This is a genomic window from Microcoleus sp. T2B6, from assembly GCF_036700475.1.
Taxonomy (GTDB): Bacteria; Cyanobacteriota; Cyanobacteriia; order Cyanobacteriales; family Microcoleaceae; genus Microcoleus.
The window spans coordinates 1-89,413 of record NZ_JAUBOZ010000006.1; the positions used below are offsets into that span (position 1 = coordinate 1).

Here is an 89,413-nt window from a genome sequence, read left to right on the forward strand (position 1 = left end):
GCCTGCTTGGTGTAACGATCCACTGACTGACGTAGCGATCTATCGCCTGACTCTTTTAAGATACAAGGGGCGGGTTCACCAATAGTTTCAAAGGATACCCAAAGACTCAAAAACCCGCCCCCTCCCCGCGCGATCGCCACCCAAGTGGGGGCGGGTTTACGAGATTATCGGTTTTAGGCAATTATTGTTGGTAAAACCCGCCCCTACAGATTTAATTCCTCAAATTCTGGATTGCCGTAAACCATCTGTTTATCTACCGCCGACAAAACTTTATTGTTAGCAGCATCAGAAACTAAACACTGACAAACTAGCTGCGCTACATCGGCCCGGTGAATCGTTCCAGCAACTCGACAATCTTCTGTTAAAATACCGTTGCCTGTTGCAGGTTCCGATTTGAGTCCGCCCGGACGAATTACTGTATAAATCATCCCGCTTTCTATCAAATGATTTTCGGCTTTTTCCTTTTCAATTAAAACCGGGCGCAAAGTTTCTAAAGCTTGGGGCGGCAAAGCGCCGACACTATTACCGCTGCCGATGGATGAAACTAAAATAAATTTTTGCACGCCTGCTTTGACGGCCGCATCAATCAAGTTTTTGTTGCCCAAATAATCTGCTCTTTCTCCATCTTTGGGCAAGCCGCCAATTGTGCTGATTACCGCATGAATTGGCTCACCGCCAGCCATCGCCGCTTCCATAGCTGCTGCATCCAAAGCATCGCCTGTCACGACTTTGATGCCCATTGCTTCTAATTCGGTGCTGATTGCGGGCGATCGCAAAAGTGCAGTTACTTGCATCTTTTGTCCTACCAACAACTTCGCGATTTCTAGGCCTACGCCTCGGCTAGCACCCGCTAAAAAAATGTGGGATTTTTCGGTCATATTAATTGGGTTTTAAGTTGTACAGAAATTGGTTTTTTTGACTGTGGAACAGTATACAACAATCCTCTGTAAATTTTTGAATTAGTTTTTTTTTACCGCAGAGGGCGCAGAGGGCGCAGAGGAAGAGAGGGGAAGGATTGGCAATTTCCCATTTACGTTAGAGTTTTTTGCCCACTATTACTACCCAAGATTGAGCTTCGCGGGGTAAGCCGGGGGGGCGATAGTAGTGATTGACAATTGCAAATCCCGCTTGTTCTAAACAAGGCGCTAAAGTATGATATTCCCATCCGGCTGTATAGCGTTTTCCCGTTGGTCTCTCGTCGTATCCTTCCCAATTTCCCCGGCACATTGACATGACAATTGCGCCGTTAACAACTAAGGCTTTGTGCAAATCTTGCAGCACTTTCACCATCTCGTCGCTGGGAACGTGAATCAGGGAAGCATTGGCAAAAATACCGTCAAATTCTGCCTCTGGCAATTCGAGATTCAGAAAAGATTGTTGCCAAACTTCGCATCCAGATAACTTCTTAGCTATTTCTACAAAAGCCGGAGTTGCATCTAAGCCTACAACTGTGTGTCCTTGGCTTTTAAAGGCAACCAAATCTCGTCCCGGCCCGCATCCTATATCTAGAATTTTACCTGGATTGCGGGGCATGGCAGCGGTCAGTGCGGCTCGATTTTGGGATACGTCGTGATGCCAAGTTCCTGATCGGAAAGATTCGGCAGTTAGCTGGTATTCTGCGATCGTAATTTCTTCGCGTTTGTCCATAATTTCCCCCTCTTGTATGATTTGAGATTGGTTAATTCAAGAAGACCGGGCGAATATAATTCGCGGCTATACAGACAAAACCCGCCTCCGCGGGTTGAAGAATTGGCGGTGAAAATTAGGCGATCTTCTTTAGTCCGCGGAGGCGGACATCGTTTGTGTAGACGCGGTTTCAACCGCCGTCTTATCTTCGGGAGATTCGATCGCAAATCCCGCATCTTCGGGGGATTCGATCGCAAATCCCGCATCTCGAATCATGTCCCAATCTTGATGGGCAGCTTGTCCGGGAGTTGTCAGATAATCGCCAACAAAGATAGAATTAGCGGGGTAGAGTCCGAGAGGTTGCAGCGATCGCAAATGTACTTCCCGTCCCCCAGCAATCCGAATTTCTTGACTGGGAAGCAAAAATCGGAACAAACAGAGAATTCGCAAACATTGGCGGGGAGTTAACCGATTCACATCTGCAAATGGTGTGCCGGGAATCGGAATGAAAAAGTTGACCGGCACGCTAGTAACGCCCAACTTGCGAAGCGAAAGCGCTAAATCGATCGCATCATCATCCGATTCGCCCATCCCCAAAATTCCGCCGGAACAAGTTGTGATCCCCGCTGCTTTTACGTGTTCGACGGTTTCCACCCGATCGCCAAAAGTGTGAGTGGTGCAAATGTCCGTGTGATATGATTCGGAAGTATTGAGATTGTGATTTACGCGATCGACTCCAGCTTTAGCCAAACGATGAGTTTGCTCCTCGCTCAACAATCCCAAACAAGCGCAAATTTTTAGGTTATAATTTGCCTTCACAGTCTCGACAGCATCCAAAACGCGATCGAAAGTAGATGCGTTAGGTTGGCGGCCCGAAATCACCAAACAAAACGTACCAGCTTTTAAATCTGCGGCGCGTTGGGCGGCATCCAGAATTTTCTCCTTAGCTAAAAGCGGATATTTCTCAATTTCCGCAGTCGAAATTTTTGACTGAGAACAATAATGGCAATCTTCAGGACAAAGGCCACTTTGAGCATTTAACAAATAGTGCAGCCTGACTCGGTTTCCCCAGTAGTGGCGGCGCACCCGATAAGCTGCGTTTAGTTGTTCCAGCAAAACCTCATCCGGTGCGCGCAATACGGCTAAAGATTGCTCGCGAGAGAGACATTTGCCCGCCAGCGCGTCGTCAGCCAAATCGTTCCAATTGGGTAAATTCATTACTAAAATTAAAGGGTTTACAGAGTATCCAAAACCTGACGAATCACCCGATAAATCGATTCTAGTTCATCAGGAGAAATGCAGTAGGGAGGCATCAAGTAAAGCGTATTTCCCAAGGGGCGGAGCAAAAACCCCGCTTCGAGAAATCTGGCTTTCAATAGAGGAGCGATGTCATTAAAATAACCGGAATCGCTTTCCGTTTTCACATCCATTGCTGCGATGGTGCCACAAGTCCGAATCCGTTCTAGTTTAGGATGATTTCTCAGCCATTGATTCAGATATTGGCGGTGCAATTTTTCCATCCCTTGATACACATTTGGGTTTTGCTCCAAAAGCTCCAAGGATGCTACACTCACCGCACAAGCTAAGGGATTTCCGGTGTAAGAATGACCGTGAAAAAAAGCTTTGTCCCATTCATCTCGCCAGAAAGCTTGATAAATATCCTCCGATGCCATTGTGACAGCAATTGGCAAACAGCCACCAGACAATCCTTTAGACAAACACAGGATATCCGGTGAAGTTGCAGATTTAACCGAGGCAAACAGTTCGCCCGTGCGCCCAAAACCCGTCATTACTTCATCGTAAATCAACAATACATTAAATTGGCCCGCAAGTTGTGCGATCGCCTGCAAAAACTCAGGGCGGCACATTCGCATCCCCCCAGAACCTTGCACCAAAGGTTCGATAAAAATACCCGCATAGCCGCCCTGCTTTAACAAAAACTCCAATTTCTCTAAACTCGCCGCCTCCTTGCTTTCCACCTCCTCGTCGCCGTCAAAAGTCGCCGGAAAAGGAACAACATCCCCAGCAAACATTAAAGGTGCAAAAGATTCCCACCACAGCGAACTTCTGCCAGCAGACATCGCGCCCACAGTATCGCCGTGATAACCTCCCTCAAAACTAATAAAGCTAGTGCGGTTAGTTTCTCCGAGATTGCGCCAATATTGAAATGCCATTTTCAGAGCAACTTCAACAGCAGTCGAGCCGTTATCAGAAAAGAAAATCCGCGTTAAAGAAGCAGGCGTATGAGTGAGCAATTTACTCGCAAGTTTCTCGGCAGGTTCGTGAGTAAAACCCGCAAAAATTACGTGTTCTAACTTTTGAGCTTGTTCGTAAAGAGCCTCGGCGAGAACCGGATGGCTGTGGCCGTGAACAGTCACCCACCAACTAGAAATGCAGTCGAGAATTTGCCGCCCGTCTGCCAATTCCAGCACAGATCCTTTGCCGCGAATTACCTTCAGTGGGGGGCCAGCCGTTTTCATTTGCGTGAAGGGCTGCCAAATCGGTGAATTTGAATAATTATGTTCCTGATTCGCAGTCATTTTTGCCCCAATTACTAATATTAACCTGCATTTTAATATAGCAATAATAACGCCCTTATGAACTTTTTATTTTTGATTCTTTCTTCATCTCTTCCTTAGTGTCCTTAGCGTCTTCGCGGTTCGTTAAAAAAAATCTAGTTGGGTGTCGATGCCCCCTGCCTGGGAACGTCAGCCCCCCTACCACGTATTCGCAGGCAATGGTTAAAATTGTCAGTTACAATTTTCTGCCTTTGAGCAAATAAGTCGTCATAGATCCTTTGCCTTTAACATTAATTTTACCCCGCTTTTCCAACAAATACTTATCGCACAGCAACTCATAAGTTGAGTTGCTAACTTGAATTTTACCCGGAAGTCCCTGAGATTCCATGCGGCTTGCTGTATTCACAGCATCTCCCCACAAATCGTAAATAAACTTTTTAGTGCCGATGACACCTGCTACCACAGGCCCAGTATTAATGCCAATGCGGATATTGAGAGGTTTACCGCATTCGTCGCGGAATTTCATAATTTCTTGCTGCATTTCTAAGGCCATTTCGGCAATAGATTCGGCGTGATTTGTACAGGGAAGCGGCAAACCGCCTGCTACCATATAATTGTCGCCGATAGTCTTAATTTTTTCTAAGCCGTATTGTTCGCTTAAGCGATCGAAAGCTGAAAATATTTTGTTAAGTAATTCTACTAATTCTTCAGGAGATGTGCGCGAAGATATTTCGGTAAAGCCCACAATATCCGCAAACAAAACTGTAACATCGGCAAATCCGTCCGCAATATTTATCTGACCTTGTTTTAGGCGATCGGCAATCATTACTGGTAATATATTTAGTAATAAACGTTCCGACTTTTCTTGTTCGGCGCGCAATACTTCCTCAGCTTGTTTCCGCTGTGCAATTTCCTGGTAAACTCGGTGAAACATTTGATTGAATGCGACCATGAGTTCTCCCAACTCGTCATCCCGCTTGACAGACAGAGAGTAGAAATCAGGTTGTGCTCGATCTTTGCTCAAAGCGTCTCCGGCAGCGATCAAGTCATCGCGCAATCTCAAGAGAGGTGCAATTACTGTCACGCCTAAAAAAAACATAGTCACAGAAGTGACAAAGGCTGATATAATAATGACTAGAACAGCCACCCGTCCGATAAATGCGTAAAGTTCCGGTTGAACGGTGGAAGCATCGTGGCGAACAATTAAGATGTAATCGCCTCCCAAATGTCGCTCCGTCCAAGCAATATCGTAGCGCTTGCCATCGAAATTGTGACTGTGAACTATACGAGCTTTTTTTAGTTGCTCTAAACTGATTTCTGGGGGTTCGCCAAGTGTATATATTAGCTCACCGTTAGCTTGGTAAATAGATAGTCCTAAGACTACTTGAGAATCCTTAGTAATATTTTTTACTTCTTCTTGCAAGAAAGTGCGATCGGAAATATCTTGTTGGAGCAAAAACTCTAGGGAATCAACAGTCGCCCGAGATACCTGTTCCAGTTGACTTAAAAGTTCATTTTCGCGCCGAAAATAAGAGGGAACTAAAATAATTCCCTCTATGACAAGAATGCTAGCAAATACCCACAAAGCTATTTGCCTAGACAAGCGAGATTTGAAAAATTTCAAAAATGATAAAATCCGCAATAACATAAAACTTACTATTTTGCCAATGGCTAATGTAGGACCTAGGAAAAAAAACCGGGTTTCTCGTAATCAATTTTGGGTGTGTCAACGAAGCAACCGCCCAGAAACCTGGTTTCTCACATCCCCTGTGTACTTCCTATAATTGTCAGCAGTCAACAGCCAGCAGCTATTAACTGTTACTTCTTGGCTGCTTGCTGCTGACTAATATCATGTCCGATTGATTAACCATAATATCGCGGTCGGGGCGGGTTTTTCAGATTGTCAATTATTGGCAGGTATTGTTGGTGAACCCGCCCCTACGAAAATCGCGGTCGATCGACCGGACATGATATAATGACTGATGACTCTGGACTAACTAGCAGACCCCTTAATAATATAATAAACAAATTAAACCGAAACTGCGCTGACTAGCCTGCCTCCAAGCAGATAAGTATTCATATCGCCCTTGCCTTTGATGTGGATAATTCCTCTGTTTTCAAACAGATACTTATTTCTCAAGATATCGTAAGTGGATTGTGTGACTTGAATCACGCCGGCAATCCCGTTAGGGTAGAGGAAAGCTCAGACATATTTGCCATCGCTACTCCTACACCTACACAAAATAAAATTGTCAGCGCAAGCAGAATTCGCTTATAAATTAATTGGCTGATGGCAGCCCGAATTGGAGAAATCAACTGGCGCATGGTATCCTCAAGTGTGAGGTTTAATCTTGATGGGAATTTATGCACTACTAACATAACACTGCTTTTTCAAAGTGTTTTGTTGGCCTCGGGGGTAAAGCAAGACTCTCTGAGTGCAACCGAGGGTTAATTATTGTTTACCGCGAGTGTTTCGCTTATCCGTAAGAATACGCATAACTTTATAGTGGTTTTCTGTTGAGTGAAGTACAGATGATCGAGTAAGGACACGGCGCCGTGCTTATTGGTGTCAACTTAAGAATGAAACCCCTGATAAATCTCGCTTTTAACCCAGTCTAGATCCCCCTAAATCCCCCTTAAGAAGGGGAGTAGGGGTTGACTTTGAGAAGATTCCTGTCTCCCCCTTATTAAGGGGGGCTAGGGGGATCGAGCCTTAATCGTCAGACAGCAAATCCGTAGTACGTTTAACGTTAAGTTGACACGCTTTGGGCTGTGCCCTCTCCCTACTTCACGCAATTTTTGCTTGATATCGGTTAGGATAGCAATTGTAGTCTATGGTTGGCGATCGTGAATTCTGACTCTACTGCCTCACCTGCGCGCAACGAAATTTTGCCGGGAGAAGTTTTCGTCAATACTGCCAATTTTGATACGGGTATTCGGCGACTTTTACCTAAATATGACGAAATGTTGGATGTATTAGCAGGCTGCATTGCTAACACAAACCACCGCATTTTAGAACTCGGCTGCGGTACGGGGGAACTCACTTTAAAAGTTCTCAAACGCTACCCGTCTGCCGAAATAGTTGCTGTCGATTACTCGCCGCGAATGCTTGATTTTGCCCGCGCCAAAATAGAGTCTGCAGGATACGCAGCCCGGTGGACTGGCATAGAAATGGATTTTGGAGAATGGGCGAACAATCCAAATTTCTCAGGCTTGGGCGATAAATTCAATGCTTGCATTTCATCTCTGGCAATTCACCATCTTGAGGATGACATGAAGTTGAAATTGTTTCAACGCATTCGCGAAAGTTTAAATGCTGGTGGCTGTTTTTGGAATGCCGATCCTCTTTTAGCAGAATCAGCAGCAATGAAAGATATTTATCAAGCGGCGCGAGAAGATTGGGCGCTAAATCAGGGGGAAACCTTAGCACAAATTCGCGCAAATGTGGGGACGAGTGTCTCTTACGGGTATTCTAATCCCGATCGCCTAGCTACACTTTCGGCACAGTTGGAAATGCTGGTAAAAGCTAGATTTGAGACTGTTGCAGTGCCTTGGAAATACTACGGTATGGCGGTGTTTGGGGGATTTGTTAATTAAAAAAGCAGCCCTGGAAGCAGAACTTCTATATGTAGGGTGCACGAATAAGCACCTTACTGCTTAAAGAAAGATTGCAATTAGTATTTTATGTTACTAAGTTCTGGTTGATAAAATATATAATATGAATTCCGGTTGCATTGGAATGATTAAACCGCAGAGAACGCAGAGAACGCAGAGGAGAGAACAGAGAGATGAATAATTCCGATGCTAACGGATTTGATATAATACTGCGAGCATAAAGGAAACAAAATGACTGCCACTGCGATTCAAAGTATTGACTGGGATGCTTTTTCTTCGGAACTATCGGGAATTGAAATAATTAGCGATCGCGCGCAAGTTGTCAAGCTATCTCACGACTATTATCATTTCAGTCCAATTTTGCAACCTCTCTTAAGTGATAAAACAGGAGATTTAGTCGTTCGTCCCGCCAGCGAAGCCGAAGTTTTGCGAATTGCTGCGGCCTGCGTCAAATTCAAAATTCCGCTAACTGTTAGAGGTGCAGGAACGGGCAATTACGGGCAGTGCATTCCCCTCAAGGGCGGCGTCATTTTAGATACCAGCAAAATGCACAATATCCGCTGGATAAAACCGGGTTTAGCTTGCGTAGAACCAGGGGTGAAAATGTCGGTTTTCGACAAACAAGCGCGAGAAACTGGTTGGGAATTGCGGATGGTTCCCTCAACCTATCGCACCGCAACGATTGGGGGATTTATCGGCGGCGGTAGCGGGGGAATTGGTTCGATAACTTACGGGCAATTGCGCGATCGCGGAAATCTTCATGCTGTTCGAGTCGTTACAATGGAAGACGAGCCCCGCGTCATCGAATTGCGCGGCGATGAAGTGCAAAAAGTCAATCACGCTTACGGCACAAATGGAATTATTACTGAGTTAGAAATTCCTCTCGCCCCTGCTTATCCTTGGGCGGAAATCATCGTCGCTTTTGACGATTTTATGACATCGGCAAACTTCGGTCAAGCTTTGGGCGATGCTGACGGAATTATCAAAAAACTAATTTGTGTTTGTGCTTGGCCGATTCCTGCTTATTTTGCTGCTTTCCGCGATGCAATTCCTGAAGGTAAGCACTGCGCTTTGTTAATGGTAGCTGAATCTTGTCTGGAACCGCTGCAAGATTTGGTGCGCGAATATGGCGGCACAATTTGCTATCAAAAAAACGCGCAAGCAGCGAGCAAAGGTGCAGCTATTGCTGAATTTACTTGGAATCATACAACTCTCCACGCTCGCAGCGCTGACCCGTCTCTGACTTATTTGCAGACGCTTTTTCCCGCAGATAAAGGTTGGAAATTGATTGAGGAACTGTACAATTATTATGGGGATGAGGTGATGATGCACTTGGAGTTTTTGCGGATGAATGGCAGGGCGATCGCCGCGGCTTTGCAAATAGTTCGCTACACTACGGAATCACGGCTCAATGAAATTATTCGCTATCACGAAGAGCAAGGCGCATTGATTGCTAATCCTCACACTTATATATTGGAAGATGGAGGGATGAAAAGTATTAATGTGGAACAGTTGCAGTTTAAAGAGTTGGTCGATCCTTACGGTTTGCTTAATCCGGGTAAAATGCGGGCGTGGTTGGAACGGGATTAAGGAGGATGGTTTTTAGATTGTTCGGCGGTTTCAACGGCTGCTAAACAAACGAAGTCCGCCTTCGCGGACTAAGGAATAAAATTAAAACTCGGCGGTTGAAACCGCTGCTAGACAAACGAAGTCCGCCTACGCGGACTAAGAAAGCAATTTAAGGGACGGGGGCGGTAATTTCTGCTGGTGCGATCGCCCCTGGTGTAGGTACTGCTTGGTTTTCCAGTAGTAGGCGCTGTTTGTTGCGAAATTCTGCGGCCGCATCGTTTAAATTTTGGCGCTGTTCGCTATTAAATTCTTCCATGCTGCGGCCACCGCCCAATTTCGATCGGTGAATTAAATCAAATATTCCCCTTCCGCTGCTGCGGCCGGAAAATGGGTCGGTATTGTCTTGAGTTTGAAAGTCTTGCAGCGGTTGGGCATTATTTAAACCGCTGGCTTGAGCGAAGCTTGCTTGAGGGGAGAACAGAACACAGGATGCGATCGCGCTTGCAGCAATCCCCATCATCAATTTGCCGGATTTGGAAGTTTTGGTGTTCATCATTTATTTATTAGTTGAACTTTCAAAAAAACAATTGTATCTAAACAATATTCTGACTTGTGACTAAATATTATATTACTTCGCTGGGGCTAAGGACAGGGCAATGCCCAGGGCGTGTCAACTTAAGCTTTTAGTCCGCCAGTCCTCTCGCTTACCCGGTAGTCCGCCAGGGAATGAATTCCCTGTCTCATAGCGAAAGTCCTCTGAAAGAGGACTGAAGAACTCATTAGTCCTATCGTTGACCCAGCAGTCCGCCAGGGAATGAATTCCCTGTCTCATAGCTAAAGTCCTCTGAAAGAGGACTGAAGAAGTCATTAGTCCTCTCGCTTACCCGGCAGTCCGCCAGGGAATGAATTCCCTGTCTCATAGCGAAAGTCCTCTGAAAGAGGACTGAAGAAGTCATTAGTCCTATCCAAGAGGACTTTGGCTTTGAGAGTCTTGTTTCAACCCCTGACGGACTATCGGTTTTACCTTAAGTTGACACGACGAAAGGCACGGCGCCGTGTCCTAGAATTGACGGTGCAGGTGAAACGATCGCCCTAAGCAAACCGGCGTCTCAGCAGCGGTTGAATGCTCAGCAGCGCCACCAAATCAAACGCCAGCAGCACTAACAGCGCTCCTCCAAAGGTGACAGTACCCCAAGGAGCCTGCATCACGACACTGGCTAGCGACCAATCGCTGTGCAGGTACAGGTAGCGGATGGGTTCGATCGCGTAACTCAGAGGATTGAGAGTCACCACAACTTGCAGCCACTCTGGCATAAATGACAGCGGCGCGAGGGCTGTGCTGGCAAATAACAGCGGCAAGTTAGTAACAAAAATTACCGCTATTAATTCTACGTGACCGGGGAGAGCGAAGGCTAAACCCAGACTCAAGCCGGTGACGCCCAAAACTAATAGTAGGACAATTAGGGCGATCGCCCCCAGTCCGGCAATTCCGGGGAATCCCGCGCCCAAAAACGCGCCCGCTGTAACGATTGTGCCGGTTTGGATAAAGCTGAGGGTGACGATAAAAATAGCCGAAGCCAGGACGATCGAAAATCTGGAAGCCAACGGCGCGACTAATAAGCGGTTGAGAAATCCGAACTCGCGATCGAACATAATCGGCAAACCAGCATTCAGCGCCCCGGCAAATGCTGTAAAAACGATTACACCGGCGCCGAGAAATTGTCCGTAATTCTGGCTTTCGCCGAACAAGCCGGCGGGTGCATTTTCAAACAGAGCTCCGAACAAAACCAACCACATCAGGGGCTGAATAATGCCTGCAACTAGCGTGGAGGGGCGGCGCTGCAATTGAATAAACAGGCGCTTGGTTAAGGCGAGTGTTTCTTGGATGAAGTCGCCCAGCAGGGAACTCGAAGTGTCAGCGGATGCTGTGGAGAGTGGCCGCTGCTGGTTGAGGTTGTTGGGGGATGTAACAGTACCGCTCATAATTGCTTGTTGTTGATTTTGATTAAATCTGAGATATTGCACCAGTTGCAATCATCCCTTTAGGGCGGGCTAGAAGCCCACCCCACAAGAAGAAAATTGACTCTTTGTGGAACAGGCATCTTGCCTGTTAAGCGAGAATGCTGCTCTTGGGTGAGTTAAATCTAACTCTCTTTACAGTAGCAAGTCTGGAGGTATTGGTGGTGTTGGGCGGGCGATCGCTTTTTGTGTGGAGTTTTGGTAAACTGAATATCATGTTATCGCACACACCAGACCTCGCCGAACAAGTTAATGATTGGGAATTTATCGAATTGTGGGGAGATCCGATTGTTTTTCCTCCTCGTATTTTGATGTTAGTGAGTGCAAAAAAGGGAGGATTTTGTATTTACGAGCCATCAGCTAACTATAAGTCTCTATTTTCAAGTTCAAGTTATGATGAGGCTCATTCATAGCTTGTGGAAGATGAGTATGATCGCTGCGATGGTCGGCTTTTAGCGGAGAAAATTGTTTGATTTTTTTAGAGGGATATCGTGCTAAAATTAAGGCGAGCAGAATTATCCAGACTTGATAATCATCGTAGATTTTAGGATATAATCCTATTGATTAAAAATTGACTTCTTCCAATATGCCAGCCAAAGACCTATATCACAATGTTGTCAAAAACGCCCTCATCAAAGACGGATGGAGAATTACCCACGATCCCTTGCGATTAAAATGGGGAATTAAAGATATGTACGTGGATTTGGGCGCAGAGCGGATTTTAAGTGCTGAGAAAGCTGGACAGAAGATAGCTGTAGAAGTCAAAAGTTTTGTGGGCGCATCAGACATGAATGACCTGGAGAATGCGCTGGGTCAATACTTAGTTTATCGTTCTGTTATAGCTAGAACTGAACCAGATAGAAAGCTCTACCTAGCTATTACAAAATCAGTTTTTAGCGAATTATTGTCGGAACCGCTTGGTCAAATTATTAGAGCCGATTATCAAGTATGTTTAATCGTTTTTGCCGAACAAAATGAGGAGATAGTACAATGGGAACCTTAGAGAATTATCGTCGCATTATCAAAAAAATTCTGACTGAATATGCTCAAATACCTTATGCTTATGGAGACATTCAGATTCAAACGGTTTTTGATAGCGATTCCGACCGTTATTTGCTAATAATATTGGGGCGCGAAAACGATATCCGAGTTCACGGATGTTTAGTTCATGTTGATATTATTGAGGGAAAAATTTGGATTCAAAGAGATGGAACTGAAGAGGGAATTGCGAATGAGTTAGTAGGGGGGGGAATCCCGAAAGAACAGATTGTTTTGGGATTTCGTTCTCCCAATATTCGGCAGTACACGGGATTTGCGGTAAATTAAATATAGAGGATAAAGCTATGTCATCAAGGGCGATCGCAACTTTGGTCAAAATCATGGAATCTCTGCCAGAAACTCTTCAAGACAAAGTGGTTGAAAATTTGCGAGAATATCTTGAAGACTTAAGGTATGAAGAGGAGTGGAATTTATCTTTTGAGAACACGCAACAATCGCTGATTGTGGCTGCACAGCGCGCCAAACAGGAAATTTCCGCAGGGAAAGCACAGCCATTAGATATTGATATAGCTTTAGAAATACCAACACTCGCCGACTATCCCAGTCGCCGAGAATTTATGCAATTGCCGCTTGAAGAGAGGCGAAGCATTCTAGCAAAACAAGCTGAGGCAATGTTGCAGCATTACCAGGAAGATAGAGAATGGCAAGAATGAGAGTATCAGTAGTCTCTTATAAAGAGCGATCGCACTTAGCTTAAGTAAGGGCGATCGCAGACTTACAACTTAGCATTCCCAGGTTACGCAGTCAGAAGGCAGTTATGGTTTAGCAGCTTTAACCACATCCTCAACCATTTTAATCGCCTCTTTGATTGCAATTTTACCGCTTTCTACGGCGCTAATTAAATCCTGAGCGTCTTTCGGGCTAATTAAATCGAGCCTGACGGGTTCTTTCAAGGAAACAATAAATTTAGTTTTATCGCTGTCTTCCAGCTTGGAGGCTCTTTCTTTGGCTTCAACATCTCTTAGCTGTTCTTTTAAGTTTTTAAGCATTTCTTCTTGTTTTCCCTCATTATAATTGCCCTCAAATATTCGTTTTACTCCTACAAGAGCAGCAGCACCTAAAGCTGCACCGCCAACAACTAATCCTACGGGAGGTGCAACGGTTATTAACCCAAATAGAAGTGGTATACCACCGAAAGCTGCCACCGCCGCACCAGCACCGGCCGCCCCCACCACACCAATGCCAATATCGGCTAAAATCCCTAATTTATCATGTGGGTTTTTTTCCAATTGCTCTATTGACTTAAGAATTTGCTCTTTGGTTGGCGTTTTATTTGCAGACATATTAGACCTCAATCTTTTTGCTAATTTGGGCAGTTAAGCAGTGATGACGTTGCGAAAAATTGTATTGAAAACGTCTATCATTAGTTGAAAAAATGCTTTGGCAATCTCAATCATGTCTTGAGCAATTCCAATAATTCCATCAGACACCTCTTTGCCTCGATCGAGTCGGTGGCCGGCTATTGCACCAATTGGGATACCCAGCGCTGTTGCCAAAGGTTCTAATAACGGGCCGACAAATGGTATCGAACTTGCCAAAATTCTTACAGCGACACCAACAGCAACCCCTATAACTAAATTGGGATGCGCTTTGACAAATTCTATAATTTTAATCAGGAGAATTTTACCGATGAATAAAACTTTGTTAGCAGCTTTTTTCGTGTATGTGGCAAGTTCATGCAGCCGCATCGAGACTTCATGTGGCAAGCCGATATCATTTAACCACACATACAAGTCGCTGCTACTCATTGCATCAGCATCGACTTGCCAGAGAGCCATTTTTAAATTAGCTTGCGGTAGGGATAATGCACTAGACATGATTTCTTTCCTATGGTAAATTAGAAAATATTTACGAACATTTCACGAGGCGAAAAGCCCCTAGACATTGCTCACAGATATAGCAACACTGCGAGCAACTTCTTTAACCGCTGGAGTAGCGGATGCAGCCACATTTTGAGCCACTTTTTTAACCGTTAGGGAGGGACGGTGCTATCTGGCATAGTTGCGCCAGTCAGATTTACATTGTTAAAATCTTTTAGGTTGCCTAAGATTGTTTTAAAGCCCGTGATTAAATTTTAATTTAATTTTTATGTATTGGAAAGTAGGAGAATGTCACAATTTGCCAGGAGTTAATAAAATTAGCTAGCCGTTAAAAGTCATATTTTGTCCTTCTTAGCCATAAAACGTCAGAAAAAGTCTGATACAATAAATAAAACCTCCTACACCTACCCAATAAATGGATGTTCAAGAACTCTTAAGGTTGGCCGATGGCTTGGTGTTCGCTAAGACCGGCAAACGATTGGACGATCTGCAACAGGCAGTAGTACGGGGAACGTGGCAAGGTAAAAGATACTCCGAAATTTCTAAAGAGGTTCATTGTACTGAACGCCATGTCAGAAATATTGCCTCAAAGTTATGGCAAACTCTTTCAGAAATATTAGATGAAGATGTAATGAAATCAAATTTGCGCTCCACAATGGAGAGGTATGAATTTTCTAAAGTTTCAAATTTTGGTGATTTTAATTTTGTACAAAACAAAGGTAACATCAACGTTTGCACAGAAACCTCACACCCTCCAAAATATCCACAACACTCACCCCCTACACAAACCTCAAATGAAGACAACACCCAACAGAAACCGCGACTCGATTTAAGAGACGCACCAGATATCAAAACCTTCTACAACTACCCCAACTCACCCCTCACCGCCCTCGAAAACTCGATCGCCCGCCAAAACTGCCGCCTCCTCACCATCACAGGCATGAGTGGCACCGGCAAAAGTGCGATCGCCCGTCACCTCATCCCCCAAATTCAAACTCAATTCGATCGCATCATCTGGCGCAGTCTCCGCACCTCCCCACCCCTCGAAACAACCCTCAAAAACCTGATTCAATTTCTATCCGATCGCACAGAAATTAACTTTTCCGCCAACATCGATGCTCAGTTGTCAATCCTAATAGAAACATTGCGAGACAATCGCTGTCTAATCATCCTCGATGACGTGCAGCAAATTCTCAGCAGCGGGCAACTTGCAGGACATTATAAACCAGGATATGAAAACTACGGAACCCTATTTAAACTCATCGGCGAAATTCCCCATAATAGCTGCTTAATTCTCAATAGTTGGGAACCACCCTCAGACATCCTCACATTCACCGACGATAATTCAGCAGTATGTTTATTACAGTTAACTGGGGTAGGTGAAGCAGCAACAGAAATTTTTAGAGAAAAAGGTTTGTTGGATGAAGAATACTGGCCAGAATTGATTAACCTTTATCAAGGTAATCCCCTGTGGTTAAAATTAGTCGCTCAAACCATTAACAACTTATTTGGCGGTAGAGTCTCTCAATATTTAAGCTATCAACCAGTATTTTTAAGCGATGAATTGACACCGATATTGCAGCAGCACTATCAGCGGTTGTCGGAAATAGAAAAACAGGCTATTTCGCAACTTAGTAATGAAATCGAACCTGTTTCCTTTACTCAATTTTTGGCAAAATGTCAAGGTTCGCAGGGCGAATTATGTAAAGCAATTCAATCTTTAGATAGACGGGGAATGATCGAAAAATTGAGCTGTGAAGCTGAAATCGTTTTCAGGATTGCACCTGTGTTAAAACAGTATGTTAAAATGGTGGCAGAATAGTCTTAAATATCTATAGTCCGGGACACGCTCCGATTAAAGAAACCGGGTTTTTTACCTAATTTACGGTATGTAACTAAGTATTTCGTAAAAAAACCCGGTTTCTGGGCCACCATGCGTAAGTCCTAATCTAGCTAAATGAGAGCAAACCACTATCGCAACTCAAACCCAACCTAAACTAATGCTCACTTTCGATCGATTCATCAAGCAACTTCCAGATGAAGACGGACGTTATGAACTGGTTAATGGAGAAATTATCAAAATATTACCAACAATCAGACTGCACGAAAATGTAGCTGATTTCCTTGAAAATACGTTCCAAGACGAGGTAAAAAGACTCCACCTGAATTACAGGGTATCTGGCCGAATTGTAGTCAGGACATTAACCCCGAATGGTAAAGAACAAGGCCGCCATCCTGATGTTACAGTAGTAGACAAAACCCTCTGGGAATCGCAGCCCTTCGCCTATTCATCCCTAACTGAACCACCACAATTAGTTGTAGAAGTTGTCTCAACAAATTGGGAAGATGATTATATCGATAAGCTAGATGAATATCAGCGGCTGGGAATTTCTGAATATTGGATTGTCGATTATTTAGCTTTGGGTAGCAGAAACTATTTGGGCAACCCGAAAGAACCGACTGTTTTTGTTTACCTGCTCGATGAAAATGGGGGTTATCAAATGACTGCTTACCGAGGAACTGAGCGAATTATATCCCGAACTTTCCCAGAATTATCACTAACAGCAGAGCAAGTATTGGATGTATGATATCAACTTCAGCTTAAATATCGGTTGATCTCTTAGTCTGCGAAGGCAGACTTTGTTTGTGTAGACGCGGTTTCAACCGCCGAAATACTTAATCCTCAAGATTGTTTTTGGGCTAACAAGCGCGATCGCACAACGCCCAGATCGGGTTGAATGCCTAACAAACGCTGATGGACGGAATCTGCTAATTGCTCGCGATAATATAGGACTAAGCCCAAAGAAACCCGGTTTCTGAGGAAAATCTGGTTTGGCGACGAGAAATCTGTGAAGAAACCGGGTTTCTAACCCCGCGCGCTGAGCTTCAGACATCTCCAAAAAACGTAGTCTTGAACAGGCAAGATGCCTGTTCCACAATAAAATTAACTCTTTGTGGAACAGGCATCTTGCCTGTTTCTGACGAACTTTTCCCTTCCCTCAAACTACGATCGCATCGCCTGTTTTTGCTCAGCCTTCAAATCGCGGTTGCTAGCAGCAGCCAACTCCGCATCCAACAGCGTCTTACCAGTCGCAGCCAAATACACATCATCCAAACTCGGCCGAGATTGAGCAATCCCAAAAGTAGGAAGTCCCGCATCTTTTAAAGCTTGCTGAATAGTCACCAGCGCATCGCTTTGCGGTGTTACTACTAAATTGAGAGAATTTCCTTGAGCCGCGTTGACAATTACTTCCTGCACAAAAGGCAAAGATTGCATCAGAGTTTTAGCTTTTTCGGCTTCTTCCATCGGCGAAAACTCCCGAATCCGCAGAGTCACCCGATCGCCCCCAACCCGATTTTTCAACTCCTCCGGCGTACCCTGTGCAATCACCGTACCCTTGTCAATAATCGCCACGCGATCGGCCAAAGCGTCAACTTCTTCGAGATAGTGACTCGTAATCAAAACCGTCGTACCTTCCTCCCGCAAGCGCCGCAGGAAATCCCACACAACCACCCGGCTTTCAATATCGAGCCCGACAGTCGGTTCGTCTAACACCAAAACATCCGGCTGGTGAAGCAACCCAGCAGCTAAGTCGAGGCGTTTGCGGATACCGCCGGAATAAGTACCCGTCTTTTTATTTTCCCACTCCTCCAAACCGAGGAGTTTCACCATTTCGTCAATCCGCCCTTTAATCGTATTGCGCGGCAAATGGTAAAGCGCTGCTTGCAGTTGCAGGAGTTCCCGCCCCGTCAGCACCTTATCGAGAGCAACTTCTTGGGCGACATAGCCTAGTCTTTGTCTAGCAATTCTCGGCTGGCTGACAGCAGAAATGCCAGACACTTCAATGCGTCCGCTATCGGGCGCACTCAAAGTACAAAGTACCCGCAGGGTTGTGGTTTTGCCTGCACCGTTGGGGCCTAGCAAACCAAATATTTCCCCCGGTTCTACCTTGAAGGAAACATCTTTAACGGCTTCTACAGTGCCGTAGCGTTTCTGAAGATTTTCAATTAAAACGGCGGGAGCCATATATTTTGGGGATGAACTGGTTGTTAATATTTTGACACTTCTGAGCTCAAATTGCCGGAATGGTCGATCGACCTATACGACTCGGTGTGCTTGTAACGATCGCACACTCCTCCTCAACCGGAAACAGCTTATAGTTTTGATTTTTAATACCCGTTTATAAAATATTAACTTTATAGCGGTTCTCAACCCTGATATTCATCAGTTTTCCCACTATTTAATCTCCCATCTCAAATCATGTCCGGTCAATTAACCATGATTCCTGTAGGGGCCCGTGAGCCAAGATATTGAATAGAAACGGGAAAATCTGTAAACCCGCCCTGGCCTTTAATCGCGGTCAATCGATCGGACATGATATCAAATCCAAAAAATTATGAGTTTTGAGTTAATTATAACTTCTCAGTTAGTAACTCAAAACTCACAAGTTTTCAACAAGTAGAGATGCACCCGAAACCTGTTATTTTATAATTATCTCTACCTATAGGCTGATGTGTAGCGAGATTTTGATAATTAACACACTGGTCACACACATCACACTTTCGAGCCAACTATTAAACACAAAAAACTTCCCTAATTGGCAAGTTCTACTTGTAACGAGTTCCCAAAAAATGTAACTGTAGGCCCGTGTTCTCAACCCCGATAGTTATCAGTAATTACCAACTCTTTAATCGAAAATCGAAAATCGAAAATCGAAAATGGTATTAACTCCCCTAAAGGGAGTGGCTGCCACCTCTTTAATCGACAATTTTTACCCAACCGCGGCGAACGTTGTACAGCAGTCGGTTGATGATGGCATACTCATCTTCATTCAGTGTTCTTTCTAAGAGTGCCGATCTGAGCTGTCTCCGGTCGTGGCGAGTCACGACGCTGGAGAACATGACCTGACCAAATAACTCTTCGAGTGTCATTTGGGATACTGACATGATAAACCTCCTAGTTGATTGAGACAGATAAAATTTTAACAGGCTTGTTGTATTTGTATTATGCACTCTGGGAGCGACTTCACAGGCGATCGAAAACATTGACACGGTGTGATTTTTGGGCTAAAAATCTGTGACCGAGACTTTGATCGGCAGTGACTTGGATCTCTTAAATTTGTGATGCTTGTCACTAAAGTCAGAAGTCCGAGCGAAGAAGTCAGAAGTCAGAGGGAAAAAGACCATCAAGCGCGATCGCCCTCAAAAACTCTCCATCTCGTCCTGACGGCTTCTCAACCTCATTTTCCCCTATGCCAATTTTCCAGCTAATTGAGGCATCGGTCAATAGTCGCCACAACCGACTCAGCCAAATCTTTCAGCGCGTAACCCCCCTCCAAACCAAAGGCGATGCGACGGGTGAGTTGCAGACAGTATCCGGTGAAAGTACCGAAATCTGACGGCATCAGAGTCATGCTCGCCAGCGGATCGGACGCAGTAGCGTCATAACCAGCGCTGACAATCAACAAATCCGGTTCAAATTTGGACAAAAAAGGCACGACAAGAGATTCAAAGGCGCTCAGGTATTCAGCTATGCCACTGCCGGGATACAGGGGAATGTTCAGCACGTTGTCGTAGGCCCCGCACTCCTCGGCATCTCCCGTTCCCGGATAGCACGGAGATTGGTGCAGGGAACAGTAGGCAATTTGCCGGCAGTTTTCCACCAAAGATTGAGTGCCGTTGCCGTGGTGCACGTCCCAGTCGAGGACGGCGACGCGCTTGATTCCCGGCTGTTCCAGGGCGTAGTGAGCGGCGATCGCAGCATTGGAAAACAAGCAAAAACCCATCGCGCGGGCTTTTTCGGCGTGGTGTCCCGGCGGCCTGGCCAGCACAAAAGCCGGTTCCCCCGCAGCCACCACTCGATCGACCCCATCGAGCCAAGCACTCGCCGCTAGCAGCGCTACATCGTAACTTTCAGCAGAAATCGGCGTATCACCGTCGAGGTAGCCGCCTCCCCGATGAGCCAAATGTTCGATTTCTTTGATGTATCTTTGCGAGTGAACTTTTTTGATAGCCGAGAACAGTTGTTGTTCGCGCTGCGCCACTGGGGTGGGCAGTTGCCATTCAATTTGATCCGCCCAAGGAGCAGCTTTCAGAGCGTTGACGATCGCCGTTAAACGTTCTGGTCGCTCTGGGTGAAGCATTCCAGTCTTGTGCAGCAAGAAATCTTCGGAGTAGATGACGGGTAGCATCGGCTGATTTTAGATTTTAGATTTTAGATTTTAGATTTTTAGTTGGCTTTAAGAATGCCTTCGGTTTTGTGAAATTAAAATTTCGATCGAGTAACCATTTTAATTTCTTATATGGTCGTCAAAAAAACTCACGAAAGCATGAAAAGCGACCGCCTAAAAAAAACTTTCTAGCTTTTGCCAACTGCTGACAAAATCACCAACTGACAAATTATCAATTGTGCTTGTTTCGTCCCTTAAATTTTCTGGCAACTTTCCCATAAATTCCAAGGCAAATTGTGATATAATTTCAGGAGTAATTTGCAATATTTGGCAGCTCTACTGAATCCAAACCGATTTTATCGCATTTTTGAGATTTATAGCGGTCAAATTTAAATTTTTAACGGAGTTTTTCAACCTATGAGCACCTCTGAGTCGCGGATAATCCCGACGGATCTGGGTAATGAGATGTCCCGATCGTACTTGGAATACGCCATGAGCGTAATTGTCGGTCGGGCGCTACCAGATGCCAGGGACGGTCTCAAGCCCGTTCACCGACGCATTCTCTACGCCATGAACGAATTGGGCTTGACTCCCGATCGACCTTTCCGCAAATGCGCCCGCGTCGTGGGGGAGGTGCTGGGCAAGTATCACCCGCACGGAGATACAGCGGTTTACGACGCCCTGGTGCGGATGGCTCAGGATTTCTCCATGCGGGAACGCCTGATCAACGGCCACGGCAACTTCGGCTCCGTTGACAACGACCCGCCCGCTGCAATGCGTTACACCGAGTGTCGCCTGACAGCTCTCACTAGCGACTCCATGCTGCGCGACATCGACTCGGAAACAGTTGATTTCGGCGACAACTTCGACGGTTCCCAGCAAGAACCCCTCGTACTCCCGGCACGCATCCCCCAAATTTTGCTCAACGGTTCCTCCGGGATTGCTGTGGGGATGGCCACCAACATTCCGCCGCACAATTTAGGCGAAATAATTGACGGTTTAGTAGCACTAATCCACAACCCAGGAATTACTGACCTGGAATTGATGCAGTACATCCCCGGCCCGGACTTTCCCACCGGAGGGCAAATTCTCGGCAGAGGCGGCATTCGCGATGCTTACACCACCGGGCGCGGTTCGATTACAATGCGCGGAGTCGCCGGCATTGAAACCATCGAACATCCCGGCCGCCCCGACAAAGAAGCAATTATTATCACCGAATTGCCTTACCAAACAAACAAGGCAGCCCTAATTGAGAAAATTGCCGAACTTGTCAACGACAAAAGATTAGATGGAATTTCCGACATTCGCGACGAAAGCGATAGAGACGGAATGCGGATCGTGATCGAACTCAAGCGCGACGCCTATCCCCGCGTCGTCCTCAACAACCTCTATAAACAAACACCCCTCCAAGCCAACTTTGGAGCCAATATGTTAGCGCTAGTAAATGGGGAACCCCAACTACTTACGCTCTCCCAATTCCTCAATGTCTTCCTAGATTTCCGCATTGAGACAATTACTCGCCGGACTCAATATGAGCTCCGCAAAGCAGAAGAACGCGACCACCTTCTGCAAGGCTTATTAATTGCCCTAGACAACTTAGATGCAATTATTCACCTAATTCGCGCCGCTGCCGACTCCGCAGCAGCCAAACAGGAATTGATGGATAATTACGGTCTTTCGGAACAGCAATCCGATGCAATTCTGCAAATGCAGCTCCGGCGTTTGACAGCATTAGAAGCGCAAAAAATTCAGCAAGAACACGAAGAATTGCGAGCAAAAATCTCCGATTTGGAAGATATCTTAGCGCGGCGGGAACGCATCTTAGAAATCGCCGAATTTGAAGCAGTCGAAATCCAAACCAAAATCGCTACTCCTAGGCGCAGCGTCATCGAACACGCCGAAGGAGAAATCGATGAAAGAGATTTAATTGCCAACGAACAAGCAATTATTCTGATCACAGAGCAAGGCTACATCAAGCGGATGCCTGTCAGCACTTTCGAGGCCCAAAGTCGCGCTACTCGCGGCAAAGCAGGCGCGAAAATGAAAGAAGACGATGGAGTAGAACATTTCCTTTCCTGCTGCGATCACGATAGCGTTTTGTTCTTCAGCGACAGGGGCGTAGTTTACTCTGTCAAAGCTTATCAAATCCCCGTCTGTTCCCGGACAGCCCGCGGCACTCCCGTAGTGCAACTGCTGCCGATTCCTATAGAAGAAAAAATCACTTCTATGGTGTCAGTCACAGAATTCACCAGCGAAGAATACTTGGTCATGCTGACTCGCGGCGGCTACATTAAGAAAACCGCACTTTCCGCTTTTGGCAACATCCGCACTAATGGATTAATCGCCATTTCTCTAGAAGAAGGCGACCAATTGCGCTGGGTACGGAGAGCAAAAGTTGGCGATAGCATCATCATCGGTACGCGCCAAGGCATGGCAATTCATTTCCGCACCAATCACGAACAGTTGCGCCCAGTCGGCCGCGCCACACGGGGTGTAAAATCAATGAAATTGCGATCGGGCGATGAGTTGATCAGCATGGACATTTTGCCGAGTTCAATTGTTGCCGAAATTGCTGACTTGGAAACTGAAGACTCGGAATTTGAGGGAGCTAATATTGCTCAATTAGAAACGGACGAAGCGGAATTTGAAGGGGCAGAAAGTGCTGAATTGGAAACGGAAGATGAAGAATTAGAATTGCAAGCCGAGGAAATTGAAGGCGAAGATGTCGAAGAAATTTCGACAGTTAGCAGCGAAGTTCCTTCGGTGTTGGTAATCACCACCAACGGCTACGGGAAGCGGGTTCCTGTTTCTCAATTCCGCCTACAAAGACGGGCTGGCAAGGGATTGACGGCTACTAAATTCAAATCTAAAAAGGGTAAGGATCAGGTAGCTGCGCTGCGAATTGTCAACGAAGATGACGAATTGATGATCATTACCAACCGAGGTATTATTATCCGTCAGGCTGTGAGTGCAATTTCTACTCAATCGCGCACAGCAACGGGTGTGCGGGTGCAGCGGTTAGATGAGGATGATTCGATCGTAGCTGTGGCTTTAGTGCCGCCTGCTGGTGAAGAATCGGCAGAAGAATCGGAATCTGAGGAAGTGGCAGAATAGTCCTAGGTTAATAGTTTGTAAGGTGCGCGCTGCGTACCTTACTGCTGAATGGTAAAAATGCGATCGTCCCTACTCAGAAGTTTTCCCTCAAAAGTCAAAGATTTTTTCCGGTGAGGTAATAATGAGTCAACTCCAAACCAAACTACTAACTGATACCTGGGTTACAGCGACTTGGGATGAATATATAGAAATTATTAAACAGCCGGAGTACGATCGAGCAAAATGCTACTACTACAACGGACAGTTGAGGATTGAAATGGCAGCAGTCGGGGCCGATCATGCGGATGACAACGGAATTATCGTCATCTTAATCAATTTATTTGGCATTGCTAAAGGTATAAAAATGAGACTGCTGGTCAACTGTAGCTACGCCAAAACAGGTGTCAGAGGCGCTCAACCTGATGCTTCTTACTACATCGGAGACCGGGTACAAACGGCACCTCGCGGCAGTTCTGTAGTGAATTTAGATAGCCTAGTTTCCCCAGATTTAGCAATTGAAATTGCCGACAGTTCTCTCGTTGACGATTTGGGGACAAAAAGAATGATTTATGAAGAATTAGGAGTGTCGGAATATTGGGTAGTAGACGTACAAAAAGCGCAAGTTATTGCTTTCAAAATAATTGCTAACCGGGGAAGCGAACGTCTGACGGAATCTCAAGTTTTGCCGGGGCTAAAAGTTGCTTTATTAGAGGAAGGTTTGCGCCGCAGTCGCCAGACGGACAATACAGAAGTAGGCAACTGGTTTTTAGAGGAAGTTCGCGGGAATCCTCAATAGTGCGATCGACTGCATTCTTTTTTTTTACTGGAGGCTAGAAACCCGGTTTCTAGGAGTTTTGTGAACAGAAACGAGAAATATAGGAAGAAACCGGGTTTCTGAGGTTTGCGTGTTTCCAGGACAGGGCAATGCCGTGTCCGGCGCTTGAATCGTTGACAATCGATCCGATAATTGCCATAGCATAATAGAATCAAAAAGTTAATAGCAAAAGTCTGTAAAAATGCCTTATTTAACAGCAGCAAACGACATCAAAGCAATCATAGCTAAATTTGCCCAAGCTAAAATCCTGTGGGTTGACACAGAAATAGCAGACTATAAATCCAACCCCAGATTATCTCTGATTCAGGTGTTAGCTGACTCCACAGATTCCACGGGAGAGGCGACTTTTCTACTCGATGTCTTGGATAAACCTGAATTGGCCAAAGATTTCATCAACCAAATCATGGTAAATCCAGATATTGAAAAAGTCTTGCACAACGCCAGCTATGACATCCGATTTCTAGGCAATGACGACGCTCAAAATGTCACTTGCACATTAAAAATGGCGAGCAAGATTCCCACTTACATTCTGCCCTTACCTAATCGACAACTCAAAACTTTAATAGAAACACTTTGCGGCATTGCTTATGTAGATAAAACAGAACAAAGTGGCGATTGGGCAAAGCGTCCCCTCACCCAAAAGCAGCTAGAATATGCCAAGATGGACGCGGTTTATTTAGCTGGAGTGCATCGCCGCCTGCTAGAAATCCTTGCCCAATGTTACCCCGAACCCGCAACGGAAAACTTGACAGCCTTGGGCGAAAAATATCAGAAAATAGAATCTCGGTGGAAGCCGCTAGATTCAGAAATCGCTGAAGTGAAAGAACGCATTAAAGCAGGGATGCTGGCCCAAAAGCTCAAAGACAGTTCTTATTTTGAGCTTTCCAGTTCGATAACGATGAAAGTTGATTTTATGACGCTGGCCAGACTGACGCAAACTGAGGGAATTGAGTTAAATTTTCCCGTGACGCTGACGAAAGAAATTCAAAAACAGTTAGGCCAACTCATCGCTCATCCATCTTTGGAAGTTGAGGATATTGCTAGTTGGCGGTTAAATTCTAATGTACAGCAACGGCGGAAATATACTAAAAAAATTGCGCCGGAACCGGAGAGTGAGGATTTAACAGTGCTGGGGAAAAGGTATCAAGAAATTTTGCCTGAATGGAAGTTGTTGGATTCTGAAGTTGAGCATCTGAAAGAGCGCATTAAAAAAGCAATGTTGGTGCAAAATAAGGAAAATACTCCCCATTTTAAGTTATCCAGTTCCTCGATTTTGAAGGTAGATTTTGCTAGCTTGGCAAAACTTGCGCTATCTGTGGGAGTTGAGTTAGATTTTATGGTGACGCTGACTCAATACATCCAAAAGCGGTTAGGGGATGCGATTAACAAAATTGATGTGCAAATTGAGTATATTACGAGTTGGCGGATGACGGCTAAGACTGTGGAAGATGAAGATGAGGAAATTCCGTTTTAAATAGAGGGCGGGTACGGGGATACCGCCCTTACAGTATAAACGAATCGCGTTTCATTTTTGCTGGGTGTACCGCGACTAAGCTTGTTCTTCCAAATACTCTGCAACTGCTTGCAAATCTTCCAATCCTCGGTTCAAGCTGTTAAGCATAACTTCCCCAGTTTCAGTATCAAAGTTGAGTTTAGGATTTTGCAAAGCTAACTCTTGAATTGCTTCTAGCCATAGTGCAAGCGGTACATGACGAACAGCTTCCCGTAACCCCATATTTGCCAATACTGCAAGATAAAAACCTGTCAAGTCTTGCCCTCCATAGCCATAGAAACCATGCCGCAGTTCTAGCTTTTGGGGGGTGTAGGCTGCATATTGATCGAAAGTGATCGGTGTGCGATCGAGTTTTGGTTGTGGGAGTGGTGGTGTATCCATATTTTTTGACCTGATTTGTTACTATCGACTACGCCTTTGCAGTTCATTTCAATCAGCCCTATTTAACCAAGGTGGGCAAAGGCCCACCCTACTTTCTACTTCCCTACCGTGAAATACTCATTCTTAGCATACACGCTAATAATGCAATCTCCCACTTCAAAAAACATCCCCTCTTGCTCATCTTTAGAAAATTGCAAGTTGCCGTATTTAGAATTAATTTCCTCAGCAGTAGCAGCTTTTGCCTCCATTTCATCCGGGATAAGTCCGGTAGAACCGATATAGAAAACCAGCGGTGAAACTTTTTCCCTGTACACTTTTTCAGCATAAGCTTCCAGTCGCTCATTCGCATTAGCTAAAGCAGCGACAAACTCGTCTCGCTTGACATCTTCTCCCTGCCATTTCGCTTGCAAAAGCCGCAGCAAACTATCTGCACCCACTTTGGCTAAAGTAGCGCTAACAATTCCGTTATCCTCCAACCCCAAAAACTCATCGAAAATCAGTTTCATCAAGTCGTCAACTTTGGTGATTTTTGTTCGGGATGACAGGGTTTTGTGTGCGAAGACAACAGGCTCATCTAACGTGATGTCAAATGTCGGTTTTGCTAGCTTTTCGCCCGTGTTTTTGTGGTAAACTTCATAAAGGCGATCGAGAAATTTGTTGGCAGAGTGCAATTTGCCGAAGTTGAGGATGTTTTTGCTGCCGATGTCGATTTTGTAGCTGACTCGCGAATCTACTGAACCGTTGGCGATCGCACTTTTTAATTCCGTGTATTCCGTCGTCGTCGGAAAGTTGATGTAAAGGCTTTTTGAGAGATAATGCTGTTTCAATTCTTCCAATTGTTCCGCAGTGTAAGCCTCAGATTCCTCCTTCAAATGAGCCGAGAGAATGCTAGAGAGAATTTTGATTTGTGCGAGTTCCTCAAACACTCCGTCAAGGCTGCCGTAACGCCCGTCAAAAGGCACCAGCGGCAAAGTCTCTAACTTTATATCGTACTCTGAACGGAAGTCAAATTCTTGCACAGGCGAACCGTCTTTTTCAAGGACACCGCATTTTTTGAGCAAATTAAACACTGATTTGCTGCTGATTTTGGTTCGCAGCGACTTGATATTAACTTCGCCGTCGCTGACAATAGTATAATTGTTGAAAGTATTGAGGTCTGTAACTAGAATTCCCGCCACTTCTGCGATTAAAGTTTCATCCTCAACTTTTACCAGCTTAGCTTTTCGGGTAATCAGCATATTGATGGTAGCGGTATTTTGATTGATCGCAAATGAACCCATTTGCACGTATTCGCCACCGTCCAAGAATTCAGTTTTCAGCCAAGGCTTGACAAGGTTGCCGTTTTCGTCTCGCTTTCCCTCAATTCGCTTCAAACCTTTTCGCTGATAATTTTCTTGCAAGTGTTTCAAGTTGATGATGATGCTGTTGCTGTTTTCCTCCAATATCTTGATTAACTCCAGCAGGGAAATTTTCTCGCTGACTTTTACCCGATCGCCAATTTCATGATTTTTCAACACATCAGGCGCAAAAACAGCCTGTTCCAAATCTTCCGTAAACTCCGCTATTTGGGCATTTGTCAAAGCTTTAGCGTGTTTTTCCGTCAAAGTAGCGTCGAAGGTGCTCGCCAGCGCATACTTAGCCGTATTTAAATTGCCGTCAGCGAGGTTAACTTTCGCAAAAGCAAACACCGACTCATCAGTTTGAGCAACGGGAACATCTAGTTTGTCATACTCATCTTTGGCGACTTTCTGATATTTGTAAAAAAGTCCCCGATCGTCTGCTTTCAGCCCGCAAATTTTCAGCGTGCTCGATGAACCGTTGATTTTCTTGCCGCTTTTGGAAACAAAAACTTGATAATCATATTCCTTAATTAACGGTTCTTCCAGCGGAGGTGCAACCGAACTGCCTAACAGTTTTGTGCTGTCGTAAAGAGCATCATAAACCATTTTGACTTCGCCAGCGCGGATGCAATTTCCCGATAATGTGTTGGCGATTTTGGAGAGAAGTTTGAAGTCAGCAGAAGCATAGGATATCGTGTTTGCAAACACATCCATGTCTTTGAGTTCTTCGCAAATTTCCCCTAGTTTTGCAGATTCCGAATTGGGACTGGGGTCATTTGCATAGCCGTCTGTGTGCAAATTGATCGCTGTCATTTCTCCCGCTTTAACCAGAGATTTAGCGAGTTGCATCGACTGCGATATGCAGGTACTGCCAGCCGTGTGGATTTTTTGAATTTCTTTGATGTATGGAGAGTCAAACTTCAGCACTTCTTGAATGGGAATTCGCTGGAAGTGACAAATTACGTCCCGATTGCTAGCGTAGGAAATTAGGCTGACAATTAGCTGGTAATTGTTGTATTCGTCTAATGTCAAAAGCTTGATTAAGGTTTCTTTCAGCGGTTCTAAGTCATAATACATTGAGCCGGAACGGTCGATGATGATGATGCTGTGAGCCACGGATTTTTCAGGGAGATCACCGGGCTTTCTTTCTAAATTTATGCGATCGACTAGATAGAATGCCTTGGCGTTTCCGGCAAAATTGTAGAGAGTAAACTTGGTGCGAGTATTGGAGGCTGCTTGGCTGCTGGAACGTTTGACTTGAGATGATTGTTTTGCTTGCCGTGCCATAGTTTTCACCTATGTTGACTTATTCCTCAACTTAATCATGACACGCGCTTCTGTGGATGTCAAGGCCTGTGTGGAAAATTATTTGCGAGGCTGAATAATCATTAATATTTAGCCCTGCGATGCCGGGGAAAACTGCGGCGATAGGGTAAATGTGGGCTTTTTTGGCAAAAGTAGTGGATCTGCGTAATACCAATTTAATGTGAAGTTGCACATATCTCGATCCCCCTAAATCCCCCTGATTGTTGGGGAGTAGGGGTTGACTTTGATCGGAATCTTGTCCCCCCTTAGTAGGGGCGGTGCGACCCCTACTCCCCGTGCCCGCCCTTGGCTAGGGGTGATCGGATTCTACGGAGCCTCATAAAAAATTGGTATATGTCGTTTAGTAAAGATTTAGCCAATCATGCTTTATTTAGAAAATCCGCTGCTCAAACTTTATCTAAATCTGATCGGATGGGTGGCGTTCGGATTCATTCTCGGCCGCCTGCTACCAAGAAGCTATTCTACATATTTAGCCAAGTTTCTTTTCTTCTTTGGCACGCCATTGAGCATTGTTGCTTTTATCCGCAGCGCCAATTTGTCGGGCGCTATTTGGATGGCGCCGCTGATAGCTTGGGCGGCAATTCTAGCAGGTGGAGGACTCGCTGGGATTTTGATAAATTTCGGTGTCGGCGAGGAACGTTTCAAGAGTCTTAATCCGATCGCCCAAAATAGCCCGGAACACACCAGCGCTTGGAGTTTGCCCACTCAAGGCAGCTTCTTATTGGCAACGATGGTGGGTAATACGGGTTTTTTAGGCTTTCCCGTCACCTTGTCCTTATTAGGTTCCGAACACTTTGCCTGGGCGTTGTTTTACGACTTGCTAGGCACTGGCATGGGAATCAATATACTGGGAGTTGCTATTGCTTCTCACTGCGGCAAAAGCGATCGTCCTCAGAGTTGGTTAGGTCCGGTGCGGGCAATTTTTCTGAATCCGGCACTGTGGGCTTTTGGTTTAGGATTTGTCTCGCGCAGCTTGCCGCTTTCGGCACAAATTGCAGAATTGTTAACAACAGGTGCTTGGAGTGTAATTACTTTAGCTTTAATTACGATCGGGATGCAGTTGAGCAAGTTGAATTCCTTGCACAACCTCAAACAAGTTTTGGCTTGTCTCGTGATTAAAATGCTGTTAGTTCCCTTGGTAATTGGCACGGGATTAACGTTTTTGGGGATCGCGGGCGCGCCGCGACTTGTGCTAGTGCTGCAAATGGCGATGCCTCCTGCTTTTGGTACTACATTGTTGGCAGAAGCTTTCAATCTCGATCGCGAATTAGCCGTAACTGCGATCGGTCTCGGCTGCGTTAGTTTATTATTCACTATTCCCCTATGGATGAGGCTATTTAATTTTTAATAAAAATAGGAATTGCTCAGCTTGAAAAGTTTCTTACTTCAGTGATCCCCATCACGAACATTGAACGATATATAGCGTTTCTCAGTAACATGAGGTGTTCTCCGATCTAGGGCATAGGGCATAGGGCATAGGGCATAGGGCAGACCTCACCAAGATTGAGAACTGCTATATCTCATATTGATTTAAAATAACAATCACGGGAGTTGGAAACTGTATGGGCTTCTGCTAATGTGGAAATAGCCCGTGGAGGACGGGAAGAATATAAGTATGGCAAGTATAAATTTTAGATTGACAGGTTATCACATTCTCGATCGCATTTACTCAGGAACTCGCACCATAGTTTATCGAGCTTTTCGCACTAACGATAAACAGCCCGTCGCCATCAAAGTCCTGCAGAACGAGTATCCCAGCTTCAGCGAACTGGTGCAATTTCGCAATCAGTACACGATCGCCAAAAACCTCAGCTTGCCCGGAATCATCGAAACCTACAGCTTGGAAACCTACCAAAACAGCTATGCGTTGGTAATGGAAGACTTTGGGGGAATTTCTCTGAAGGAATGGACGGAAAAAGGGGAAACTCGGCCGTCTCTGATGGAGTTTTTGCAAGTGGCGATCGACCTGAGCAATATATTAGATATACTCTACCGCCACCGGATAATTCACAAAGACATTAAACCCGCCAATATTTTAATTAATCCCCAAACAAAACAAGTCAAACTCATTGACTTTAGTATTGCATCTTTGCTACCAAGGGAAACTCAAACCCTGATGAATCCTAACCTGCTGGAAGGGACACTCGGCTATTTGTCTCCCGAACAAACGGGAAGGATGAATCGCGGCATTGACTACCGGAGTGACTTTTACTCTTTGGGCGTGACTTTTTACGAATTGCTGGCGGGACGATTGCCGTTTCAATCCAACGATGTGATGGAATTAGTACACTGTCATATTGCCAAGCAACCACCATCATTGCATGAAATTAATCCTGAAATCCCGCCGGTACTTTCGGAGATTGTCAGCAAATTAATGGGAAAAAATGCCGAAGACCGCTATCAGAGTGCGTTGGGGCTGAAATTCGATTTAGAATGTTGTTTGGAGCAACTTGAAGAAAACGGTAGGATAAAGAGTTTTGCGATCGCCCAGAGGGATGTGGGCGATCGATTCATTATACCAGAAAAACTCTATGGTCGCGAAACTGAAGTAGAAACCCTACTCGAAGCCTTCGATCGCGTCAGTAGTGGCACAACTGAAATGATGCTAATAGCTGGTTTTTCTGGGATTGGAAAAACGGCAGTTGTGAATGAAGTTCAAAAACCAATTGTCCGCCAGCGTGGCTATTTTATCAAAGGCAAATTCGACCAATTTAACCGCAACATTCCTTTCTCAGCTTTTGTGCAAGCATTTCGAGACTTAATGAAACAATTGTTGAGCGAAAGTGACGAGCAGTTGAAAAAATGGCAAACTCAAATATTGCAAGCACTAGGCGAGAACGGACAAGTCATTATTGAAGTAATTCCCGAACTCGAAAGAATTATTGGGAAACAACCACCCGCACTGGAATTATCAGGAACTGCGGCACAAAATCGGTTTAATTTGCTATTCCAAAACTTTATTAAGGTGTTCACAAAACCCAAACATCCCCTAGTGATGTTTTTGGATGACTTGCAGTGGGCAGATACCGCCTCGCTGCGGTTAATGGAAATGCTGGTGGCCGATGCGACAATCGGCTATTTATTAGTAATTGGTGCCTACCGAGATAATGAAGTATTTGCAGCACATCCGTTGATGCTGACACTGGATGCAGCGGTCAAAGGTGGGGCAACGGTGAATACTATTACCCTGGAACCGTTGAGTTCAACAAGTCTAAATCATTTGGTTGCTGATACGCTCAATTGCGATCCATCTTGGGCAAGACCGTTGGCTGATTTGGCGGCACAAAAAACCCAAGGAAATCCCTTTTTTGCAACGCAGTTTCTCAAAGCACTGCATCAGGATGGGCTGATTGAGTTTGACCGGGTTGCTGGTTATTGGCAGTGCGATATTGTGCGAGTTCGGGAGGCAGCGCTGACGGATGATGTGGTTGAGTTTATGGCGTTGCAGTTGCAAAAATTGCCGCCAGCGACTCAGAATGTGTTGAAGTTGGCTGCTTGTGTTGGGAATCAGTTTGATTTGGGTACTTTAGCAGTTGTTTCCGAGCAACAGGAAACGGAAACGGCGGCGGATTTGTGGAAGGCTTTGCAAGAGGGGTTAATCCTGCCTGAAAGTGAAATCTATAAGTTTTATATTGGTCGAGAAAGACGGGAGGAGACCGATAATTCGGAGGTGGTGAATTACAAGTTTTTGCACGATCGCGTTCAGCAAGCTGCCTATTCCTTAATTCCCGAACAAGAGCGATCGCGCGTTCACTATCAGATTGGACAATTGCTGATCCAGCAAATTTCACCCGCAGCTATAGAAGAGCAAATTTTTTCAGTTGTCAATCAGTTGAATTATGGTATTGCGCTGATTGAAAACCAAACACAACGTGATGATTTGGCACAACTCAACCTCATGGCTTGCCGCAAAGCCAGAGCCGCTACTGCTTATCAAGCTGCTCGCGAGTATGCTGCGATCGGGCTAAATTTGCTTGGAGAGAGCGCTTGGCAACGACAGTACGAGATGACCTTGAACTTGCACGAAATAGCCGCCGAAGTGGCTTCACTCTGTGGCGAATTTGACCAGATGAATCAGTGGATTGACACTGTGATTCATCATACCAGAACTCCCCTAGAGCGAGTGAGCGTTTACATCGTCAAAATTCAGGCTTTATCGTCCCAGAACAAGTTTTTAGAAGGAATTGCTATCGGTTTGTTGAGTCTCAAAGAATTAGGAGTAGAATTGCCCGATAGCCCTACATCAGAAGATATTCAGCAAGCAGTGCAGGAAATTAATAGCTCGATCGGCGATCGACCTATTGAAGAGTTATTCGATCTGCCAGCGATGGTGGATGCCCAAAAGCGGGCCGCGATGCAAGTGGCGGCAACTATGGCGACAGCTTGTTATCTGGGTGGTTCGTCTTTGTTTGCGCTGGTGACTGCCTTACAGGTAAATTTATCTATCCAATATGGCAACAGTCGTACTTCAGCTTATAGCTATAGTTGTTATGGGATGATTCTCAACAACTTTCTACAAGATGTGACGGTAGCCGATCAATTTGGCCGATTAGCTTATCGTCTTGCCAGTGGCGCGGATGCCAAAAATATTCGCTCTGCAACTTTTGCTGCACTCGGACTCTGTTTGCACCATCGTAAATCGCATTTGCGGGAAACCCTCCCCATTCTTCAGGCAGGCTATCAAGCCGGATTAGAAACAGGCAATCTAGAGTTTGTCGGGTATGATTTGTATACTTTTTGTCTAAATGCCTACTGCTGCGGTCAACCTTTGGCAGAACTTGAGCCCCAAATTCGGGCATACCGCCAGCAATTACTCGACCTCAACCAACTAACGACGGCAAATTATTGTTCGGTTTTTTGGGAAACAACGCTGTTTTTATTGGGTAATCCAAACAACTTGGAGATTTCCTTTGAACAGGAAGGCTATGACGAGAAGCTGATTTCTCAGTCGCTTGCCTCTAACGATTTTTACCGACTCTGCATCTTCTATCTGTACAGGGCGACGTTGAGATTCCTGCTGGGAGACATTGCTCGGGCCGACTTAGATGTCGATCGAGCAAGACAGTATATAGCGGGAAGCGTAGGAAGTATTTCCGAAGCTGGTTTATATTTCTATGACTCACTCATAGCCCTTGCCACTCCTGAGTCCGAGACGGAGTTAGAAACAGGGCTGTTTCCTTCTCACCAAAAACATGAATTTTGTAGGGGTAGTGCCCCCGTGCCTACCCCCGACCTAGACGATTCGATCGGCAGGTCAGACCAAGAGGGCCGGCACGGGGGCACGGCCCCTACGGATAATGAAACAGCCCTGGAGTTAGAAACGCAGCGGCAACGAGTTCAGGAAAATCAAACTTCGTTGCAGCATTGGGCAGAACACGCCCCCATGAATTATTTGCATAAGTGGCAGTTGGTAGAAGCCGAGAAATACCGAATTGCCACACAGAGGGCAGAAGCTATTGAAATGTACGATCGCGCCATTTCTGGAGCGAAAGAAAACCAATACATCCAAGAACAAGCCCTCGCTAACGAACTAGCAGCTAAATTCTACCTCGACTGGGGCAAAGAAAAAGTGGCGCAAGCTTATATGCAAGAAGCCTACTACTGTTATGCTCGCTGGGGTGCGAAAGCCAAAATCGATGACTTAGAAAAACGCTATCCCCAACTTCTTGCTCCCATATTGCAGGGAAGAGAAAATCGTTTGGGAATCAGCGAAACTCGCCTCCACCCAACCAATAAATCGTCAGTTTTACATCAAACCTGGCACACAACTCTATCTAGCAGCAGCAGTATTTACGAAGCCCTCGATTTCGCGACTATTCTCAAAGCCTCCCAAACTCTATCGAGTGAAATTCAATTAGAAAAATTACTGGCTGCACTGATGTGTGTGGTGATGGAAAATGCCGGGGCCAAAAAAGCAGTTCTCCTGTTGCTTAAGGACGGGAATCTGGCCATCGAAGCTGTCGCCTCCTTCCATCAAGATGTCATCTCCATATCTGTACCGCTGTCAGGCAGCGACGAGGTTCCTGCTGCTGTGGTCAACTATGTTAAGCGGACTTGCAAAACAGTGGTTTTGGATAATGCAGCAGTACAAAACGATTTTATTGCCGAGCCGTATTTGATGCAGAAAAAGCCCAAAAGTGTGCTATGCGCGCCAATTTTAAATCAGGGTAAATTAATCGGGTTGCTATATCTAGAAAATAACTTGACAATTGGTGCCTTTACAGAAGATCGCACTGATGTCATCCAACTTTTGTGCGCCCAAGCGGCTATCTCTCTAGAAAATGCTCGATTGTACCAACAATCTCAAGCTTATGCACAAGAATTAGAGCGATCGCTCCTTGACTTACAGCAAGCACAGTTACAGATCGTACAAAGCGAAAAAATGTCCACCTTGGGCAATCTCGTCACAGGAATAGCCCACGAAATTAATAATCCTGTCGGCTTTATTAGTGGCAATATTGAGGAAGCAACCACCACGATTAAAGATCTGATTGCCCACTTAAAATTATATCAAGAAAAACTGCCAAATCCAGGCGAGGAAATCGAACAAGATGCTGAGGATATTGATTTAGAGTATGCCTTAGAAGATTTGCCAAAAATGCTGTTGTCGATGAAAGTCGGGTGCGATCGCATTCGTGGCATTAGCACCAGCCTCCGCACCTTTTCCAGAGCCGATAAAGACTACAAAGTTCCGTTTAATATCCATGAGGGGATTGACAGCACAATCTTAATTTTGAAACATCGGCTGAAAGCCAACGAACACCATCCCACGATCGAAGTCGTCACAGACTACGGCAATCTCCCCCCAATCGAATGCTTTCCCGGTCAACTGAACCAAGTCTTTATGAACTTGCTTGCTAACGCGATCGATGCCCTAGAAGAATCAAACCAAAGACGCAGTTTGGATGCCATTAAAGCAAATCCACACTGTATCACAGTTCGTACCTGTCAGTCGGGCGATCGGCACATCAAAATTCAGATTGCCGATAACGGTGCAGGCATGACAGAAGCAGTAAAACAGCGGATTTTTGACCATTTATTCACAACGAAGGCAGTAGGAAAAGGCACTGGGTTAGGATTGGCGATCGCCCGCCAGATTGTAGTCGAAACCCACGGCGGAACAATTAATGTCAATTCTACTTTGGGGGGAGGGAGTGAATTTGAGATAGTGTTACCTATTAGCGCATAAAAGTTGACTGTTGACTGTTAACTGTTAACTGATGACGGTTGACTGTTAACTGATGACGGTTGACGGTTGACTGTTGACTGTTAACTGTTAACTGTTAACTGTTGACTAATGACTAATGACTAATGACTAATGACTAATGACTAATGACTAATCGGGCATTATACCAGCCCCGATCGCAACTGCGGACACGGGTCAAACTTCCAGCGCCCCTGCGCCAGATTGCCAAAATCTCAATTATGCTAACCTAGGCAAGCAGCAATCCCTTGTCACGAAGGCGATTAACATAATTTCAAACAATTTATTTTATTGAGGAACGGTGTATCCCGTATGGCAAATCTGATCGGCACAGACAGCAACGACTTTATTCTAGGGACTCCGCTGGGCGATCGAATTCGCGGCTTAGATGGCGATGACACGCCTCTGGGTGCGGGAGGAGATGACACCCTAGAGGGCGACGGCGGCAACGACCAGCTTCTTGGAGGTGACGGAGCAGATTCGCTGATTGGCGGTGAAGGAAATGACGAACTTATTGGCAACCAAGGCCGCGATTCTGCTCTAGGCGGCAACGGCGACGACTCGATTCGCGGCGGTTTGGGCAACGACATCCTCGAAGGCAACGACGGGATAGACAGCGTGTTGGGAGATGCAGGGGACGACTTAGTTAGTGGGAACGCAGGCTTTGATGTGATTGCCGGCGGTACTGGCAACGACACCCTCACAGGGAATGACGGGGACGATTCCGTGTTCGGGAATGCTGATGATGACTTTCTCTACGGGAATTTTGGGAACGATTCTCTCAACGGCGGTAGTGGCAGGGATCAACTGTTGGGCGGTGATGGCAACGATTACTTGAGTGCCAGCGACGGCGACGACACTTTGTACGGCAATGCCGCCAACGATTCGCTTTTGGGAGACGCTGGTAATGACCAGATATTCGGGGGCAAGGCTGACGATACAGTTTTTGGCGGCATCGGTTCCGATACGCTTCGCGGCGATGAAGCCGACGACTCGGTACTGGGAGATGAAGGCAATGACTTCCTGTTTGGCGGCAAAGGTAATGATGGTATCGACGGCGGTTTTGGCGATGACTCCTTGGCTGGAGGTATCGGCGACGATACCATTTTGGGAGGTTTCGGCAATGACAATTTATTTGGGGCAGAAGGTAATGATTCTTTAATCGGAGGCGAGGGTTCGGATACTCTGACTGGCGGCAGCGGCAGCGATGTCTTTGGATTGGGAGCCGGGCCTGGCAGTTTGGGTTTAATTACTGATTACAATGACACAGAGGATTTCTTTGGACTGCCGAGCAATTTATCTTTCGCTCAACTGCAAGTTCGGCAAGGTAACGGTGCAAATGTCAGGGATACAGTAATTACGACGCTCGACGGCAAGCTTTTAGCAATTTTGATCGACACTCCGGCGGCGCTGATCGAGGCGAATGATTTTATCGCTGTGACTGGGACGGCTACTCCCAGACCAACTAGGACTACAGTTACAACCACAGTTACAACCACAACTACAGATATAACTGGGGCTGCAACGGAGGCTGCAACTGATGCTCCAACTCCAACTCCGCCTCCGACTCCAACTCCGCCTCCAACTCCAACTCCGCCTCCAACTCCAACTCCGCCTCCGACTCCAACTCCGCCTCCGACTCCAACTCCGCCTCCAACTCCAACTCCGCCTCCGACTCCAACTCCGCCTCCGACTCCGACTCCAACTTCTCCTCCGACTCCAACTTCTCCTCCGACTCCAACTTCTCCTCCGACTCCAACTCCGCCTCCGACGCCGACTGCTTCGAGGATTCCGATTCCGCCGACAGTTAGCGTGCCTGATTCGCCTCTGCTATCAATTAGTTCGATCGCCCCGACGCCGACTCCCGGACTATTGCCAATGCCGGGGCAGACGCCGATATTCCCGACGGTGGCGAACCCGATACCCTTAGCTCCTACACCTTTGGGGTTCTAGGTGCGATCGCGCAGCTCAGTTATGAGTTTGTGAGTTTTACATAAACTCATAACTCATAACTCAAAACTATTTCACGTCTTGGGGAGTTCCGGCCGAGTCTTGTGGCGACTCGGCTGGAGAATCTTCTACAGGAGATAATTGTTGGCTGTACCCCAAGAGCGATCGAAGTTTCATGCGGTGGATGTAAGGCCAGCCGCCATTGGCTTCAATATTCCTGAGCAGTTTGTAAAGTGCTTGGCGGTTGTCGGGAAAAGACGCTTGAAACAAACCGTCCCGAATTTCCCGGTGCGAAGCTTCCAGGCTCCGCAGCAGGGCCAAAAGCAGCAGACTGTCTCCCTGACAACTTTCGGCTAAAGTCCGAATCGCCTCTGTCAGCGAGTGCATTTGAGACTGCAACTTTTCTGACTCTAAATCTTTGCCGTTGTCCATACTGCTGCTTCCTTTGAAATCTACAAGGCCTTTGTCCCCAGCCTTTTGGTCAATCGACTAATCGAGCTAGTCGCGATCGCCATTCGGGGTCATAAGCAAAGTAACTTAAGTAGGTTGACTTAAGCAATATTAATTTGCAGTCCAAGTCAGGAAAAGAGCACAACCCGTCGTACCATGTGTATTGGGCTGCGATCCGAACCTTTGAGAAATCATAAGTTCATGCTTATTTTCACGGCGCACTAGCTTGATTTTTTGAGTCAATGCCGGTCTCGGTGAAGCGAGCAATCTGGATCTAAATGCTGCCCTAAGCGCTGGCCTAGCCTGCCGGCGGGCAATTATATTTTGCTCGAACTAGGGCTTTTTCTTAATATAATCCGATGTTGGATATTGAGGTTTGCAATGAAATATCGTGCTTTAATTGTTGCACTTTTAGCATTTTGCATGAGTGCGCTGGTTGCTTGTTCTTCTGCTCCTGACACGACGGTGGCGACTACCGAGTTGCTCACCTATGACGAGATTAGAGGTACTGGCTTGGCTAATAACTGCCCTAGCTTGGCAGAAACTTCTCGGGGATCGATCCCCATCGAAGCGGGTGCCACCTATAAACTGACTGGTTTGTGTTTGCAGCCCACAACTTATTTTGTGAAGGAAGAACCAGCAAACAAACGCCAAGAAGCGGAATTTGTGCCTGGTAAATTGCTGACCCGGTTCACGTCGAGCATTGACCAAGTTCAAGGTACGCTCAAGGTCGATACTGACGGAACTCTGACTTTCACAGAAGAAGACGGCTTGGATTTTCAAGCTATTACGATTCAATTACCGGGCGGAGAGCAAGTACCTTTCTTGTTCACTATTAAAGAACTGGTAGCCAGTTCCGATCCCGGAGTGGTTGCTATCAATACTTCCACCGATTTGAGAGGGGAGTTTAACGTTCCTTCTTACCGCAGCGCAGGCTTTTTAGACCCTAAAGGTCGTGGGGTAGCGACTGGCTATGACAATGCTGTAGCGCTTCCGGCTACTGACAATTCCAAACGTGTGCGGGCTAATGTTAAGGTTGCTGACACCCGTACCAAGGCGGGCAAAATTTCTCTCCAAGTTGCTAAAGTCAACAGCGCCACTGGCGAAGTTGGCGGGATTTTTGAGAGCACACAGCCTTCGGATACTGATTTGGGAGCTAGACCGGCTCTGGACGTGAAAATTCGGGGTTTGTTTTACGCTCGCATTGAGCCTTCTGTATCGTAAAATTGGCTTTCTGGATCGATCGAACTTGAGCAGTTTCTGGTACTAAAGGTACTGCTCGCTCTTCATTAGCCAACAGTCTTGAGCAATATAACTTAGGACTGTTGACTAATGACTAAATTTATGATTGAATTGTGGTCAGTCGCAAGTTATTAAGTTGGGATTTTTTATTAATTAAAGTTTTGTATTTACAGCGCTTTCAGCTTATAATATAATTTTCAAAAATCCTGGTTAACTTCGGGATTCGGTCGAAAGCCTTCTAGCTGGTAAAAGTCTGCCTTATGCCGAAAACCGTCGGATAATCCCGCTCAATCCCTGCACCTTCGGAAAGTTAAACAGGTGTGTCCGCTATCACACCTATTAAGTGCTAGGATTACACTACCTAAAAGTGAATTTTTTTAGACTAGATTAGAAGCTAGATCTAAAGCAACCTCAGTCCTCTGCTCTACCAACCCTTATGTCACCATGTCTACCACAGTGCCGAACGAGCTAAAAAGCGAAAATTTGCAATTGTTGCGCGAGTACCAAGTTTCTGGATCGAATGAAATCCGCAATCAGTTAGTTAAACTGAATATTGGACTGGTCAGAAAAGAAGTTTACCACTGGATCAACCAGTGCGGTGAAAGCTACGACGATTTGCTGCAAGTCGGATGTATAGGGTTGATCAGGGCGATCGAGCGGTTTGATATCGCCAAGGGACACGCTTTTAGTTCCTTTGCAATTCCCTACATACGGGGCGAAATTCAACACTACTTGCGCGACAAAAGCCCTTCTGTGCGATTTCCCCGCCACTGGCAGTCCCTGGAACGCAAATCTGTAGCAGCGATCAAGGATTTGCAGGTGCAGTTAAACCGCAAACCTACGGATGCTGAAGTAGCAGCAGCCCTTGAGGTTTCTGTACAAGAATGGCAAGAAATTAAGTTGGCCCATCTCAACAGATCGCCTCTGAGTTTGGACGCGCCGATGCAAGATGAAGATGAGGGGGCGACTTGTCTGGGAGAATTGGTGCCCGATAGCAAGTATCGGAGTTTTCAGTTGGCGCAAGAGGATCAAATCCGCGTACAGCAAGCTTTGGCTATGTTGGAACAACGGACTCGCGAGATATTGGAGTTTGTTTTTCTCTACGATTTGACCCAGAAAGAAACGGCGGAACGCTTGGGTATCAGTGCGGTGACTGTTTCTCGGCGAGTTAAGAAGGGGCTGGATTTGCTCAAAGAGATTATGACTAAACAGCTTTAGTTATTAGTCAGTTGTTGGTTGTCAGTTGTCAGTTGTTGGTTGTCAGTTGTGAACAGTTAACAGTTAACAGTCAACCGTTAACCGTTAACAGTGAACCGTTAACAGTCAACAGTCAACAGTCAAAAGACTAATTTTTAGAGGCTGCGGACAAATTTATCGAGCCTTTCTACGGCTTTTTTAATTGTGCCTAAATCGGTGGCGTAAGACAAGCGAATGTGGTCGTCTGCACCAAAAGCAATCCCCGGAATAACTGCTACTTGCTGCTGTTCTAAGAAAGCGTCGCAAAATTCCAGAGAATTCATTCCAGTCTTGCTGATGTTGACAAACATATAGAAAGCACCGTCTGGTTTAATACAGCTAATTCCAGGGATAGCATCGAGTAATTCAAATATTACCTGACGCCTTTCGGCAAAAGCTAGACGCATTGTTTCGACAGACTCTTGACTGCTTTCCAAAGCTGCGATCGCGCCGTACTGTGCAAAGGTACACACATTTGAGGTACTGTGACCTTGAATTGTGCTGGTGGCTTTGATTAATTCGATCGGCCCGGCCAAATAACCGACTCGCCAGCCTGTCATCGAGTAAGCTTTAGCAAAACCGCTGCTGATCAGGGTGCGATCGAAGATTTCTTTTCCCAGGGAACCAATGCTGACGTGTTGGGCGCCGTCATATATAATTTTTTCGTAAATCTCGTCAGCAACGACTAAAATATCTCGATCGACTATCACCTCGGCCAATGCTTTGATTTCCGCCGGAGTATACACCATTCCCGTCGGGTTAGAAGGCGAATTCAGTACAAATAACTTGGTTTTGGGAGTAATCGCTTTACTCAGTAGTTCCGGTGTAATTTTATATCCTGTAGAAGCATCAGTCCGTACAATTACTGGCTTGCCGCTAGCGAGTTTCACCATTTCAGGGTAGCTTAGCCAGTAGGGAGCCGGAATAATTACTTCATCCCCCGGATCGATCAGAGCCATCATCAGATTGTAGAGCGAATGCTTGCCGCCGTTGGTGACAATGATATTTTCTGGTTGATAGTTGAGATTGTTGTCATCGCGGAGTTTGCGGGCGATCGCAGCTTTTAACTGCAGTTCCCCAGCCACAGGGCCGTACTTAGTCTTCCCCGCGTCTAAAGCTTGTTTTGCCGCTGCTTTAATGTGTTCGGGGGTATCAAAGTCGGGTTCTCCCGTGCTCAAACTACAGACATCAATCCCTTCGGCCTTCATGGCTTTAGCCTTAGCGGCGATCGCCAAGGTTATAGAAGGAGGAACCTCACCCACTCGTGCTGCCAACTTAATCATTGGATTTTAGATATTAGATTTTTGACTTTAGATCTTAGGGTGACAAATGTTGATATTCAACCCTGTTGTTAGGGAATTATGACATTTGTTTACATAGTACGTAAAGGATTAAGCAATTAAAGAATAAAAATTAAAAAAGCTCTTAGTTTTAATTTTTATTTTTTAATTTTTATTTTTTGACGTTATTATTGTAACATTTTTGATGCCTCGTTACCCTCAACGCCGATCTGCAAGCTTATGGATCTCAAATCTCTGATTCGCGACATTCCTGATTTCCCCAAGCCGGGAATTCTGTTTCGAGACATTACAACTTTGCTGCGCGACCCGCAAGGGCTGAGCTACACCATTGACAGCTTAGCAGAAAAATGCTCTGCAATGTCTGTTGACTACGTAGTGGGCATGGAATCGCGGGGCTTCATCTTTGGCGCGCCGTTGGCTTATAAAATGGGAATAGGCTTTATTCCTGTCCGCAAACCAGGGAAACTGCCAGGTGCGGTTCATTTTGCTGAGTACGAGTTGGAGTATGGTGTCGATCGGCTGGAGATGCACCGAGATGCGATGACATCCGGCAGCCGGGTGCTGATTGTGGACGATTTAATCGCCACTGGCGGAACAGCGGCGGCGACGGCTAAATTGTTAGAGCAAGCTGGCTGCGAGCTTGTCGGTTTTGCTTTTATCATTGAATTGCAGGCCTTGGGCGGCAGGCAGAAATTGCCCGATGTGCCGATCGTCACGCTAGTGGAGTATTAGTTAGTTAAGTGTTGGCAGTTGACAGTTGACAGTTGACAGTTGACAGTTGACAGTTGACAGTTGACAGTTGACAGTTGACAGTTGACTGCTGACAGTTGACAGTTGACTGCTGAGTAAAAACTACTGACAAATAATATCCTTGACCTTTGCATCGGAATTATTAATCTCTCTCTTCTCTTTCTCTGCGATCTCTGCGTTCTCTGTGGTTAAATCATTCCGATGCAAGCGGCATTAATATCATTCACAATTCTTCAAATCTAAAATCTAAAATCTAAAATCTAAAATCCTATGACTTCTATTAAATTGAATCGAAATTGGCGAATGTTGAGTTCTCTGTTTAGCAGCGAGACATTTACTTATGTTTTCAAGCGACTGTTGCAGGCACTTTTAACCCTATTTTTGGCATCGATGCTTTGTTTTGCAATTATTGAGCTAGCACCGGGAAATTACTTGGATACTTTGAGCCAAAATCCCAAGATTTCGCCGGAGACACTCAAGCAACTCGAACAGCAGTTCGGCTTAGATAAACCAGCGATTGTGCAGTATGGGCGGTGGCTGCAACAAATTGTGACGCGGGGGAATTTTGGCACGAGTTTTGTGTATCAGCGATCCGTAGCTTCGCTGCTGTGGGAACGGGTACCGGCGACGTTATTAATGGCGATCGCATCTTTGATTGTAACTTGGGCGATCGCCATTCCCTTGGGAATTGTCGCCGCCGTCAATCAAAACCGCACAGTCGATCGAGTTCTGCAAGTAGTCAGCTACACGGGACAAGGATTTCCCAGCTTTATCACAGCGTTGCTGCTGCTATTTTTTGCTCAGAATACTTCGCCTCTGTTTCCCGTCGGAGGAATGACAAGTATCGACCACGCAGACTTACCTTGGTGGGGTCAAATCCTCGATTACGGCTGGCACTTAATTTTGCCAACAGTCGCCCTCAGCCTTACTGGTTTTGCGGGTTTGCAAAGATTGATGCGCGGACAATTTTTGGACGTGCTGCGTCAAGATTATATCCGAACAGCACGGGCTAAAGGTTTGCCGGACGATCGAGTAATTTACGTTCATGCTTTGCGGAATGCAGTTAATCCGTTGATTACGCTATTGGGTTTTGAGTTTGCTAGTTTGTTGAGCGGTGCGTTTATTGCCGAATATTTCTTTAATTGGCCGGGTTTGGGAAAGCTGACTCTGGATGCGGTGAACAATCAAGATTTGTATTTAGTAATGGCAAGTTTGATGATGGGTGCGACGATGTTGATTGTGGGGAATTTGTTGGCGGATTTGCTGCTGAAGGCTGTCGATCCTCGGATTAAACTGGAAGATTTGAAGTGATAGAATCATATTTGACTATAAATTTGATTCTCGTTAAATTCTGTTGTGACACAACCATTTTCCAATAATGTTCCTAGCCCTCGCTTTTTCAATCAGTCCCCCGCGACGCTAAATGATGAAATTCGATCGGCAGATGAGTTAGGTATCAGACCCATTAAAGTGGGAGAAGCAGGATTTGACGATATAATTAATGAAGGTACTGTCAAATGGGCAGTGACAACCAACCTAGAACTCCTTATAATTCCGAAATTTTTAAATGTTATACCAATTTAATGTGAAGTTGCACATATCTCGATCCCCCTTAATAAGGGGAGTAGGGGTTGACTTTGAGAAGAATCTTGTCCCCCCCTTTGTAGGGGCGGTGCCCCCGTGCCCGCCCTCTTGGTTAGGGGGGATCAGATTCTACGGGGCCTCATAAAAAATTGGTATTAACAATGAAATTTACCATACGGTTATAACTCGCGGTCAGCCTGTTTTGGCGGCGGGAGAAGCCGAGATTGTCGGCACCAACGGTTTGTATATTTTGCTAACAATCAGCAATCATAGCGGGCATTTTAGACCCAATTCAGAGAGCTTAGAACTAGGAATTGCAGCCTTTAGGCAGCAAGGAGTTGATACAAATAATGCTGATATCGAATATGTGGAGTAGATAAATTATGACGGGAGCATCTCACCTTTGCAGCCCTCCGCTAGAAATTGGAGTTTTGAGGCAGGAGGCAGGAGGCAGGAGGCAGAAGGAAAGAGGAAGAAGGAAAGAGGAAGAAGGAAAGAGGAAGGAGGAAGGAGCCAGAAGAAGGAAGGAGCCAGAAGAAGTATTTTTACAAATATGAGATGCTCCCATTATGACTCAATCTCCTACGACAATATCCCTCGATCGCATTCTCGAACAAAATGCCGAATCTGTACTGATTTGGGCGAACAACATATTTTCAGGTCAAACCACCGAACCACAAGGGTTTAACTGGCTATTATTAGCCGATGTTGCCTCGGCTAAGGCTCGAAAAGGTCAAAATGGTTCCGGTTTGTGCGATCGCAAATGGGCAGAAGTCGCGATCGCAATTTACGATCGCAAGGCCGATGATGCCGATCGCACAAAACCCGGTAGTGGCGAGTCTTTTACGATTTCCTCAATGATGTTGCGGGCTGCGATGATAGAAAAACAGGAAGTAATTTCCGATCATCCTGTTCTCGATGTTAACTTAATTTTAGAATGGTTTTGGGATAACATCAAAGAGTCGCAGGAAGATGTCGAAAAAAAGGCAGCTAATTGGAAAACGCTACCTATTGCAGAAATTCGCGAGTTAAGAAAACTTAAAAATCGATTGAAAGTTATTGCAGCACTTTCTGATACTGATAAATATGTTTTAGATGAAAAACTCAACACTTGGCTTTTACTACGCGATAAACTACCATAAAAGTGCGATAAATATTCCCATGCCCATGCCCATATACCATTCCCCATCTCGGAGTGTTTTATGTCAGAAAAACAACCAAACGAATCAATTAGTTTTAGCCGCTTTGCCGACTGGTGCAGGCATATTGACAGTCTTTCAGAAGAGGCAAGGCGCACAGTTAAAGTGTTGTTAAAAAAGGCTGGCACTGATGACGCTGAAGAAGCGGAGCGGATACTTTCAAGCATGACAAAACTGGATCTCAGCGACAATGAAATTACCGACATCAGCTTTCTCGGCTCGCTCACCAATCTGACCACACTGGATCTCAGCGACAATGAAATTACCGACATCAGCTTCCTCGGCTCGCTCACCAATCTGACCACACTGTATCTCTACAGCAGTCAAATTACCGACATCAGCTTTCTCGGCTCGCTCACCAATCTGACAACACTGTATCTCAGCAGCAATCAAATTACCGACATCAGCTTTCTCGGCTCGCTCACCAATCTGACAACACTGGATCTCAGCCACAATCAAATTAGCGACATCAGCTTCCTCGGCTCGCTCACCAATCTGACCACACTGAATCTGTGCAGCAATAGAATTACCGATATCAGCTTACTCGGCTCGCTCACCAATCTGACAACACTGAATCTCAAGGGCAATCAAATTACCGACATCAGCTTCTTCCGCTCGCTCACCAATCTGACAGAACTGGATCTCCGGGACAATGAAATTACCGACATTAGCTTCCTCGGCTCGCTCACCAATTTGACAACACTATATCTGTGCGACAATCAAATTACCGACATCAGCTTTCTCGGCTCGCTCACCAATCTGACAAAACTGGATCTCGAAAACAATCAAATTACCGACATCAGCGCCTTGCGATCGCTCACCAAGTTGATAAGACTGTATCTCAATAACAATCAAATTACCGCTCTGTGCGTGTTAGGCGAACTCGCACAGACACGCCTTACTTTCTCGACTAGACCAATTGATGGTCAAAAAGCCACAGAAGCAGTCAAAGTTGCCTACGCCGCTATTGGCCTAGAAGAACCCGAAGTTATTATTTGCAGCAGTCCCGGCGACGCTTATCTCCAAATCTTCAACTTTCCCAAATGTGACCATTCACAAAACTGCTCAGACGAATGGGACAGGAATAGATCGGGAGAAAAGCTAGACTGGAAATGGATATCCCAATCGATTGTGAGAGACTTTGCAAGTCCGGAAGTGTGGGAGTATGAACTCTATAGCATGACGATCGAGCCCGAAGCAGACAGCACAATGAGTTCGCTAATGAGGGAATTGGTTGACAGCTATGGGCGATCGGAACAAAGGAAGGGGAAGGTTTTTCCCAATTATTTGTTACCCCTTAAATCCCCTGAAACCCCCACGAGTTTGTTTAAGGAAATCTCTTTGACGGAATGGTATATTTCTTCATTAGGCGTCAATATTTCCCAAAAGACCCAAGAAATACTTCGCTGCCAAAAGCTGCTTTTCGAGCATTGCGGTTTTATATTTCCCTTTGAAAAAATTTGCTTTGTGTGCGATCGCCCCCGCCACCTGCGCTTTGACAGTCAAAACCGCTTGCACGCTGAAGCAGAACCTGCGATTGAGTTTGCGGATGGATGGAATTTTTACTATTATCACGGCGTCAGATTGCCTGAAAACTACGGCCAAATCCACCCAAATCAATGGCAATCCCAATGGCTTTTAGCAGAAGACAATGCCGAACTTCGGCGAGTGTTAATTGAAGGAATTGGTTACGATCGCATTTGTCAAGAGTTGCAAGCAAAACAAATAGATAGTTGGCAGGAATATACACTATTACAAATAGATAATGCCGATGTCGAGCCGATTTGTTTGTTAAAAATGACTTGTCCGAGTACCGGATTCATTCACGCTTTGAGAGTGCCACCTAACGTGACATCAGCTAGGGAGGCAATTCGCTGGGTAAATTGGGATATTGATCCAGAGGAATTTTCCGTGCAGACTTGATATAGCAGAAGGAAGAAGGAAGGCACTACACGGATTAACACGGATACACGGATTAAAGGGTGCGCGTATCAGATGTCATACCGAATCAGCGATCGGGAAGAAGGAAGACTTAATACTAGCAAGAAATTTAGCGATCGAGAATGTCCTTGTTTTAATTTCAGAAACGAGATGACAATTCCTGCAAGAACGAGCTAGGCTAGCTGTAGGCATCTATTTCAATCGGGACTTACGCACTGGCGATCGGAAACGGTTTTTTTTTGGGAATACTTAATTATAGCACCCAAAAGCGACAAAAACCCGGTTTCTTTGGTGTTGATGCGTAATATCCTGTGCGGTAGATTAGCGATTTGTCGTCGAGGGGGCAGGTTTATGAGATTGTCAGTTTTCGGCAATTATTGTCGGTGAACCTGCCCCTACAAGACATGGCGTTTGTAATAACGTATCGGATCTATCTGAGATATTGCAGCATTCTTCATTAGCTGTAGGGGCGGGTTCGCCAGTAGGCTTAAAGTTTGCAGACAGGTTAAATAAACCCGCCCTCCCCCACGAATAATCCCCTCAAATCAATCAGACTCGATATAACTCCTATTATTCCCATGAATGCACCGATAAAAATTCATTCACCCTCAAAACATGGCAAAACAACTAGCAATAGAAACTCGCGGGCTGACGAAACAATTCGATCGCCATATAGCCGTCAATGACATCGATTTGCAAGTAGCAGCAGGCGAAGTATGCGGACTGATCGGCCCCAACGGTGCCGGAAAAACTACTTTGCTGCGAATGCTGGCGGCGGCTGAGGAACCGACTATAGGGGAAATTTACATCAACGGGGATCGGTTATTGCGCGATCGATCGCACCCCATACTCAAACAGCGCATCGGCTTTCTTCCCGACGACTTTCCCCTCTACGACGACTTGACTGTTTGGGATTATTTAGATTATTTTGCGCGACTCTACAACCTCCAGCAACCGCGCCGCCGATCGCGAATCAACTCCGTGTTAGAACTCGTGCAACTAACCAACAAGCGCAACAGCTTAATTTCCACCCTGTCGCGGGGGATGAAACAGCGCCTGAGTTTGGGGAGAACTATTATCCACGAACCGCTATTGTTGTTGTTAGACGAACCCGTTTCTGGCTTAGATCCGATCGCCCGAATGCAGTTCCGCGAAATTATCAAAGTTTTGCAAGAAGCCGGGATGACCGTAGTCATATCATCTCACGTCCTCAGCGACTTAGCCGAACTTTGTAGCTGGGTGGGTATCATGGAACTCGGATATCTGGTCGAAAGCGCACCTTTACAAGAACTTTACAAACGCCTCAGCCGCCAGCAAATTTTCCTGTCGGTTTTAGGAAATAAATTAGAAGCCCTAACATCGGAGTTAAAAAACTTTCCTTGGGTGGAAAATTGGGCAATAATCCCGGAAACTCAACAGGTGTGCGTTGATTTTTCAGGAAGCCCGGAAGATGCCGCAAATTTATTACGCGAACTCGTCGCGGCGAAGATTCCGCTAACAGAATTCCACTGCACTCAAGAAGACTTAGAAACCATCTTCCTCAAGATGGGACACCAGCAAGCATCCTAATTTGCTCATTCCCACAATCACATTTATTCTTTGTGGAACGGGCATCTTGCCCGTTCTTCTTGAGAATAATTCAACAGTGAGTTATAACTGAGTTATATTCTTTACGGTTGGATCGGAATTATTTAACCGCAGAGAGCACAGAGGACACAGAGGAAGACAAGAGAGAGAATTACCAATCCAATCACCAATAACTAATCAACCATGACACTCAACTTATTAGATAAAATAGGCAACTGGAATCCCCAGTTATTTCGAGAAATCAAAGGCCGCTTGAAGATTGGCAATATGGCGCTAGCCTCTGCCCTTTCCCTAAGCGGTCAACTGCTGCTGTTCATGTATTTCAGAGCCCAGATACCCGTTCCCCCTGCTAATGGGAAGTACACTAATCCCATCTATCACAGATTTTGCACTTTAGATGAGGCGGCCAATTCCTATGAAAAAATCTGCGTCAGAGATGCCTTCAGCAACTTTGTCATTAACTGGCGGGAGTGGTGGCTAGAGATATTCGTTTGGCTGAGCATATTTAGCGTCTTAGCTTTATTAGTAGCAGGGACTTATCTACTTGTCAGTGACTTAGACAAGGAAGAACGCCGCGGCACGCTCAACTTTATTCGCCTCAGTCCCCAGTCTGCCAAAACAATTTTTCTGGGCAAAATTCTTGGCGTCCCAATTTTACTGTATCTAGCAGCAATTCTGGCAGTACCGCTGCACTTGTACGCTGGATTAGCTGCTCAAATACCCCTGAATGAAATTTTATGTTTCTACACAGCAGTTGCAGCTAGCTGTGCTTTATTTTACAGCGCTGCGATGCTGTTTGGATTGACAACCAGTTGGTTGGGAGGATTTCAACCTTGGTTGGCTAGCGCTACGGTTTTTGTTGTGTTTGGGATGTCTGCGATCCAGTTAACGCGAACTGCTTGGGATTTGCTAACCTTTTGGTCTCCCATTCCTATCCTGAGATCTCTGCTTTTTGGAGTTGGTGTTAATAACAATCATGCTTTCCATTGGTTAGCAGCAGACTTAGATAAGTTGCAATGGTTTTACTCGCCAGTGGGTACAAATATTGCGAGTGTTCTTGGTTTGTCTCTCTTGGTTTGTGGTACAGGAACCTATTGGATTTGGCAGGGATGGCAGCGCCGCTTTCCAAATCCCACTGCTACAGTTTTGAGCAAGCGACAAAGTTATTTGGTAGTTATCTGCTGTCAGCTAATAATTTTAGGGTTTGGACTCCAATCAAGTCTCGCATCCTACGGTAATAGCAGCGGTTTACTTGTCGTGAATTTGCTGATGTTCTTAACTTTAATTGCAGCTTTAACATCTGACAGACAATCTTTGTACGATTGGGCAAGGTATAGGCAACAAATCGTTCCCAGCAGTCAGAAGTTGTGGCGACGCTACCCGCTACTCGATTTAATTTGGAGCGAAAAAAGTCCGGCTGGAGTTGCGATCGCGATTAATCTCATCAGCTCAGTGATAATTTTAACACCTTTGACGCTGTTTCAAAAAATTGAGACACAAGAATTTGGGGGCGTAATTTGCTGCCTTAATCTCATCCTAATTTACGCAGCCATCACCCAACTATTCCTTTTTACAAAAACCAGAAATCAGGAAATTTGGGCCGCAGGCACTGTCGGTAGCGCTATCTTGTTGCCGCCTCTGATTTTATCTATGCTGTTGCTAACCCCAGAAAAAGCTCCTATTTTCTGGTTGTCTTCAACCTTTGCTAGCTTTTGGTCTACCTCGTCTCTCGTAGCATCAGGAAATACCATTTTGTTTTCGATACTCAGTCAGTGGAGTGTCTTGGTGTTGTTGAATATCAAATTGAGGTCGCAACTCAAACTGGCTGGGCAATCAGCTTCTAAAGCACTGCTGAAAGCTTGAAAAAGCTGGGGAAGGGATTAAACGTGAAATTCCGATTCAGGCAGGGATTTAAACCCCTGCCTGAAAGCTTAAGGATCGTGGATGAAATAACTTCCGTAGGTTGGGTGGAGTGGAACGGAGGGTTCGTTCCACTCCGCCCAACCTACAAAAAATGCAAGTTATTTAATTCTCATTCCTAAGTCGTGTGAAAACTACTGTTCAACTAACTTATTATGCCAATTCCGCATTTATAATCCACTTTATATTGAGCGATTGTGGTCGCCGCTACACACACAAAGCCCACCTTCGCAGGCTTTAAGATTAAAGTTGAAAAAAAATTCTGACCGTACAGATCCAAAATTATAGAGTCAGCGTATATTACTAATGAACGCAGTACAAAATTTCATAGGTTCGCACCGCTAAAAAATTCAGCTTGCCTGTTTTCAGTTGAGCTGCGATCGCCCTTGGCTACACACCCAACTATAAAATACGGCTAAGCGATCAGTATTTAGGAGTGGGTTTATTTGAATCGGGGGGCGGCTTTATATATCATTTTGGCTGCGTGTAATACTTTTATTCCAACCCATCCCTACAGCCGAAAATAAGAAAAACTATCCTAAAAGTGCGAATTTGTGATATTTTGACTGAGAATACCACCGCCATTAGGCAACAGAAGTATCAAATTTAGAGGGTGATTAGAAAATGGCAGAAATTAGAGACACCGCACAAGCAAACTTGCTAGCAGGAACTCCAGAAAATGACCTGATTTTTGGTTTGATGGGCAATGACACCATTGCCGGAAACTCTGGTAATGACAGCATTTATGGCGGGAAACAAAGCGATTTAATTGAGGGCAATTTAGGTCAAGATTCGCTCTTTGGAGATTTAGAGAACGACACTGTTAACGGCGGAGAAGGTAACGATTTTTTAGTGGGCGGAAAAGGCAGCGATTCCATATCAGGCAACTCCGGCAATGATGTTTTGTCCGGGGATCGAGATACTGATGTCCTGATAGGCGGAGACGGGGCAGACCTATTTGTTTTGAGGCGCTACGCGGAGGCTGATCCTGGTCGTACCAGCGGCGGTGTTAGTTTGGCAAATGCCGACCTGATCGCCGATTTTGTACCAGGTACAGATTTAATCGGTTTGGCGGAAGGTCTCAGTTTTAGCGACTTAAATATTCTGGAAGCTGGAAACGATACTGTTATTCAAGACCGAGTGACTGGAGAATTTCTCGCTACTCTCAGAGGGGTGAGGCAAAGTGCGATTAACCAGGCAAGTTTCACTAATAATATTGGCAGCGTTGTTCCCAACCCCCCGCCTCCAGCGCGGACAACGGCTTATGCTTTAACTCCTGCTAATCGGATTGTCGGTTTTAGTCTTTCCAATCCCGGAAGTGTGCTCTCAGATTTGCCCGTGACTGGATTGCCAGCGGGAGAAAGTTTGCTGGGAATTGATTATCGGCCGGCTAACGGTTTGCTTTACGGTGTGGGTTCTAGCAATCGCTTGTATACTGTCAATCCGATGACTGGGGAAGCAAGTCCAGTCGGTAACGGGCAGTTTGCTGTTCCCCTAACTCCGGGGGCTGCGGGTTTTGATTTCAATCCGACAGTCGATCGAATTCGGTTTGTCAATCAAGCCGATCAAAACGCCCGCCTCAACCCGGATAACGGGGCTATTGTGGATTTTGACACGCTGGCGGGGGGAATTCAACTCGACGGGAATTTGGCTTATGTTGCGGGCGATCGCAATTTTGGGTCAAATCCGGCGGCTGCTGGGGCTGCGTATGTGAACAACTTTGCCGGGGGAACTTCGACAACCCTGTTTGTAATTGACAGCGATTTGGATGTTTTGGTGCGACAAGATCCGCCGAATAATGGAGGGTTGAATACGATCGGATCTTTGGGAGTTGATGCTACTAGCGTTCTCGGCTTTGATATCAGGAGTATTGGCGGCCGCGAGGTGGCAGTGGCGGCGCTGGAAGTCGGTGGCATTTCCGGCTTGTACAATATCAATTTAAGTAGCGGTCAAGCTTCCTTTGTCGGTCAAATTGCCGACGGGAGACAGATTAACGGTTTGGCTTTGCCTTTGCCTACAGCTTACGCTTTAACTGTTAGAAATGGCGCTGAAACAATTGTCGGTTTTAACGAGGCGGCACCGCGGGCGATTCTCAGTGACGTGGCAGTTACAGGGTTGCAGCCGGGAGAAAGTTTGCTGGGAATTGATTTTCGCCCCGCTAACGGTGTGCTATACGGTGTGGGTTCTAGCAATCGCTTGTACGCGATTAATCCAGTTACTGGGCAAGCAAGTGCCGTCGGTAGCGGGCAGTTTGCTGTTCCCCTAACTCCGGGGGCTGCGGGTTTTGATTTCAATCCGACGGTCGATCGAATTCGCTTTGTCAATCAAGCCGGTCAAAACGCCCGCCTCAACCCGGATACGGGGGCAATTGTGGATTTTGACACGCTGACGGGGGGAGTTCAACTCGACGGGAATTTGGCTTATGCTGCGGGCGATCGCAATTTTGGCAATCCCGGCGCGGCGGCGGCTGCGGCGTATGTGAATAACTTTGCAGGGGCAAATTCGACGACACTATTTGCAATTGACACCAATTTAGATGTTTTGGTGCGCCAAGATCCTCCCAATAATGGGGTGTTGAATACGATCGGATCTTTGGGAATTGATGCTGGTACCGTTCTCGGCTTTGATATCAGGAGTGTTGGCGGTAACGAGACGGCTTTGGCTGCGATCGAGGTTGGCGGAGTTTCCAGCCTGTACAATATCAATTTGACGACTGGTCAAGCTTCGATTGTCGGTCAAATTGGCGACGGCCGGGGATTAAAAGGTTTGGCACTGACTTTGATTTAACTGCTAGATTCCCAGCGATTTTAGGCATCAATTATGTACTTTTTAGGTAGAAAGTTGAAAACAACTCAACTTTTCTACAATCGGAAATTGTCAGTCTAAAATCGTTTGGGCAATTCCCAATTCCCAATTTGAGGTAACATATTATTTTGACAACCAAGATAAGATGTTATCTCAAGTTTTTTACTTGCTACGTTCCCGCAGTGACGGCAAATATCTGTCCGCGAATCCCAATCCAGATGCGGCAGTGAGTTACCTGCTGATGTTTCGCGAAGACTATGACGCTTTGAGTTATCTCAACGCCCACGCTGCTGATGTTGCCGATCGATTCGGAGTAGAATCGATTTCCGGTTCTCAGGTAAAAAAGCTACTCGAACGTTGGGGCTTTAACGGTGTGGGGGTTGTTCAAGACCCGCTGTTACCCAATATTGAGTTTTTATTGACAAATAATTGACAATTGACAAGATTTGCGCTTCACCCGGTTTCTGGAAGAAATCGGGTTTTTTCGTCAAGTTTTGGGGCGATCGGTCGATCGAGCTTGTACAGTTCTGTGCCCCATATCTAGTGCAAATTGTCAAATATATTAACCTTTTACCCTAAATCTGAATCCTGTTGTATATTCGTAGTTTGATATATTCCGACACGTCAGTACACAACCTATGGTTCGAGAATTAGAGCGATCGAGTGCCAGCGACAAACGCAACCTGTCCGATTTCCCCGAAACAGCACCCGCAGCCAATCCAGTATTTTTCAGGACTTACAGCCGCCGTACCGAGACGGGAAGGGAGACTTGGGCCGAAGTGTGCGATCGAACAGTCAAGGGGCTGCAAAAGCTGGGAAACCTCACCCCCGAAGAAACACAACTGCTGCACCGGATGCAAAACCAGCTCAAAACCCTCGCTTCAGGCCGCTGGCTGTGGGTAGGCGGCAGCAAATGGATCGAGCAACCAGAGAATTTTTCCGGCGCATATAATTGCTCCTCAACAAATATTCTCGACTGGCGTTCCTTTGGTTTGTTAATGGATTTGGCAATGATGGGCTGCGGCACCGGCGCAGTCTTGGAACCACAATATATCAACCAACTTCCGCCGATTCGCAACCGTTTAACCCTAACCATGCAAGGCGAAATCGGCTCTACACCCGCCCAGTCGCGCCGTCAAGAAACAGAAGTAAAAATAGCAGAAAAAACCGCCACTATTTATGTCGGAGATTCTCGCCAAGGTTGGGTAAACTCCTATCAAACTTTGCTGGAATTATCCACAGATGAAAGATTTGCAGGAGAAGTTCAAGTTTTCATCGATTTGAGCGATGTTCGCCCGGTGGGAGAACCTTTAAAAGGTTTTGGCGGAGTAGCAAATCCGGTGAAATTGCCCGACCTTTATCAGCGCTGCGCCGCTATTTTGAATAAAGCTTTAGGGCGGCAGTTAAATTCAGTTGAATGCTGCGTGTTGATTGATGAAGCTGCGGTCACGATCGTCGCCGGCAACATTCGTCGATGTATTGCTTACGGAGCAAGAGTTTCAGCCATTTCAGGCATGAAGCCAATCCAAGATATTCAGATTGGGGAGTTGGTGTTAACTTCATCTGGTGAATATCGTCCGGTTGTTAATAAATTTATCCAAGGCAATCAGGATGTTGTAGAAATTCGCACCCCAGCAACTTCAATTCGGTGTACTGCAAATCATCGCGTTGCTGTCTATGACGGACTGCGATCTTATACTTGGAAATATGCAGGCGAATTGCAAAAGGGCGATCGGCTAATATCCGTCCCTCACTCGAAAGGACTGCCTAACTCTACAACAGATTGGGCATGGCTTATCGGGTTTTTTATTGGCGACGGTCACGCCGATTTAGAATCTACTAAAAGACGAAATGGTGGTGGTGGAGTCGTTAGCTTTGCCATTTCAACCCAGCGTTTGCAGGGAATCTTAGGAGAGAAGATTCTCAGAATTCTCAGCAATCTTGGGTACTCTCCAACCTTGAATATTCAAGGTAATCATGCCAATATCAATGTTTATCGCAAAGAATTTGCGGAAACTCTCGGACAGTACAAGCAACCTTGGCAATGTCCGATAATTCCAGAGTTGGTCTGGCAAGGAAATCGGGAAATTCGAGCTGCTTTTATCGCGGGATTGAGCGATGCAGATGGCACTCCTTCCAGAAATGTTTTGGTCAACTCTAACAAGTTAGAATTTTTACTAGAGGTTCAAAAACTAGCACTTTCTCTCGGAATAGCTACAACTTTTCAAGAACGCAAACCTAGAGTGCTCAAAGGTCGGGATAAGGTGTATGATGCCTGTCATGCTATTCACATTCAAGGCTTGCAATCTCAAGCTGTAGCTGTGGGTTTGGTCAATCAATTTGCAGTACGTGATGGCTTTACTATCCGTCAAGGTAAAAAGAATGGATTATCATTACCTTATCAGTTAATTCAACAAGCCTCTGCCGCAGGTTGGAAACCTTTTGTAAAATCTCATGCCTCTCGGTTAATTGCTCATCCAACGGGACGAGGACATAGAGATGCAAATTGGGATGCTTTAATGGCAGAGGATGCGGTAAATCCTCACTGGTTGCCCTTAGAAGTTCTGTTTGTAGCACCAGCCGGTGAAGCTGAAACTTTCGATATTGAAGTCGAAGGAGATCATGAATTTATTGCTGATGGGTTGTTGGTGCATAACAGTGCGGGAATGCGTCAGTTTTCTTTTGATGACGAACTGGGGGCAAATGCTAAAAATAATTTGTGGCAACAAGATGAAAGCGGCAACTGGAGAATAGATCCAGAACGCGATGCCCTTCGGATGGCCAACCATACGCGAGTTTTCCATACCAAACCTACACTAGAAGAATGTATTGATGCTGTCCGCAAACAGTATTACAGTGGCGAAGGTGCGATTCAATGGGCCGGCGAAGCTGTAGCTCGATCTAACGTTGATTTACTTTCAACACCGAGTCTTAGAAGTGAGTTTTTGAAAGCTTACGACGAAGGAAAAGCTCAAGAGTGGTTGCAGGAACGCCATCCTAATATGACCGCTGGCGAGTTAGAGCATCGGTTAGTCCGTGTGGGCTTAAACCCGTGTGGTAAGTAATTTTGCCTCACGTTAAAAACCTCGCAAAATCGGAGAAAACTGAGATGTTAATTCCGAGGTAAGTAAAGGAATTAAAAATCCTTTGCCACCGTAGAGCGTACCGGGTGAACCTTCTTTTTTGAAGAATATAATCCTGGCAAGAGTGCGGGGCATTTACAACTATAGTAAATGAAAAAGTACGCCGAGCTACAGGTAAGATGGAATCTGTAGAACTAGAGGATAAAAAGCCTTTAGGGTAACAAAACTGGAAATCATCGGCTCTAATTTTCATTGCAACCTTTCGGAGGTTCACCTCAATCAAATTGACCCTTACAACTTCAAAGAACAGGAGGAAGCTTTCAAGGCGGCGGCTCTATCTGTCGCGGTACTTCTTAATCACAAATTTCTTGAACCCCGCTATCAATACAGCCGCGAACTAGACCCGATTGTCGGCGTATCTTTCACGGGATTGTTCGATTTCTTCGTTCATGCTTTTGGCGTTGAGTGGCTGCGCTGGTGGGTGGAAGGCCGCCCGCAAACTCCCCAAGGAATTGCTTTTAAACAGCGGGAAGAAGAGTATTTGAGTGGTTGGCGCGAGATTGTCGATCGGGTAGTATGGGATTATTGCGATCGCCATTCCTTAAAACGCCCAAATCGCTGCACAACCGTTCAACCATCGGGTACTAAATCTCTGCTGACAGGTGCTTCCCCCGGCTGGCATCCGCCGAAAGCCCAGCGTTTCATTCGCCGAATCACTTTCGGCAAAAACGACCCCGTAGCCCTCGCCTGCATCGACTACGGATACAACGTGATTCCGTCTCAATCTGACAAAGATGAAAACGGCAATTTGCTGAACAATCCCTTCGATGAACGCTGCACAGAATGGCTGGTAGAAATACCTGTTGCGGTAAGTTGGGCTGATTTACCCGGTGCTGATGAAATTGACATTAACAAATTCTCAGCGGCGGCACAAATGGACTTTTATATGCAAGTGCAAAAGTTCTATGTCAGACATAACACTTCGGCCACGATTGAACTGCGCGAAAATGAAGTTGAAAGTTTGGGCACTCGGATTTATGAAGCGATTCGCGATGATGAAGGCTACATTTCCGCAGCGCTTTTAGCTCGGTTTGATGCTCTTGAAACTTTCCCGCGTCTACCCTTTGAACCGATAAGCAAGGAAACTTACACCAAGATGGTGGAAGAGACTTTAGCGCGTCGCCAAATAGATGTTTTTCATGCGGCACTAAGTCGCTATGACTTAGGTGAAATGATGGATTCGGGGCCGGCGGGCTGCGATTCCGATAAGTGTTTGATGCCGGAGACTAAGACTATGTAATAGCGTTGAAAGAAATCCCCCGTTTGGGGGATTTTTTTATGTTTAATACCCAATCCGGGGCGTGAAAACCCTTTTATCATCTCTCAGGCGTAGGGTGCGTCGCCACCGACAATTCTCGCGAATGGCAAGTATTATCGAGCGACGCACCCTACCATACAATAAAGGGGGTATGTTACCCGGATTTAGTATAATTTCAAGTTAACAAAAATCGTAGGGGCGGGTTCACCAACCATAATTGCCTAAAATCAATAATCTCGTAAACCCGCCCCCACCCAACGATCAAGTCGTTCCGTATCAGGCATAATTAATTTGTCTCCTTAACCATAGGAATTCTGAAATCGGTGCAGTGAATGAGTAGTGTGGGGGAAAAACTCAAACAGCGACGCCAATCGCTGTCTTTGACACAGCAGCAAGTTGCTGATGAATTGGGCGTGACTGTAACCACTGTGAAAAATTGGGAAGCGGGCAGACATATTCCAAAACTCTATCTCGAACAGACGAAAGCATTGTGCGACCTCCTGAAGCTGTCCTTAGACGATTTGGTAAATTAAATATTTGTATGGTGCGTCGCTACGAGATTTTCAAGGCGAACCGCAGATTATAGACAGCGACGCACCCTACGGTATCTATATCCGTTGATTATTCGGCGGTTGAAACCGCGTCTTGTCAAACGAAGTCCACCTGCGCGGACTAAGAAATGAGGGGGATATTTAAGCCGCATTTGGTTATCGTAGAGTAAAGTTGTGCTGAATTCAAAGGCAGAGGCTAAGGTTCAATGTCAAACCATCAAAAGGAACCTAGAGAATACGATGCCGTCCTCGGCGGCCAAAGTTCAATTCCTGTCAATGCTGCGGTACTCGGAGGCATCCCAGGCGTTAAAAGCCGCTTAGCTTCGCCCGCTGTCGAAGTTAGAATCGCCGCACTCTCTGAAGCGCTGAAATATGGAGAAGCTGGGTTAGATTTGATAAGAATTCAAGCATTGCGGGATAACTCAATGCAGCTAAAATTAGCTGCCTATGCACTGCTGAAAGATAGGGATGACTTAAAGATAAAACCGCAGTTCCAAGACTATCTCCCCACATTTGAATTTGATGTCATCACAGTAGATTCGTATGGGAGAGAAAATAGCCGCACTAAGTCATTTGCTCACTTTTTTCCTGAAGACTTAGGTAACTCAATTGTACTAGAAATGGTTTACATTTCCGGCGGCACATTTATGATGGGTTGCCCCAACGACGAAGAGGGAGTAAATTATCAGCAAAGTCACCAGCATCAAGTCACAGTACCCACTTTTTATGCAGGCAAATACCCCATCACCCAAGCACAGTGGCAAGCAGTGATGGGAAACCACCCATCCCGTTTCCAAGGTGAAAAACGTCCTGTAGAAAATGTATCGTGGGATGATGCCGTAGAATTCTGTGGCAAACTCTCGCTACAAACCGGGAAAAAATATCGCCTATTGAGTGAAGCAGAATGGGAATACGCCTGTCGTGCGGGTACAACAACCCCATTTCATTTTGGGGAAACCATTACCCCGGAATTAGTCAACTATAAGGGATACGGGCGCTACGCAAACGCCCCCACAGGACTTTCCCGTGAACAAACAACCGATGTCGGGAGTTTTCCCCCCAATGCTTTTGGACTGTGCGATATGCACGGCAATGTTTTGGAGTGGTGCAGCGATACGTGGCACGAAGACTGGAACGGTGCACCAACTGACGGAAGTTCCTGGGAAACTGGCAGAAGGGATGTTCGAGTCCTGCGTGGCGGTTCCTGGTTCGATACTGCGCTTACTTGCCGCAGTGCCTATCGTGTCAGGGTTTGTGTGGGCCATCGCTTCCAGCTCATAGGTTTTCGCGTGGCTCTGGTTTTCGCGTAATCTCCGTAGCTAGATGACCTACTTATTTAATAATATCTTTTCTCTTTTGCAGCAGCAAAGTTACGCTTAAATAAACTGCTGCGTGCAATCCTAAAATTCCCCAATTCAAAGCCAAGTTTTGCCAAGTTGGTTGGTAGACTGCACTCTTATCGAATAAGTGCGGTAAGATTGTACGATCGCACAATCTTACCGCACTTTTCTCAACCGTTCACATAATAATCCCGCGTTCCCTTCGCATTCATCGCTTCTCCGAGTCGATTTAACCCGTACACGTAAGCCGCAGTTCTCATGGAAACTGACAATTCCTGAGATTTTTTCCAAATTGCCTCAGTCTCCTCGACCATTTTATGCTTCAACCGCTGATTGACTTCCTCCAGCGTCCAATAAAGCCCGCTGCGATTTTGCACCCACTCAAAATAACTAACCGTTACGCCTCCCGCATTGACTAAAATATCAGGGATTACTTGAATTCCCCTCGCTTCTAAAATCAAATCAGCAGCCGAATCAATCGGCCCGTTAGCTACTTCAAAAATAAACTTAGCCTTAACATCATTAACATTGGCTTCCGTTATTTGATTCTCCAAAGCTGCTGGAACCAGCACGTCTACATCTAATGCTAAAAGCTGTTCATTTGTCAAGATTTCGTGTTCTATAATATTGCAAACTGAACCTTCGCAGTAAAGAGCTTTGATACCTTTGTTAGAGTCTTTAAAACCTCTAATACTGGGGATATCGAGCCCTTGTTTAGCATAAATTCCCCCCTGGGAATCGCTGACCGCAACAACTTTGTAACCTGCTTCCCAGAGCAGTTCTGCTATTTCTGCACCGGCATTACCAAAACCTTGTACTGCTACAGTCGTATCTTGAGGATTTAGCTCAAATTTGGGTAGAATAGTTTGTACTACAAAAAACGCACCCATTGCTGTGGCCGTATCTCTGCCCAAACTGCCGCCGATTGTCACTGGTTTACCAGTCACAACCGCTGGAGAAAGCTGCCGCTTAATAATATTGTATTGATCCATCATCCAACCCATAATCATGGGGTTGGTGTAAACATCCGGCGCGGGAATATCGACATCGGGGCCGATGAAATCTGCGATCGCATCGACATAGCCCCGGCTCAACCGTTCCAATTCCAGTTTGGACAATTCCTTGGGATTGAGAGTAATTCCGCCCTTGGCTCCTCCAAAGGGCAAGTTCAAAACTGCACATTTAAAAGTCATCCAAAATGCTAAGGATTGCACTTCATCAAGGGAGACTCCCGGATGATAGCGCACTCCTCCTTTAGACGGGCCTCTGGTATTGTCGTAGCGCACCCGATAACCTTGGAAAATTCGCAGGGAACCGTCGTCCATCCGCACGGGTATCGATACAATTAAACTGGATTTGGGGTGTTTCAGCCGTTCGATCGTATCCTCGGAAAGGGACACATATTTTAAGGCTCGTTCTAATCGGCGGCTGGCATCGGCAAATAATGATTCAGACATAATAAGACTAAGGAAGAGGTTCGAGGGAATAAGGAAAGCACGACACGGATTTTGACACGGATACACGGATTAATTATTTAGTGTCCGTCAGATTTTGAAGTCAGAGGGAAGAAGGAAGAATAGCTGACATCTTAATTTTAAGTATCTCGGCTGAGCTACTGGTTTTCCTATACATTTTAATTTAATCACAATCCAGGTTGAATTCTGTCAACTGTCAACGGTCAACTGTTCACAAACTGCCTTGTGTCGATCGACTTTTCGAGCAGTGCCAAGCAGCGATTAAGCAGATACACTTAGAATAGAGGGTGATATTTAAGCTCAAGCCGCAATTTGAGTTCGATCGCTCAAATCACTGCCAGCCATCAGGGGAATTAAATTCTGAAATAGATCGAGGCTTTAGCTGACGTTAGAAACTGAATTATTATTATGGTTGGACTCCTAGCCGCCCTATCTGCGTCTGCGGCAGGGGGTATGAGAATTGCCCTGCCCCTGCTGTTAATTGGTTTGTTGCGGATTGACAAACTTTGGTCGGAAATACCTCTATTGTCGGGGGTTCCCCCCCAAGTGGCTATCACCATCTTGGTGAGTTGGTCGCTGTTAGAGTTATTTGCTTCTAAAACCTTTGTGGGACAGCGGGTACTGCAAATTGTGCAAATTATTTTCAGCCCCATTGTAGGAGCAATTATGGGAATTACGATCGCTCAGGTAAGTTCGATCGAGGAAATTATTGCTCACCCTTGGATGCTTTGGATAATTGGTATTGTCGGAGGTTTGTTGGCTTTAGTGCTGCAACTGGTACAAGCAGGATGGTTTTACCGGCTGCAGGGTTTGCCGATTTGGGTGATTTTCCTCCAAGATGTTCTGTGCATTTCCTTGGTTTTGTTTGCCTTTGACGCCCCGCGGCAGGGAGGATTAGTGGCTATGATCCTGCTGTGGCTGGCAATTCGCAGTTCTAAAGAGTGGTATCGATGGTACCGAAGTCAGGGAATACCGGGCGATCGGCGAAATCCCCGCCGCAGCAAGCGCGATCCTGATTAGTTAGTGATTAGTTATTGGTGATTAGTTATTGGTGATTAGTCATATCGCTTACGGTTGTTTCGGAATGATTTAACCGCAGAGGGCGCAGAGGGCGCAGAGGAAGAGAAGAGAGAGATGAATAATTCCGATACCAACGGATTTTATATCATTAGTCATTTTTAACAACAGTGAACAGTCAACAGTCAACTGTCAACAGTCAACTGTCAATTTAAACTGATATCTTGTACCATTCTCGCTTAACAGGCAAGATGCCTGTTCCACAATAAAATTCACTCTTTGTGGAACAGGCATCTTGCCTGTTCATAAAAAGCTTATTGAGAATGGTGCAACATTTGAGTTTAAAGCAATCCGATCGAGTGTAGCGGGCCCTGACCCGTAATTAACTCTAGCAATAGTGCCACAAAACCAATCATCGCCACACGACCGTTCCAGACTTCCGCCCCCGTGGTCAAGCCCCACTCCCACTGCTCTTGAGGGTACATTTTCACTTTTTTGGAAGGGCGTATCACATCAGAGAATTTAACGCTGGGAGATTCGATCGACTCGATGACTAAATCAGCCAAGGCTTCAATAAACACCGGATGAGTATTCAGGGCGGGCACTCGGTAGAAATTTTCAATCCCCGATTCTTCGGCTAATTCTCGATACTCCATGTCAATTTCTTGTAGAGTCTCGATGTGTTCGGAAACAAAACTAATCGGAACTACCAACAAATCTTGGACTCCATTTTCTGCCAATTCGGTAATGGCGTCTTCGGTGTAAGGCTTGAGCCATTCCACCGGGCCAACCCGACTTTGATAAGCTAGAGTGTGTTCGTTCGATCGATCTAAATGTTCCATAATCAGACGAGTGCAATCTTCAATCTCGCGCTGATAGGGGTCTCCAGCCTCTTCTACGTAGCTGAGGGGGACGCCGTGGGCGCTGAAAAAGATGTGAACTCGATCGGGATTCGGATTGTGGTCTAGTTGTTGGGCTATCAATTCCGACATTGCCTGAATGTAACCAGGCCGCTGATACCAAGAAGGAATCGCGGTATATTGTATATCCTTGAGGGCAGGATCTTTGCCCCACATTTCTTCTAACTGCCGGAAGCTAGAACCGCTGGTGCTGATGGAAAATTGAGGATACAGCGGCAATATTGTCAAATGTTCAATGCGATCTCGCTTAATTTTGGCGATCGCTTCTTCGGTAAAAGGATGCCAGTAGCGCATCCCCACGTATACTCGAGCATCTTGTCCCTTTTCTTGCAAGAGTTCTTGCAGGGCTAGGGCTTGTTCCTCGGTAATTCGCCGCAAAGGAGAGCCGCCACCGATTTGGCGGTAGTTTTCCTGGGATTTTTGAAAGCGCAGGGTCGAAATTAACCAGGCGAGCGGTTTTTGCATCCACGGAAACGGAATGCGAATGATTTCCGGGTCAGCAAACAAGTTGAACAGGAAAGGACGGACATCCTCGATTTGATCTGGCCCGCCCAAGTTTAATAGCAATACTCCCACACGACCCATAGCGGTTACAGCTCTCCCATCGTCTCAGTTCTGTTACTTATCTTTATCATATGACACTCCTCGACTATCAGGCGCGAGGATTCTTGGATCAATGACTGACCTTACTATTCACTATCCTTACGGCAATGCTTAAACCTTTCAACCGTGGTCTACCACCAATTGACGAGCTTAACTTAGTGAATCCCAGAGGGTCTATCTCCCCAAGCGTACTAGGATACGAACCTAGAGTTCAGGCGTGCCCCGCCTTACTTGAACCGTCAACAAAGTGTTTCGTTCTCTGGATATTGGGATGTTATTTTTAAATCCCTAGCTGTATAGCGAGTTTTCGCTGCTCTTTGCCCCTAAATTTATGCCTGAAAGTGTGTCTTAACTGTTTCACGATGGCAAAGGAGTTTCACCTTGGCAACTTAATTCTAACCTGACTTAGGATTGTTTTGTCAAACATTTCACGTTTATCCAATAGAAAGCCGTCCTATAAGGACGGGGTTTTAAACCCAGTTTTTTGATAATATCTTAAGTCGATAGCAAGGTATACATAATTTTGACTGTGGCAACAATTTTTAGAGATTTAAGTTATCGGTATCAGTGTCTCTAGGATTGCGATCGCACCTCTGGCTGCTTTGAGCGTAGGCGGCCATCCTCGTTTCGGTCAACTAGCCTGGGAAAATTTCACCGTCAGCGCCGAAACTCAAGTTTTAGACGGTTGCTGCGGTAGCGGTCAAACTAAGCAATTTCTGGTGCAATATTTCCCGGATGTCACAGGACTTGACGCTTCGCAGCGATTGCTGGAACTGGCCAGGAAAAATGTACTATCAGCCAATTATGTAGAGGCTTTTGCTGAGTCGATGCCTTTTCCCGACTGTCAGTTTGACACGAGTACACAGCAGGGTTGCTATGCAAGAAATGTGATCGGCCCAATTGCCAAAAATATTTCACGAATTATACCGCGTGCTTAAGCCCGGTGGTCTATTCATTTTGGTAGATTTTCATCTACCCACCAATCTGGTTTTTTGGGCAGGGTTGGCTGTATTTTTGTTGTTATTGGAGACTGAAACTGCTTGAAAGTCGCTCGAAACTGACTGGGGAGTTTGTTGGCAGAGGTAGAATGGCGATCGTACAATTCCGAAGGAACTCCACAACCAAAACTTTATGCTGACGGCAGCATTCAAGTAATCCAAGTTCAAAAGTCAGTTGACAGTTGTCAGTTGACAGTTGTCATTAGTGCGCGGGGAAGAAACCGGGTTTCTACGAATTTTGGGTTGAGTGACGATAAATATCGGGAGAAACCCGGTTTCTGAGGTCGGCGCGCGCATCTTACTATACTTGTCAACTAATGACTAATGACTAATGACTAATGACTAATGACTAAACAAACTTTTTCGCTTCTGCCAAAGCTGCCTCAAACTTGAGCAATACATCCTTTTCGGTGTGAATAGCTTTCTCTTGTTCCAGCAGCGGGCGACCAAAGCGAAAAATGCCGTCCTGTTCTACGTGGTCTACATAAGGCAGCGTTTCTGGATGCGGCAAAAATTTTCTGCCGATTGGGTACGGCGTGTGGAAAGAAAAACTAAAATCGGGAAACTTGTCGCTTTTGATTTCGAGATAGTAAAGCGAGTAATAATCTTTGATGTCGGAGTACACGCATTCGCGGCACTTATTTACAAGTTTGCGGTTCTGATAGAAAAAATCCCACTTATCCCAAAAGTAGCCATCTTTCATCATTTCCTGGTGGTCGTCGCACAGTTCGAGATATAATTTGTCAGAATCCGCCGGACGGTAGAAGTAAAGCATGGCGTAGGGCATTTCAATCAGTAACTTGACTGCTTGATTTTTTCGCTGATACCATTCCTGCTGGTGAGTTTCGTAGACTTCCTTATATTTATTAATGGCTTTAAAGCTGTTGAGCTGATTTTCTTTTGCCCAGCGCGATGCCCAAACTGTCCAGTAAGCTAGCTGGAAGGTTGCTGAAATTTCCGCCGAACCTTGTTCTTTCCAGTCGGCAATGATTTTTTCCCAAGCTGAACTAAAAGCTAGTCGTGATTGTTCGTTTTCTTCAGGCTTTTCTGTATTGATTGGGGTGGGTATTTGGTGATTATTTTTAATGAGCCCTTTGGGTTCTTTGCGCCAATTATTAATATCGGTTGGCGTTAGACTTAAGATGAATCTTCTGTCGTGAACGGGATATTCTAGATGGATTCCTGATTTGCGGAAAGAGCGGTATTCTAAAATAGGGAGTTTGTCTTGTTCAATCCACTGCTGGCGTTCTGCTGGCGAACACTTGAGCATTGCTTCTAATTCAGCAGGATCGACGGCTAATTCACTTTTGAAGGTCTCCCAAAATCTTTCTTGTTCGGCGGGATTTGCTTCCAGCAGGGATACAATTCGGTTGACGAGATGATCTGTTTGATCTGGGCAATTTTCGGGAAGTCCTAAGAAGTCGAGGAGTTTGGTCTTGAGTATTCGTCTGGCTGAGATTAGCTCGGCTAACATGAGAAGCTCCAGTAGAGTCATGACTTGCGCCCTTGAACTGGCAAGATTTGCACAAGTCTTATCGGAAAGTTGGGTTTAAAACCCCGTTCTTCTAGAACGGCTTTAATTTCTTAAATCTATTCTAACAATACTCCGGACAGTTTTTGGAACGATACTACAAGCTTACGCGGGGCAAGGATCATAAAAAAGTCGAATTAAATGTAAGTCCGGCGTGGATCTGACATTGATTTAATTATCCATAGTGGCTCAAAGTCTTAGAGCATAAGCCATTGGGCCCTATAAAAACTGTCCGGACTATTGTTCTAAAAAATCAGGGAATTGCTGGTTTTTTGTAGTATACTGCAAAAGTCAAGGTTAAACTCCTTTGCCCTCGTGAAACAGTTAAGACACACTTTTAGGCACAAACTGGGGACACAGAGCGGCGAAAACTCTTAAAACAGCTAGGGGATTAATACATCCTCGTTACCAGAAAACAAAGAACTTTTTCATTTGTTAGGTAGGGTAGGGCATATCCGAACTCTAGGCTCAGTATCCTAGTACGCTTTTGGAGACAGACCCAAAGAGGGTGTTGTGAGTTAAGCTCGTCAATTGGTAGTATTTCCTACGGTTGAAAAGTTTAAGAATTGCCGGGAGGACATGGCGCTTAAAGGTTAGTCGATGAATTAAGAATCCCCACGCCTTTAGGCTGGGGAGTGTCAAATATCTTAATAGATTCTCCTGGGTTGTCGGCAATTGAAATGTCCGCGCGAGCGAAGCTATCCCGATCGCGCCTGCTGGCCCGTTGCGGTAGGGTATCGCCCAACCTCCGCCCCCTCCCTAAGCTAAAATACTCAAAACCAGGGCAAAAGACCGATCGACCTTTTGCCCTTATTGGCTAAAATCGATAATTGCGATCGCGCACCCACAAACTCACAGGCACAGCATGGCCTGTTTTGTCAACCTTTACTTCTACCAAAAAAGATTGTCGCTGGTTCCTTTGAGCTTCGCTAATCTCCTGATTGACTTTTTCCCTTTCACCCTCTGGCATATAATAAGTTTCTAAGCCGTATTCCATCTGGAAACCGTCATATTTGCCCTTAATTGCGATTTGATTGGCGGGCAAATTGGCGGGATTTTCCAGACTAATGCGGACGGGTTTCCAAGCTTGGGGGCGGCCGGGATTAGTCGCCGCTTTTGGCGCTTCTAAGATTACATAAAAACTCGTTTTTGCCTTGACACTCTGCGTATTTTGTGGACAAACAACCCCGGAGGTACAATATATTTTTTCCGCAGGTAAATCTTTCCAGCCGGGGAGTTTTTGGAGATTTGTGCGATCGGAAATATCATAGCTCAAAACTTGGTAATATCCGCGCAAAAAGTCGTAAGGATCTACTGGTGCTGTTTGCAGGACAACTGTTTTGCCAGTAATAAAAGTGTAAACGGCGGTGGCGGGTACGGCGGCAATTAGTCCGATTTGCAGCAGCAAAGGAACCCACAGCCGCCACGCAGGAAGGCGTTTGGCAGCGGGGGGAAGGGTGAATGATGGGGGATTAGGGCTGGTATCTGCTATTTCGGAACTTGGATGTGTTAAATCAGGATTTTCGGTGTTCATATTGGGAATTGGGAATTGGTTCGCAGAATAATATCGTTGAGCTTTGAATCGGCATAATCATCTTCCGAGTGCAGTGCAAGGGGGACGATCGCACTATAGTAGAATGCTCCTATTCATCGGGGATTTTTGCGAAGTGGCGCTCGAACCACAAACCCGCAGCAATTACGCCAATTCCGCACAAAACAAATACAAAAGATTTGAGCAACAATTCTGTGTTATATTCAAACACTCGGCTGATAATTTGCAGGGTGATTAATACCATGCCTCCCCAAAAATTCCGGCGGTTTCCTAAAGCTAAACCTTCTCGGATTAAGCCGACAGCGAGCAAAAATAATAAAACATTGAACAGAAAAGTTGCTAATTGAGGAATGGGGGTAAAACTGAGGTGAAAAAGCGGTATTAAGGCGCTGGCGAGGATTAAAATGCCGATCGCACTTGTGGTCAAATCCACACCATTTTGTTTCGGCCGCCGGAGTTCCAAACGTCCCAAACGCAGCCACTCAAACACCGTGAAACCGCCCAAAACAGCCACATTTGCCAGCAAAACCCAATCCGGCTTAGTTGGCGCAGGATTCGACGAATCTTGCCACAACCAGTGGAAAGAAAGAAAATAAAATAAACTGGCGAGAAACAGCAGTGCTAAACTGCGGGCGGTAGGTTGAAACAGCTTGCTGCGTACCTTCGGCCAGATTGCATCGTCGTATCCCCACAGCAAAGCGGGCGGTAGGGCACAAAAAATTGCAGCAGCCCAGGTTGGATTTAACCCTTGGACTATAGAAACTTGTAGGGAAAAAATTATCGCGATCGCACCTATGGCAAAAATAGCACGCGATCGACACCAATAAGCCAGCGGCACAAACATTATACTGGCTGCGATCGGCATTTGCCGCACCAAAACTTCCAGCCAAGAAAACTCGACTTTGGAAGACCAATCTAACACGGCAAGCCAATAGCCTAAACCGATTAAAAGTGCGGACAAAACGCCCAAGGAAGTCAACCGCAAACTGTAAGCCATTCCGAGCACGCCGATTCCCCAAGTGAGGTAAAGTCCGTAGGAAGAACCGCCAATGTGGAACATTTGCGCCATCAATGCCATATTTGCTCCTAAAATCAGAGCTCCTAACAGCAACAATCCTTCACCTAGGAGTTTGTTTCGCCCTTTTGTTGCGGGCATATTGGGATGGGAGTTTTTGCTTCGGGATGGGGGAATTCGCCACAGATAGAAACCTGCTGCATTGACTGCTACGAAAAGACTTAGCAGCAGTGCCACTCTCACTTCGCGCGACCAAACTTGCCAGTTTGCGGCTACAAAGGTGATGACTCCTATACCGAGGAGAATGCCGCCGAGACTCATCAGAATGCTGAGGAATCGGTTGCGGGAGGCGGTTTCGAGTGTGTTGAATTGGTAGCGTTCCGAAAGTTGTTGGTAGAATGAAGTGTCGATGAGTCCTTCTGCTTGCCAGAGTTTGGCTTGTTCTCGCAACTCGCGCCGAAATTTATCTGAAATCATTTTTAATATTCCAGAGGATTTGAACTGTGATAGTTTTTAATATGTCACTTGTGGGTCGATTGTCGATGGAGGCTGGGACACCTGCTGAACTTGCACAGCAGATTTGATTGATATCCTTCGGCTGTTCAAACCGTTTCTACATAAACAAACTCCCAGCAGAAAGAAACGAATAAATCAAGGAATGTAATATTATGGTACAAGCTCAATCTAAAAAATTAACTTTTGACGAGTACCTTAATTACTCAAATGATACGGGTCAACGCTATGAGTTAATTGATGGGGAGTTAATAGCTTTGCCACCAGAATCTGAACCTAATAATTTCATTGCTAACTATCTATTTTTCTATCTTGCTAGCAGCGGGCTAGTGCCACTCAGGCTGATTAAAACGCATAATTGCGAGGTTCAAGTTGCCGTTTTGCGATCGGGAGATGCGGCCAACCGCTACCCCGATTTGATAATTCTGGAACCTGAACACATTCCGCTGACAGCAATCAGGCTAACTATCACCTTCGATATGCTGCCTCCTCGGTTTGTTGTGGAGGTAGTCAGTCCGGGTAGAGTGGGCAGGGATCGGGATTACGAGCGCAAACGAGCTCAGTACGCAGCGCGGGGCATCGCAGAGTATTGGGTTATCGATCCAATAGAAGAAGTGGTGACGGTTTTGCGGCTTGAGGAGGGGCAATATGTTGAGGTTGGGGTATTTCGGGATGGAGAGGCGATCGTATCTCCGATGTTTCCACAGCTAAGTTTGACGGTTCAACAGATTTTGAGTGGAGAGGTTTAAGGGCGTATCAATAGCTAATTGGTTAGCATTCATCTAACCACCTACCGATTAGTGAAAATCTCCACCCTCAACCTGATTAAGGCTATGTTTCAATCCCTGATAGGGATTTAGGTTGATTGCAACTTGAAGACGCAAAACAAGAGTTAGATATCCTTAAATCTGTTTCAATCCCTGATAGGGATTTAGGTTGATTGCAACCTGTAAGTTTCGCTCTAACAGTTACACAATTTTTAGATAGTGACGTGAGAATATCACCAACCTTACTTTGCTAAATAAATCTAGGCGGGGAAACTTCTATTTCCCCGCCTAAGTCCTGTAAACCCTGCTAGAAGAAATTAAGTTTTAAAAAACTATTGACTCACTGCATTTTCGTGAGCTGTCCAATATTCCTCCATACTACCTTCCGGGCGAACCCGACTCAACCCAGCCCATATTGCAGTATCAGTCACAAAAACTACAGTCCCTTGTTGTAGGCTTAAACATTCACCCGATTTATAAGCTGTTAGAAGTCCCTTAACAAAAGCCTGCGTATCACCATTTACAAGAGTCTCACCTAGAGACTGATAGTAATCCTTATGGACACATCCATAAGCAACTTTCGAGGATACTACCTTCTTCAATCCCTCAGCATTAACCGGACTAACTACAACAAATAGGGTTATAGCCAGCATTACAACGATGAAAACTATCTTTTTCATATTTTTGTTTTTGTTGGGGTAAACAAATAGATATTAACAGCATACACCCTTAAACCCGCCCTTTACATCAACACCCCACACCATAAGTTTCAATCCCTGATAGGGATTTAGGTTGATTGCCACGAGATCGTTAATGGTGTTTTGACTGCAAACTTTGTGTGGTTTCAATCCCTGATAGGGATTTAGGTTGATTGCAACTTACTTTTCCTAGCTTTCTCAACGTTGCTCAAATTGCGGTTTCAATCCCTGATAGGGATTTAGGTTGATTGCAACAAAAATAGTGGCTTAATGGTTTCAATGCTACTTGTTTCAATCCCTGATAGGGATTTAGGTTGATTGCAACTTGATGTATTTAGATTCCCCAAATATGATGGCTATGAGTTTCAATCCCTGATAGGGATTTAGGTTGATTGCAACGAGCGCTTTAGTGTTTCCGAATACGCTTACTTGGTTTCAATCCCTGATAGGGATTTAGGTTGATTGCAACAAGGGACTGGCAAAAGCTAATATTCGTGTTTCAGAAGTGGGTTTCAATCCCTGATAGGGATTTAGGTTGATTGCAACGGCTTCACTGATAGAGGAACTGTAGTTTATCGAGTTTCAATCCCTGATAGGGATTTAGGTTGATTGCAACTATCGAAATTTTCTGCATGATGGTTTTGCGCCATTAGTTTCAATCCCTGATAGGGATTTAGGTTGATTGCAACTCCACGAACTTGAGATTTGGAATTTCAATCAAGTGTTTCAATCCCTGATAGGGATTTAGGTTGATTGCAACGCTATTTGTCCCGGATGATACCCGTAATTGTTGGCGTTTCAATCCCTGATAGGGATTTAGGTTGATTGCAACTTCGATTTTTTTGTACCTGATACTTCTTTGAGAGATGATGTTTCAATCCCTGATAGGGATTTAGGTTGATTGCAACAACTATTTTTTACTACGATACTCGTCAACAAGCTTGTTTCAATCCCTGATAGGGATTTAGGTTGATTGCAACAAATCCTGAAACCCGCCCACGATATCGTGAGTGGTTTCAATCCCTGATAGGGATTTAGGTTGATTGCAACTGTATATCGATTTAATCTAGTTAGTAAATGGCAAGGTTTCAATCCCTGATAGGGATTTAGGTTGATTGCAACGAACTGGTGCGACTAACACCGAGGTTCCAGGGACATTGTTTCAATCCCTGATAGGGATTTAGGTTGATTGCAACTTGGGCGATCGGGTTAGAAACGCCGCGCAAGCCGTGTTGTTTCAATCCCTGATAGGGATTTAGGTTGATTGCAACTTACCCGTAAAGCATTAGCGATAAAATGTGGGTACGTGTTTCAATCCCTGATAGGGATTTAGGTTGATTGCAACTCTAGTGTGTAAGGATCTTGTGGTGTTACGTTTGCCTCTGTTTCAATCCCTGATAGGGATTTAGGTTGATTGCAACCTGCACTAATGGATGCTTTGAATATATTCGCCGGGTTTCAATCCCTGATAGGGATTTAGGTTGATTGCAACAGTGGGTTTCTGAAACTTTTACTGTATTTAGTTTTCAAGGTTCGTTTACGTCTGTACATATTAAAAGTACCATCTCAATACCGACCTGTCAAGAGGCAAAATTTTCAACAAGCCTCAAAACCTTTCACTGCAAGCAATACAGCATTGGCGTCGGATTTTTCATAAAGTGCCTTAAACCCATACTACGCAACTGATACAGCCGAAAAAAATTACCCCCTCAAAAAAACACCTACCCATAGGCGCAAATTTTATCCATCAACCCGATTCAAATTCCAGTCATAGGGCAAAAAAACGATCGCCCATCCATCACCCACAGCAGCCTCCGGCCCCAAATAACCGCCCACATACTCAGCCACCGAACCCGCCGCCTTTACAAAATCCTCGCCGTACCACTTAAAAATCTTGCTCAAATAAAGCGTCTTTTTCTCGGCATCATATCGCACCTTATCAGGATTGTGAATAAAACGGCTGGCATCCGCTTCTAGTTGAGTCCGTACCGACTCCGGGAAATAAGCCCCCCGGCGCAGCAGCGGGCACCCGACAGAAGCGCAAACTAATGCAAAATGGATGCGCGGTTCCGCAAATTCCGGCCGCAAAATTGCGTGTTCGATTTGATTGAGACTGTACTTTTTGCCGCCAATAATCGTATTTGAACGAGTGAAAAAATCCAAAAAACTCAGCCAGTTGGGAATTCCCAAAACTTTCGGACGGATGGACGCGATCGGATATACTTCCAGAACTTGAGAAATTGCGATCGCATTGTACGCATTCAGCCACAACGCCAGCCGCGCATCCGCATCAGTACCATCCGCCAAATCCACATCCGCCAAACTTTCCAGCCACCCCCTCAAAACATCGGCCCCTTCAGCTTTCCAGCCCCGATAATTGACGCGGCCGAAATCGTCAACGTAGCGTTGCAGCAACTCGTCCCAAGTCGTAAAGTCGATCGTAGCGATCATTTATTACTATCCATATGATAAGGCGGGCATTGCTTTAACTTCTGCTTCTATTTAATACTACCCTCAACCCAAATAACACCTGCAACGGTAGCATTTTTTAGATTCGACCCGTTAAACGGACTCTGGATTAAATTAGCTTGAGTAAAATTAGCGCCTTGTAAATTAGCTGGCCGCTAAGAAGCCCCGCTCAAATTTGCCCCCGATAAATTAGCTTCCCTAAAATTTGCTTCTCTCAAATCTGCCCCTTGCAAATTCGCATTTGCTAAACTCGCGTACCGCAGGGGAATGTGGATCAAATCGCCGCCCGGACACTGGTTAGTTTACCGCAACTAATTGACTTGCTGCGGGTTAGGTGCAATCACTGGTGTAGCCAACCCGAAAATCATTCCCGATGAAACTGCTCTCAAAGTTACAGATTTCCTGCTCTTTACCTTCTACAATTTTAAAAGATTCTTAATTTCAATTTCAATGGGGATCGGTTTCTTCCGGCACAACACCAATCCCACTTTGACCTGCAATTTTTTAAATTCCACTTACCTCCATAACACACTATGAGCGATCGAACCAACTTTTTCGATAAACTGTTAGCGGCTGTTGAAAGCAATCAAAGTTTGCTTTATTTAGCCCTCGACCCCGACCCGGAAACCTTGCCCGCCCTGGTTTCCATGACTGGGGAAGAGACTCAAACTTTTGTAACTGATTTGTTGTCAAAGCTGAAAAGTGCGATCGACCAAACAGCCGATTTAATCTGTGCCTGCAAAATCACCCTCGGTTTTTACCAATCTCTCGGTATTCCCGGTTGGGCATTGCTGCAAGAAATTTTAACAATTATTCCCCCTCACCTGCCAGTAATTTTAGATGCCAAACACTGCGATTTAAATACCAGCACAGTGTTTGCCAAAATTGTATTTCAAGACTGGCGAGTTGACGCTATTACTTTAAGTCCCTATCCCGGATTCGACCAAGTAGCGCCATTTTTGTTATACGCTGGAAAAACTGTTTTTGTCCTCTGTGCCACCGCCAACCCGTCAGCGGCGGCTGTGCAAGAATACCCCACGCCAGAAAATCCTTTGTACTTGCAATTAGTCCGACTCTCTCAAACTTGGGGAACTCCCGAAAAACTCGGTTTAGAAGTAGGAATAATGCCGGATATGTTAGCCCGCATCCGCAAAGAGGCTCCTGAACGCCTAATTTTAGTCGAAGGAGACATCGCCGAAGAAAATGACCTCACAGAAGAAAACGACCTCGCACAACTGCTGGCGGCCGGTTTAAGCAAGAATGGTGAAGATTTGCTGCTGCCAGTCCCCCCAAGTTTATTAGCGGGGAAAGAGCCGCGCCGAGAAATTGAGAAATTGCGGGATAGTATTAATAAACAGAGGCTGCGGGCGATCGAAGGTAGTCCCACTTGCGAACTGTGGCTGCCGGATGTTTGCTTTTTGCAACCGGAACCTCACCGCGATTTAATCTTGCAACTTTATGACATCGGCTGCGTAGTTTTTGGCGACCACGTACAAGCATCGGGAGCCGTATTTCCATATTACATCGACTTGCGGAAAATTATCTCAATTCCCCAGATTTTCCATCAAATTGTCAGCGCTTATGCAGACATTCTCAAGGATTTAAAATTCGATCGCATTGCGGGAATTCCCTACGGTTCTTTACCCACAGCAACGGGTTTAGCATTGCGGATGGAACGCCCGATGATTTTCCCGCGCAAGGAGGTGAAAACTTACGGTGCAGGCAAATTGATTGAGGGGCATTTTCAGGCAGGAGAAACGATTGTCGTAGTCGATGATATTTTGATTAGTGGCAAAAGCGTAATGGAAGGCGCGGCTAAGTTAAAATCGGCTGGCTTGAATGTGGAAGATATCGTGGTATTAATCGACCACGAACAGGGAGTCAAAGATAAGATGCAGGCCAACGGTTATCGCGCCCATTCTGTGTTAGCGCTTTCGGAGATAGCTGAAGTTTTGTATCGAGCAAATCGCATTGATACCGAGCAATTCAATCTTTTGAAACCGGAACATTAAATTATAAAATTTCTAGTTACCAGGCTCTGCCTGGTAATTAAGATCCGGAGGCTCTGCCTCCAAAATTCTGTCTCGTTTGCCTTGTTTTAATGGAGGCAGAGCCTCCTGAAAGGCGTTACCAGGCAGAGCCTGGGAACGAGTAAAGGTAAACAAATCAACCTTGCAAAACTTCAATTAAAGCATCGCCCATTGCCCGACAGCCGACGAGTTTCATGCCTTCTGACATGATATCACCAGTGCGATAACCTCGATCCAAAACTTCGACAACTGCTTGCTCAATTTTATTAGCAGCTTCCGGCTGATTTAAGGCGTAGCGCAGCATCATTGCCGCACTCAAAACTTGCGCGATGGGATTGGCTTTATCTTGTCCCGCGATGTCTGGTGCGGAACCGTGCACGGGTTCAAAAACTCCCGGCCCGCTTGCTCCCAAACTAGCAGAAGGCAGCATTCCAATACTACCAGTTAGCATCGCCGCCGCATCGGAAAGAATGTCGCCGAATAAATTGCCCGTGACAATTGTATCGAACTGTTTCGGCCAGCGAATTAACTGCATGGCTGCGTTGTCAACGTAGAGGTGAGAAAGTTCGACATCAGGGTATTCGGAAGAAAGGGCAATAATACGATCGCGCCACAGTTGCGAAACATCCAAAACATTCGCTTTATCAACGGAACACAGCCTTTTTCCCCGCTTCCTGGCAGTCTCAAAAGCGACTCGCCCGATTCTGTCAATTTCCGACTCAGTGTAAGCCATCGTATTGACACCGCGTTTTTCCCCTGTTTCTGTCTCAAAAATACCTTTCGGTTTGCCGAAATAAATGCCGCCTGTGAGTTCGCGGATTACCATAATATCCACGCCTTCGACAACTTCCCGTTTCAAACTAGAAGCATCAACCAATTGCGGTAAAATAGTCGCCGGCCGCAAATTTGCAAACAATCCCAATCCGGCGCGCAGTCCTAATAATCCCGTTTCTGGGCGCTGTTCGCGGGGCAAATTATCCCACTTGTAACCGCCAATAGCTGCCAACAATACTGCATCGCAGTTGCGGCATTTTAAGAGTGTTTCTTCTGGCAGCGGATTGCCTGTTGCATCAATAGCAGCGCCGCCCATTAAAGCTTCTTGAAATTCAAAGCCGATGTCCAATTGTTGACCGACAAGTTTCAGGACATCTACCGCCACAGCGATAATTTCAGGGCCGATGCCGTCTCCTGGTAAAAGAGTGATGCGGTAGTTTTGAGTCATATCGATTTTGGAGTTTTGATTTGAGATTTGAGATTGAGAGTTAATGGGAATTCTTTGGAAATGCAAGACATTCTCACAAGGTTATAATCATATCAGGATAAGCAACCTCAGAATTCATTATGACATTCCCGACTTACCCGCCTGCTCAAGCTGAACCGCCTTTAGACCCCCGGCAGAGTTTGCCAACAATGTATGATTTACCCAGCGAAGACCCAAAGGAGCCCGGTTTGCCAGATACATTTCATTTAGATCAGCCGCAACTCTTGGAATTCACGTTTTTGCCGCCGGGATGGGATGCCGAACAAGTCTTTACAGCCAGCGACCTAAATTTGTATTACGATGCAACACAACCGCGCTGGCATAAACGGCCGGATTGGTTTGCTGCGGTGGGTGTGCCAAGGCTTTATCAAGGGCGCGATATGCGTTTGAGTTATGTAGTTTGGCAAGAACGGGTAAATCCGTTTGTGGTGGTGGAATTGCTATCGCCGGGAACTGAAGATGAAGATTTAGGGCGGACTGTTCAGCAAGCTGGGGAAGCGCCGACTAAGTGGCAAGTTTATGAACAAATTTTGCGGATTCCTTACTATTTTGTGTTCAGTCGCTACACGGATGAATTGCGAGCTTTTCATCTTGTAGGAGGCCACTATGAACCGGCCGAATTAATTGATGGGCGGTTATTTATTCCTGAGTTGCAGTTGAGTTTAGGTTGGTGGCAAGGCACTTATAAGAGTATGAATCGGTTGTGGTTGCGGTGGTTTACGGCCCAAGGAGGGTTGATTTTGAGTCCGGGTGAAAGGGCGACGGCGGCGGAACGGCAACTGATAGAAGCTCAACAGCAAGTTCTAGAATCTCAACAGCAACTGACAGAATCTCAACAGCAACTGACAGAATCTCAACAGCGAGAGGAAAGACTAGCGGCGCGGTTGCGGGAGTTAGGCATCGATCCTGAACAGTTGGTGTGAAATACCCAAACTAAACGGAGTACCGTTATAGTTCGGGCTTCGTGTCTCATTTGCCATTGCTCTGTTGGGAATACCCGTTACCGAGTATTCGTCACTGAAGACGATCCGAGTCTTACACAGCATCTCTGGCTTTGCAGCCTTTATCCCTTCGTAGGGAACCCACGCAGAAGCCCTGTTTCCCAAGGCAAAATTTTTCTTCGTGCAACAAACATGGCTTATTTTTTACAGCAGGGCGTTACCTTACCAACCAGCGGTCTGTTCTTTCCCCCTTTCTCTCGCAGTTATCCTTGGTAAGCATATTACTGCTACTGTGACCTATTGTTTGCAGTCGAGTGGGTGGGTCGCAACCACTTATATCTTACACGTTTCTGTTAGAAAATCCGGGAATTGTCGATCTTTTTCACAGACCTTGCTCGGCTTATATCCCCGCGCTAAACGGAGTACCGTTATAGCGTGGGACTTACGCCGATTGAGTTAATAGTTCTCGCACCCAAGCCTGGTGAAACCCGGTTTCTTCCTTCTATTTCTCGTGGCTGGTCCCGAAACTCGTAGAAACCGGGTTTCTAGCCTCCATCCATAATTCTTGCTTGAGTATTCCAAAAGCCCGATAGCCCATAACGCCTTTTCAACTCCTCGAATCCGCGCAACAGGAGTGAAATAAGATAAAAATAGTTCGATCGCACGCACGTACAAAAAAATCGGCAAGGAGTCGCACCAGTGGCAGAGGGCGAAGGCATACCAACATCAGCACAGATTGATTCTCGGGACTATTCTTGGGCATTTTGGCCAGTTGTCCCCCTCTATCCCTACAGCAAGCGGCGCACCATCCGCAAGGAAATAGTCAAGGACACAATCTGGACTTTTGACCAACTACAAGGCATTTTCTACGTTGTCGTCCCGATTCGGATGACAGTAATTAAACTAGAACCCGAAGGCCTTCTCGTCTACGCCCCCGTTGCACCGACTCCTGAGTGCATCCGCTTGGTAAAGGAGTTAGTAGCGGAGCACGGCGAGGTGAAGTACATCCTGCTGACAACGGTTTCGGGCATCGAGCACAAAGTTTTTGTCGGCCCCTTTGCGAGGAGTTTTCCCAAAGCGCAGGTGTTGGTGGCCCCGCAGCAGTGGAGTTTCCCGGTGAATTTGCCGCTGAGTTGGCTGGGTTTGCCTGCGAAACGCACCTCTGTACTGCCCTTTGACAGCAGCAACACGCCCTTAGCCGATCAATTTGACTGGGCAATTCTCGGCCCGCTGGATCTGGGTTTGGGCAGATTTGCTGAAGTTGCGTTATTTCACAGACGATCGCGCACGCTGATGTTAACAGATTCCATAGTTTCCATTCCCGAAAATCCGCCCGCGATCGTCCAACTCGACTCTTACCCGCTGCTGTTTCACGCCAAAGACAGCGCCTTGGACACGGTGGCAGACACCCACGAAAATCGGCGCAAAGGGTGGCAGAGAATCGCCTTATTTGCCATGTATTTTAGCCCCAGCGTGCTGGAAGTGCCACCGTGGTCACAGGTATTTGCCAGCGCACGCAAAGCGCCAGAACGCTCTAGGAAAGCTTATTTCGGGTTATATCCGTTCAAGTGGAAAAAACATTGGGAGCGATCTTTTGAGGCTTTGCGAGGAGGAGGGCGGTTGTTTGTCGCGCCGATTTTGCAGACTTTGATTCTCAACCGCGCCCCCAGGGAAACTCTCGATTGGGTGGATAAAGTGGCGAGTTGGGACTTTGAAAAAATTGTACCTTGTCACTTCGATGGTGCGATCGACTCCCGGCCGCGTGAATTTCGCCAAGCATTCTCGTTTCTGGAAAAACACTCGCCTGTTAATTCCTTACCCGAAGATGATTTTAAATTGCTCAGGCAGATTGATGCGGGTTTGAATAAAACAGGTTTGGTTCCGCCTGCGAAAGACAAAGTTTAATCGGAAATTTTGCACCATTCTGAATAAGCTGTTTGAGCACAGGCAAGATGCCTGTGCCACAAGAAAATAAAGTATTGTGGAACGGGCATCTTGCCCGTTTGAGCACAGGCAAGATGCCTGTGCCACAAAAAAATAAAGTATTGTGGAACGGGCATCTTGCCCGTTCCGGCTAGAAGCCTACCAAAAAGATTAAACTCTTGACAATTGGTGTCGGTTTATTCATTTATCTCATTAAATTATCAATCAGCTCATCCACCCTCAAAAGTTCTTGAATAATTTGCTCTACCCTCCGCAGTTCATTTATAGGATTTAGGCTTCTAATAGTTTTCGGGGATGTAGCTGAAGTATGTGCCGCCACACCTCTTTCTTCCCCAAACGTATTCATGGTAGCCAGCCAAACAGAATCTAAATCATCGGTATCTATTCCTATTGGCAAAAGCAACGCCAGAAGATTAGCTTCTTTGATGCCATGATTCTGGTCAATACTTCGCTTAAAACTATTAATAGCTAAATCTATTTTTTTGTTGACTTTTATTTTTTCCGGTGGCAAAGCTTTACTTCCCTTAGTTGGAGTCAGTGTATCTGGTGGTGCTTCCATCATTTGACCAGAAAAGCCAAGCAAGCAGATTAAAGTACGGCAACTCTTACCCTGACTATCCCAATTCTTTTTAGCATTAAGGGCTACTTCCCAAACTCTGTCCTCAAAATAAGCCTCAATTTCGGCATGAACTAAAACTCTGTAGGCAAGAGTTAAGGCTAGCTGCAGCTCGGAATATGAACCTAGAGGATTAATCTTAGGAAAAAATTGTTTTTTTAACCTATTTAACTGCTGGGTTAGAGTACGAAATCTAACGGATTTTGGCATACCTCTTAATAACTTACCTCAAACCGTTAAAGATAATATGGTTATCTACGAGTTCAGGTACATTAAACTCTACATCCAAAACCTTTAACAAAGCTTTGCCCCACAGTGAGAGACGAGTATGAGTTTCGCGAATGCTAGTTGTGCTTTTCTCAACAGCTTCTCTGAATTCGCTATTAGATGATGAACATAACTCTTTAAAAGCTTTTTGCACACCCACCGGATTCTTCTCAGCAGCTACTCTAATAACTGGATCTGAAAAATAAAAAACCATTACATCTAAAATAGCTCGATTAAACTTGCCTCGGTAACTATTAGAACTACTCAACCACACGCGAAATATATTTTCTTCTCCAAATATTGTAGTGGTTGTTTGCACTGCCTTTTCAAATTGGCTAACTGTATATCTGACCTCAGTTTCTTTCTCTTTCCAATCCTTGTTGAGCTTTTTGCAAGTCATATCCAGGAACACTTTAAGATTACCGCGATAATCGGATAAAAAATGATGGAATCCTACATATCGCAGTAATAATTCGACATCGCGCATCCGAGGATCGGGATTTTGGGATTTAAGTATTTTTCTTAAAGCCTGATTTTTAATTGATTCGTCATCTAAAAAATTGATGAAATCACCTGGATGCAATGCTTGCCTGAGTTCTTGTGGAGATAGCGGAGTATTTTCTAAATTCAGACGGAGAAAAATTTTGTAGAGTAAACTTTCTGTATGCCAATTCCTAATCAATGTAGTACGAAGAGTTTGATTATCGAGTGCATCAAGTACAGAACTATGGAGAAGATCGTTTTTTAGAGCCTCATGCGTACAACCATTGAGTTCAGGTCTAAATTCTAAGTTTTTCAAAGCAAAACTATCGTTGGGAGTTTCGCTCCTTCCATAAAATTGCAGAATCGTAAGCAAGCGTTGCTTGCCGTCAAGAACTACAAATTTTCCGCGTTTTTTATCTTGAGAAGCCAAAACTATATCTGGAATGGGAAATCCTAGAAAAATAGATTCAATAAACCTGCTTTTGCGAGTTATATCCCAAGCATCTCGTCTTTGAAATCTTGGATTAAGTTGAATATTGTCACGAACAAGTTGATCGAGTATGGTGGCTGTCGTCCAGTCATTTCCAGCTACAATTATTTCGGAAATTTCGTCTAATACTGATTTGGGATTACCATTAGATTCAAGCTCATAATCTAGAGCTTCATCTTCCTCATCAAAGCTTACTTCTTCTTGTTTTTCTAAGAGGTTTAGTTCCGGCATGACCGCGCTCTACTATTGGCTAAGTTTAATTTGGATACAGATACCTAAGTATAGCAGAAGTCAGAAGCCTTAAGTTATCATAGCAGTAACTAATTTATCGATTATGAAAACGAGCGCTTTTAATTTTTACGTATTTTTAAGCTAGATGGCGAATTTTTCAACTTAAACTCATCAAACTTCACCACTTCCGATTCGGGTTTCCGCGTATCAAAATAGTAGCTGCTAACCGTACCCTCCCCCGTATCAAAAATAGTAAAAGCCGTAATATCATTGCTATCAATATACGGCAGCGGCCGCCCGTCTTCTCCCAACAAAGGCGCCACAGTCGGCACCACAGGTTCCAATCCGTTCGGGTCTCCAATAGCGCTGTAATCTTCCCGATATCCCGGCGGCACAAATCGGCGCTTTTCCCCCGCAAAAGCACCGTAACTGTTGCCCACATTAGAACTCTCCAAAAAGTGCATTCCGCTGGAACTTACAAACCGATTCCACAAGTGCGAATGTCCGTAAAATACCAACTGCACCCCCGCTGTTTCTAGTAGCGGCACTACATCCCGAATCAGATAATCTTGCTGTTTCGGATACTCGTAACGCACCATTTTAATCTCGCCATCGAGAGCGCGATCGACTATTTGCACAGGGTCAGTATAAGCAGGTACAATATTGTCACCCAGAGAATGCGGCGGGTGGTGAAACATCACAATTTTATATTTTGCCTGCTGGAATTCCGAACTCTTTAACTCTTGTTGCAGCCAATTATATTGAGCGCTGCCCTTGACAATCGGCTCAAAAATATGCTGTCCGTATCCCCATTTTTCGGAATTATTAAAATCTGCGTCCCGTTCGCGATACCTGCCTCTCGCACCCGGATCTAAATTCGGAGTCCGCCAGATATTCGTAGCATACAAAGTCACTAACCGCACGTCCCCAAAAGTCACAGCATAGTAATTTTTGCCTCCCGGTAAATTGAAAATCTCGTCATAGGTATCGCTATTAAAACTATTGTTTTTTAGCCATCTTTCCCGCACAGAAGAGTCATTACTAGGATTCAAAGAGGCAGCACGTTGAGCGTATATTTTCTCGGCAGCGACGCGGGGAAAAGGATCATTAAATTGCTCACCGAGTGTGCTGTTAGTTGCAAAGCGACCCATGATTTCGTGATTGCCAATGGCGGGAAATAAAGGCGCGTGTTGAATCAGTTCGCCGCCGCTGTAAACGGTTTTGATGCCGTTTTTGTCGAGTTCGGAAAATGCGCGCCCTTGCATAGCGGGAAAGAAGGCGCGGCCTCGGTAGTCGTCAAACCATTCGGAAGCGCGATCGGGTATATTAATTAAATCCCCTGCCATAAAAACCGCGTCAACTCTCCCAATGGTTTCGGCTACTTTCTGGAGATTTGCTGCTGTCATCGGCATCAATTGATGGTCGGAAGTGAGGAGAATTTTGAGCGCAACTCCTGCTGCTGGTGTGGGAGAAAGAGTGAAAACTTTGCTGCTGACAGATGCGCCGTCTTTCCTTTCGCTAGTGACTCGATAAGGAATGCGAGCACCGGGCCTTAAATTGGAGACTTCTGCTTCGTGGCGCCAGATGTCGCGGACAATTGGATTGCTGTCAATGATGCTTTGTTTCATTTCATCGGAAATGCGCGAGTCTTTGTCTTCGCGAGTGCGGCTTAGCTTGGTAGTATTTGCCGTCACAACTTGATTCAAATTTTCGCCGTAAGCAACAGTGTTGCGAGTACCGCCAAACTCGGTGAACCAGACAACTCGCACCGAGTTTGCTGTTGGGACTTGCAAAAACGGATCGGTTAAAAGCTGAGGTTTGTTAAGATAAGATTGCATAAGGAAACCTAGCAAGAGGACAATCAAAATCAAAACAGCAAAAAACCAGGGATTGCGAGAATAACCTTTGGGATTTCCTACTTGGTTGGGCAATGGTGTTAACATAATTCATTAGTCATTAGTTTGTAAGGGCGGGTTGCACCAGCCAAACAGAACTCCCCACCCCAATACATATAAACCCGCGACACCCACTTTAAATTTTAAACTACCCAGGTTATCAACAAGTTAAGAAATTAGTAGAATATCTCACATCTAACAAACCTCAACTATTTTTTCACATCTTCCAATCTCTCCATTCTCTTTCTCTGCGCCCTCTGCGCCCTCTGTGGTTCATTAAAAAAAAATCTCAAAAATGCTTGAGAGTTGCGATATAACATTCTTAACACCCTTCCTTCCATCTAAAATCTAAACTCTAAAATCTAAAATCCCATGACTCGCCACCTTCTCAAAGCCAACTGCAAAACCGTACACTTGGGCGGTTTTTCTCCGAATATCGAACCTGCTTTAACTGTCGATTCGGGCGATCGCATCGATATCGAAACCTATTCAGGATATTATGTTGCTGACAAGGCGCCGCCGGAATTTCTGACGCCGGAATTTTTAGATATTTGTCAGAATTTGCCTCCCAACCGCAAAGTTGGGCCGGGGCCCCACTTGCTGACAGGCCCGATTTATGTTAACAATGCCGAACCGGGAGACGTTTTAGAAATTCACATTGAGGATGTTTACCCAAGTTTACCAGTAGGATTTAATGCAATTCGCGCCGGATGGGGAGCTTTGCCTGAGTATTTCCCCGAACCTAAATTGCGGTTTATTCCGCTAGATTTAGAGCAAAAAACTGCTGAATTTCCCACAGGTAGCGGCATTCGGATTCCCCTGCATCCTTTTTTTGGCATTATCGGCGTTGCCAATGCAGAAATCAACCGTTCTTCTATTCCTCCAGCGCGCTACGGCGGTAATATGGACAATCAGGAACTGCAACCAGGAACGCGGTTATTTTTACCTGTTTTTCTGCGCGGCGGTTTACTGTCAATCGGTGACGGACATTCGGCACAAGGAGACGGTGAAGTTGACGGTACTGCCATTGAAACTTCGATGAACGGGACTATTCAAATCATCTTACGCAAGGATTTATTTCTGATATTTCCGTTTGCGGAAACGCCCACTCATATTGTGATTATGGGATTTGGTAGAACATTAGATGAAGCGTTTGAGCTGGCGGTAAAACAGACGGTTTATTGGCTGCAAAAGTTTGCAGGTTTCCAAGAGGAAGATGCTTATGTTTTCTGTTCGCTATCGGTAAATTTTCGGATTACGCAGGCTGTCAACAATCCTCAAAAAGGAGTTCACGGAATGATTTCCAAGTGTATTTTACCAGAGGTGAAAATTCTTGGTCACGGAGTGTGAGCGAGTATAATAACACGCGATCGACCAAAAAATTAGGATCGCGATCGCACAAACTACACAAATTTGTCACTGCTGTGGTCGATCTGGATCGCGATCGTGTTGACAATTAAGCTTAAAATGGGATAAGTGACAAAATCTACCTAAATCGAACTCAACGTCAGGAACCTCAGTCTAAAGGCATGAGGCTTGAAAGAGAAATCTAACAAGCCATCCTGACGGGCCTAAGTCTTTACTGACTACGTTTTTTGAGTCACGATACCGGAGAATGCGAAGCTAGTTTTCCGCTCTATCGCTTGCAACTAAACAGTCTTAAGGTCACGCTCGACAGTGTTGCTAGCCGGCGCAAGCTCACTAAACAAAGGCGCGTGCTAACTTTACCCCAGAAATGGGAGTTTGAGGCAACCATACCTCACGCCTTGGGGCAACCATACCCCTCCACCCCGCGAGGAGATTCAAATTAAATGTAAAGCCGTGCTAAAAGCACGGGGTTTCTACCCATTTTTATGATGAAAAACCAGACTGACGATGTTGCCAAAAGAGATTTAGTCGATCGAGCTTTTGGGAGTGCAGCAATACCAGATCCGACAGCGTGGGTGCACGAACATTATTTTCTGGCTAATTTCGCCGATACTCTGGCCATCATCCAAGAACATCTGTCTGATGACAGTTGCGAAATCGGCGAGAATGGTGAATCGGGCGAGGGGATATTATCGATCGATGCCAAAATTAGAGATATGTTGAGAGCTACTTTTAGCGACGACGGCTGGCAATATGTCGAAAGTTTATTCTGAGTTTGGTACAATCCCTAAGTATTTGTACGTTCATAACTTGAGAGCGTAAGTTGTACCAGTTTAAAAAAGAATCAAACTTTAGGCCGGTGATCTAAACCATTAGATCATCCGTTATGCCGAATTCTTTAATCTCAAATCTCAAATAATATCACTTTCCTCCCCCAAGACAGACTCGCAATTCAGACTGCCTGCGTGCATTTCCACCCGAATTTGAAGTAAATTTGACCTATTGTGATGTAGGATACTTTAGATGGGCGGGAAATTACTGTCGCTAGGAATTTCGATCGATCGCAAAAAAGCCGCACTTTCTTCTGGCAAAGCAGTATTGATGAACATCCCGCTGCCCAACTCAAACCCAGCTTGCTTGGTGACTCTGGGAATAATTGCGATATACCAGTGAAAGTATTTTGTTCCCCCTTCGGCGATCGGCACCGATCGAATATTATAGTTGTAATCGGGATTGTTCAATCCGTAATAAAGCTTAGCCAGTACAGTTTTCAAAGTATCAGCAAGATCCGTAATTTCCGCATCAGTAATTTCATCAAATGAAGAGGAATGTCGGCGCGGGAAAATCCAAGTGTGAAACGGTGAAAGTGCAGCGTAAGGGATAAAAGCCACAAAATGTTCACTCTCACAAATCACTCTTTCTCTCGCCGCTAATTCATCTTCCAAAGTTCGGCAAAACAGACATTCTCCCGTGTCATCAAAATATCTAATAGCTTCGTCGATGCGGCTGCGAAATTGGCTGGGTACAACGGGCGTCGCTGCTATCTGCGAGTGGGGGTGTTCGAGAGAAGTTCCGGCAGTTTCTCCGTGATTTTTGAAGATAATAATTGTTTCAATGTGGGGATTTTTTCTAATTTCTACATAGCGCTGGCGGTATACTAAAAGTATGTTGGCAACTTCTTCAACACTCAACAAAGCTGTCGTCAAATCGTGTCGCGGGTGTTCGACAATTACCTCGTGAACGCCGATTCCCGCCATCGTGCGGTGAATTCCCGATGATATCCTCATCCATTTTGCTGTCGGGGAGAGGGCGGGATATTTGTTGCAAATTGCCCTGACTTTCCAGCCAGCGCGATCGCCCAAACGGCAAGTTTCTAAGGTTCCGTCTTCTTCATTTCCCACGCAAAACGGGCAATCGGCGCGGTGCGGTGGCACTACTATTTGGCACTTTTTTTTGTTGGCGAATTGATCCGGTCTTGTCGCCCGTTCGGTGGCGATGATTACCCAATCTCTGGTAATTAGATTTTGTCTAAGTTCAGACATTTTCTTACCTTCAGTTTCCGGGTCAAATTGTCTCTTATTTTAGATACATGATTTGTGATTTGTCATCGCTTTGTTGTAAAATCTTAATAAATCTTGACTTTTAAATTTCCGGCTTGTAGTCTGCTAGATAGCCGAATTATTCAATAATTTTGGCGTCTAAAGTGGGTAAAGCTAATAGCAGTTTGAACAAGTGAAAAAGCATCGTAAAAGCGTTGCTAAATTCAAATCATCCGCGTGGATCAGCGGTTAAATTTTCTCACCAAGCCATTCCCTCCCCCTCGCCAACAACTCGTCCAAACTTTCCACTGGCCAAAACCGCACCTTTCCATCCAGCGAACCAGTTATCAAAGACTTCCCGTCCCGACTAAAACACATACTATAAATCGGGCTTTTCAACTCCACAAAATCTACTTCACCTTTGAGCAAATTGCCTTTATAGCCGCTAAAGTCAGCCAGTAAATTCCCCTGCAAGTCCCACAATTTGGCAGTGCCGTCTTGTGATGCAGTGGCGATCATATCTCCAGTCGGGCTAAAACAGACACTTGTTACTGAGTCATCATGTCCGGCGAATGTTACCAAGCAGTTGCCTTGCAAGTCCCACAATTTTGCGGTTTTATCATGTGAGGCTGTAGCGAGCACATCTCCATTTGGGCTAAAACTGATACTATTTACCGATCCCTCATGTTCAGTAACAGTGACCAAGCAGTTGCCTTGCAAGTCCCACAATTTGGCGGTTTTGTCAGATGAGGCAGTAGCGATCGCATCTCCTTTCGGGCTAAAACTGATACTTGTGAGCCAGTGATTATGTCCGGTGAATGTTACCAAACATTTGCCCTGCAAATCCCACAATTTGGCGGTTTTGTCAGATGAGGCAGTAGCGATCGCATCTCCTTTCGGGCTAAAACTGATACTCCATACCGAGTCATTATGTCCGGTGAATGTTACCAAGTAGTTGCCCTGTAAGTCCCACAATTTGGCGGTTTTGTCATCTGATGCAGTAGCGATCTCATCTCCTTTCGGGCTAAAACTGACACTATTTACCGAGTCATTATGTCCGGTGAATGTTACCAAGTAGTTGCCCTGTAAGTCCCACAATTTGGCGGTTTTATCATCTGATGCAGTAGCGATCGCATCTCCTTTCGGGCTAAAACTGACACTATTTACCGAGTAATGATGTCCAGTGAAAGTCACCAGGCAATTGCCCTGCAAGTCCCACAATTTGGCGGTGTGGTCATCTGATGCAGTAGCGATCTCCTCGACTGTGAAACTAAAACTGACACTATTTACCGAGTAATTATGTCCGGTGAAAGTCACCAGGCAATTGCCCTGCAAGTCCCACAATTTGGCGGTGTGGTCATCTGAGGCAGTAGCGATCTCATCTCCTATCGGGCTAAAACTGACACTTGTTACCGAATCATGATGTCCGATGAAAGTTTTCAAGCAGTTGCCATCCAAGTCCCACAATTTAGCGGTGCCATCAATCGAGGCAGTAGCGATCGCATCTCCATTCGGGCTAAAACAGACACTATTTACCGAATAATGATGTCCGGTGAAAGTCACCAAGCAGTTGCCTTGCAAGTCCCACAGTTTTGCGGTTTTGTCAACTGAGGCAGTAGCGATCGCATCTCCTGTCGGGCTAAAACTGATACTTGTTACCGATGTATTATGTCCGGTCAATGTCACCAAGCAGTTGCCCTGCAAGTCCCACAATTTTGCAGTTTTGTTATCTGCGGCAGTAGCAATCGCATCTCCTGTTGGGCTAAAACTGACACTTGTTACCCAGTCAGAATGTCCGGTGAAAGTTTTCAAGCAGTTGCCCTGCAAGTCCCACAATTTGGCGCTGCCGTCAGATGAGGCAGTAGCAATCGCATCTCCTGTCGGGCTAAAACTGATACTTGTTACCGATGTATTATGTCCGGTCAATGTCACCAAGCAGTTGCC

General features: G+C 45.6%; 76 protein-coding genes, 3 pseudogenes and 1 CRISPR repeat array. Of the genes and pseudogenes, 44 read left to right on the forward strand and 35 right to left on the reverse strand.

Translation table 11 applies throughout. The features are described from left to right. Positions 1-203: 203 nt before the first annotated feature. From QUA00_RS04060 to QUA00_RS04090, 7 genes are all read right to left on the reverse strand, one after another. Positions 204-878: an SDR family oxidoreductase gene (locus tag QUA00_RS04060; protein ID WP_333408761.1), complete on the reverse strand. Its 675-nt coding sequence runs from the start codon at positions 876-878 to the stop codon at positions 204-206. A 157-nt stretch (positions 879-1,035) separates the two neighbouring features. Continuing rightward, positions 1,036-1,647 (reverse strand): methyltransferase domain-containing protein, encoded by a 612-nt coding sequence (locus QUA00_RS04065; RefSeq protein WP_333408762.1) that lies wholly within the window; start codon positions 1,645-1,647, stop codon positions 1,036-1,038. A gap of 129 nt (positions 1,648-1,776) precedes the next feature. Further along, positions 1,777-2,844 carry a biotin synthase BioB gene (gene bioB / locus QUA00_RS04070; RefSeq protein WP_333408763.1) on the reverse strand — a complete coding sequence of 356 codons (1,068 nt, stop codon included), beginning with the start codon at positions 2,842-2,844 and terminating at the stop codon, positions 1,777-1,779. Between the two features lie 17 nt (positions 2,845-2,861). Next, positions 2,862-4,166 (reverse strand): adenosylmethionine--8-amino-7-oxononanoate transaminase, encoded by a 1,305-nt coding sequence (bioA, locus tag QUA00_RS04075; RefSeq protein ID WP_333408764.1) that lies wholly within the window; start codon positions 4,164-4,166, stop codon positions 2,862-2,864. Positions 4,167-4,380: 214 nt separating this feature from the next. Next, positions 4,381-5,793, reverse strand: a complete 1,413-nt coding sequence (locus QUA00_RS04080; protein WP_333305364.1) for an adenylate/guanylate cyclase domain-containing protein — start codon at positions 5,791-5,793, stop codon at positions 4,381-4,383. A 381-nt stretch (positions 5,794-6,174) separates the two neighbouring features. Further along, a complete protein-coding gene (locus tag QUA00_RS04085; protein ID WP_333305366.1) occupies positions 6,175-6,318 on the reverse strand; it encodes an adenylate/guanylate cyclase domain-containing protein in 144 nt (47 codons plus the stop codon). After that, a complete protein-coding gene (locus tag QUA00_RS04090; RefSeq protein WP_333305368.1) occupies positions 6,315-6,524 on the reverse strand; it encodes a hypothetical protein in 210 nt (69 codons plus the stop codon). Before QUA00_RS04090 ends, QUA00_RS04085 begins: the two co-directional genes overlap by 4 nt. A 468-nt stretch (positions 6,525-6,992) precedes the next feature. Here QUA00_RS04090 and QUA00_RS04095 point away from each other — a divergent pair, with 468 nt between their 5' ends. Continuing rightward, the gene (locus tag QUA00_RS04095; RefSeq protein WP_333305371.1) at positions 6,993-7,742 is read left to right on the forward strand and encodes a class I SAM-dependent methyltransferase; all 750 of its coding nucleotides are present in this window, start codon (positions 6,993-6,995) and stop codon (positions 7,740-7,742) included. 249 nt (positions 7,743-7,991) lie between these two features. After that, positions 7,992-9,350: an FAD-binding oxidoreductase gene (locus QUA00_RS04100; RefSeq protein WP_333142487.1), complete on the forward strand. Its 1,359-nt coding sequence runs from the start codon at positions 7,992-7,994 to the stop codon at positions 9,348-9,350. 148 nt (positions 9,351-9,498) lie between these two features. Here QUA00_RS04100 and QUA00_RS04105 read toward each other — a convergent pair whose 3' ends face one another. Then, complete coding sequence (locus tag QUA00_RS04105; RefSeq protein WP_333408765.1) at positions 9,499-9,885, reverse strand: hypothetical protein; 387 nt, start codon at positions 9,883-9,885, stop codon at positions 9,499-9,501. Between the two features lie 536 nt (positions 9,886-10,421). After that, positions 10,422-11,312: an ABC transporter permease gene (locus QUA00_RS04110; protein ID WP_332952239.1), complete on the reverse strand. Its 891-nt coding sequence runs from the start codon at positions 11,310-11,312 to the stop codon at positions 10,422-10,424. 137 nt (positions 11,313-11,449) lie between these two features. Between QUA00_RS04110 and QUA00_RS04115 the strand changes: the two genes are divergently transcribed. From QUA00_RS04115 to QUA00_RS04130, 4 genes are all read left to right on the forward strand, one after another. Next, on the forward strand, positions 11,450-11,761 hold the full coding sequence (locus QUA00_RS04115; protein ID WP_333408767.1) for a hypothetical protein: 312 nt from the start codon (positions 11,450-11,452) through the stop codon (positions 11,759-11,761). A 173-nt stretch (positions 11,762-11,934) separates the two neighbouring features. Then, entirely contained in the window at positions 11,935-12,351 is a 417-nt protein-coding gene (locus QUA00_RS04120; RefSeq protein ID WP_333408769.1) for an element excision factor XisH family protein, read from the forward strand. After that, complete coding sequence (locus tag QUA00_RS04125) at positions 12,339-12,674, forward strand: XisI protein (RefSeq protein WP_333408770.1); 336 nt, start codon at positions 12,339-12,341, stop codon at positions 12,672-12,674. Before QUA00_RS04120 ends, QUA00_RS04125 begins: the two co-directional genes overlap by 13 nt. 17 nt (positions 12,675-12,691) lie before the next feature. Then, positions 12,692-13,060 carry a hypothetical protein gene (locus QUA00_RS04130; RefSeq protein WP_333408771.1) on the forward strand — a complete coding sequence of 123 codons (369 nt, stop codon included), beginning with the start codon at positions 12,692-12,694 and terminating at the stop codon, positions 13,058-13,060. Between the two features lie 102 nt (positions 13,061-13,162). Here QUA00_RS04130 and QUA00_RS04135 read toward each other — a convergent pair whose 3' ends face one another. Further along, entirely contained in the window at positions 13,163-13,690 is a 528-nt protein-coding gene (locus QUA00_RS04135; protein ID WP_333341057.1) for a hypothetical protein, read from the reverse strand. A 33-nt stretch (positions 13,691-13,723) separates the two neighbouring features. Then, entirely contained in the window at positions 13,724-14,224 is a 501-nt protein-coding gene (locus tag QUA00_RS04140) for a hypothetical protein (protein WP_333408772.1), read from the reverse strand. Positions 14,225-14,642: 418 nt separating this feature from the next. Between QUA00_RS04140 and QUA00_RS04145 the strand changes: the two genes are divergently transcribed. Together QUA00_RS04145 and QUA00_RS04150 are read left to right on the forward strand one after the other, a co-directional pair. Next, positions 14,643-16,049: an NB-ARC domain-containing protein gene (locus QUA00_RS04145; RefSeq protein WP_333408773.1), complete on the forward strand. Its 1,407-nt coding sequence runs from the start codon at positions 14,643-14,645 to the stop codon at positions 16,047-16,049. A gap of 178 nt (positions 16,050-16,227) precedes the next feature. Then, positions 16,228-16,815: a Uma2 family endonuclease gene (locus tag QUA00_RS04150; RefSeq protein ID WP_333142499.1), complete on the forward strand. Its 588-nt coding sequence runs from the start codon at positions 16,228-16,230 to the stop codon at positions 16,813-16,815. A gap of 416 nt (positions 16,816-17,231) precedes the next feature. Here the strand turns inward: QUA00_RS04150 and QUA00_RS04155 are convergent, their stop codons facing one another. Then, the gene (locus QUA00_RS04155; RefSeq protein WP_333408774.1) at positions 17,232-18,254 is read right to left on the reverse strand and encodes an ABC transporter ATP-binding protein; all 1,023 of its coding nucleotides are present in this window, start codon (positions 18,252-18,254) and stop codon (positions 17,232-17,234) included. Between the two features lie 731 nt (positions 18,255-18,985). Then, positions 18,986-19,174: a hypothetical protein gene (locus tag QUA00_RS04160; protein WP_015175516.1), complete on the reverse strand. Its 189-nt coding sequence runs from the start codon at positions 19,172-19,174 to the stop codon at positions 18,986-18,988. Between the two features lie 174 nt (positions 19,175-19,348). On the opposite strand from QUA00_RS04160, the gene QUA00_RS04165 reads away from it, so the two are divergent. After that, positions 19,349-19,498 carry a hypothetical protein gene (locus QUA00_RS04165; protein ID WP_333408775.1) on the forward strand — a complete coding sequence of 50 codons (150 nt, stop codon included), beginning with the start codon at positions 19,349-19,351 and terminating at the stop codon, positions 19,496-19,498. On the opposite strand, the gene QUA00_RS04170 is transcribed toward QUA00_RS04165, so the two are convergent. Next, positions 19,495-20,418 carry a histone deacetylase gene (locus tag QUA00_RS04170; RefSeq protein ID WP_333408776.1) on the reverse strand — a complete coding sequence of 308 codons (924 nt, stop codon included), beginning with the start codon at positions 20,416-20,418 and terminating at the stop codon, positions 19,495-19,497. The genes QUA00_RS04165 and QUA00_RS04170 overlap by 4 nt on opposite strands. Positions 20,419-20,814: 396 nt before the next feature. On the opposite strand from QUA00_RS04170, the gene gyrA reads away from it, so the two are divergent. From gyrA to QUA00_RS04185, 3 genes are all read left to right on the forward strand, one after another. Then, positions 20,815-23,511 (forward strand): DNA gyrase subunit A, encoded by a 2,697-nt coding sequence (gene gyrA / locus QUA00_RS04175; protein ID WP_333305407.1) that lies wholly within the window; start codon positions 20,815-20,817, stop codon positions 23,509-23,511. 121 nt (positions 23,512-23,632) lie between these two features. Beyond that, on the forward strand, positions 23,633-24,286 hold the full coding sequence (locus QUA00_RS04180) for a Uma2 family endonuclease (protein WP_333408777.1): 654 nt from the start codon (positions 23,633-23,635) through the stop codon (positions 24,284-24,286). Positions 24,287-24,506: 220 nt separating this feature from the next. Next, entirely contained in the window at positions 24,507-25,799 is a 1,293-nt protein-coding gene (locus QUA00_RS04185; protein WP_333408779.1) for a ribonuclease D, read from the forward strand. Between the two features lie 75 nt (positions 25,800-25,874). Here QUA00_RS04185 and QUA00_RS04190 read toward each other — a convergent pair whose 3' ends face one another. Continuing rightward, positions 25,875-26,219: a hypothetical protein gene (locus QUA00_RS04190; RefSeq protein ID WP_333408780.1), complete on the reverse strand. Its 345-nt coding sequence runs from the start codon at positions 26,217-26,219 to the stop codon at positions 25,875-25,877. Positions 26,220-26,314: 95 nt separating this feature from the next. Continuing rightward, positions 26,315-28,846, reverse strand: coding sequence for a VWA domain-containing protein (locus QUA00_RS04195; RefSeq protein ID WP_333408781.1), 2,532 nt, complete (start codon positions 28,844-28,846; stop codon positions 26,315-26,317). 400 nt (positions 28,847-29,246) lie between these two features. Between QUA00_RS04195 and QUA00_RS04200 the strand changes: the two genes are divergently transcribed. The 3 genes from QUA00_RS04200 (at position 29,247) to QUA00_RS04210 (ending at position 38,042) form a co-directional block, all read left to right on the forward strand. After that, positions 29,247-30,233: an AEC family transporter gene (locus QUA00_RS04200; RefSeq protein ID WP_333408782.1), complete on the forward strand. Its 987-nt coding sequence runs from the start codon at positions 29,247-29,249 to the stop codon at positions 30,231-30,233. 267 nt (positions 30,234-30,500) lie between these two features. Further along, a complete protein-coding gene (locus tag QUA00_RS04205; RefSeq protein ID WP_333408783.1) occupies positions 30,501-36,074 on the forward strand; it encodes an AAA family ATPase in 5,574 nt (1,857 codons plus the stop codon). Positions 36,075-36,401: 327 nt separating this feature from the next. After that, a complete protein-coding gene (locus tag QUA00_RS04210; protein WP_333408785.1) occupies positions 36,402-38,042 on the forward strand; it encodes a calcium-binding protein in 1,641 nt (546 codons plus the stop codon). A gap of 66 nt (positions 38,043-38,108) precedes the next feature. Here the strand turns inward: QUA00_RS04210 and QUA00_RS04215 are convergent, their stop codons facing one another. Then, entirely contained in the window at positions 38,109-38,471 is a 363-nt protein-coding gene (locus QUA00_RS04215) for a hypothetical protein (protein ID WP_333408786.1), read from the reverse strand. A gap of 399 nt (positions 38,472-38,870) precedes the next feature. Between QUA00_RS04215 and QUA00_RS04220 the strand changes: the two genes are divergently transcribed. Beyond that, a complete protein-coding gene (locus tag QUA00_RS04220) occupies positions 38,871-39,713 on the forward strand; it encodes a photosystem II manganese-stabilizing polypeptide (RefSeq protein ID WP_333408787.1) in 843 nt (280 codons plus the stop codon). A 462-nt stretch (positions 39,714-40,175) separates the two neighbouring features. Next, positions 40,176-40,949, forward strand: a complete 774-nt coding sequence (locus QUA00_RS04225; RefSeq protein ID WP_333408788.1) for an RNA polymerase sigma factor SigF — start codon at positions 40,176-40,178, stop codon at positions 40,947-40,949. A gap of 134 nt (positions 40,950-41,083) precedes the next feature. Here QUA00_RS04225 and QUA00_RS04230 read toward each other — a convergent pair whose 3' ends face one another. Next, positions 41,084-42,250: a pyridoxal phosphate-dependent aminotransferase gene (locus QUA00_RS04230; protein WP_333408789.1), complete on the reverse strand. Its 1,167-nt coding sequence runs from the start codon at positions 42,248-42,250 to the stop codon at positions 41,084-41,086. Between the two features lie 237 nt (positions 42,251-42,487). Here QUA00_RS04230 and QUA00_RS04235 point away from each other — a divergent pair, with 237 nt between their 5' ends. From QUA00_RS04235 to QUA00_RS04295, 14 genes and pseudogenes are all read left to right on the forward strand, one after another. Continuing rightward, entirely contained in the window at positions 42,488-43,000 is a 513-nt protein-coding gene (locus tag QUA00_RS04235) for an adenine phosphoribosyltransferase (protein ID WP_333040475.1), read from the forward strand. Between the two features lie 288 nt (positions 43,001-43,288). Further along, positions 43,289-44,329, forward strand: a complete 1,041-nt coding sequence (locus QUA00_RS04240; RefSeq protein WP_333408790.1) for an ABC transporter permease — start codon at positions 43,289-43,291, stop codon at positions 44,327-44,329. Positions 44,330-44,374: 45 nt separating this feature from the next. Beyond that, positions 44,375-44,602 carry a hypothetical protein gene (locus QUA00_RS04245; RefSeq protein ID WP_333408791.1) on the forward strand — a complete coding sequence of 76 codons (228 nt, stop codon included), beginning with the start codon at positions 44,375-44,377 and terminating at the stop codon, positions 44,600-44,602. A gap of 202 nt (positions 44,603-44,804) precedes the next feature. After that, positions 44,805-44,978 (forward strand): hypothetical protein, encoded by a 174-nt coding sequence (locus QUA00_RS04250; protein WP_333142514.1) that lies wholly within the window; start codon positions 44,805-44,807, stop codon positions 44,976-44,978. Positions 44,979-44,985: 7 nt separating this feature from the next. Further along, a complete protein-coding gene (locus QUA00_RS04255; protein ID WP_333142515.1) occupies positions 44,986-45,159 on the forward strand; it encodes a hypothetical protein in 174 nt (57 codons plus the stop codon). A 12-nt stretch (positions 45,160-45,171) separates the two neighbouring features. Next, positions 45,172-45,744, forward strand: coding sequence for a hypothetical protein (locus tag QUA00_RS04260; RefSeq protein ID WP_333408792.1), 573 nt, complete (start codon positions 45,172-45,174; stop codon positions 45,742-45,744). Between the two features lie 222 nt (positions 45,745-45,966). Continuing rightward, positions 45,967-46,656 (forward strand): annotated as a pseudogene (locus QUA00_RS36735) (leucine-rich repeat domain-containing protein); the annotation flags it as partial. Positions 46,657-47,139: 483 nt separating this feature from the next. Beyond that, a pseudogene (locus tag QUA00_RS36740) lies at positions 47,140-47,724 on the forward strand (DUF6745 domain-containing protein); the annotation flags it as partial. A gap of 72 nt (positions 47,725-47,796) precedes the next feature. Next, entirely contained in the window at positions 47,797-47,919 is a 123-nt protein-coding gene (locus QUA00_RS04270; RefSeq protein ID WP_333408794.1) for a hypothetical protein, read from the forward strand. A gap of 438 nt (positions 47,920-48,357) precedes the next feature. After that, positions 48,358-49,311, forward strand: coding sequence for an ABC transporter ATP-binding protein (locus tag QUA00_RS04275; protein ID WP_333408795.1), 954 nt, complete (start codon positions 48,358-48,360; stop codon positions 49,309-49,311). A gap of 201 nt (positions 49,312-49,512) precedes the next feature. Further along, a complete protein-coding gene (locus QUA00_RS04280; RefSeq protein WP_333408796.1) occupies positions 49,513-51,192 on the forward strand; it encodes a hypothetical protein in 1,680 nt (559 codons plus the stop codon). Between the two features lie 681 nt (positions 51,193-51,873). Beyond that, entirely contained in the window at positions 51,874-54,036 is a 2,163-nt protein-coding gene (locus QUA00_RS04285) for a DUF4394 domain-containing protein (RefSeq protein ID WP_333408797.1), read from the forward strand. A gap of 163 nt (positions 54,037-54,199) precedes the next feature. Next, positions 54,200-54,487 carry a hypothetical protein gene (locus tag QUA00_RS04290; protein WP_333053679.1) on the forward strand — a complete coding sequence of 96 codons (288 nt, stop codon included), beginning with the start codon at positions 54,200-54,202 and terminating at the stop codon, positions 54,485-54,487. Between the two features lie 205 nt (positions 54,488-54,692). Then, positions 54,693-57,119: an LAGLIDADG family homing endonuclease gene (locus QUA00_RS04295; protein ID WP_333408799.1), complete on the forward strand. Its 2,427-nt coding sequence runs from the start codon at positions 54,693-54,695 to the stop codon at positions 57,117-57,119. Between the two features lie 12 nt (positions 57,120-57,131). On the opposite strand, the gene QUA00_RS04300 is transcribed toward QUA00_RS04295, so the two are convergent. Then, on the reverse strand, positions 57,132-57,272 hold the full coding sequence (locus QUA00_RS04300) for a hypothetical protein (protein ID WP_333408800.1): 141 nt from the start codon (positions 57,270-57,272) through the stop codon (positions 57,132-57,134). Between the two features lie 100 nt (positions 57,273-57,372). Between QUA00_RS04300 and nrdJ the strand changes: the two genes are divergently transcribed. The 3 genes from nrdJ to QUA00_RS04315 all read left to right on the forward strand — a co-directional run bounded on the left by nrdJ (position 57,373) and on the right by QUA00_RS04315 (position 60,316). Then, positions 57,373-58,437: a ribonucleoside-triphosphate reductase, adenosylcobalamin-dependent gene (nrdJ, locus tag QUA00_RS04305; protein ID WP_333408855.1), complete on the forward strand. Its 1,065-nt coding sequence runs from the start codon at positions 57,373-57,375 to the stop codon at positions 58,435-58,437. Between the two features lie 350 nt (positions 58,438-58,787). After that, positions 58,788-58,988, forward strand: coding sequence for a helix-turn-helix transcriptional regulator (locus tag QUA00_RS04310; RefSeq protein WP_333142523.1), 201 nt, complete (start codon positions 58,788-58,790; stop codon positions 58,986-58,988). Positions 58,989-59,212: 224 nt separating this feature from the next. Beyond that, entirely contained in the window at positions 59,213-60,316 is a 1,104-nt protein-coding gene (locus QUA00_RS04315) for a formylglycine-generating enzyme family protein (RefSeq protein ID WP_333408801.1), read from the forward strand. A gap of 22 nt (positions 60,317-60,338) precedes the next feature. Here QUA00_RS04315 and QUA00_RS04320 read toward each other — a convergent pair whose 3' ends face one another. Next, positions 60,339-60,500 carry a hypothetical protein gene (locus QUA00_RS04320; RefSeq protein WP_333142525.1) on the reverse strand — a complete coding sequence of 54 codons (162 nt, stop codon included), beginning with the start codon at positions 60,498-60,500 and terminating at the stop codon, positions 60,339-60,341. A 16-nt stretch (positions 60,501-60,516) separates the two neighbouring features. Beyond that, positions 60,517-61,803, reverse strand: coding sequence for a Glu/Leu/Phe/Val dehydrogenase (locus tag QUA00_RS04325; protein WP_333287251.1), 1,287 nt, complete (start codon positions 61,801-61,803; stop codon positions 60,517-60,519). Between the two features lie 426 nt (positions 61,804-62,229). Between QUA00_RS04325 and QUA00_RS04330 the strand changes: the two genes are divergently transcribed. After that, on the forward strand, positions 62,230-62,841 hold the full coding sequence (locus QUA00_RS04330; protein ID WP_333287249.1) for a DUF4126 domain-containing protein: 612 nt from the start codon (positions 62,230-62,232) through the stop codon (positions 62,839-62,841). A gap of 338 nt (positions 62,842-63,179) precedes the next feature. Here QUA00_RS04330 and hemH read toward each other — a convergent pair whose 3' ends face one another. Continuing rightward, a complete protein-coding gene (gene hemH / locus QUA00_RS04335) occupies positions 63,180-64,343 on the reverse strand; it encodes a ferrochelatase (RefSeq protein WP_333142528.1) in 1,164 nt (387 codons plus the stop codon). A 620-nt stretch (positions 64,344-64,963) separates the two neighbouring features. On the opposite strand from hemH, the gene QUA00_RS04340 reads away from it, so the two are divergent. Together QUA00_RS04340 and QUA00_RS04345 are read left to right on the forward strand one after the other, a co-directional pair. Then, positions 64,964-65,299 carry a class I SAM-dependent methyltransferase gene (locus QUA00_RS04340; protein ID WP_333408802.1) on the forward strand — a complete coding sequence of 112 codons (336 nt, stop codon included), beginning with the start codon at positions 64,964-64,966 and terminating at the stop codon, positions 65,297-65,299. Between the two features lie 135 nt (positions 65,300-65,434). Further along, positions 65,435-65,641, forward strand: coding sequence for a hypothetical protein (locus QUA00_RS04345; RefSeq protein WP_333142530.1), 207 nt, complete (start codon positions 65,435-65,437; stop codon positions 65,639-65,641). A 67-nt stretch (positions 65,642-65,708) separates the two neighbouring features. Here QUA00_RS04345 and QUA00_RS04350 read toward each other — a convergent pair whose 3' ends face one another. The 3 genes from QUA00_RS04350 to QUA00_RS04360 form a co-directional block, all read right to left on the reverse strand. Beyond that, a complete protein-coding gene (locus tag QUA00_RS04350; protein ID WP_333408803.1) occupies positions 65,709-66,854 on the reverse strand; it encodes a hypothetical protein in 1,146 nt (381 codons plus the stop codon). 853 nt (positions 66,855-67,707) lie between these two features. Then, positions 67,708-68,424 (reverse strand): GDYXXLXY domain-containing protein, encoded by a 717-nt coding sequence (locus QUA00_RS04355; protein WP_333408804.1) that lies wholly within the window; start codon positions 68,422-68,424, stop codon positions 67,708-67,710. A 109-nt stretch (positions 68,425-68,533) separates the two neighbouring features. Continuing rightward, on the reverse strand, positions 68,534-69,934 hold the full coding sequence (locus tag QUA00_RS04360) for a DUF2157 domain-containing protein (protein WP_333408805.1): 1,401 nt from the start codon (positions 69,932-69,934) through the stop codon (positions 68,534-68,536). A 191-nt stretch (positions 69,935-70,125) separates the two neighbouring features. Here QUA00_RS04360 and QUA00_RS04365 point away from each other — a divergent pair, with 191 nt between their 5' ends. After that, entirely contained in the window at positions 70,126-70,719 is a 594-nt protein-coding gene (locus QUA00_RS04365; RefSeq protein WP_333408806.1) for a Uma2 family endonuclease, read from the forward strand. A gap of 350 nt (positions 70,720-71,069) precedes the next feature. Here QUA00_RS04365 and QUA00_RS04370 read toward each other — a convergent pair whose 3' ends face one another. From QUA00_RS04370 to QUA00_RS36750, 4 genes and pseudogenes are all read right to left on the reverse strand, one after another. Beyond that, entirely contained in the window at positions 71,070-71,390 is a 321-nt protein-coding gene (locus QUA00_RS04370; protein WP_333408808.1) for a hypothetical protein, read from the reverse strand. Positions 71,391-71,503: 113 nt separating this feature from the next. Next, positions 71,504-72,927: a CRISPR direct-repeat array (repeat unit 37 nt; unit sequence GTTTCAATCCCTGATAGGGATTTAGGTTGATTGCAAC). Between the two features lie 248 nt (positions 72,928-73,175). Next, positions 73,176-73,886 carry a DUF547 domain-containing protein gene (locus QUA00_RS04375; RefSeq protein WP_333408809.1) on the reverse strand — a complete coding sequence of 237 codons (711 nt, stop codon included), beginning with the start codon at positions 73,884-73,886 and terminating at the stop codon, positions 73,176-73,178. 47 nt (positions 73,887-73,933) lie between these two features. Beyond that, a pseudogene (locus QUA00_RS36745) lies at positions 73,934-74,041 on the reverse strand (pentapeptide repeat-containing protein); the annotation flags it as partial. An 18-nt stretch (positions 74,042-74,059) separates the two neighbouring features. After that, entirely contained in the window at positions 74,060-74,182 is a 123-nt protein-coding gene (locus tag QUA00_RS36750) for a pentapeptide repeat-containing protein (protein ID WP_445305717.1), read from the reverse strand. Positions 74,183-74,437: 255 nt separating this feature from the next. Between QUA00_RS36750 and QUA00_RS04380 the strand changes: the two genes are divergently transcribed. After that, entirely contained in the window at positions 74,438-75,916 is a 1,479-nt protein-coding gene (locus QUA00_RS04380; protein WP_333408810.1) for a bifunctional orotidine-5'-phosphate decarboxylase/orotate phosphoribosyltransferase, read from the forward strand. Between the two features lie 154 nt (positions 75,917-76,070). Here the strand turns inward: QUA00_RS04380 and leuB are convergent, their stop codons facing one another. Beyond that, positions 76,071-77,156: a 3-isopropylmalate dehydrogenase gene (gene leuB / locus QUA00_RS04385; protein WP_333408811.1), complete on the reverse strand. Its 1,086-nt coding sequence runs from the start codon at positions 77,154-77,156 to the stop codon at positions 76,071-76,073. 119 nt (positions 77,157-77,275) lie between these two features. Between leuB and QUA00_RS04390 the strand changes: the two genes are divergently transcribed. The 3 genes from QUA00_RS04390 (at position 77,276) to QUA00_RS04400 (ending at position 80,214) form a co-directional block, all read left to right on the forward strand. Continuing rightward, entirely contained in the window at positions 77,276-78,118 is an 843-nt protein-coding gene (locus QUA00_RS04390) for a Uma2 family endonuclease (RefSeq protein ID WP_333408813.1), read from the forward strand. Between the two features lie 717 nt (positions 78,119-78,835). Next, a complete protein-coding gene (locus tag QUA00_RS04395) occupies positions 78,836-80,041 on the forward strand; it encodes a DUF4336 domain-containing protein (protein ID WP_333408814.1) in 1,206 nt (401 codons plus the stop codon). A 47-nt stretch (positions 80,042-80,088) separates the two neighbouring features. Then, complete coding sequence (locus tag QUA00_RS04400; RefSeq protein WP_333145253.1) at positions 80,089-80,214, forward strand: hypothetical protein; 126 nt, start codon at positions 80,089-80,091, stop codon at positions 80,212-80,214. Between the two features lie 50 nt (positions 80,215-80,264). Here the strand turns inward: QUA00_RS04400 and QUA00_RS04405 are convergent, their stop codons facing one another. From QUA00_RS04405 to QUA00_RS04415, 3 genes are all read right to left on the reverse strand, one after another. Further along, entirely contained in the window at positions 80,265-80,906 is a 642-nt protein-coding gene (locus QUA00_RS04405) for a HEPN domain-containing protein (protein ID WP_333408815.1), read from the reverse strand. 13 nt (positions 80,907-80,919) lie between these two features. Continuing rightward, on the reverse strand, positions 80,920-82,167 hold the full coding sequence (locus tag QUA00_RS04410; RefSeq protein WP_333408816.1) for a DUF262 domain-containing protein: 1,248 nt from the start codon (positions 82,165-82,167) through the stop codon (positions 80,920-80,922). Between the two features lie 119 nt (positions 82,168-82,286). Further along, positions 82,287-84,110: a metallophosphoesterase family protein gene (locus tag QUA00_RS04415; protein ID WP_333408817.1), complete on the reverse strand. Its 1,824-nt coding sequence runs from the start codon at positions 84,108-84,110 to the stop codon at positions 82,287-82,289. Between the two features lie 324 nt (positions 84,111-84,434). Here QUA00_RS04415 and QUA00_RS04420 point away from each other — a divergent pair, with 324 nt between their 5' ends. Together QUA00_RS04420 and QUA00_RS04425 are read left to right on the forward strand one after the other, a co-directional pair. Next, positions 84,435-85,412, forward strand: coding sequence for an acetamidase/formamidase family protein (locus QUA00_RS04420; RefSeq protein WP_333145257.1), 978 nt, complete (start codon positions 84,435-84,437; stop codon positions 85,410-85,412). A gap of 506 nt (positions 85,413-85,918) precedes the next feature. Then, positions 85,919-86,203, forward strand: a complete 285-nt coding sequence (locus tag QUA00_RS04425) for a hypothetical protein (RefSeq protein ID WP_333408818.1) — start codon at positions 85,919-85,921, stop codon at positions 86,201-86,203. A gap of 246 nt (positions 86,204-86,449) precedes the next feature. On the opposite strand, the gene galT is transcribed toward QUA00_RS04425, so the two are convergent. Both galT and QUA00_RS04435 read right to left on the reverse strand, forming a co-directional pair. Next, positions 86,450-87,472 carry a galactose-1-phosphate uridylyltransferase gene (gene galT, locus QUA00_RS04430; RefSeq protein ID WP_333408819.1) on the reverse strand — a complete coding sequence of 341 codons (1,023 nt, stop codon included), beginning with the start codon at positions 87,470-87,472 and terminating at the stop codon, positions 86,450-86,452. Positions 87,473-87,718: 246 nt separating this feature from the next. Next, positions 87,719-89,413, reverse strand: a 1,695-nt coding sequence (locus QUA00_RS04435; protein WP_333408821.1) for a WD40 repeat domain-containing protein, incomplete at its 5' end; no start/stop codon positions are given.

Coding starts and splice junctions, on each gene's coding strand:
- QUA00_RS04060 (WP_333408761.1), bottom strand. CDS start 878: ATGACCGAAAAATCCCACATTTTTTTAGCGGGTGCTAGCCGAGGCGTA.
- QUA00_RS04065 (WP_333408762.1), bottom strand. CDS start 1,647: ATGGACAAACGCGAAGAAATTACGATCGCAGAATACCAGCTAACTGCC.
- bioB (WP_333408763.1), bottom strand. CDS start 2,844: ATGAATTTACCCAATTGGAACGATTTGGCTGACGACGCGCTGGCGGGC.
- bioA (WP_333408764.1), bottom strand. CDS start 4,166: ATGACTGCGAATCAGGAACATAATTATTCAAATTCACCGATTTGGCAG.
- QUA00_RS04080 (WP_333305364.1), bottom strand. CDS start 5,793: ATGTTATTGCGGATTTTATCATTTTTGAAATTTTTCAAATCTCGCTTG.
- QUA00_RS04090 (WP_333305368.1), bottom strand. CDS start 6,524: ATGTTAGTAGTGCATAAATTCCCATCAAGATTAAACCTCACACTTGAG.
- QUA00_RS04100 (WP_333142487.1), top strand. CDS start 7,992: ATGACTGCCACTGCGATTCAAAGTATTGACTGGGATGCTTTTTCTTCG.
- QUA00_RS04105 (WP_333408765.1), bottom strand. CDS start 9,885: ATGATGAACACCAAAACTTCCAAATCCGGCAAATTGATGATGGGGATT.
- QUA00_RS04110 (WP_332952239.1), bottom strand. CDS start 11,312: ATGAGCGGTACTGTTACATCCCCCAACAACCTCAACCAGCAGCGGCCA.
- QUA00_RS04115 (WP_333408767.1), top strand. CDS start 11,450: ATGCTGCTCTTGGGTGAGTTAAATCTAACTCTCTTTACAGTAGCAAGT.
- QUA00_RS04120 (WP_333408769.1), top strand. CDS start 11,935: ATGCCAGCCAAAGACCTATATCACAATGTTGTCAAAAACGCCCTCATC.
- QUA00_RS04125 (WP_333408770.1), top strand. CDS start 12,339: ATGGGAACCTTAGAGAATTATCGTCGCATTATCAAAAAAATTCTGACT.
- QUA00_RS04130 (WP_333408771.1), top strand. CDS start 12,692: ATGTCATCAAGGGCGATCGCAACTTTGGTCAAAATCATGGAATCTCTG.
- QUA00_RS04135 (WP_333341057.1), bottom strand. CDS start 13,690: ATGTCTGCAAATAAAACGCCAACCAAAGAGCAAATTCTTAAGTCAATA.
- QUA00_RS04140 (WP_333408772.1), bottom strand. CDS start 14,224: ATGTCTAGTGCATTATCCCTACCGCAAGCTAATTTAAAAATGGCTCTC.
- QUA00_RS04145 (WP_333408773.1), top strand. CDS start 14,643: ATGGATGTTCAAGAACTCTTAAGGTTGGCCGATGGCTTGGTGTTCGCT.
- QUA00_RS04150 (WP_333142499.1), top strand. CDS start 16,228: ATGCTCACTTTCGATCGATTCATCAAGCAACTTCCAGATGAAGACGGA.
- QUA00_RS04155 (WP_333408774.1), bottom strand. CDS start 18,254: ATGGCTCCCGCCGTTTTAATTGAAAATCTTCAGAAACGCTACGGCACT.
- QUA00_RS04160 (WP_015175516.1), bottom strand. CDS start 19,174: ATGTCAGTATCCCAAATGACACTCGAAGAGTTATTTGGTCAGGTCATG.
- QUA00_RS04170 (WP_333408776.1), bottom strand. CDS start 20,418: ATGCTACCCGTCATCTACTCCGAAGATTTCTTGCTGCACAAGACTGGA.
- gyrA (WP_333305407.1), top strand. CDS start 20,815: ATGAGCACCTCTGAGTCGCGGATAATCCCGACGGATCTGGGTAATGAG.
- QUA00_RS04180 (WP_333408777.1), top strand. CDS start 23,633: ATGAGTCAACTCCAAACCAAACTACTAACTGATACCTGGGTTACAGCG.
- QUA00_RS04185 (WP_333408779.1), top strand. CDS start 24,507: ATGCCTTATTTAACAGCAGCAAACGACATCAAAGCAATCATAGCTAAA.
- QUA00_RS04190 (WP_333408780.1), bottom strand. CDS start 26,219: ATGGATACACCACCACTCCCACAACCAAAACTCGATCGCACACCGATC.
- QUA00_RS04195 (WP_333408781.1), bottom strand. CDS start 28,846: ATGGCACGGCAAGCAAAACAATCATCTCAAGTCAAACGTTCCAGCAGC.
- QUA00_RS04200 (WP_333408782.1), top strand. CDS start 29,247: ATGCTTTATTTAGAAAATCCGCTGCTCAAACTTTATCTAAATCTGATC.
- QUA00_RS04205 (WP_333408783.1), top strand. CDS start 30,501: ATGGCAAGTATAAATTTTAGATTGACAGGTTATCACATTCTCGATCGC.
- QUA00_RS04210 (WP_333408785.1), top strand. CDS start 36,402: ATGGCAAATCTGATCGGCACAGACAGCAACGACTTTATTCTAGGGACT.
- QUA00_RS04215 (WP_333408786.1), bottom strand. CDS start 38,471: ATGGACAACGGCAAAGATTTAGAGTCAGAAAAGTTGCAGTCTCAAATG.
- QUA00_RS04220 (WP_333408787.1), top strand. CDS start 38,871: ATGAAATATCGTGCTTTAATTGTTGCACTTTTAGCATTTTGCATGAGT.
- QUA00_RS04225 (WP_333408788.1), top strand. CDS start 40,176: ATGTCTACCACAGTGCCGAACGAGCTAAAAAGCGAAAATTTGCAATTG.
- QUA00_RS04230 (WP_333408789.1), bottom strand. CDS start 42,250: ATGATTAAGTTGGCAGCACGAGTGGGTGAGGTTCCTCCTTCTATAACC.
- QUA00_RS04235 (WP_333040475.1), top strand. CDS start 42,488: ATGGATCTCAAATCTCTGATTCGCGACATTCCTGATTTCCCCAAGCCG.
- QUA00_RS04240 (WP_333408790.1), top strand. CDS start 43,289: ATGACTTCTATTAAATTGAATCGAAATTGGCGAATGTTGAGTTCTCTG.
- QUA00_RS04255 (WP_333142515.1), top strand. CDS start 44,986: ATGACGGGAGCATCTCACCTTTGCAGCCCTCCGCTAGAAATTGGAGTT.
- QUA00_RS04260 (WP_333408792.1), top strand. CDS start 45,172: ATGACTCAATCTCCTACGACAATATCCCTCGATCGCATTCTCGAACAA.
- QUA00_RS04270 (WP_333408794.1), top strand. CDS start 47,797: ATGTCATACCGAATCAGCGATCGGGAAGAAGGAAGACTTAATACTAGC.
- QUA00_RS04275 (WP_333408795.1), top strand. CDS start 48,358: ATGGCAAAACAACTAGCAATAGAAACTCGCGGGCTGACGAAACAATTC.
- QUA00_RS04280 (WP_333408796.1), top strand. CDS start 49,513: ATGACACTCAACTTATTAGATAAAATAGGCAACTGGAATCCCCAGTTA.
- QUA00_RS04285 (WP_333408797.1), top strand. CDS start 51,874: ATGGCAGAAATTAGAGACACCGCACAAGCAAACTTGCTAGCAGGAACT.
- QUA00_RS04290 (WP_333053679.1), top strand. CDS start 54,200: ATGTTATCTCAAGTTTTTTACTTGCTACGTTCCCGCAGTGACGGCAAA.
- QUA00_RS04295 (WP_333408799.1), top strand. CDS start 54,693: ATGGTTCGAGAATTAGAGCGATCGAGTGCCAGCGACAAACGCAACCTG.
- QUA00_RS04300 (WP_333408800.1), bottom strand. CDS start 57,272: ATGCCCCGCACTCTTGCCAGGATTATATTCTTCAAAAAAGAAGGTTCA.
- QUA00_RS04310 (WP_333142523.1), top strand. CDS start 58,788: ATGAGTAGTGTGGGGGAAAAACTCAAACAGCGACGCCAATCGCTGTCT.
- QUA00_RS04315 (WP_333408801.1), top strand. CDS start 59,213: ATGTCAAACCATCAAAAGGAACCTAGAGAATACGATGCCGTCCTCGGC.
- QUA00_RS04325 (WP_333287251.1), bottom strand. CDS start 61,803: ATGTCTGAATCATTATTTGCCGATGCCAGCCGCCGATTAGAACGAGCC.
- QUA00_RS04330 (WP_333287249.1), top strand. CDS start 62,230: ATGGTTGGACTCCTAGCCGCCCTATCTGCGTCTGCGGCAGGGGGTATG.
- hemH (WP_333142528.1), bottom strand. CDS start 64,343: ATGGGTCGTGTGGGAGTATTGCTATTAAACTTGGGCGGGCCAGATCAA.
- QUA00_RS04350 (WP_333408803.1), bottom strand. CDS start 66,854: ATGACTCTACTGGAGCTTCTCATGTTAGCCGAGCTAATCTCAGCCAGA.
- QUA00_RS04355 (WP_333408804.1), bottom strand. CDS start 68,424: ATGAACACCGAAAATCCTGATTTAACACATCCAAGTTCCGAAATAGCA.
- QUA00_RS04360 (WP_333408805.1), bottom strand. CDS start 69,934: ATGATTTCAGATAAATTTCGGCGCGAGTTGCGAGAACAAGCCAAACTC.
- QUA00_RS04365 (WP_333408806.1), top strand. CDS start 70,126: ATGGTACAAGCTCAATCTAAAAAATTAACTTTTGACGAGTACCTTAAT.
- QUA00_RS04370 (WP_333408808.1), bottom strand. CDS start 71,390: ATGCTGGCTATAACCCTATTTGTTGTAGTTAGTCCGGTTAATGCTGAG.
- QUA00_RS04375 (WP_333408809.1), bottom strand. CDS start 73,886: ATGATCGCTACGATCGACTTTACGACTTGGGACGAGTTGCTGCAACGC.
- QUA00_RS04380 (WP_333408810.1), top strand. CDS start 74,438: ATGAGCGATCGAACCAACTTTTTCGATAAACTGTTAGCGGCTGTTGAA.
- leuB (WP_333408811.1), bottom strand. CDS start 77,156: ATGACTCAAAACTACCGCATCACTCTTTTACCAGGAGACGGCATCGGC.
- QUA00_RS04390 (WP_333408813.1), top strand. CDS start 77,276: ATGACATTCCCGACTTACCCGCCTGCTCAAGCTGAACCGCCTTTAGAC.
- QUA00_RS04400 (WP_333145253.1), top strand. CDS start 80,089: ATGCCTGTGCCACAAGAAAATAAAGTATTGTGGAACGGGCATCTTGCC.
- QUA00_RS04405 (WP_333408815.1), bottom strand. CDS start 80,906: ATGCCAAAATCCGTTAGATTTCGTACTCTAACCCAGCAGTTAAATAGG.
- QUA00_RS04410 (WP_333408816.1), bottom strand. CDS start 82,167: ATGCCGGAACTAAACCTCTTAGAAAAACAAGAAGAAGTAAGCTTTGAT.
- QUA00_RS04415 (WP_333408817.1), bottom strand. CDS start 84,110: ATGTTAACACCATTGCCCAACCAAGTAGGAAATCCCAAAGGTTATTCT.
- QUA00_RS04420 (WP_333145257.1), top strand. CDS start 84,435: ATGACTCGCCACCTTCTCAAAGCCAACTGCAAAACCGTACACTTGGGC.
- QUA00_RS04425 (WP_333408818.1), top strand. CDS start 85,919: ATGAAAAACCAGACTGACGATGTTGCCAAAAGAGATTTAGTCGATCGA.
- galT (WP_333408819.1), bottom strand. CDS start 87,472: ATGTCTGAACTTAGACAAAATCTAATTACCAGAGATTGGGTAATCATC.